Here is a 113,031-nt window from a genome sequence, read left to right as displayed (position 1 = left end):
GGGTGGTGCCTCGATGATGACCTCACATATCAGCCAGTACGGTGTGGCGGTTCGCACCTTCATCGGAAAAGGACAGTGCATCGCGCACCACCGCGGGCTAGCGCGCGGACATGACCTGGCAGCACCCATCCGAACGGACGTGCGATTTGCTTCGGCAGGGTGCACAGCTCGCACTCAACAGTCTGCAGGAGTGGCTCGACGAGATCGACGAGGCGACCTTGGCGGCGGTGACCATGCGAGCCATCGCGCAGGACCCCGCCCTGCGCGCCGCCACACGGCGGATCAACCACGCCCACCTGGCGTTCTGGGCGTCGGAGACCGTGCGCGACCCCGGCGCGCCCGTACGCCTCAGCTCTCGAAGCGGTATCCCATGCCCGGCTCGGTGATCAGATAGCGGGGGTGGGCGGGGTCCGCTTCCAGCTTGCGGCGGAGCTGGGCCATGTAGACCCGCAGGTAGTTGGTCTTGTTGCTCTGACTGACTCCCCACACCTCCGCCAGCAGGTGCTTCTGGGTGATGAGCCGGCCGGGGTTGGTGACCAGGATCTCCAGCAGATGCCACTCGGTCGGTGTGAGGCGTACGTCGTGTCCGGCGCGGGTGGCCTTCTTGGCGAGCAGGTCGATGGTGAAGCCGTCCGTCATGACGAGCGTCGTCTCGGGGGCCGGCGGAACGTCGTCCGTGCGGCGGACGGCGGCGCGCAGCCGGGCAAGGAGTTCGTCCATGCTGAACGGCTTGGTGATGTAGTCGTCGGCGCCCGCGTCCAGGGCCGCGACCTTCTCGTCGGAGGCCCGGCGGGCGGACAGTACGAGGATCGGTACGCGGGTCCAGCCCCGCAGGGCCTTGATGACGTCCGTGCCGTCCATGTCGGGCAGACCGAGGTCGAGCACGACCACGTCGGGCTGCCGGGCGGCGGCGATGCGCAGTGCGGTGGTGCCGTCGGGGGCCGGGTCCACTCCGTACTGCCGGGCCTGCAGGTTGATCACGAGGGCCCGGACGAGCTGAGGGTCGTCCTCCACCACCAGTACCCGGGTCATCAGTGTGCGCCCTTCCTGTTGTACGGCGGGCCGGAACCCGTGGAACCGGCTCCGAGAACACGGGAGTTGACGAACCGGGGTCCGTTCCCCCCGTCCGCCAACTCCCGCGCGGTGCGCCTAAGCCCATCAGCTCTTCGCCACGAGTCCCTTGAGCGCGATGTTGAGCTCCAGGACGTTGACGCGGGGCTCGCCCATGAAACCGAGGGTGCGGCCGTCGGTGTGCTCGTCGACCAGCTTCTGCACCTGGGCGACGGGCAGGTTGTTCTTCTCCGCGATCCGGTGCACCTGGATGTCGGCGTACTTCGGGGAGATGTCCGGGTCCAGGCCCGAGCCGGACGAGGTGACCGCGTCGGCGGGCACGTCGGAGGGCTTGACCGTGTAGCCGTTCACCGAGTTGTCCTTGATGACGGCGGCCTTGGCGTCCTTGACCCACTTGATCAGGTCGGCGTTGTCACCCGAACGGTTGGTGGCGCCCGACAGGATCAGCTTGTACTGCGTATTGACCGAGTTGACGCCCAGCCCGTTGGCGGGGCGGCCCTGGAACCACTTCAGGTCGGCGTCCGGGGTCTCCTGGCCCTTCTTCAGCGGCAGGTTGTAGGACTGGCCGATCAGCGAGGAGCCGACGACCTTGCCGTTCGCCTTGATCTCCGAGCCGTTCGCCTTGTCGGAGAACAGGCCCTGGGCGACCCCGGTGATGGCGAGCGGGTAGAGGACGCCCGTCACCACGGTGAGCACGAGGAGCGCACGCAGGCCCGCCCAGAGCAACCGGGCAGTGTTCGTAACCGAGTTGTTCATAGCCGATCAGCCGATTCCGGGGATGAGGGAGATGAGCAGGTCGATGATCTTGATGCCGATGAAGGGGGCGATCAGGCCGCCGATGCCGTAGATCCCGAGGTTGCGCCGCAGCATCTTGTCGGCGCTCACCGGCCGGTACTGCACACCCCGCAGGGCGAGCGGCACCAGCGCGATGATGATCAGCGCGTTGAAGATGACCGCCGACAGGATCGCCGAGTCGGGCGAGGACAGGTGCATGATGTTCAGCTTGTCCAGGCCCGGGTAGACCGCCGCGAACAGCGCCGGGATGATCGCGAAGTACTTCGCGACGTCGTTGGCGATGGAGAACGTCGTCAACGCGCCCCGGGTGATGAGGAGTTGCTTGCCGATCTCGACGATCTCGATGAGCTTGGTCGGGTTCGAGTCGAGGTCGACCATGTTGCCGGCCTCCTTGGCGGCCGACGTACCCGTGTTCATCGCCACGCCCACGTCCGCCTGCGCCAGCGCGGGGGCGTCGTTCGTGCCGTCACCGGTCATCGCGACGAGCTTGCCGCCCGCCTGCTCGCGCTTGATGAGCGCCATCTTGTCCTCGGGAGTCGCCTCCGCGAGGAAGTCGTCGACGCCGGCCTCGTCCGCGATCGCCTTGGCCGTCAGCGGGTTGTCACCCGTGATCATGATGGTCTTGATGCCCATCCGGCGCAGCTCGTCGAACCGCTCGCGCATGCCCTCCTTGACGACGTCCTTCAGGTGGATGACCCCGAGGATGCGCGCGCCGTCGGTGTCCTCGACGGCCACCAGCAGCGGCGTACCGCCCGCTTCGGAGATCCGGTTGGCGAGAGTGTCGGCGTCGGCGGACACCTCGCCGCCCCGCTCCTTGACCCAGGCGATGACCGAACCGGCCGCGCCCTTGCGGATCTTGCGTCCGTCGACGTCCACACCCGACATCCGGGTCTGGGCGGTGAAGGCGCTCCATTCGGCCCCGGACAACTCGCCCTGGTGCCGCTCGCGCAGCCCGTACTTCTCCTTCGCCAGTACGACGATGGAGCGGCCCTCGGGCGTCTCGTCGGCCAGCGACGACAGCTGGGCGGCGTCGGCCACCTCGGCATCGGTGGTGCCGGACACCGGCACGAACTCGGAGGCCTGACGGTTTCCGAGGGTGATGGTGCCGGTCTTGTCCAGCAGCAGCGTGGAGACGTCACCCGCGGCCTCAACTGCCCTTCCGGACATGGCCAGGACGTTCCTCTGCACCAGCCGGTCCATGCCCGCGATGCCGATCGCCGAGAGCAGCGCGCCGATCGTCGTCGGGATCAGGCAGACCAGAAGGGCCACCAGGACGACCATCGTGAGGTGCGTGCCCGCGTAGTCCGCGAACGGCGGCAGCGTGGCGCACGCGAGCAGGAAGACGATCGTGAGCGACGCGAGCAGGATGTTCAGCGCGATCTCGTTCGGCGTCTTCTGCCGGGCCGCGCCCTCGACCAGGGCGATCATCCGGTCGATGAAGGTCTCGCCGGGCTTCGTCGTGATCTTGATGACGATCCGGTCGGAGAGCACCTTCGTACCGCCGGTGACGGCGCTGCGGTCGCCGCCGGACTCGCGGATGACCGGGGCCGACTCACCGGTGATGGCCGACTCGTCGACGGAGGCCACACCCTCGACGACGTCACCGTCGCCGGGGATGATGTCGCCCGCCTCGCAGACGACCAGGTCGCCGACGCGCAGTTCGGTGCCGGGGACCTGTTCTTCGGTGGAGCCGGTCAGACGCCGGGCGATCGTGTCCGTCTTGGCCTTGCGCAGGGTGTCCGCCTGTGCCTTGCCGCGGCCCTCGGCCACCGCCTCCGCCAGGTTGGCGAAGATCACGGTCAGCCACAGCCAGGCGCTGATCGCCCAGCCGAACCAGTCACCCGGGTCCTTGAAGGAGAAGATCGTCGTCAGGACCGACCCGACCAGCACCACGAACATGACGGGCGACTTGATCATCACCCGCGGGTCGAGTTTGCGGAAGGCGTCCGGCAGTGACTTCAGCAGCTGCTTCGGGTCGAACAGACCCGCGCCGACACGGCTTTCGTCAGTCTTGTGGCCGGTCGGCACATCGCTGTGCGGCGCCCGGGTCGGAGTGGCTGTGGACATCGAGTCCTCTTCTGAAGGCGAATCTGTGCGAGTGGTCATGACGCCAACCCCTCGGCCAGCGGACCCAGCGCGAGCGCCGGGAAGTAGGTCAGACCGGTGATGATCAGGATGGCGCCCACCAACAGGCCGGTGAACAGCGGCTTTTCGGTGCGCAGGGTGCCCGCGGTGGCCGGGACCGGCTTCTGCTCGGCGAGCGAACCGGCCAGCGCCAGCACAAACACCATCGGCAGGAAGCGGCCGAGCAGCATCGCGATGCCGATCGTGCTGTTGAACCACTGCGTGTCGGCGTTCAGGCCCGCGAAGGCCGAGCCGTTGTTGTTGGCGCCGGAGGAGTAGGCGTACAGGATCTCGGAGAAGCCGTGCGCCCCGCTGTTGGTCATGGAGTGGCCCGGAGTCGGCAGGGCCATCGCCGCGGCGGTGAAGACGAGCACCAGCGCCGGGGTGATGAGGATGTAGCAGGCCGCGAACTTGATCTCGCGGGTGCCGATCTTCTTGCCCAGGTACTCGGGGGTGCGGCCGACCATCAGACCGGCGATGAACACCGCGATGATCGCCATGATCAGCATGCCGTAGAGACCGGAGCCGGTACCACCGGGTGCGATCTCACCCAGCTGCATGCCCAGGATGGTGATACCGCCGCCGAGGCCGGTGAACGAGGAGTGGAAGGAGTCCACCGCACCCGTCGAGGTCAGGGTGGTCGACACCGCGAAGATCGACGAGGCGCCGACACCGAAGCGGTTCTCCTTGCCTTCCATCGCGCCGCCCGCGATCTGGAACGCGGGACCGTGGTGGGCGAACTCGGTCCACATCATCAGGGCGATGAAGCCGAGCCAGATCGTGGCCATTGTGGCGAGGATCGCGTAGCCCTGCTTCAGGCTGCCGACCATGCGGCCGAAGGTGCGGGTCAGCGCGAACGGGATGACCAGCAGCAGGAAGATCTCGAAGAGGTTCGAGAACGGGGTGGGGTTCTCGAAGGGGTGGGCGGAATTGGCGTTGAAGTAACCGCCACCGTTGGTGCCGATCTCCTTGATGGCCTCCTGCGAGGCGACCGCACCGCCGTTCCACTGCTGCGAGCCGCCCATGAACTGGCCCACCGAGTGGATCCCGGAGAAGTTCTGGATCGCGCCGCAGGCGACCAGGATGATCGCGGCGACGACCGAGAGCGGCAGCAGGATGCGGATCGTGCCGCGCACCAGGTCGGCCCAGAAGTTGCCGAGCTCACCGGTGCGGGAGCGCGAGAAGCCGCGTACGAGCGCCACGGCGACGGCGATGCCGACCGCGGCCGAGACGAAGTTCTGCACCGCCAGGCCGCCGGTCTGCACGACGTGGCCCATGGACTGCTCGCCGTAGTACGACTGCCAGTTGGTGTTCGACACGAACGACGCGGCGGTGTTGAACGCCTGGTCCGGGTCGATCGCGGCAAAGCCGAGCGAGCCGGGCAGATGGCCCTGGAGGCGCTGCAGCAGGTAGAGGAAGAGGACGCCGACGGCGGAGAAGGCGAGAACGCCGCGCAGGTACGCGGGCCAGCGCATCTCCGTGTTCGGATTGGCGCCGATGCCCTTGTAGATCCACTTCTCCACACGCCAGTGCTTGTCGGAGGAGTAGACCTTGGCCATGTAGTCGCCAAGGGGGACGTAGGCGAGGGCCAGTGCCGCTATGAGCGCGAGCAGCTGGAGCACGCCGGCAAGAACGGGACTCATGGGTACCCTCAGAACCTCTCCGGGAAGATCAGGGCGAGGACGAGATAGCCCAGCAGGGCGACGGCCACGATCAGGCCGACAATGTTCTCGGCGGTCACAGCTTCGTCACCCCCTTGGCGACGAGGGCCACCAGCGCGAACACCGCGATCGTGGTGACGACGAAGGCCAGATCGGCCATCGCGAACTCCTAGATGAGGTTCAGAAATGAAGCGGACGGTTAGAGGTAACCGCCTCGATGGCCGGATCTGGCCGCCGTTGACACCTCCCATACGGCGGCCGGTCGGCCTTTGACGGAACCCTTACGGCCGACCGCTCCACGTGCGGCGACGGGTCCCGCCGCCGTCCGGCCGGGTACGCCAATGGCCCGCATCGGCGAGATGCGGGCCATCAGGGCGCGTACCCGGGGCAGGGCGTCGGAGCACGACGTCGCAGCAGGGCGTCAGAAGATGCGGAACCGCAGCCGGCAGATCACCGCGTCCGTGTCGCGGCGCACCGCGTGGGCGACGACCGCGCCCCGCTGGTTCTGGAGCAGCCGCTGCCACAGCCGGTCCGGCTCGACCTCGGGGATCAGCACGGTGACCCGGGTGCCGGGCTCCGCGGCGGCCGTCTCGCCCACGTACTCGGCGATCGGGCGCCCCAGGGTGCGGCGCTCGGAGGTGAGCTGGACGAGCGGTACTCCGGGGTCCCACTGTGCCCAGTCGCGGGCCAGCGCATGGGTGTGGGCGCGGTCCTCGGCGTCCGGGTGGCACACCGTGACGGCGCGTACCTCGTCGCCGAGGGAGGCGGCGGCGTTCAGCGCCTCCACGGTCAGTCGGGACAGGTTCGACACCGGAACGATCACCAGCGAACGGTCGCGGTGCGGCGGCTCGGGGATCCGCCCGAGGCCCAGCCGCTCACCGATCCGCGCGTACGCCCGGTGCACCGTCTCGAAGGCGGCCACCAGCAGCGGCACGGCGATCACTATCAGCCATGCGCCCTCCTCGAACTTGGTCGCCGTCACCACGACCGCCGAGACGCCGGTGAGCACGGCGCCGAAACCGTTCAGCCAGGCCTTGCCCCGCCACCCCCTCCCCCGCTCACCACGCCAGTGCCGGACCATTCCGACCTGCGCGATCGTGAAGCCGATGAAGACGCCGATGGCGAAGAGCGGCACCAGGGTGTTGGTGTCGCCGCCGGAGAAGACGAGCAGGGCCGCTGAGACCAGGGCCAGCGCGAGCACACCATGACGGTGCACCTGCCGGTCGGCCTTCAGGGCGAAGACGTGCGGGAGGTAGTTGTCACGGGCGAGCAGCTTCAGCAGCACGGGCAGGCCGCCGAAGGAGGTGTTCGCGGAGAGCGCCAGCAGGATCATCGTGGCGAACTGGATGACGAAGAAGGCCCAGTTGTGGCCGAGCGAGGCGTCGGCGAGCTGGGCGAGGACGGTGACGCCCGCCACCGGCTGGAGGTGGAAGCGCGAGATGAGGACCGACAGGCCGATCAGCATCACCCCGAGGACGGCCCCCAGGGCCACCTCCGCCCGCTGGGCCCGGCGCACGCGCGGGACGCGGAAGGACGGGACGGCGTTGGCCAGCGCCTCGACCCCGGTGAGCGCACTGCACCCCGAGGCAAAGGCCTTCAGCAGGAGCAGCGCGCCGACGGTGGTGGCGTTGTCGGCGAGGACGGAGGCGTGCCCGGCCGCGGCCGCGGTGCTGACGGGCGCGGACCGGAAGAGACCGACGGCGATCAACACCAGGATCGACACGACGAAGACCGCCGTCGGCACGATGAACGCGCGCGCCGACTCCACGATGCCGCGCAGATTCACGCCCGTGATCAGCACCAGCACGGCCAGACACAGCCACAGCCGGTCGGCGTACAGCTCAGGGAACGCCGAGGTCAGGGCGGCCACCCCGGCGGTGACGGCGACCGCCACATTGAGCACGTAGTCCAGGACGAGCGAGGCCGCCGCCACCAGGCTCGTACGGGCGCCCAGGTGGGTCCTGGCGACGGCGTACGACCCGCCGCCGTCCGGGAACGCGGCGATCACCTGCCGGTACGAGGCCACGAGCACCGCCAGCAGGCCCGCGATGGCCAGCGTCACCGGCAGTGTGAAGCCGAGGCCGTGCGCGCCCGCCGAGGCCAGCACCAGGACGATGGCCTCGGGCCCGTACGCCACCGAGGCCATCGCGTCGAGCGACAGGGCGGCCAGACCCGTGAGGGCGGTGAGGCGATGGCGCTCGCCGGTATCCGGCGGCTCCTCGTCGGCGGGGGTCGCCCCCGGCTCGATGGTCAGGACAGACATGGAATACGGGCTCCTTACGCGGTGGCCCGCGCACGCGGGGAGGCGATGCGCGGGTGCGCCCAGGTTCTGTCCGTCCCCGACTGCCTTCGACCCTTCCTTGCGCCTTCTTCGCGTCGAAGCACCGGACCTTGACGGGACCTTGACGGCCGTGCGCCCCGCACGGCTCCTGCCCCGCTGGGCACAGTGCCCCTGCGGGTACCTACCGCCCGGCCGTGTCGAGGGCCGCGCCCGTCTGGTCGGCGAGGGTGACCGCCACCAGCCGGGCCTGGAGCGGCGGTACGGGGCCCGGGCCGGGGGTGAGCATGAAGCGGCCCAGGTAGTGGCCGTTGCCGTAGGTGCGCAGTTCGATCTCGCCGCCCGGCCAGCCGCCGGCGTCGACGTCCCAGCGCCGGTGCCCGACCGTGACGTTTCCGTCCTGCTCGAGCCGGGGCGGCTGCCCCAGCAGGGTGCCGTACTCGTAGCGGCAGCCGCGCAGGCCGAGCAGCTCGGTGAGCTGGCCGCGGACGTGGTCGACCACGGTGTCGGAGGACTTGGCGGACTGGGCGAGCTCGGCGGTCTCGTGGATGCGGGCGAGATAGCCGGCGTCCGTGACCGTGATGACCTCCAGGCGGCGGGCCCGGGCCGCGAGCTGGGACACGATCACGCCGACGACGAGCAACAGCACCGCCGTCTCGATGTCGGCCGAGGCATGGATGTCGAACGTCTCGTACGGGCGGGTGAGGAAGAAGTCGAACCAGGCCGCCGCGGACAGCGCCGCGAGCGCGCCCGCCGTACGGCTGCCGAGGGCGGCGACCGCGACCACCACCACGACCAGGATCAGCGCCGCGTTCGTACGCGACAGATCCGTACGGAAGGGCACGAGGACGAGCGCCACCAGGAAGGGGCCCACCAGGCCCGCCACCAGGGCGAGCCGGTCCCGGAGCGAATAGCCGGTCATCACACCGTCACCTCCTGCGGTTGCCACGGCGCCCTCGGGCCCGAGCCCTCGTACGCCGCTTCCACGACTCATCGGTCCCCCTGCTCATGCGCCGCCTCCTACGCTCTGCGTATCACTGGGAAGATCCACCCGCTCGGCGAAGGGCAGCGACAGCACCATCGTCAGACCGCCGCCGGGAGTGTCCTCCGGGGTGAGGGTGCCGTCCATCGCCTCGGTCAGCCCCCGGGACAGGGCCAGGCCAAGGCCGAGGCCGGTGGTGTTGTCGGTGTCGCCCAGACGCTGGAAGGGCTCGAAGAGCCGGTCGCGGACGGGGGTACCGCCCTGCTCGAGCGGAGCCGAGACCTTGGGGGACCGCGGCAGGCCGGGGCCGCGGTCGACGACACGGACTTCGACGCGGCCCGCGTGCGTGCTCGCGGTCAGCAGCACCTTGCGGTCCGGCGGGCTGTGGCGGGCCGCGTTGCCGACGAGGTTGGCGATCACGCGTTCCAGGAGCGGCGGATCGGCCAGCACGGCCGGGATCTCCTCCAGGTCCCCGACCGCCACCTCGGGGGTGTCCGCGAGCGCCGCCGGAAGGACTTCCTCCAGTGTGGTGGCCCGCAGGTTCAGCGTGAGCACGCCCGCCTGGAGGCGGCTGAGGTCGAGGAGGTTCTCGACCAGGCGGTTGAGCTTGGCCATGGACTCGTCCGCGGTCGCGAGGAGTTCGTCCCGGTCCTCGTCGGAGAAGTCGACGTCCCGGCTGCGCAGCGAGGAGACCGCGGCCCAGCCCGCCGCGAGAGGCGTGCGCAGGTCGTGGCCGACCGCCCGCAGCAGCGCCGTACGCATCCGGTCGGCGGCCCTGACCGGTTCGACCTCGGCGGCGGCCTCAGCGAGCCTGGCCCGTTCGACGGCCGATCCCACATGGGCGGCGAAGGCGGCGAGCACGCGCCGCTCGGAGGAGGGCAGGGGGCGCCCGCGAAGGACGAGGAAGGCGCCGGGGCCCGCGGGCACGACCGTCGCGCCGTCGTCTCCGGGCGGCTCGTCGACCAGTTCCGCCGAGTCCATGCCGAAGGTCTCGCGCGTGCGTTCCACCAGCGCCGGGATCGTGGCGCCGCCCCGCACGATGCTGCCGGCGAGCGAGGACATGGTCTCGGCCTCGGCGGTGGCGCGGGCCGAGCGCCGCGACAGGCGCAGGGAGCGGTCGACGACGCCGGCGACCACGGCGGCGACCGCCGCGAACACCGCCAGGGCCAGCAGCGCGTTGGGATCGTCGAGCGTGAACTGCCCGACGGGCGGAATGAACCAGTAGTTGAGCAGCAGCGACGCCGTCACCGAGGCGATCACCGCCGAGACGACCCCGCCTATGCAGGCCACACCCACCACGGTGAGCAGGAACAGCAGTGCCTCACTGGTGAGGTTGAGCCGGTCCCGGGCCCAGTCGAGATCGAGCAGGAAGGTGAGCGCCACGGGCAGCAGCAGCCCGGCGACCGGGCCCGCGACCCGGCGCGCGGGCGACAGGGTGCGCCGCCGCGAGGGCAGCAGCGTGCCGCGTCCGGCGCGCTCGTGCGTGACGATGTGGACGTCGATGTCCGAGGAGAGTTCGACCACCGTGTCGCCCGTGCCGCGGCCGGTGACGAAGCGCTCGACGCGGCCCCGGCGGCTGGTGCCGAGGACGAGTTGGGTGGCGTTCTCGGCGCGGGCGAAGTCGACGAGGGCGGTCGGCACGTGGTCGCCGACGACCGAGTGGTAGCTTCCGCCCAGGTCCTCGACCAGCCGCCGCTGCCGGGCGAGTGAGGCGTGCGAGGCACCCGCGGCGAGACCGTCGCTGCGGGTCACATGCACGGCGAGCAGGTCACCGCCCGCCGACCGGTCGGCGATCCGGGCGGCCCGCCTGATGAGGGTGTCCCCCTCGGGCCCGCCGGTGAGGGCCACGACCACCCGCTCCCTCGTCTCCCACACCCCGCCGATACCGTGCTCAATGCGGTACGACTGGAGCGCCTCGTCCACCCGGTCGGCCACCCACAGCAGGGCCAGTTGGCGCAGCGCGGTCAGATTGCCGAGCCGGAAGTAGTCGGCCAGGGCCGCGTCGATCTTCTCGGGAGCGTAGATGTTGCCGTGCGCCATCCGGCGTCGCAGTCCTTCCTGCGGGATGTCGACGAACTCGATCTGCTGGGCTCGTCGTACCACCTCGTCGGGCACCGTCTCGCGCTGCGGCATCCGCGTGATCTTCTCGACGACGTCGCTGAGGGACTCCAGGTGCTGGATGTTCAGGGCCGTGATGACGTCGATCCCGGCGGCGAGCAGTTCCTCGATGTCCTGCCGGCGTTTGGCGTTGCGGCCGGCCCCGGGGACATTGGTGTGCGCGAACTCGTCGACGATCGCGACCTGCGGCCGGCGCTCGAGGACCGCGGCGAGGTCCATCTCCTCGAACGCCCCGCCGCGATGGGCGCAGAGGGCGCGCGGTACGACCTCCAGGCCGTCGAGCATCGCCTCCGTGCCCGGGCGCCCGTGGCACTCCACGAACGCCACCACCACGTCGGCGCCGCGGGCCGCCCGGCGGCGCGCCTCGTCGAGCATGCGGTAGGTCTTTCCGACTCCCGGGGCCGCCCCCAGGTAGACCTTCAGCCGACCGGGCCGTACGCCACCCGCGGCGGTCCGTGCCTCACCCCCGCCGGTCCGCACATCACTCATCTCGGTCGGTCCGTCATTCATCGCAGCCGACGCGCTCCGCTCTCTGAAGATCAACTCTCCGACGGGAAGGGGTACTTCCCCCCACCGAAGCCCTTCGGCGAGTCGTCCGGCACAGCCCTTGACGCATCCTTGGCGCCGGTCACGTGGACGTTGACACCGCCTTGACGTGCCCTGGCCCGGCAGAGTGAAGGACTGAGCTGTTCAGGAAGGGGACCGGAACCCGGCCCCCACGACGGCGCGGTTCGCCTCCCGTTCGCTACAGTCGGAGAGCCAGTCCGGAGCGATCACGAACGGAGACGGCCGGCGTGCACGTGAACCGATACGTACGAGCGGGAGGGGCCTACGGGCACCTGCTGCTCGTCGTCGTTCTCGCGCTCGGCGTGTTCGTCATGCACGCCGTGGGACACCCCGGCCAGTCGTCCGGCGACGGCATGAGCCCCGCGTCCCATGTCTCGGCGATGCCCACCGAGGCGGCCGCCCACGACCCCATGGGGGCTCCGGCGTCACCGGAGCGGGGCGGCGGCGCGCACTCCACGCACCCGGCGTCCAAGGACAAGCCGGCCATGGCGATGGACATGCTCTCGCTGTGCGTGGCGGTGATGTTCGGCGCGTGGGTGCTGACCGCGCTGCTGAGGACGGCCCTCGCCCGCCGTCCGGACTGGCTGGCGAAGCTCCTCGCCGAGGCGCCCGTCATGCTGCGGCCCAATCCTCCACCCCGCGGCCCTGATCTCATCCAGTTGTCGGTCCTGCGGCTGTAGGCCGAACCGCCCTCGCGGACGCGCACCACGCGCGCTCCCGCGACGACGCGTACGCCCACACAGCCAGAACCAACACACGAGGTGAGTTCACGATGACTGCCTTCACCCGCGCCTTCCGCGGCAAGCACCTCCACCGCAAGCCCGTCCGCCGTGTCGCGGCCGCCGGCGTCGTAGCCGCCGGGGCCCTGATGCTCTCCGCCTGCGGCGGCGACGGCGACGGCGCGAGCGGCATGAGCGGCATGGACCACGGCGGCAGCAAGAGCTCGGCGACCGCGACCGCGACGACGGCCGACCAGGCCGGTGACGTCGGCCAGGCGGACATCACGTTCGCGCAGATGATGATCCCCCACCACGAGCAGGCCGTGGAGATGGCCGAGCTGGTCGACGGCCGCGCTTCCGACGCGGAGATCAAGGACCTGGCCGCGAAGATCGAGAAGGCTCAGGGCCCCGAGATCAAGACCATGACGGGCTGGCTCAGGTCCTGGGGCAAGCCCACCGTGACGGGGGACATGCCCGGGATGGGCATGGGCGGCGACGGCATGATGTCCGACAAGGACATGAAGGAACTCAAGGCCATGCGGGGCAAGGAGTTCGACAAGATGTTCGCCCAGATGATGATCGACCACCACAACGGCGCGATCGCCATGGCGAAGACCGAGCAGAAGAGCGGCCGGAACGCCGACGCCAGGAAGATGGCCGACGCCATCGCCACGGGCCAGTCCGCCGAGGTCAAGCAACTCCGGAGCATGCTCGACCGGCTCTGATCCGCGGTACCCGTTGACCGTTCCGGGCTCCCTCGGCCGACGTGGGCGCCCGGGCGGTCACGCCCGGCCCAGGCGCTCACCGCCGTCGAGGCCGGGCACGTCCTGCTCCACCACGCCGTTGCTCCACCACACGGTTGCTCCACCACGCCGTGACCAGCGGCCGGATCATGTGGAGGCGATGCGGGTCCGGGCGGCGCCGTGCAAGTACTTTCCGGACGTCGAGACGGTCCTGCTCGCCCGGCACGCACGGCAGATCGGCGAACACCTCGACCAACTGGCCGAAGTCCGGGGCCAGGCCGACGAACCCGTCGGGCGTCCCGAGGCCGTACTGGAGGCGTTCGCCCCGGTCTCCCACGCCTCACGTGGGCACCGCGACACCGAAGTCGCGGCCTTCCTGCACAAAGACCGGCACGTCAGCGAGGCACGGCAACAACTCCACGGCATGATCAGGGACTTGGCGGCCGAAGGCGTACGCACGGGCGACCTCCGCAACGACATCGCCCCGGCGAGCTCGCGAGCCACCAGGCTGTGGGCGTGGACGTCGTGAGGGACGCGCTCTTCCCAGGCCCTGTCGGGCAGGCTCATCGCGTCCGGTGTCAGGCCGCCGCGGGCTGGGGCTCGACCGTGTCCCGCACGCGGCTCGGGGTCTCGCGGCGGAAGACGTCCTTGAGGTAGAGCACGGCGGCGGCACCCAGCACCCACAGCGGGAGGATCACCAGGGCGCGGGTCAGGCCGTCGTCCTGGAAGCGGGAGAGCCCCTGCATGGCGCGGACGCCGACCCCGACGGGCAGGATCCCGGACAGCGGGCGCAGCCATGCGGGGAGGTACGCGGCGGGCATGATGCCGCCGCTGCTGCTGTTGCCGAGGATCAGCAGGAGGATCGAGGCGAGACTGACGCCTGCGGAGCCGAACAGGCGCAGCAGCACCATGGTCGTGGCGCCGACCGCGGCGCCCATCAGCGCGACGACGAGGGCGAGGGGCAGGAAGGGGCCGGGCAGTGCGCCGAAGCCGGTGCCGCCGGCGATGACGGCGACCAGGACGCCGCCGGCCACGCCGAACAGGGCCAGGCTGGCCATCCGCCAGCGGTACTGGAGGCGGGGGGCGAGCTGGTAGGTCGTCATACCGAAGAGGTATCCGGCCAGTACCAGGCCGAAGGCCGCGTAGAAGACGGACAGCCCCCGGGTGTCCCCCGCTGACGCCGGGGCGACGTCCTCGACGGAGAGGCGGTGGTGTTCCGCGCGGGCCACGGAGCCGAACGCGGTGGTCACGGTGGCGGTGACGGCGGCTCCGTTGGCACTGCCGTACAGCAGATCCCCCTTGCCGAGGTAGGCCGCGTAGACGGACCGGTCCTGGACGGCGCGCCGGGCGGCGGATTCGTCGGGGTAGGTCTCCAGGGTGAAGCCGTCCGGGACGGCGCGTGCGAGGTCCTGGCGCAGTTGGGCCTGATGGGTGCCGATCTCCGTGGTGCCCACCCGCAGCTCATGGGGGCGGGGCGCGTGGAAGGCGGCGAGGTAGACGCTGACGAACACGGTGCCGATCAGCAGGACGACCGCCACGGGCACCAGGACGGCGCGCGGAGTCCCGGGGCGCGGCGGCGGATGGGCCACGTCCAGGGCGGGCTTGTGGTGCTGTCGGGTGGAGGCGTGCTGGGACATCGGAGGCAGGATCCTCGAAGATAGAAGCGAACTGATAACCTGTTGTACACCATAATCAGCTGCCTTACAAAAAGGGGTCCGCCACGTGAAACATCCCGACCGGCGTACCGGATACGTGGCCTGGCAGATCGGCCAGATCATGGCGACCCGGATCGAGCGCACCCTGCGCCCCTTCCACCTGACCCTCGCCCAGAACAGCGCCCTGACCCAGGCCGCCCTCGACCCGGGCGTCACCAGCGCCACCGCCGCACGCAGAGCGGCCATCACCCCCCAGTCCATGGGCACCGCGGTCAACGGGCTCGTCGCACGCGGGCTTCTGGAACGCCGCACCGCCCCCGGCGACAGACGCACCCACCGCCTGCACGCCACCGAGGCCGGCCTGCGGCTCGTGGCCGAGGCCGGCGCCGCCGTGGACGCCACCCACGCCGAAGCCCTGGAAGTACTCACGCCGACGGAGCAGGAACAGGCCCACTCACTGCTCCTGAAACTCCTGGCGTCACTGAATCCGGCGGCCATGGACGTCGACAGCGCGCCATGAGGAGCCGCCGGGCCGAGCAGGTCACGACAGAAGAGGGTCCCGAGACCGATCAGCCTCGGGCTCAGCCCGGTGAACGGGCCACCTCCATCGCACGGAAGAAGGGACCCGATGGCGCACGAGACGGTCACCGCCCCTGGGCTCTCGGACAGTGTGAGGGAGGCCCGCGCGGACGCTCGACTTCACATCGTCCCCTGCGCATCCACTGCTGACGGACAGTCATCACTCGGCGCCTGTTCGCCGAGAGCCGCGTCGCGGGACAAGTCCTGGTGACCAACCACCGGCGGGACCCGTACCGAACGTAGTGAATGAGGGTCACATGTGCTGCCCGTAGTACTTACCGAGCTGCTCGAGGTAGCGGGGGTCGTCCGTGTGCTTGCCCTTGTCGAACTCGGGTGCGTCCTTGATCTCGTCCTTGGTGCGGTCGACGTAGACCTTCTCCTCGGCAGTGTCGACGCGCGTGATGGTCCCGGCCGGGAGAAGTACGTGCTTGCCAAAGATCCAAACCCCGGTGTCGACGACGAGGTAGGCGGCACCGACGCCGTCGGAGTCCTCTTTTGCGCGACGCGAAGAGAGTTGTCACGACCGGGACGGAAGTGCGGGAGGTGCCGCCGTGACCCTGCTCCTTGCCGGTGCGACAGAAACCGGTCGCAGATGGCCTCCAGCCAGTCACGGACAGGCTGGAGGCCATCTGTCATCGAGTGGCCGTGCCGCACCAGGCGGCTACAGGTTCCGCCCGCCGCCAGTGCCCTTGGACCTGCTCTCACCAGGCTGGTCCTGCTGCTTGATCTGCTCCTGCAGACCCCGGGCCTGCTCCTGGAGCTTCTGGCGCTCCTGCGGGTCGGTCGCGCGCTCCGCGGCTTCGGTCAGCTTCTGGGCCTTCTCGCGCATCTGCTGTGCTCGATTGCCGGATTCGCCTGCGGCGCTCATAGTCACTCCTTGGACTGTCGGAAAGATCGGGCTCCATCAGCCAATCAGCACCTGATCACCCTCGCATCCCGAACCGTCACCGTGCGCTATCGCCGCAGGTCCGTCGCCCCTGGACACGGTCTTAGAGCGCGTAACGGGATCGTGCCGAGATGCCCTGGCCCGAGCGGTCGCCAGGGCCGAAACCGGTGCCTGACCGGCTGTGTCTGCCGGGCATCCTGTACGTCCTGCACCAGGACATGGTCTGGCAACTCCTGCCTCTGGAGCTGGAGTTCTCCGGGCAGACATGCGTCCTGGGTGATGAGGCGTACGACTCCCGGGCGGTGCGGCGTGAGCTGCGCCGCCGCCGGATCATGCCGGTGGTCTCCTGCAAGGGCGCCTCGAACATCAAGGGCCTGGGCAAGCTCCGCTATGTCGTCGAGCAGACCTTCGCCCTCCTTCACCGGTTCAAACGCCTCGCGGTGTGAGGGGAGCAACGCCTCGAACTCCACGACGTTTTCGTCTCGTTGGGCGGCAGTCTCAGCTGCTGGCGGCGCCTCAAGAACGCCGCATCATGATCGGGCTACGAACCCTGGGGGCGGGCCGCCCCGGTGTCTCCCGGCGGATCTCTCTGCCCTCGGCGAAGCAGGGACGTGCATGCTCATGGTCCGTGTTTGAGTGACCCGATGAAGATCTTGGTGCTGGGCGGAACGGCGTGGGTGGGCCGCGAGGTCTCGCGGCAGGCACTGGAACGTGGGCATCGGGTGACCTGCCTGGCCCGCGGGGAGAGCGGCGAGGTGGCCATGGGCAGAACGCCACCGCGCCGACATCACCGGCGCCCGCGCCACCTACGACGCCACCACCGCATCGGCTCCTGACGGCTACGAAGGACCCGGCAGGCGTTGAACGATCGCTGCTGTACGCGAGTTGGAGGAGCCCGAGGTGGAGGTCGGCACGTATCTCGTAGCGGATGCGGAGTCGTGTGAACTGGTGGAGCCAGGCGAAGGTGCGCTCGACAACCCACCGTGTCTTGCCGGCCATCGGGCGCAAGACCGCCACTCACGCCTGGAGGTCTTCGTTGACCTGCCGGACGGCTCTCGGTAGAGCGCGACCATCATCACTCTCGCCCAAGTCGAGCTTGTGATGAAGCGGTGGACTGCAACCGGGGAAGCCCTGGGAGCCGCCCGACCGAAGGATCCGTCCGCACCACAAACAGGGCCTGCTCGGGCAGGTCGAAGGCCGCACCACCCAGGCGGTCATCGACTGGCTGGCCGACCGCGACCAAGCCTGGCGCGACGCGGTCCAGTACGTCGCGATCGACATGTGCACGATCTTCAAGTCGGCGATCCGCCGGGTCCTGCCGCCGGCCACCCTGGTCGTGGACCACTTCCACCTGGTGCAGCTGGCGAACCAGGTACGCCGCCGGGTCACCGTGGCCCAGCGCGGCCGCAAGGGCAACCGCGAGTGGGAACTGCGCAACCGGCTCACCCGCTCCGCCGCCCCGATGCGCGGCGAGCACGTCGACGCTCTCCTCGACGAGCTGTCCAACCTGCCCAGGGTGATCGGCGCGCCGATCACCGTTGCGTGGAACGCCAAGGAACACCTCCTGGACCTGCCTGCCACCGCCCGGACCCGCCCAGACCGGGAACAGGCCCGCGATCTGCTGTACCGGTTCTACCGCCGATGCGCCGACGCCGACCTTCCCGAACTGCAGCGCCCAGCCACAACCGTCGAGACATGGTGGCCAGAGATCCTTGCGTTCCTGCACACTGGGATCATCAACGTCGGCTCCGAAGGCACCAACCGGGTCATCAAGACCATCGCCCGCGACGCCTACGGCTTCCGCAACCCCGGCAACCAGCGCTTACGCACCCGCCGCGCGACCACCCGTCGAGCCCGTGGACACCTCGATGCCCGCTAATTTCGTTGAGCCCGCACCCTGCAATCGTGTTGGCTAGCGGCACCGAACCGTCAGTACCGCAAGTGTTCGCTTGGCGGTAGCAGGGAGTTGAACGTGCAGGACATTGTTGTCGACCCCGTTGCCCACAATCGGGCAGCCTGGGACAAGTACGTCCAAGAGGGCAACGAGTGGTCGAGGCCGGTGAGTGCCGAGGAAGTCGAGCGCGCCCGGATGGGCGACTGGTCGATTGTTCTCATCGGGCGTGAGCCAGTCGACCGCTCCTGGCTGCCGACGGACCTGACCGGCAAGGACGTGTTGTGCCTGGCCTCCGGCGGTGGCCAGCAGGGTCCGATCCTCGCCGCCGCAGGGGCGCGGGTCACCGTCTTCGACAACTCACCCCGCCAGCTCGGCCAGGACCAGATGGTGGCGGCGCGCGACGGACTCGAACTGCGCACCGTCCTAGGCGACATGCGCGACCTCAGCGCCTTCGGCGACGCAACATTCGACGTCGTATTCCATCCGGTCTCCAACCCGTTCGTACCAGACTTGGCACCGGTGTGGCGTGAGTGCTTCCGCGTCCTGCGACCGGGCGGAACTCTGCTCGTGGGCTTCCTCAACCCCGATGCGTACTTGTTCGACCACGAGGCGCTCGACGAGCGCGGCGAGCTGATCGTCGTGCACAAGCTGCCCTACAGCGATGTCACGCAGTACTCCGCCGAGGAACGCGCCACGAAGTTCGGCGCGGATGCCGCTCTTGAATACAGCCACACCCTCACCGACCAGATCGGCGGGCAACTCGCCGCGGGGTTCGTCCTCACCGGCTTCGCGGAAGCGCCGCACCAATCCAACGCATCCGCTCAGTACATGTCGCACTATTTTGCGACGCTGGCGGTCAAGCCGGGCTGACCCAGCCGTGGGGCCGGCCCAGACGACCGTGTCTCCCAATGGCCAAGTGGAGCGCTGTGCCGGCCCGGCCCCCACTGACTTCGCTGAGCCGGCATCAAGAGGTCCAGACGCGCTTCGCGTAGTCCGCGAAGTTCTTGCCGAGGATCTTCTCGATGCGTTCCGAACGGTAGCCGCGCTGCTCCAGCAGCCGGATCAGCTCGTGGAACTGGTCGACACCACGCAGGTCGACGACGAACGGGTAGGCGTCGTCGCCCTCGCCCGTCGCGCTGACACCGGCCTCCCGGCGCCGGGCGACCTGCTCGGCGAGATGGTCCCGGTAGGCGCTCAGGTCGTCGACGGCGGTGACGGGACCGTCGGTGCCGATGCCGACGTGGTCCTCGCCGCAGACGTTGACGGCGTGGTCGATGTGCTCGACGACGTCGGCGGCGCGGGCATGGCCGCAGGAGTTGAGGAACGGCATGAAGTAGATGCCGACGAACCCTCCGCGTGAGGCGACCAGGCGCAGTTCCTCGTCCGTCTTGTTGCGCGGGAGGTCGGTGAGCGCACGGCAGCCGGTGTGATTGACGGACACCGGCTGCTGGGAGATCCGGGCTGCCTCGAGACAGGTCCGCTCCCCGCTGTGGGAGAGATCGACCATGAGGTGACGGTCGTTCAGGCGCTCGATCACCTCACGGCCGTAGGGGGTCAGGCCGCGGTTGCGCGGCTCCATCGAACCGTCGCCGAGTGCGTTCGCCTGGTTGTACGTGAGCTGGACGACGCGGACGCCGAGCCGGTGGAAACGGTCGACGCGACTGACGTCGTCGCCGAGCGCGACGGCGTTCTGGAAGCCGTAGATGACGCCGATCCGGCCGTCGCGCCGGGCCTGGTGGAGGTCGGCCGCCGTGTGCACCTTGACGAGGTCGGCCGCGTTGTCCCGCAGGATCGTGTCCCAGACCGCTATTTCGTGCAGCGTGTGCTCGTAGGGGTCCATGTCACCCATCACGTATCCGAGCGTGATGTTCACCGCGGTGAGCCCCGAGGCGTGGGCCTCGGCCAGCGTGCGCGCGTCGATGGTGATGTCTTCGCTGGTCTGGACGAGTTTGCCGGCGGTCGCCGACGAGCGGGGTGCGTTGGGGTTGTCCAGCACCCCCAGCGCGTTGATGATCATGTAGTCGCGTGTGAAGTGGTCGGCGTCTGCAAGGAGCTTGGTGGTCATCGGGCGTCGTGTCCCTTCGGGGGCTGCATGTCTCATGGCTGGGGTCCGATGACGGTCAGCGGCCGGGGTCGGCCGGCTGGTAGTCGCTGCGGTCGTAGCGGCAGCCGCGTTTGACGACGAACTCGATACTGGCGAGATGGGTCATGTCGTCCAGCGGATTTGCCGACAGGACGGCGAAGTTCGCGAGCTTGCCCTCCTCGACCGTGCCCATGAAGTCCTGCGCGCCCATGCTCATGGCGCCGACCAGGGTGGCCGAGCGAATAACCTGCACGGCGGGAATGCCGCAGTCCCGCGCCAGGAAGACCATCTCGTCGTGCAGTGCGGGGAAGGGGTGCTCCGGGGCGGTCTCGTAGTCGCTGCCCGCGGAGACGGGGACGCCGACGCGGAACGCGTGGGCGGTGATCCGGGCCGCCAGAAGCGAGTTGGCCCGAACACGCGCCAGTGACTCGGGATCCGTCGCCTCGGCGGCGAAGTAGTGCGCCCACATGCCGGCGGTCGCGTCAAGAATCGTGCCCTGTCCCAGCATTCGCTCGAACAGCGTCTGAAGGTGCGGGTCGTCGCCGTCCGCGAACCGGTCGTACTCGAAGGGCGGCTTGTCCTTGTACGTGGTCAAGGGCCGCTGCGCGCCCTCCTGCGCGAGCGCCGTGGCGTGCGAGACCGTGTCGACGCCGGCGTCGACGACCTCACCGGGGCTCGCGGGATAGACCGTGCCGTGCGCCCAGGCGGCGAGCCCCTGCCGGTGCGCCTCGGCCGTGAGCGCGGCGACCGTGTCCGCGGTCAGGTCGGCGTAGATCTTGACCGCCCGGGCACCGGTGCCCCGAGCCATCGCCACCGCCAGGGGCAGGTCGGTCTCGTCGGTGATCGCCTGCATCCACGGCACGGCGCCGGGCGTACCCCCCTGTGACACCTGCCGGGTGCGCGGGTCGTCGAAGAAGCTCGGCCCCGCCATGAGGGCGGCGTAGTGGATGTCAGGTCCGGGGATCTCGCCGACCAGCGCGGCACGGGCGAGTTCAGCCACCTGGCGGAGGTCGTCGGCCATGTCCCGGATCGCCGTGACACCGCCGTAGACCTGCCGGCGCAGCACGGCCTCGGCCGTGGGGCGATCGGGCGGCGTCGCGATGTGCTGGTGAGAGTCGATCAGACCGGGGACGACGAAGCGCCCCGTGAGGTCGACGACAGCCGCTGCGCTGTCAGCGATCTCAACGTCGGGGACGACCGCCCGGATGGTCGCGCCGTCGGTCACGATCGACGTCGACTTCCGCGCCGGGCCGCCCGTCCCGTCGATCACCGTCGCCCCCCGGTAGACCACCACCGTGCCCGTTGCGGGCGCGGCCCAGGGAGTCGGTGCACCGAGAACCTCGTGATCCATCGAACTGACCTCTCCGTGAATGGGGCGCAAGTAGTGTTGTTGCGCTGTACGTAACATGTGTATCGTCATGGGTAACATCGGGAATGTAGCACCGGAGTGCGACAAGGGGCGCCACGCATGCCGAAGCCATCCAGCTCCGCTGTCGACAAGGCACTGGACCTGATCGAGGCACTCGCCCGGTCCGACCGCCCGCTGCGACTCAGTGAGCTCGCGGGCGAGGTCGGTCTGCATCGCGCGACGGCCTACCGTGTCCTGATCGACCTGATCCGCCGAGGCTGGGTACTGCGTACCGACGACCACTACCTCCTCGGCGCGGCAGCGCTCCAGCTGTCGCACTCGGCCGCGCGCAACTCCCTTGTCGCGGTGGGCCGCCCGATGCTGGAGGCCCTCTCGGAGCGCACCGGCATGATGGTGAACCTTCAGGTACTGGAGGCCGACCGCTCGCGCGTGATCGACGTCGTACGACCGCTGCGGCTGGAGATGATCAATCACCTGCGGGACGAGATGCTCCCCGTCCACCGTTTCGCCGGTCCGGTGGCCCTGGTGGCACTGCTCGACAAGGACGCGCGGCGCCCCTATCTGCGCCTGGCGGAGGAGGCCGGTCATCCGCTCGCCGGCCCGGAAGGCCTGCTGACGGACATCGAGGAGGCCGAGCGCACCGGTTACGCCTTCGAGCGCGGTCGCGCCGAGCAACTCGTCGCGTCGGTGAGCCGGGCCGTGGTCTCCGCGAAGGGGCTGCCGCTCTGCGCGCTCACCCTGGTCGGGCTCGACGCCGAGTTCGACGAGCCGCACCTGTCCGAGCTGAAGCGACAACTCCGCGGCGCGACAGACGCACTGCAGGACGCGCTGACGGGCCTTTCCTCGTCGCCGCAGGCGGATCCCGCGTGAGCGGCGTACTGGTCCTCGACCGCTCGCAGACCCGGTCCTGCCTGGATCCGGCGCGGGTGCTGACAGCGGTCACTCAGGCGCTCGTTTCGATCAGCCGCGGCGAGGTCTCGGCCCCTGCCCGGATCGCCGCGCAAGCGCCCGCGGGACTCCTCGGCGCGATGCCGGGCTACGTTCCGGGCCTCGGGCTGGCCGCCAAGTTGGTGTCGGTGTTCGCCGTGCCCGGCCGGACAGGCGGCAGCGCGCACCGCGGCGTCGTAGCCCTGTTCGACGAACACGACGGCCGTCCGCTCGCGCTCATGGACGCCGAACCGGTCACCGCCGTGCGCACCGCCGCCGTCGCGACGATCGGCATGCGCGCGCTGGCTCGCCCCCGCCCGGACCGGATCGCCGTACTGGGCACGGGAGTTCAGGCCCGCGCCCAGGTCGAGCTACTCGCGACGATCGACGCCGACGCGCCTCTCGTCGTAGGCGGGAACGACCTTGAGCGCGCCCGGCGGCTCGCGGAACTGCACCCGAACGCCTCCGCGGGCTCCATCGAGGAGGCGGCCCGCGGGGCCGACGTCGTGTTCTGCTGCACCAGCGCCCGCGAACCCGTGCTCAACCCGTCATGGCCGGCCAAGGGCGCCCACATCAGCTCCGTCGGCGGTTCCCACGGCCCCGAACTCGCCCCCGACACCGTCCGCACCGGATCCCTCTTCGCCGAATGGCCGGGTGCCGCCGCCTCAGCTCCGCCGGCCGGGGCCCACGAACTGCAGGGCATCCCACCAGACCGGATCACCCTCCTCGGCTCGGTCCTCGACCGCCGCCATCCCGGCCGTCGAGGACCCACCGAGCTGACAGTCTTCAAGTCGACGGGCCACGCAGCGCTCGATGTCGCCGCGGCGGCGGTCGTCCACGACATCGCCCGCGCCCTCGGCAGGGGGACGACCCTGGAGATGTAGAGAGATCGTGAACGCGCCTCCGGTGACGCCGGTGGGGCGGGTGTGCCGCCGAAGGTGATGTGACGCTGGTGCGTAGGAGAACGCGGTCTCGGTGATTCCGCCGACGATTCCGCCCCTGGTCCGTACGGTGACCGCGACCGGGCCCGCGGGAACCCGTAACGCACGCCGGTCGCGTCCGAGCCAACCTTCCCGCCGACCACCCCAGCCGTGTCACGCGAAGGCTGTTCGTTTCGTGACGTAGCCCACCGGTGGGTGGCTGCGGAAATGGCCAGGGAGCTAATTCACCCGAAAGAGGAGGCCTGGCGGTCGGGGGATGAAAATGGTGATACACCCCCGAGCGGCAGCTCCGAAACAATCCACTGGATACGACATGGAGCAGGCCATTCAATTCCAGCTTCGCGGATAATACAAAAATACTAAAAGCTATTCACATATGCACCGTTGATGCGCCGCATTTCACCTCTGTGCGCTCATTCGAACGGCTTGCGTCCTGTCAAATGCCTTGCGCATAAGGCCACTCGAATGGGTTACTCGCCATGTTCGTTTCGACGGATGTGCGAACTATCGAATGGCGTGCGAGCGAATCGCTGATCCGGCGTCGGCCAACGCCGGACCAACGGTTCTCCTCAATGGCCCTGCGTATCAGGCAGGCGGCCGACACCGCCCAGCCCGAGCATCACAGCAGGGCCACCGAATTACCACTTGGCCAGTGGACACGAGAGCCGACTCGCAACCACTCGACACGTACGCGAATCCGAACGTCCGCATCACTACTCGCAATGTACCGCATTGCGGGCGAGGAGGAATCGCTCATGCCTATCAGCCCGAACCAAGGATCAAGTGGGGGCGGCACACTCGTCACCATCACCGGCACCGGCCTCAGCGGCACCACCGCGGTCCGCTTCGGCACCCGGTCCGCCACCGCCGTCACCAACGTCTCGCCCACCCAGGTCACCGCCGTCTCCCCCTCCGGCAACGGAGCGGTCGGCGTCACCGTGACCACTCCGGGAGGGACGAGCAACCCCATCCCCTTCTACTACGTCGGGGCGCCGTTCAAGCAGTCCCTCAGCCCGACCTCCGGGTCGACGGCGGGCGGCGGAACCGTCACCATCAACGGCACCGGCCTGTCCACCGCCACCAGCGTCGCCTTCGGCGCCAACTCCGCGGTCCCCACGGTCGTGTCCGACGGCCGGATCACGGTCGCCGCACCGGCCGGTGCCGCGGGCTCCGTGGGAGTCAGTGTCACCACGGCGGGCGGCACCAACAACGGGCTCTCGTACACCTACGTCGCCGCCCCGACGGTGACGACGGTGACCCCCGCGGAGGGGCCGACGACGGGCGGCACGACCGTGACCGTGGCCGGCACCGGCCTCACCAGCACCACCGCCGTCACCTTCGCCGGAGCCCCGGCGCCCTTCACCGTGATCTCCGACACCGCGGTGTCGGCCGTCACGCCTCCCGGGACGGCCGGTGCCGTCGACGTCGTCGTGACCAACGACGCGGGCAGCGCGACCGCCGTGGGCGCGTTCACCTACGTCGCCGGGCCCGGCATCTGACCCCCTCAAGGGTCCGGCCACTGCCGGCGACAGTCGTCCTGTCCGGAGCGGATGCGCCGACCCCACGGGGTGCCGTGTCCGTCTCCCAAGCCCCCGGCCCGGAAGTCATCCCGGGCCGGGGGCCCTACCCGTCCGACCAGCCGCCACGCCCCCACCCGACTGCGAGCGTTCTTCTCGGCCTGGCCGGAGCCCGCGTGACGGGTGGTGACGGGCGCATCCGATCAGAAATCTCCCGCCCTCCTCGGGGCGGAGCCAGACCATACGGAGACACCGTGGAAAACAGTGATCTCGCGGCGCAGGCCGTACGGCCAAGCGTCGCAGCCGCCGCACCCGTCCTCAGTTCGGTCGTCCCCAACACAGGGCCCTCGGCAGGCAGCAGCACGGTCACGTTGAACGGCAGCAGTTTCACGGGAGCGACTGCGGTCAACTTCGGCACCAACCTCGCCCTCAGCTACACGGTCGACACCGCGGCGAAGATCACCGCGGTGACACCGCCCGGCACCGGCGCCGTCCCGGTCACCGTGAGGTCTCCCGGCGGGACGAGCAACGCGGTCACCTACACCTACGCGGCCACCCCGACTCTCACCACCGTCTCTCCCAACCAGGGCGCGGCCTCGGGCGGCACCACCGTCACTCTCACGGGTACCGGCATGACCGGAGCCACCGCGGTCACCTTCGGCAGCAACGCCGCCACCACCTACACCGTCAACTCCGCCACACAGATCACCGCCGTCGCACCCGCCGGAACAGGAGCGGTACCCGTCACCGTCACCGCACCTGGCGGGACCAGCAACACCGTGATCTACACCTACGTGGCGGCACCGGTGCTCAGCGCCCTCTCCCCGGCCCAGGGGCCGACCGACGCAGGGGCCGGCATCACCCTCACCGGGAGCGCTCTGACCACGACAGGCACCGTCTCCTTCGGCGCCACACCCGCCGCCTTCACCGTGCTGTCCGACACCACCGTCGTCGCGCTCGCACCGGCGGGACCGGGCGGCCCCGTCTCCGTCAACGTCACCACGGCCGGCGGCATCAGCAACTCCCGCACGTACACGCGTGTATCACCTCCTGCGATCTAGACGTGCCGGCCCGGATCATGCTCAAGGGCGGGTCGGCCCGCTTGGGGCGACGCTGAAGGGCGGCCCCGCCCATCCGGGGGAACCTCCTTGACCACATCAACCGATCGCGACGCTTTGTCACATAATACGGAGATTTGCGCCTTACTGTGACACTCCCGAGCAGCGCGCAAGCCTCGGCCAGCGATCGATCAAGGAGTCGGAACAGTGACACGTTGCAAAGACCGGGCAGGCTGGAATCTGGCCACAGTCGCCGCCCTGACCGCGGTGGTGGCCTTGGCCTCACCGGCAGCAGCGGCAGCAGCGGCAGAGACGTCGACGACCACGGTCCAGGCGTCACCTTCGGCCGCGACAGTCGGACAACCGGTGAATCTGACCGCGACGGTGACCTGCGCCGTCGATCCGACCGGCGGACTCGGCGTGACGTTCTTCGACGGCGGAGACATTCTGGACACCGTGCACGTCACCGCCGGGACAGCCGCCTACACGGCCCATCTGTCCACCGTCGGCACACACACGATCACAGCCTCCTACAACGGCAACGACAACTGCGGCGCGTCACACGCCGAGACGACGGTAGTGGTGTCAGCGGCGCCGGTACCCACGCCTCCCAATGGGCTCTGTCTCCTCGCCTGCGGCGGCCTCATCAACTTCAACGTCGGCGACATCCACAACGAGATCAACATCCACCGCGGGATCTGAGGGTCCTCGGCGCACCACGCCCAGCTGAGCGTTTGGTCCGTTGGTTCGCGATTGGTCCCGAGGCAGGTCCCGCGCCAGGCCGCGTTCGATCGCCCACCGTCCCGGAATGATCGTGAACCCGCCTGATCCCGGCGGGCGTTGGACGGGCTGGACGTCGACGCCGAGGCGCGCGCCGTGGTTGATGGCTGTGGCGCGGCAGCCGGCGTCCACCCACGCCCTGCTCACGCGGGGGCGGGCGGCGGCCGTGGCGGGACAGCGGGTGGACGCCGGCCGCGGTTCGGACACGGGCGGTGGTCTCCACGACGGTCAGCAGCGGGCCGAGGGCCGAAACGGCAAGCCGTCCGCCGGTGTCCTGGACTCCCAGACCATCAAGACCTCCGCCAACGTGCATCCCTGAGGCCGACGACGCGGCTGTTACTGACTACTAGTCAGCGGAGTCGGCAACGGGCCGGCACGCTCCTCCCACCGGGTCACCCCTGCCCAGGGGGCCGGCCCCTCCCCCGAACGCGACCCCGTCAAGGCCGCGGCCGTCCCACCCTCCGACCCCCTTTACGACATCTGGCAGCCGACCGGAATTTCGGGGATGCTCGGTTCAGCGGGCCACAACAGACTTCTCCACCACCGGGCCTGCGTGGAATGGGGAACACGCCCGAGCCTGGGATAGAGACACGAAGTGCTTACTACACTCGCGCCGGAGTCCTCCGCGCCTGCGATGAACACTCCGTCGGACGGTGTCTCCACAGTCCGCCCCGAGGCCGGGCCTCGCCCCGCGGCGGGACCGCCACAGACGTCCCCGTTCGCACCCGTACGGATGATCACCGCATCCCCAGTGCCGGCACTTCCCGGAGCAGGCTTCTCGGGCCGATCCGCATGCATACCAGCCATATCTGACACCCTGTCACCGAGGTCGGCGACTGGTCCGCATCAGTACCGCCGGAACCCTTTTGCGACCGGCACGGACCGCCAAGATCTTTTACTGGCCCAACGTGATCTGACCTGCAAAAATAGAGGTCAGATGCTCACCTGCTAGTCCCCTCAGGAGGTATCCATGAAGATGCTCATCAACGTGGCGGAGACGGTGGTCGCGGACGCGCTGCGGGGTATGGCGGCCGCTCATCCCGAGCTGACGGTGGATGTGGACAACCGGGTGATCGTACGGCGGGACGCCCCGGTGGCCGGCAGGGTGGGAGTCGTCTCCGGCGGCGGGTCGGGGCACGAACCTCTGCACGGCGGTTTCGTGGGCCCCGGGATGCTGTCGGCGGCCTGTCCGGGCGAGGTGTTCACGTCACCGGTGCCTGACCAGATGCTGCGCGCGGCGGCGGCCGTGAACAGCGGCGCGGGCGTGCTGTTCATCGTGAAGAACTACACGGGGGACGTGCTCAACTTCGACATGGCGGCCGAGCTCGCCGAGGACGAGGGCATCCAGGTGGCGAAGGTCCTCGTCAACGACGATGTCGCCGTCACCGACAGTCTGTACACCGCCGGGCGGCGTGGCACCGGCGCGACCCTGTTCGTGGAGAAGATCGCGGGCGCGGCGGCCGAGGAGGGCGCACCGCTGGAGCGGGTGCAGGCGCTGGCCCGGCAGGTCAACGAGAACTCCCGCAGCTTCGGTGTCGCACTGAGCGCCTGCTCCACGCCGGCCAAGGGCAGCCCCACCTTCGACCTTCCGCCCGGGGAGCTGGAGCTCGGCGTCGGCATCCACGGCGAGCCGGGCCGGGAGCGGCGCGCGATGATGACCTCGCACGAGATCGCCGACTTCTCGGTGCACGCGATCCTGGAGGACCTGAACCCGCGCAGTCCCGTCCTGCTGCTGGTCAACGGCATGGGCGCGACGCCGCTTCTGGAGCTGTACGGGTTCCACGCGGAGGTGCACCGGGTGCTCACCGAGCGCGGGGTGCCCGTGGCACGCACGCTGGTCGGGAACTACGTCACGTCGCTGGACATGGCGGGCGCCTCGGTGACGCTGTGCCAGGTGGACGAGGAGCTGCTGAGGCTGTGGGACGCGCCGGTGAAGACGCCCGCGTTGCGCTGGGGCGTGTGAATCCCGGCGGCATCGGCGTGATGTCGCCGTCCCGCCCCGTCAACGTTCGTACCACGCAAGGAGATTCTGTGCTCGACGCCGAGTTCTTCCGCCGTTGGATGACGGCGACCGCCGCGTCCGTGGACCGCGAGGCGGAGCGGCTCACCGCTCTGGACTCGCCGATCGGCGACGCCGACCACGGCAGCAATCTGCAGCGCGGGTTCACCGCCGTGGCGGCCGCGCTGGAGAAGGAGGCGCCGGACACCCCCGGCGCCGTTCTCACCCTCGCCGGACGCCTGCTGATCTCCACGGTCGGTGGCGCGTCGGGACCGTTGTACGGCACCTTGCTCCGCCGTACGGGCAAGGCTCTCGGGGATGCCGCGGAGGTCACCGAGGAACAGTTCACGGACGCGTTGCGCGCGGGCGTGGACGCGGTGATGGCGCTGGGCGGAGCCGCGCCCGGCGACAAGACCATGATCGACGCGCTGGTGCCCGCGGTGGACGCGCTCGCCGAGTCCTTCGCCGCGGCGAGGACGGCCGCCGAGGAGGGCGCCGTCGCGACGACACCGCTCCAGGCCCGCAAGGGCCGGGCCAGCTATCTGGGCGAGCGCAGTATCGGGCACCAGGATCCGGGTGCCACGTCCTCGTCCCTTCTGATCGGCGCGCTCGTGGAGGCCTCCGATGAGTGAATCCCCTGGCAGCACCGACGAACTCGTCGGCATTGTGCTGGTCTCCCACAGCGCCGCCGTCGCAGCCTCGGTCGCCGAGCTGGCGACGGGACTCGCGGGCGGCGACACGACCGCTCCCGTCGCCGCGGCCGGCGGCACGGTGGACGGCGGCCTCGGCACCAGCGCCGAGCTGATCGCCGCGGCGGCCGCCTCGGTGGACCGCGGCGCCGGGGTCGCCGTGCTCACCGACCTGGGCAGCGCGGTCCTCACCGTGAAGGCCCTGCTGGCGGAGGGGGACGAGCTCCCCGACAACAGCCGCCTGGTGGACGCGCCCTTCGTCGAGGGCGCGGTGGCCGCGGTCGTCACGGCCTCGACGGGAGCCGACCTCGCGGCGGTCGAGGCGGCGGCCGCGGAGGCGTACTCCTACCGGAAGGCGTGAGAGCAGGGGCCAGAAGGTGTGAGGGCGGGGGCCGGAAGGCCTCAGTGCGGGAGCCGGAAGGCCTGAGTGCCAGGGCACGAAGGCCTCGTCGGCCGGGCGCCGACCGGCGCCCGGGCCAGCCCTCGTGCGAGTCCTTCCGCGACGACGGCGAGGTCCGAGCGAACGGTCGTGGCCACCCCTTGGGCGACGAGCAGTTCCACCGCGGCACGGGCAATGGGGGCACCGCGACCGCTCAGCCGCCGCGCACGAACTCCTGGGCCAGTCGCTCACCCTCCGTCACGGCTGCCGCGTGATCCTCGATGGGCGACACCCGGGAGTTCTTGAAGGCGATGTAGGTGACCCCGGAGCTCGTCCCGCCGCCGTGCGGGTCGGGGCGGATGCCGAGCGCCTTGGCGGTGGCGTACGAGGCCTCGCCGATGATCGTGTGCGGTCCGGTGTCGCCGACCACGGCGTACTGGATCCGGTCCTGGTAGATCACCGCGACCACCGAGCCGCCGCGGATGCCGTGGGCGCGGTGGTCCCAGATGCCACTGGGAGTGGGCACGACGACGTACGGGAGGGTCTCGGCGCTCAGGTACCGCCCGTCGGACTGCTGGTACGCGGTGGTCCCGGAGAAGAGCGGGTCCGTCCGTACGTTGCACAGGAGACCGGGGCGGCCGTCGCAGTCGATGTCCATGTCGGCCTTCCAGAACACCGCACCGCGTGTGCCGCAGACAGGAATCTCGGCGCGGCCGCCCTCGTCCGAGCGATAGCGCCCCTTCGAGACGGGCACACAGTCACGGACCTTGGCGAGCAGATCGGCGGCGCGCACGTTCCCCTCCCGCACCGCCACGGGCGGGCTCGGACGGACGGCGGGAAACGGGGCCGGAGCGAGCAGGGCCACACTGACCGCGGCCAGCGTCAGCGACTGAACACGCACGATAAGAGACCCTCTCCTGGGGGACATTGACGGTCATTTAGCAAAATTTGGCGTGTTTCGGACGGTGCGTCCACTGGGAAGGGGCCGGACGGCGCACTGCGGGCCCGACGAGGGGGCACGGTGGCTCGGCGGCCGCATCGCGGCCGAGGGCCCGAGCCGTGATCGACCCGGGCCTCTCGACCGCTCTCGCCGGCGCGGCATCAGCGACGACAGCGGTCCGCGCCGTGGGCACGAACTCCCCTGGCGAGAGGGTGAGTTCACACCGCGTCAGGCATCAGCATACGTAGCCCGAGGACGGTCCGCCGAACGGCACCGCCCCCTTGATGCGGCCGCGTCAACCGTGTCTTATAGGTACAGACCAATCCCGTCGAGGGAAGGCAGGCCCGTGCGACGCGTTTCCCTTGGGCTGATCTGCGGCTCGCTGCTCTTCCTCACCGCGTGCGGAGGAGGTGCGGGAGCCGACTCCGTGAGCGAACGGCTGCCCCCGGCCCCGATGGGGGTCACCGCGACGGCGGGCAGCGCGACCAGCGTGCATGTCATGTGGAACCGCGTCTCCGGGGACGTGAAGGTCACCGGTTACGAGGTGTACCGCGGCACCACACGGGTCGAACGGGTGCCCGGCGACGAACACATGGTGGACGTCACCAGACTGGCCCCGTCCACGAAGTACGTCTTCACGGTCCGGGCCCTGAACGCCGACGGGAACCCCGGACCGCCCAGTGAGCCGGTGCGCGCCACCACACCGGTCGCGGTCGCCGCCGACCGCACGCCCCCGACCCGCCCAGGACGCCCGCACGGCAAGGCGGTCGGGAGCCGGGCGGCCCAGCTGGAGTGGTCGGCGTCGACGGACGCCCGGGGCGTGGTCTCGTACGACGTCTACCAGGGCGGCTCGAAGATCCACAGCGTGGGCGGCGGACAGACGGCGACCGTCGTCACCGGGCTGAGACCCGGCACCGCGTACGCCTTCACCGTGCGAGCCCGCGACGCGGCGGACAACCTCTCCCCCGCGAGCGCCACCGTCCGGCTCACCACCGCGCCGGGCGCGGACGACGGCCGCGGCACCGCGCCGACCGGGTTCCGCGCGACCTCCCACCGCACGGACGGGGCGTACTACCTCGACCTGTCCTGGCTGCCGCCGCGGACGGACGGGGTGATCACGGAGTACCGGATCGACCTGGACGGTCGACAGGCGACCTCGCTCGTCTGGGGCGGCACACCGCCCAGCGGCAGGGCCACGTACAGCTTCTACGTGGGACGGGAGGCCGGGGTCGCGTACCGGGTGCGGATCAGGGCGAAGCTGCCGGACGGCACCTGGGGCGGGTTCTCGGCGGAGCGGACGGTGACGACGGGCTCCCCCACGGGTGGGAATGCGGGCACACCGAAATAGGCGAACCGTAGGCTCACCCCTGTGCCCCATAGCGAACCCGATACCTCTACGGCTCCCCTGGACATCTCCCTGCTGCGCACCTTCCTCGCCGTGCACCGCGCGGGGTCGTTCACGGCGGCCGCGCGGCTGCTCGGTCTGTCCCAGCCGACGGTGACGACGCAGATGCGGTCACTGGAGGAGCAACTGGGACGTGCGCTGTTCGAACGGCAACCACGGGGTGTGGTGCCCACGTCGGTGGCGGACGAACTCGCCGCGGAGGTCGCGGCGCCCCTGGACGCGCTCGTGGCGGTCGCGGACCGGCGCGGGGCCGGCGCCGAACAGCCACCGGATCCGGTGCACCTGGCGGGCCCGGCCGAGCTGCTGTGCACACGCGTCCTGCCCGCGCTGGCGCCGCTGACCGCACAGGGCGTACGTCTGCGCGTCACTCCCGGTCTCACCGACGAGCTGCTGGCCGGGCTGCGCGGCGGCCGCTTCGACCTGGTCATCGCCACGACCCGGCCGCGCGGCCGCACCCTGACCGCCGTGCCGCTGATGGACGAGGAGTTCGTGCTCGTCGCCGCCCCGTCGTGGGCCGAGCGCATCGACCCGGCCCGGGTGGCGGCGGAAGGGCCCGCCGCGCTGCACGGGGCGCCCCTGGTGACGTACGCCGAGGATCTGCCCATCGCCCGGCGCTACTGGCGGCACGTGTTCGGCGTACGGCTGACCGGCAAGGCGTCGATCACGGTGCCCGACCTGCGAGGCGTGCTGGCCGCGGTGGCCGCGGGCGCCGGGATCACCGTGCTCCCCCGCTATCTGTGCCTCGACGCACTGGCCTCCGGCGCCCTGGTGCCCCTGCTGTCCCCCGAGGAACCGCCCATCAACACCGGGTACCTCACCCAGCGGCCGGGCGCGTCGGACAACCCGCACGTGGCGGTCGTCCGGGAGCGGTTGCTGCAGGCGGGTCGCGCGTGGTGATGACGGACGACGGTTAGCAGTTATCAGACAACAGCTGACGGATAACAGCTGACAGATGCCGTCATCCGTCAGCTGTCATCCGTCAGCTCTCATCCGTCATCCGTTCAGCTGTCAGCTGTCAGCTGTCATCCGCACGGAGAGATTCACCGGCGGAACGCGGGAATCGTCCGCCGGACGAACGAATTCGTCACCTGCCCGGTCCCCGCCCGCGTGCGCCCCGACCCCAAGGCGCATTGGCTCTCCCTGAGGCAGCACGGGCCTTTCCAATCCTCGGCGGCGCATGGGATGTACCGCCAACCGTGCCGCTGGAGGGCAGTCCTATGCGTACTTCTCAGATATTTCTCCGCTCCGGCCTGACCGTGGCCGCCGTCGCTGCGCTTCCGCTCACCCTGACCGCTCCGTCGGCCGCCGCCTTCGGCTCGGGGATCTCGGTGAGCACCAGCGGGTCCAGCGTCTCGGTCACCACCAATTCCTGCCCGAGCAACGGCAGCAGCTTCGGTAACGCCTCGCTGCTCGCCAGTGGGCAGGTGAACTTCTCCCAAGGCCGCCAGATGCCGTTGTCCGGAACGAGCGCCACTCAGTCGGCGGTCTGGTCCAACGTCGGCGCCGGCACCTATACCGTCATCGTGGTCTGCCAGAACGGGACGACGGCCGGTACGCAGTCCATCATCGTCTCGCCCAGCGCGGTCCCCAGGACCTCCACGACCCCCAGGACCTCCTCGACCTCCTTGCCCGCCTCGCCGCCGCGCGGCGTGTTGGGCGGCCTCGGTGGCTCGACCAAGGACTACAGGACCGCCACGCTGGTGGGCGGCGGCGCGCTGGTGGCGTCCGGCGTCGTGGCGACGGCCTGGTTCCTGCGCCGCCGGGCCAAGCCCCACCGGCTCTGACCCGGGGTCCGTCACACCGACGGCCGTCCGTCCGACTCCGGTCCGTTGGACGGCCGACTCTGTCGAGAGGACGGCCTCTACTGCTCGTCGAGGTGCTCGAACTCGTCCAGCGCATGGGTCAGCCACTGGGTCCAGAAGGTCTCCAGGTCGATTCCGGCCCGCAGCACCAGATGCCGCAGCCGGTCCTGGGGAGCGTCCTTACTGGGCGGGAAGTCGCGCTTCTGGATCTGCTCGTACTCGGCCAACTGCCTTTGGTGCAGGTCGAGATGGCGGCGCAGGTCCGTCGCGATGCCCGCGGTGCCGACCACGGCCGAGGCGCGCAGCCGCAGCAGCATCGTGTCCCGCATGGGCTTGGGGTCCTGGGACGCGGAGGTCCAGCGGGCCAGTTCGTCGCGGCCCGCCGGCAGCACCTCGTAGCTCTTCTTCTGTCCCCGGGCCGGCTGTTCGGACGGCAGGGCGCGGATGTAGCCCTCGGACTCCAGTCTTCCCAGCTCGCGATAGATCTGCTGATGCGTCGCCGACCAGAAGTAGCCGATCGACTTGTCGAACCTCCGGGTCAGTTCGAGGCCCGACGACGGCTTCTCGAGCAGGGCCGTGAGGATCGCGTGCGGGAGTGACATGGGGTCATCCTAGGGACGCCGGACCGAGGCCCCGGGCACGACCGCTCCGGCGGGGGCTCCCCCGGTCACAGCGCCGCCGCCAGCTCCGTGCCTTGCTTGATGGCGCGCTTGGCGTCCAGCTCGGCGGCCACGTCGGCACCGCCGATGAGGTGCACGCTGCGCCCGGCCGCGGACAGTTCCTCGTACAGGTCGCGGCGCGGGTCCTGGCCGGTGCACAGCACGACGGTGTCGACCTCCAGGACCTGGCTGTGGCCCTCGACGGTGACGTGCAGTCCGGCGTCGTCGATCCGGTCGTACTGGACGCCCGGAACCATGGTGACGCCCCGGTGCTTGAGTTCGGTGCGGTGGATCCAGCCGGTGGTCTTGCCGAGTCCGGCGCCGACCTTGGAGGCCTTGCGCTGGAGGAGGTGGACCGTGCGCGGCGGGGCGGGGCGCTCGGGTGCGGCGAGGCCGCCGGGTGCCTGGTAGTCCATGTCGACGCCCCAGTGCCGGAAGTACGTCGCCGGGTCCTCGCTCGCCTTGTCGCCGCCGTCGGTCAGGTACTCGGCGACGTCGAAGCCGATGCCGCCGGCGCCGAGGATCGCGACCCGGTCACCGACGGGGGCGCCGTCGCGCAGGACGTCGAGGTAGCCGAGGACGCTGGGGTGGTCGACGCCGGGGATCTCGGGGGTGCGCGGGCTGACGCCGGTGGCGACCACGACCTCGTCGTAGGCGGCGACGTCCTCGGCGGCGACGCGGGTGTTCAACCGGACGTCCACGCCGTGCAGTTCGAGCTGGGTGCGGAAGTAGCGGATCGTCTCGTCGAACTCCTGCTTGCCGGGGACCTTGCGGGCCACGTTGAGCTGGCCGCCGATCTCGTTCGCGGCGTCGTAGAGGGTGACGTCGTGGCCGCGTTCGGCCGCGGAGACCGCGCAGGCCAGGCCGGCGGGCCCGGCGCCGACCACGGCGACGCGCTTGCGCAGCCGGGTCGGTGCGAGGACGAGCTCCGTCTCGTGGCAGGCGCGCGGATTGACCAGGCAGGAGGTGATCTTCCCGCTGAAGGTGTGGTCGAGGCAGGCCTGGTTGCAGCCGATGCAGGTGTTGATGGCCTCCGGCCGCCCGGCCGCCGCCTTGGCCACGAAGTCGGGGTCGGCGAGCATCGGTCGGGCCAGCGACACCATGTCCGCGTGGCCGTCGGCGAGCAACTGCTCGGCGAGTTCGGGGGTGTTGATGCGGTTGGTGGTCACCAGGGGGATGGAGACCGCACCCATGACCTTCTTGGTCACCCAGGTGTAGGCGCCGCGCGGCACGGAGGTCGCGATGGTGGGGATACGGGCCTCGTGCCAGCCGATGCCGGTGTTGATGATCGTCGCTCCGGCCGCCTCGACGGCCCGGGCGAGCGTGATCACCTCGTCCAGGGTGGAGCCGCCCGGTACCAGGTCCAGCATGGAGAGCCGGTAGATGATGATGAAGTTCTCGCCGACGGCCTCGCGCACGCGCCGCACGATCTCGACGGGGAAACGCATGCGGTTCTCGTACGAGCCGCCCCAGCGGTCCTCGCGCCTGTTGGTCTGGGCGGCGATGAACTCGTTGATCAGATAGCCCTCGGAGCCCATGATCTCGACGCCGTCGTAACCGGCCCGCTGTGCGAGCTCGGCGGCCCGGGCGTAGTCGTCGATGGTCCGCTCGACCTCGGCGTCGGTGAGCGCGTGCGGCGGGAAGGGGCTGATCGGGGCCTGCAGGGCGCTCGGGGCGACCAGGTCCTGGTGGTAGGCGTAGCGCCCGAAGTGCAGGATCTGCATCGCGATCTTCCCGCCCTCGCGGTGCACCGCGGCGGTGATCTCGGTGTGCTGCTCGGCCTCCGCCTCGGTGGTCAGCTTCGCGCCGCCCTCGTACGGCCGTCCCGCGTCGTTGGGCGCGATGCCGCCGGTGACGATGAGACCGACGCCGCCACGGGCCCGGGTCGCGTAGAACTCCGCCATGCGCTCGAAGCCGCGCTCGGCCTCCTCCAGGCCCACGTGCATGGAGCCCATGAGCACGCGGTTGGGCAGCGTGGTGAAGCCCAGGTCGAGCGGGTTCATCAGGTGCGGGTAACGGCTCATCGGGCCCTCCGTGCGCGGTGTCGTGTGTCTGTTGTAGACGACGGACAACGCCTTGTGCAACTAGTTGCACAATGACGGAGGTCACTCGTCGAGGGCGGGCCCCGCTCCATGACGAGGGTGGCCGCGGGCGGCCGGCTGCGTGGCGACGGGCGGCCCCGGCGCTCGCCGGGCCCGCCTCGTGGGTCAGGCCGCCCGGGGCCTGGTGCCGATCACCACGTTCGCGTACAGCTCGTCGGAGACGGCCAGCGTGGCGGTCAGACCGCCGCGGGCGAAGGCCTCGACGGCCGCGGGTGCCTGGTGCTCGCTGGTCTCGACCAGGAGGCAGCCGCCCGGGGCCAGCCAGTGGGGCGCCTCGGCGGTGACGCGGCGCAGGATGTCGAGGCCGTCCGCGCCGCCGTCGAGGGCGACGAGCGGTTCGTGGTCACGGGCTTCCGGCGGCAGCAGGCCGACCTCGTGCGTGGGAACGTACGGCACGTTGGCGGTGAGGACCTCCACGCGACCGCGCAGGGTGTCGGGCAGCGCCTCGAACAGGTCGCCCTGGTGGACGTGCCCGCCGAAGGGTGCGACGTTGCGGCGCGCGCAGCGCACGGCGGCCGGGTCGATGTCCGCGGCGTGCAGTTCGGGCCCGCCGAGGGCGGCGGCCAGTGCGGCGCCCACCGCGCCGGAGCCGCAGCACAGGTCCACGACGAGGGAGGCGCCGCGCGCGAGAGCCACGGCCTGGTCGACGAGGAACTCGGTGCGGCGGCGGGGTACGAAGACGCCCGGCTCGACGACGATGCGCAGGCCGTGGAACCCGGCCCAGCCGAGGACGTGTTCGAGGGGAAGTCCCGAGACGCGCCGGTCCACCATGGCGGTGACCTCGTCCGGGGTGCGGGCGGTGGAGAGGATCAACTCCGCCTCGTCCTCGGCGAAGACACAGCCCGCGGAGCGGAGCGCGGCGACAACGGAATCGGAAAGAGGGGGCATGAGAGCCGAGAAGCCTTTCGGTGAGCCGAAGGGCGCTCTCGCGGTCACCTACAGGCGGCGATCCGCAGGGTCCTGAGGTGAGAGCACCCGACCTGACACAGCGGTAATGGGTCTCACCTCCTCGGCAACTCCCGGGCTGGGGTGGTCCGCAGCCAGGACGGTCACCTTACAGGAAGGGCCGGACGGCGACGGAGGTCCACCCTCGCCCCCACCGGACACCGACCGCCAAGTTGTACTATGCAACTAGAGGTGGAAGGAGCTCCCGTGAATGCAGCCGACGCGTCGGTCGAGACCATCCAGCGCGAGATGACGGCCTTCGCCCGCCGTGCCCGGGCCTCGGCGGGGCGTATGCATCCGGAGCTGTCGCTGGTCTCGTACACCCTGCTGGGTCATCTGGAGGAGAGCGACGGCTGTCGTGCCACCGACCTCGCCACGCACTATGCCCTGGACAAGTCCACGGTGAGCCGGCAGGTGGCGGCGCTGGAGCGGGCCGGGCTCATCGAGCGCCGGGTCGACCCCGAGGACCACCGGGTGCAGGTGCTCCAGCTGACGGACGCGGGCACCCGCATCCTCGCCCAGGTCACCGAGAGCCGCCGGATCGCGTTCCGTGAGCGGCTCGCGGACTGGCCGGCGGCGGATCTGGAGCAGTTCGCCGCCTATCTGGTGCGGTACAACACGGCGGCGGCCGGGGCGCCGCCCGCCGCGAAGGCCTCCGGGAGCTGAGGCTTCACCCGGAGGCCTTCGGGAGCCGTCAACTGACCCCCACGGCCTGGTCGTCCGACAGGTGCTCCGGAACCCGTGCCGCCATGAACCGGGTGCTGCGGCGCAGTTTGAAGCCCAGGGCCTCGTAGAGCCGGATGGCGTTGGTGTTGCCCGCGGCGGTGTGCAGGAACGGGGTCTCGCCGCGTTCGCGGACGCCGTGCGCCACAGCCAGGATCAGGCGGGAGGCGAGCCCCTCGCCGCGGAAGTCCGGGTCGGTGCAGACCGCGCTGATCTCGGTCCAGCCCGGCGGGTGCAGCCGCTCCCCCGCCATGGCGATCAGCGCGCCCCCGCGCCGGATGCCGAGATAGGTGCCGAGCTCGATGGTGCGCGGCAGAAAGGGGCCGGGCCTGGTGCGCTCCACCAGGTCCAGCATCTCGGGTACGTCGGCGGGGCCGAGGCGCACCGCTTCGGCGTCCGGCGCCGCGGCGAGCCCGTCGTCGACGAGCTGGACGCCGTCCAGGTCGAAGGTCACCTCCCAGCCTTCCGGGGTCAGCCCGTTGAAGCCGGCCAGCGGGGCCTCGCCGCCGGGGCCGACGAGGGCGGCGAGGTCCGCCCAGTCGTCGTCGGTCGGGTCGTCGGGCAGGGCCAGCCACGGCGACACGTCGACGGGATAGCGCAGGACACGGCCGCGACGTTCGGCGAAGTGGGTGTGCGGGCCGGTCAGCGAGCCGAGGGCCGGGTTGTCCAGCGGGTGCGTGGCGTCGGCCGGTGGACGGGTACTCAGGGCGCGGCGGTCGCTCATCGGGCGACCTCGATCACGGTCTTGCCGCGGGCGTGACCGTCCTCGACCGTGCGCAGCGCCTCGGCGGCCCGGTCGAGGGGAAAGGTCCGCGTCACGAAGGGACTCAGCCGGCCGTCGACCACCAGGCGCGCCACCTCGTCGAGGACGGCGGCGGTGCGGGCGCGTTCGACGGGGCCTCCTCCGAGCCGGGCGGCCGTCTGGCGGTCGGCGCCGGTGATCAGCTTCGTACGGTCGTCCAGCAAGGTCGCCGCGGCTTCCAGGACCTCGCCCCCGACCAGGTCGAAGACGGCGTCCACGCCGTCCGGCGCGGCGGCCCGCACCCGCTCGGCCAGATCCGGCCCCGCCGGGACGTGCACGGCGCCGAGCTCCTCGACGAAGTCCTTCTTGCCCTCGCTCGCGACGCCGACCACGGTGAGCCCGAGGGCACGCGCGATCTGTGTGGCCGCGACGCCGACGCCACCGCCCGCACCGGTGATCAGCACGGTCGCGCCGGAGGACAGGCCGAGCTGGTGGATCCCGTCGTACGCGGTCGCCGCGGCGACGGGCAGGGCCGCCGCGTCCGTGAAGGAGAGGGCGGCGGGCTTGTGGGCGGCGGTCGCGGTCGGCAGCAGGGCGTACTCGGCGTATCCGCCGGACACCGGGTTGCCGAAGACCTCGTCCCCCACGGTGAAGCCGGTCACGTCGGGACCGAGCTCCTCGACGACGCCCGCGGCCTCGTTGCCGAGGACGGCGGGGAGCTCGCGTGCCCCGGCGCCGGGGCGGGCGTATCCGGTCCGCTGCTTCCAGTCGACGGGGTTCACGCCCGCCGCGCGGACCGCCACGAGTACCTGGCCGGGGCCCGGGCTCGGGCGGTCCTGCTCCACCAGGGCCTCGGTCTCCGGTCCGCCGTACCGGGTGAAGACGTACGCCTTGGGCATCTGCTCCCTCACTCTCCTCCGCCGCCACCGCCGTGGGCGGCACTATCGGCAAGGAAGATCACGGCACGGCTATTCCCGGGCCTCGGGAGAGTTCATACGGCCGCAATGATCGGGATCCCGCCCGGGCGCGGAGCACGCCCCGCGGCCACGTACGGTTGAATGCGTAAGCACCGATCACGCTCGACCGCGGGCCGCCGCACCCGACGGCCTGGAGGTACCGCCGCCATGAACGTCACCCGAGCCTTCACCGGGCGCCCCCGCGTCGACAACGCCGGACTGCCGCCCGGTCAGTACGACGCGGGCGACGACTGGCCCGTCCTGTCCGCCGAGGTCACCCCCGACCTGGGGCCCGCCGACTGGACCTTCCGGGTCGACGGACTGGTGGCCGAGCCGCGTACCTGGACCTGGGAGCAGGCGCACGCGCTGCCCGCCTCGGCGTACGAGGGCGACATCCACTGTGTGACGAGCTGGTCGAAGTTCGGGGTGCGCTTCGGGGGTGTGTCCCTGGACGCGTTTCTGGACACCGTGCGCCCGGACGCGTCCGCCACCCACGTGGTCGCCTACTCGCACACCGGGTACACCACGAACCTCCCGCTCGCCGACGTCGCCGGCGGTCGTGCCTGGATCGTCTGGGAGTACGAGGGGAAGCCGCTGCCCGCCGAACACGGCGGCCCGGCGCGGCTGATCGTGCCGCACCTGTACTTCTGGAAGAGCGCCAAGTGGATCGCCGGCCTCAGGCTCCTGGACCATGACGAGCCGGGCTTCTGGGAGCAGAACGGCTACCACGCACGCGGTAACCCCTGGGAAGAGCAGCGCTACTCCGGTGACTGAGACGATGACCGACACGTTCGTACCGCCCACCCGGTTCGCCGTGCCCGGCCGGATCGCGGTGAGCAACCGGGCCGCCGCGACCTGGCAGACCGCCACGCTCACCGAGATCCGCCGGGAGACGCCGGGCGCCGCCACGTTCCGGTTCGCGGTGCCGCAGTGGGCGGGGCATCTGCCCGGGCAGCACCTGATGCTGCGGCTGACCGCCGAGGACGGGTACGTGGCTCAGCGTCACTACTCCCTCGCGTCGCCGCCCGACGACACCGGGCACATCGAACTGACCCTCGACCACGTCGAGGGCGGCGAGGTCTCCGGCTGGTTCCACACGGTGGCGAAGCCCGGTGACTCGGTCGAGGTGCGGGGCCCGCTCAGCGGGTTCTTCGCCTGGCCCGGCGACCGGCCCGCGCTGCTCGTCGGCGCCGGCTCCGGTGTCGTACCGCTGATGTCGATGCTGCGCCACCACCGCGCCCGCGCTCTGGACGTGCCGCTGCGGCTGCTCGTCTCCGCGCGTGGCCCCGAAGAGCTCATCTACGCGCGGGAGTACGGCGCCGAGACCACGCCCGTCTTCACGCGCACCGCCCCGGAGGGGGTGGCCGTGGGACGGCTCTCGGCCGCGCATCTGGCGCCGCTCATGGCCGAGCGGCCGCCCGGTGGGTGGGAGGCCTATGTGTGCGGCTCCAACGGGTTCGCGGAGCACGCCTCGCGGCTGCTGGTGGAGGCCGGGCAGCCGGTGGACCGCATTCGTATCGAACGCTTCGGCTGAGACCTCCTGGTCCGTCGAACCCGGTCGGCTGAGGCCTCCTCGTCCGTCGAACCCGCTCGGCTGAGAGGTCCTCACCCGTCGAACCCGGTCAGTCGTGCGGTACGACCGCCACCGGGCAGCCGGCGTGCCGGATCAGCGAGTGCGCTGCGCGGCCGGGGCCCCGACCGGTCCGGCGCCCGAGGACCAGCAGTCCGGCCCGCGCGGACGCCTCCAGCAGACGGGGGCCGGGATCGCCGTCGACGCGGTGCTCGCGGACCGTGGTCGCGGGGAACCGATGGCGCCAGGGCCGCAGCGTGCTGGTGGGCACGGTCCACGGGTGCACCACGTGCAGCGGCGCCGAGCGGACGGCGGCCGTGTCGAAGGCGTAGCCGATCAGATCGTCGGCCGACGCGTCCGGATCGAGTCCGAGGACGACCGGCAGGTAGGGCGCCGTACTCGGCGGTGAGCCGTCGACGACGGGCATCCGTTCGTCCTCGGGGAGTTCGCCCGCGCGCACCAGCACGACCGGGCGGTCGGCGCGGGCCGCGACGCCGAGGGCGACCGAGCCGACCGGGAACCCCGCGCTCCCCGTACGGCCGCGTGAGCCGAGGACCAGCGTCTCCGCCTCGACGGCCGCGGCGAGCAGCGCCGGCACCGCCGGTGTCGCGGTGCGGCGGGCGATGATGTCCAAGGCCGGGTGGGCGTAGGAGAGTTCGATGGCGGCCCGGTCGAGTGCGGCGCGGGTGCGCCCTGCGGGACCGTCGACGTCGCGGACGCGGCCGGAAACGTCCGGTTCGGTCCCCGCGTGCAGCAGCCGCAGGGGGAGCCGGCGGCGCTGCGCCTCGCGGGCGGCCCAGTCGGCCGCGTCCAGGCTGGGCCGCGAGCCGTCGATGCCCACGGTGATCGTCCGGGTGCCGGTGTTCATGGGTCCTGCCTTCCTCGGGGGTGCGAGCGCGGGCAACTGCCCTTCGTGCGGGGGTCGGTTACGCGCCAGCGCGCGTCGAGTGCTGCTGGATGGGCACAGGTCATGGTGGCTCCTGTTCGCTGCGCGGAGTGGTTCGCGGGTTCCACAGGAGGCGCGGATCAGTCACGCCGGGTGAGCCGAATCGTCCCGGTACGGGGGTCCGTTCGACCCTCTACGGGCGGGACCGTGGAGGCGAGGAGGTGAAGATGCGTACCCGGGTACGCGGTTGGCGCTGGCGCCGCAATCCGCTGCGCCGCCGCTCGGACGTCGTCGAGGCGTGGACGGTACTGGCCGTCGCCGTGCTGTTGTTCGTCGGTGCGCCGCTGGCCGGAGCCGCTGTGGGGTGGTGGCGGTACGACAGCGCGCAGGCACGGGCGGCTGCACAGCGGGCCGAGCGGCACCGGGTGAGTGCCGTACTCGTCGAGACCGCGCCGGCTGCCGTGCCCTCGCCGCAGGGTGCCAGGCTGCCCACGTTCCGGGTGAAGGTGCGCTGGACCGAGCCGGGCAAGGGGCCGCGGACCGGTGAGGCCCTGGTCCCCGCGGGCGGGCAGCGCGGCGACCGCGTCGCCGTCTGGCTCGATGCGCGCGGCCGGAACGTCGGTCCGCCGGTGAGCGCCGGCGCGGTCTGGCAACACGCGCTGACGACGGGCGCGTCGACCGCCGCGGGGGTCGTGGCCGTCGTACTCGCCTGGCACTTCGCCGTAGGGCGGATCGCCGCGCGTCGCCGTCTGGCCGAGTGGGAGCGGGACTGGGCGTGTACGGGTCCCAAGTGGCGGCGGCACACGGCTTGATGGCGGGGGCCACCCATCTCGATGGGGGGTACCACCCGTCCTGCGTCTTTTTCGCGCACCCCGTACTGCGATCCGGCGGCGGACGCGCCTACGGTGTCGACAACGGCCGGTGCGCCATCGACACGGGAAGGACGCCATGCCCACGCTGATCAACCTGTGCGAGGAGCCCGACTTCTGTCTCCGGTTCGTCAACGGGGGTCCGATGGCCGACCGTGCGGTGGATTCCGTACGCGCCCTGTCCCTGGCCGCGACCGCGGGCGGCTCGCTGGGTGACGTGAGGGACGCGCTGGTGGTGATCGGTGACTTCTGGGTCTCCGGGCGGACGTCCGTGCACGAGGGGGTCGAGCCGTTGCTGCGTGAGCTGTCGCGGCAGCGGGCCGCCGGACTCGCCGTGGTGGTCGGGCAGCACGGCGCGCAGTCCGTTCCGGTGGTGATCCGCAGCTCGGCCGTCCGCCTCGGCGTACCGCTGCTGACCACGACGAAGGAGCTGCGCGACTGGCACGAACTGATCCCGCGGCTGCGCGAGTACCGCTACCGGCAGGCCGAATGGCACGCCGATCAGCTCACCGCGCTGCTGAACCGGCTTCCGGACCGGCTCGCCGACGCGAACACGGACACGGACGCGACGCAGCGGATCGCGGACTGGCTGGCGGCCGCCGTGGACGCCGATGTGGTGGTCAGCGATCCCCTGCGCGGTGTACTGGCCGCGGCGCCCGACGTCCTCACCCGGCGGCCCCCTCGCACCGCCTCCCCGCAGACGCAGACGCAGACGCTCCCCCTGGGCGCCGCCGGTCGCGGCGCGGTGCTGTCGGTGACCGCCCGCCGTCCGCTCGACGACGTGCGCACCGAGTTGCTGGGTCACGCGGCGAAGGCGCTGGGCCTCATCGACCGGACTCGGTTGCGGGACCAACTGGCGGAGACCCGGCGCGAGGTGCAGCTGAGCGTCCTGCAACTGCTGATGGTGGGTGAGGAGGTGGCGGCCCAGCGCGTGCTGGCCGGCCTCGCGCCGGGGCTGCTGGCGACCGAGTCGGTGCGTGTCCATGTGATCGACTGCGCGCGGGAGGACCGCGAGGTGGCGCTCCGACAGGCGGAGGACGCGCTCGCCGGACGCGCGCTGCTGGCGCGGTGCCCGGTGTTCAATCACCTGATCGTGGTCGATCCGCTCCAGACGGACGAGGACGCTCCGGGCGGTGTGTGGCACACACTGGAGGCGGTCGTCGCCGCACTGCCCGGGCACTGCATGGGCGGCAGCCGGGTGTACGCGCTGAGCAGTGTGGCGGACGCCTACACGCAGGCGGCCGGCACCCTCGTGACGGCGCGCCGGGTGCCCGGCCGGGTCGCGCTCGCCCAGCAGCGAGCCGACCTCATGGACGTCCTGCCGCCGGCCACGGCCCGACGGTGGGCGGGCACACTGCTGCGCCCGGTGCTCACCCTGCCGGCCGGGCAGCGCGAACAGCTCGTACGGACGCTGGAGTTGGGGCTCGAGTTCCCGCACACGGCCGTCGGCCGCCTGCTCGGCATCCACCGCAACACGGTGACGCACCGCATCAGCAAGGGCTTCGGGCTGCTCGGCCTCGACCGCGGCCAGGTCCTGAACCGGGTGGTGGTCTCGACGGCGCTCCAGGTCGTCGTGAAGTACGGTCATGACGCGCACTCGGCCGACCCGGCGGCCGACTTCACCGCGATGGTGTCCGCTCCGGAGGTCCGCGCCTGGGCCGACTCGTTCCTGGAGCCGCTGCGGGCCGACCGCCGCGATCTGCTGCGCACGCTCCGGGTCTGGCTGGAGAACGACACACACACCGGGCGGACGGCCGCCGCGCTGGACCTGGCGCCGGTGACGGTCCGCAGTCACCTGCGGGCCGCCGCACCGCTGATCCAGCGCGACCTGCCGGTGGGCCCGGACGAGACGGAGGCGCTCGACGGGAACGAGCACGAGCAGGCGCTCAGCGGCGTACGCCCATTGGCGTTCGCGCTGCACGCCGGCACCGGCCGCCCGTCCCTGCCGCCCGCCTGAGCCCGCCGTCACCGACGGCGGACTGTGCACCGGTGAGGGGGTGTGCCCGCCCTCTTGTGCACCGGAACGGCTCCCGGCCGCTCCGGCGGCGCGTCCGGCGGCCCGACTGTGCACGCGTGACGTGGCACGGCGGAACGGCGCTTCCTAACGTGGCGCTCGGCCGCCCGACGCCGCGTCGGGGCCGGCGCGAAGGAGGTCGTCGTGAACGCCAATCGCTGGTCGCGCAAGAGTGAGGACGACCGGGCCGGGCGCCGTGACTGCGGTTGGTCCGTGGCCCGGGTCCACGGCCCCGGTGACTGACCGGAGGGAGGTCTGGCGGCCCTCCGGCGTCACACGTACGGTGTGATCATCTGCACCCGTGACGTCAAAAGGTGGTCCTTCATGGCGCAGTTCGACCTCCCCCTCGACGAACTTCGCGCATACCGCAGCGCGTCCGCCGAGCCCGAGGACTTCGACACCTTCTGGGCCAAGACCCTCCAGGAGACGCGTGAGCACGACCTCGACGCCCGCTTCGAGCCCGTCGAGACGCCGCTCAAGACGGTCAGGGTGTACGACGTGACGTTCGCCGGGTTCGGCGGGCACCCGGTCAAGGGCTGGCTCACGCTGCCCGCCTGGGCGGACTCCCCCTTGCCCGCCGTCGTCGAGTTCGTCGGATACGGCGGCGGGCGCGGCCTCCCGCACACGCATCTGCTGTGGGCCTCGGCGGGCTTCGCGCACTTCGTGATGGACACCCGTGGCCAGGGCAGCGCCTGGGGCGGCGGCGAGACCCCGGACCCGGTGGGCAGTGGGCCCGCGTACCCCGGTTACATGACCCGTGGCATCGACGCCCCCGAGAACTACTACTACCGCCGGGTGTTCACCGACGGTGTGCGCGCGGTGGAGGCGGCCCGCTCGCATCCGCTGGTCGACGCGGAGCGCGTGGCGGCCGTCGGCGGCAGCCAGGGCGGCGGGATCACGATCGCGGTGGGCGGTCTGGTACCCGACCTGGCCGCGATCGCGCCCGACGTGCCGTTCCTGTGCGACTTCCCGCGCGCGACGACGCTGACGGACCGGCACCCGTACCGGGAGATCGGCAACTACCTCAAGACCCACCGCGGCCGCACCGAGGACGTCCTGCGCACGCTGTCCTACTTCGACGGGGTGCACTTCGCGGCGCGCGGGCGGGCGCCGGCCCTCTTCTCGGTCGCGTTGGAGGACGAGACCTGCCCGCCCTCCACGATCTTCGCGGCCTTCAACGTCTGGGACCACGAGGACAAGAGGATCGAGGTCTACGACTTCAACGACCACGAGGGCGGTGGCCCCTACCAGGAGGCGGTCAAGCTGGCCTGGCTGCCCGCGCACCTCTGACGCGTCCGTGGAGAGGTGACGGCGGGTGCTCAGCCCGCCGTTCCGCGTGGTACGACCGTCGACAGGACCGCGGGCAGGGGGTACCAGTCCGCCGAGACCACGCTGGCGTGCTGCAGGGCGAGGAGGGCGACGCGGTCCAGGGCCTGGGCCTGGGTGGGGTTGGTGGCGTCGATGGCCGGGGGCACGTTCTGGCCGTCGGTCATGACGACGAGGTAGTGGCGGTCGTCGTACCAGGCGGTGTCGATGGTGCCGTTCACGTAGGTGGCGGCGTCACCGTCGAAGATCACGAACCAGGGGCGGATGGTCGGGTCCGTGTAGCGGGTGCGCGGGTCGCCCGTGGCCGCGTTGTGCACGGCGGGGAAGGCCGACGCCTCGCGCAGGCGCCCGGCCGCGGCCAGGTCGCGGAGGTGGGTGGCGTACTCGCGGTCGGTCCAGAGCGAGTCGAGGGGGTTGCCCTCCTCGACGGTTCCGGGGATCAGCTCGACCATGAACTTGCCGGCGAGGGCCGAGCGGGCGGGCCAGCCGTCGGCGCGTACGGCGGAGTCGAGGTCGGCGTGGGAGCCGACGACGTCGGCGGGGCGCAGCAGGGCGTCGCCGAGCTTCGCGGTGAGCAGGGCGTCCAGCTGGGCGGGGCCGCGGCCGTTGTTGGCCTGGAAGCCGTCCTTCATCTCGATCTTCAGCTGGATCGGCCGGTGGCCCGGGTGCGCGTCGTGCCAGGCCTTGATGTCGGAGAGGCAGCCGGCGAGGTCACGGTTGCGGGACTTGGTGCGCAGTTCGGAGGCGTTCGCCGCGTTCTCGCAGTTGTTGTCGTTGCCGATCGGGTTGCTGTGCGAGACGCGCCAGGAGGCGCCGAACACATTGGTCCACACGTCGAGTTCGAGCATTCCGGCGCCGGAGTCCAGCGCGTCGGCGAAGTACGTGTACTTGGCCTTGTCGTAGGAGTTGTGGACCCCGACCGAGGTGCTGGCGGAGTACGAGAGGTCCGCGGCGGTGGCGCCGGGGGCCGTGGTCAGGGCGAGGGCTCCCGCCGTCGCCACCGCTGTCCCGGTACGCGTCAGCACCCTCACATGTCTGCGCATGTTCCCCCTGCCTCCTGTGTCTCGGTGGTCAACCGACGTGCAGCGTAGGGGTGTTGGGTGACATTCGGAAGATGCCGCGGTGAAGGGACGACGGGCGGCGCGACACGTGCGGAAGACGGATGCCGTCACACCGCTTCCCTCCAGTCCGACCAGTCGGTACGTTCGGGGCCGAGTCCCGATGGATGACGGAGGTCCCATGACCCGGCCCGCACCGCATGTTCACGGCCACTGCGACGCCCGCTTCGCGGCGGTGCGCACCGCGTTCGAGGAGAATTTCCACGGCCGCGACGAGCTCGGCGCGGCCGTGACCGTCACGCTCGACGGCGAGACGGTGGTCGACCTGTGGGGCGGTTGGGCCGACGCGGCGCGCACCCGGCCCTGGGAGCGCGAGACGCTGGTCAACGTCTGGTCGACGTCCAAGGGCCCGACCGCGCTGTGCGCGCACATCCTGGCCGATCGCGGGCTGCTCGACTTCGACGCCCCGGTGGCCGCGTACTGGCCGGAGTTCGCGGCGGCGGGCAAGGAGTCCGTGCTCGTACGGCATCTGCTGTCGCATCGCGCGGGGCTGGCCGGGCTGCGCGAGCCGCACGATCTGGCCCAGCTCTGCGACTGGGAGCTGACGGTCGAGCGACTGGCGGCGCAGGAGCCCTGGTGGGAGCCGGGGACCCGGTCCGGGTACCACGCGCTCACCTTCGGCCACCTGGTGGGAGAGGTGGTGCGGCGCGTCTGCGGGCTGCGGCCGGGCGCGTTCCTGGAGCGGGAGGTGACCGGGCCGCTCGGGATCGACTTCACCATCGGGCTGCCGGAGAAGGAGGCCGACCGGGCGGCCGAGCTGGTGCATCCGCGGGTCGCGTCGAGCAGTGAACAGGCGGCGATCTTCGCCCAGTTGGCGCCCGTGGCGGTGGCCGCCGTCGCCAATCCGCTGGTCGGCGCCGCCGAGGCCAACACGGCCGGGTGGCGGGCGGCCGAGATACCGGCGGCCAACGGCCACGGCACGGCCCGCGCGGTCGCGGCGCTGTACGGGATCTTCGCCGGGCGCGGGGCGTACGGCTCCCGGCAGGTGCTCTCCCCGGAGGCCGCGGAGCGGGTGCGCGAGGGGCAGGGCAGCTGCCGGGACCTGGTGCTCGGCGCCGGGTTCGAGCACGAGACGGAGGCCGGTCTCGGGCTGTGGCTGAGTGGACCCAATGGCTCGTACGGCCCCAACCCGAGGGCTTTCGGACACGACGGCTTCGGCGGCTCCTGCGGTCTCGCCGACCCGGAGTCGGGCCTCTCCCTGGGGTACGTCATGAACCGCATGGGCCCGCACATCGCCGACGACCCAAGGAAGATGGCGCTCGTGGACGCCCTGTACAGCGTGCTCTGAGCGCGCCCGCGACGCCCGGTGGGTGCGGGCTGAAACCGGCCGAACCGTCCGACCGCCCTTCCCTCGTGGTTTAGACCAATGCTAGATCTGGTGGCGCACAGAGCCCGCACGGCTACGTCTTGTCACCACGATCACCCGCTCACCACGGTCACCTCCCAGGAGGCGCGGACATGGCCCGCACCACCAGTCCATCCAGCACCCACCCGTCCGACCAGGAGCCCCGTTACGCGCGGATCGCCGCACAACTGCTCGGCGAACTGCGCGACGGGACGGTTCCGCCCGGTGAACGACTGCCGGGAGAAAGGGAGTTGGCCACGCGCTTCGGCGTCAGTCGCGAGACGGTACGGCAGGCGCTACAGCGGCTGCGGCGCGACGGCCTCGTCTCCACCGACCGGCGCGGCAGCCACGCCACCCTGCCCGGCACCACGGCCGAGCACATCCCCTCGCTCGACTTCCCCGTCGGCGCGCACACCGCCGAGCCGTGCGCCGTCCACCGCGCCAGCGTCACCTGGGAGGCTCCCCCGCCCGAGCACGCCGAGGCACTGGGGCTCGCGCCGGCCCGGCCGACCCTCGTCCATCGCTACGAGTCGGCCGCGGCGGACGGCAGCGGACTGCGTACGGCCTTCACCTCGTTCTCCGCCGTCGCCGTGACCGAGGTCGAGGAACTCGCCCGCTACCGCGACCGCGCGGACGGCTCCGCGTCGGCGCAGCTGCGGCGGGCGTACGACTGGATGCGCAAGGCCGGGCTGACCCTGCACCACCGGGACGCGATCACGCGGCTCCCACAGTCCGTGCGGGTCACCCGGCGGGTGCACGACCAGTACGACCGGCCCCTGGAGATCACCGAACTGGTGGTGGAGGCACAACAGGACGCCTTGGTCTACGAATTCACACTGCCGGCGGCGGGGTGACACCGATCCGGGGATGTGGTCTTCGTCCACGGCCGGTGGCTGCTGCCGAACAGCTGGGACCGGTGGGCCGCGCACTTCGAGCGGGCGGCCCACGCGCCGGTCTCCCTGTCCTGGCCCGACGACTCCGGCACGGTCGAGGAGGCCAACGCCCACCCGGAGGCCTCGCCGGCCGGGGCCGGTGCGCCGTCTCGGCGGCGATCGACCCGGCACCGTTCCGGGGTCGCCGCTTCGCCTGATCTTCCGGGACGGCGCGGGTCAGCCGGAACCGGAAGCGGCATCCGAAGCGGCAAAGGCGCCGCCGCTTCGGGTGGCCACGACCATCCGGCAGCGCGGGCTGCCGTCACGCCGCCACCCGAACTCGGGCAGCGCCAGGAGCTCCACCTCGAACCCCGCCCGCCTCAGCTCCCGCTGTACGTCGCCGAGCCGGAACGCCCGGTAGTACATGACGAACGGCGGCCGCCAGACGGCGTTGCGCACCCGCATCGCCGCGTCGAAGCCCGCCAGGGCCCAGTACCAGGGCGAACTCGGGCGCGGCGGGGCCGTGACGGGGAACGCGAAGCGCCCATCCGGTCGCAGTACGGAGTGGACCTGAGCGAACAGACCCGGCAGCTCGCGCGGCAGGAAGTGCCCGAACGCGCCGAAGCTGACGACGAGATCGAGACGGGGCCGAAGGGCAGGGCGCGCGCGTCACCCCGTACCCATGCGAGGCGCGGCCTCGTCCCCCGGTCCACGCCCTCGGACGATCCGGGGCGCGCGACCCCCGGCGCGTCCGCATCCGTACGCTTCAGTCCCCCCGCACCCGCCCGCTCCCGTCCCACGGCCAGCATCCCCGCGCTGATGTCGACCCCGGTGACCCGACTCCGGCACAGTCCGCTCAGCACCTCCATGCCCGCGCCCGTGCCGCAGCACAGGTCGAGTCCGTGGTCGAACGGGCCGATGGGGCCCAGTGCACGGGCCACGGCGTCGAGGATCGCGTCCGGAGTCCGGAACGGCGTGTGGTCGAACTTGGGCGCGAGCAGGTCATAGCCGTGCTCGACGGAGGACAGGGCCTGCGCGGCCAGTTCGCGGAGGGTGGGACCTTGCGGGGTGAACATCACCCTCAGCTTAGGGGCAGCGCGCGCCCCGGGCGCCGGTCTAGGGTCCCGTTCATGACTTCGTTCCGCCCCGCCCCCGCCTGGCTGGCCGACGCCGTCTTCTACCAGATCTATCCGCAGTCCTTCGCCGACTCCGACGGCGACGGCATCGGCGACTTCAACGGGATCGCCGAGCGCCTCGACCACCTCGCGTGGCTGGGCGTGAACACCGTGTGGCTGAACCCGTGCTTCGTCTCACCGTTCCGCGACGCCGGGTACGACATCTGCGACTACCTGGCCGTCGCACCCCGCTACGGCTCCCTCGACGACCTGGCCAAGCTGGTCGACGAGGCGGGCCGGCGTGGCATCCGGGTCCTGCTGGATCTCGTGGCCGGGCACACCTCCGACGAGCACCCGTGGTTCAAGGCCGCCGCGAACGATCCGGCCGACGACCGGTACATCTGGGCGGCCGAGGGCCGTCCCGACGGCTTCGTCCCCTCCCCCGGCAGCCGCCCGGGCGCGTATCTGCCGAACTTCTTCGCCTTCCAGCCCGCCCTCAACTTCGGCTACGCGCGGTCGGATCCGGCCGAGCCCTGGCGCCTGCCGGTCGACGCCGAGGGGCCGCGCGCCAACCGGGCGGCGCTGCGCACGATCATGGACCACTGGCTGGGACTCGGCCTGTCCGGCTTCCGTGTCGACATGGCCGCCTCGCTCGTCAAGGACGACCCCGGCAAGACGGAAACCGCCAAGGTCTGGGCCGAGTTGCGTCACTGGCTGGACGGCGCGCATCCGGACGCGGTGCTGCTCTCGGAGTGGGGCGAGCCGGAGGTGTCCGTCCCCGCGGGCTTCCACGCGGACTTCTTCCTCCAGTTCGGCGGCCCCACCGACGGCCTCGCCCTGCGCTCGCTGTGGAGCAACGGCGAGGGGACGGTCAACGAGAGCTGGGACCCGCTCGACTGCTTCTTCGACCGGAGCGGCCGGGGTTCGCCGCGCCCCTTCCTCGAAGCCTGGGAGAAGGCGTCCACCGCGCTCGGCGCGAGCGGTCTCATCTCCCTGCCCACCGCCAACCACGACTTCTCCCGCCTCAACTGCGGCCCGCGTACGCCCGAGCAACTGCCCGCCGCCTTCGCGTTCCAGCTCACCTGGCCGACGCTCCCGGCGATCTACTACGGCGACGAGATCGGCATGCGCTACCTTCCGGGCCTGCCCGACCAGGAGGGCAGCGTCCTCGGTCCCCGCTACAACCGCGCGGGATCGCGCACACCGATGCAGTGGGACCAGGGCCCGAACGCCGGTTTCTCCACCGCCGCGCCGGACCGCCTGTACCTCCCCGTCGACCCGTCGCCCACCCGTCCGACCGTCGCCGCCCAGCGCGCCGACGAGACCTCGCTCCTCCACCTCGTACGCCGCCTCATCACCCTGCGCACCCACACCCCGCAGCTCGGCTCCCGGGGCTCGGTGGAGGTGCTGCACGCCGGCCATCCGTTCGTGTACCTGCGCGGCGGAAGGTACCTCGTGGTCATCAACCCACAGGAGCAGATGGCGAGTTGTGCCTACGACGGTGCCCGCACGGGGGCGCCCCTGGAGGCCGAGGGAGTCACGGTGAGCGGCTCCACGATCACCGCCGAGGGTTTCGCGTACGGGATCCTCGACCTGGGACCCGACCGCTAGTTGCCGTCCCTGCCCTCGTCCAGGAACGCGCACGCCGCCTCCGCGAACGCTTGGGGCGCCGCGCTGTGGATGAGGTGTCCGACGGGGATCGTGACGACTCGCCCGCCGGGGACGCGGCGGGCGAGTTCGGCGATGCCGTCCTGGGGCACATGGCTGGCGGGTCCGCCGGCCAGCACCAGTGTGTCGGCGGTGATCCTGCTCAGTCCTTCGAGCCAGGCAGGGTCGGGCGTGTCGATCTGCCTTCTGATGGCCACCACCATGTCCCAGTCGAAGGTGAGCTCGCCGTCCGGCCTGGTCGGGGTGGTCTTCTCGCGGGGCCGCGGAACCGGTACGTCCTCCAGGACGAGCCGGCTCACCCGCTCGGGCCGCTCCTGCGCGAGCAGATAGGCCACGACCCCGCCCATGGAGTGTCCGATCAGGTCCACCGTGCCGAGTCCCAGCACGTCGAGGAAACGAAGTACATCGGCACGCATGAGTTCGAGCGAGTACTCCCCCGGCCAGTCGCTCCGCCCGTGGCCGCGCAGATCGAGGGCGTACACCCGTCGTCCGCGGACGAGGGCGGGCATCACCTCGGCCCAGTCGGTGCTGTCCTCGCCGAGCGCGTGCAACAGGACGAGCGGCGGAGCGGACTCCTGACCCCAGACCTGACAGACGAGCCGGACCCCTCCCACATCAACCGTACGGTGATCAACCATGCGGGAGAGGATATGCGTCGGTCATCGCCCGCCCGGCTTCGGCGTCGGCGCCCCCGGCGGCTCAGCCGACGGTGAGGACGATCGCGCCGGAGTAGGCGCCACCTGCCTCGACGGCCGTCTGTGTGCCGTCGACCGTCATGTGCCTCGATCCGTTGACCCTGCAACGACCCTCCGAGCAGGCTCGGAGCACCATCGGACCTGAGGAGCGAGTGTGATCGTCGAGCATGCCGAACTGACCGTGGAAGCCGGTCGTGAGCGGGATTTCGAGGCCGTCTTCGACAAGGCCCGCGAGGTGCTCGCCGAGGCCGACGGGTTCCGCTGGACGGAGCTGCGCTGCGAGGAGCGGCCGGAAGGCTATCTGTTGCTGGTCGGCTGGACGTCCGTACCGTCCAGGGGAACGCGCTCAAGGCGCTGCGCTCGGTGGGCGTGCTCGACCGGAGACCCCCCTGATGGCGACGGCCAACCCGGTCTTCACCCGGGCGCACCTCTCGATGACTCCGCGGGGCCGCCCGGGCAGTTGCGAGGAGGTCGCTCCGCTGGTCGTGTATCTGCTCTCCGACGAGTCGTCGTACGTGAACGGCGCCAAGATCACCGTGGACGGTGGCTACTCGGCGCACGGCGGCGTGAAGGCGATCACGAACGCGCTCGACTCGGTGTGACCGCCCGGTCCGGGGACGGTCGCCGGGACCCGCGCGGCAGGGTTGCCGCGCAGGCCAGCCCCACCGCCGCGAGCACGACGCACGCGGTGAACGCGGTCCGGTAGCCGGTGGTGAGCCCCGCGGGCCCCTGGCCGTCGGCGAAGGACAGGGCGACTGAGGAGACGACGGCGACTCCGAAGGCGCCCCCGATCTGGAACGCCGCGGTGTTGATGCCGGAGGCCACCCCGGACTCCCGCTCCCCCACGCCCGTCAGCGCGGCGATGGACCCCGCGACCGCGCAGGCGCCGAGCCCGGGTCCGAAGACCAGCAGCCCGGGGAACAGGTCACGGACGAACCCGCCGTCCACCGGCACCCGGGACAGGAGCAGACTGCCCGTGGCGACCAGCGCGAGGCCGCCGACCGCGACCGGGCGCGGGCCGACGCGGGTGACCAGGGCCTGGCCCGCGTACGAGCCGATGACGGCCGTCGCGGGCATCACGACGTTGCAGAGGCCGAAGCGCAGCGGGGAGTAGCCGAGCACGTCCTGTCCGTACTGGGAGAGCGTGTACGACATCCCGAAGGCGCAGCTGCCGAGCAGGAACACCACGAGGTTGCCGCCGCTCACCGAGCGCGAGCGCAGCAGCCGCAGCGGCACCAGTGGCCCCGTGGAGCGCGACTCGATCCGGACGAAGAGCAGGGCGAGGGCGACGGAGGCGGCCAGCAGTCCCGCCGTCTGCGCCGACAGCCAGCCGGCGCGGGGTGCCTCGACGACGGCGTACATCGAGGCGACGAGGGCGGCGGTGACGGTGAGTGCGCCGGCCGGGTCGTACGAGCGGGTGCGCGCCTCGGTGCGGCTCTCGCGCAGCAGCAGCGGGCCGAGAATGAGCAGGAGCAGGGCGACCGGCACGTTGAGGAAGAAGACCCACTGCCAGCCCAGCAGACCGGTGAGGGGGCCGCCGATCAGCAGCGCTGCGGTGGCGCCGAAGCCGCCGCTGCCCGACCAGATGGCGAGGGCCTTGTTGCGTTCGGGGCCCTCCTCGAAGGTGTTGAGGAGGAGGGAGAGCGCGGTCGGTGCCATGACGGCGGCCGACACGCCCTGCACGGCGCGCGCCGTGACCAGCACGCCCGCGCTCCAGGCGAATCCGCACAGCAGCGAGGAAAGCCCGAACAGCAGCGTGCCGGTCATGAACACACGTCGGCGGCCCAGCAGATCGGCGATCCTCCCGCCGAGCAGCAGCAGTCCGCCGAAGCCGAGCAGATAGGCGCTCATCACCCACTGCGCGCCGCCCGGGGAGAAGTCGAGCCCGTTCGCGATGGACGGCAGCGCGAGGACGACGATCTGCGAGTCCAGGATGACCATGAACCCAGCCAGGCAGAGCAGCGCGAGGGCGCGCCAGCGGCGGGGGTCGGGGGTGGTGGCGGTGCGCGGGGCGCAGTCGCTCGCGGTGGCGGTCATGGGAACTCCCGTGTCGTCGTCGGATGTCGGGGACATCGGGGTTGTCGGGGCACCGGGTGTCGGGTGCTTGTGCTTCCAGCCCACCGACGAACGGGTCCTACGCCGATCGACACTCCGCGAGCCGCTTCTCCAGGAAGCGCCGCTCGGCCGCGTTCTCCACGAGTTCCAGCGCCCGGTCGTACGCCTCGGCGGCCTCCGCCGGGCGTCCCATCCGTCGCAGCAGATCCGCGCGGGTGGCGGGCAGCAGGTGGTAGCCGTCCAGCTCGCCCTCCCGCTCCAGCTCCGCGACGAGCGCCAGCCCCGCCTCCGGGCCCTCGGACATGCCCACCGCCACCGCGCGGTTGAGCCGCACCACCGCGGAGGGCACGGAACGCGCCAGTTCCCCGTACAGCGCGGCGATGTCGGCCCAGTCCGTGTCCTCGGCCCTCGCGGCGGTGGTGTGGCAGGCGGCGATGGCGGCCTGGATCTGGTAGGGCCCCGGACGTCCGCGGCGCAGGGCGCTCTCCAGGAGGGCGGCGCCCTCGTCGACGGCGGCCTTGTCCCAGGCCGTACGGTCCTGGTCCTCCAGCGTCACCAGCTCGCCGGCCGTGTCCACCCGGGTGGCGCGCCGGGCGTCGTGCAGCAGCAGGAGGGCGAGCAGACCGTTGACCTCGGGTTCGTCGGGCATCAGGCGGGCCAGGACACGGGCGAGCCGGATGGCCTCCGCGCAGAGGTTCGTGCGCACCAGGTCGGCGCCGGACGTGGCGGCGTACCCCTCGTTGAAGAGCAGATAGACCACGCCGAGGACGCCGGTGGTGCGTTCGGGCAGCAGATGCGCGGGCGGTACGCGGTAGGGGATTCCGGCGTTGCGGATCTTCCGTTTGGCGCGCACCAGGCGCTGCGCCATGGTCGCCTCGGGTACGAGGAAGGCGCGGGCGATCTCGGGGGTGGTGAGCCCGGCGAGTGTGCGCAGGGTCAGTGCCACCCGGGCCTCGATGGGGAGCGCCGGGTGGCAGCAGGTGAAGATCAGCCGCAGCCGGTCGTCCTGGACGCCGCTGTCGGCGTCCTCGTTCTCGTACTCGGGGTCGTAGGGCCCCTCGTCCCGCGCCAGCACGGCCGCCTCCCGCAGTTTGCGAGCCCCCACCGCCTCGCGGCGCAGCACGTCCAGGGCCCGGTGGCGCGCGGTCGTGGTCAGCCAGGCACCGGGGCGGCGCGGCACTCCGTCGCGCCGCCACCGGTCCAGGGCCTGGGCGAAGGCGTCCTGCGCGCACTCCTCGGCGAGATCCCAGTCGCCGGTCACCCGGATCAGGGTGGCGACGACCTGGCCCCATTCCTCGCGGAAGGCGGCGGCGACCGCCGCCTGCGCGTCGCCGATGTCGTTCACTCCCAGACTGGCCGCACCTCGACCGAGCCGCCGCCCAGCGCCGCCGGATGCCGGGACGCGAGCGCGATGGCCTCGTCGAGGTCGGCGACCTCGATGAGGTCGAAGCCGGCCACGTACTCCTTGGACTCCACGAACGGCCCGTCGCTGAGCAGGACTTCGTCGCCCTGGACACGGACGGTGGTGGCGTCGGTGGACGGCCGCAGCCGTGCGCCGCCCCTGACGATGTCGCGGCTGCGGACCTCGTCGATGTACGAGGTGAAGCGGGGGTCGTCGGCGATCTGCGCGGGGCTCAGCTCCTCGCCGCCGACGGGGGTGCAGATGAACAGGACGTACTTCATGACCGGCCCTCCTCGAGGCCCGCGTCGAACGGGACCGACGCGTGCTCGTGGGCGATCAGCCAACGGTCTCCCACGGCACGGTAGCCGGTCGTCACGCGCAGGGTGCTGTCCAGCGGCTCGCCCGTGGTGAACGTGCCCCGGATCCGGACGAGCCCGTGGCTGAAGGCGACGCTCTCATCGACGCGGAGACGGAATGCGAGCACCTCGCGGCGCACGGGCCCGGTCACGGTGGAGAAGAACCACTCCTGGGCCTTGCGCAGGACGTCGGTTCCGCGTTCCTCCAGGCCGCTCATGGGGTGGAACACCTCCGTGTCCGGCGTGTAGCAGGCCAGCCAACGGTCGATGTCCCGCTCGTGGAAGGCCGCCGTCAGCTCGTCGTCGAGGCGGCGGATCTCCCCCTCGGCGTCCTCGTCCTCCCAGAACGCGCGCACCTCCATGGCCCCGATGGATGCCACGGGGTGCTTCGCGGCGGCCTCGATGGCCTCCTCCATGCTGTCGCACTCGAGGATGTCGTATCCGGCGACGTACTCCTTCGTCTCCGCGAACGGCCCGTCGGTGCGCAGCACCTCGCCGCCGCGCACCCGTACGGTGACCGCGTCGGCGGGATCGCTGAGGCGGTGGCCGTGCAGCCGCACGTCCCGTTCGGCGCCGAGCTCCTCGACCCAGGGTTCGACGGGCGCCATACCGGAGGCGTCGGCCGTGTCGTCGCCGCAGACGAGCAGCATGTACTTCATGGTTCCTCCCGGTGCTCATGAACCTTCCTACACCCCACCGACGAACGGCACCGCGCCGAATCGACACACCTCCGGTCGTTCTTCGTGTCCGAGGGTCCGGGCATGCGAAGGGGCCGGGGCTCGGGCCCCGGCCCCTAAGCAACGGGCCGCGCTACGCGGTCGCCGTCCGCACCGACGGCTCACCGGTGGCGCCGACCGCCGCTCGGGCGGTGTTCTTGCGCACCAGCAGCAGGGTGACCAGCGCGCCGAGCGAGGAGGCGCAGCCGCAGATCACCACGCCGTGGCCGAGCGCGGTCTGTGCGGCGGCCCTGGCGCTGTCGCTGCCCGCGTTGACGACGGCGAGCGGGCCCGCGGCGGCCTCCATGCCGGCGTCCGCGCCGTGGAGCTTGCCCACCAGGGCCGAAGACGCGGCGCTCATCGCGATGGTGCTGATGACGGCCGGGCCGAGGCCCTGGCCGAACTCGCGGACCAGGCTGGTTGCGCCGCTGGCCATGCCGGTCATGTGGATCGGTACGGCGTTCACGGCGGCCGAGGTCGGTGAGGACCGTTTTCTCCGGCCGGTCGACCCATGATTGCCATGTCCCTTGTCCAGTGCCGCCGGTGTGCGGTGCTGGAAGCGTAGGGACGGCCATCGCCCAGAACAAGAAAAGGGTCGGCGCAGGGGCATCGCGGTGTCGTACGGCTGGTATGCGGCGCGGTGTCGTACGGCGGTTTGCGCGCGGTCAGCCGTGGGAGGTGCCGAGCCGTACCGGAAGTGCCCGCACGCTGTTGCCGACGAAACTGGAGTGCCGGGAGAGTTCCGCCTCCGTCACGGCGAGGTCGAGGTCGGGGAAGCGGGTGAACAGCCGTTCCAGGGCGATGGTCGCCTCCATACGCGCCAGCGGGGCACCGAGGCAGTAGTGGGCGCCGTGCCCGAGGGAGAGGTGGCGGGCGGCGCCGGGCCTGCCGGGCCGGGTGACGTCGAAGCGGTCGGCGTCCGGGCCGTGCACGGCCGGGTCGCGCCCCGCTGCCGAGTAACCGGCCAGCACGGGCGTCCCCTTGGGGATCACCGTGCCGTCGACGGTCAGGTCACGCACCGGATAGCGGAAGGGGAAGTAGCTGACGGGCGCGTCCCAGCGCAGGGTCTCCTCGACCACGTCCGCCCAGCCCACCCCGTTCTCGCCCTTCATGACCAGCTCCAGCTGGTCCCGATGGCCACAGAGCGCGCGTACGGCGTTGGTGAGGAGGTTGAGCGTGGTCTCGTGCCCCGCGATGATCATCAGTACCAGGGTGCCGATGAGCTCCTCCTGGCTGAGCCGGTCGCCCTCCTCGTCCCGGGCGGCGATCAGCGCGCTGGTGAGGTCGTCGCCCGGCCGCTCACCCCGCGCGGCGGCCACGGCGGCGAGCACGGCGACGAGTTCACGGTTGGCCGCCAGGGCCTTCTCGGGGCCGATGTCGGTGGCGACCACCTGGTTCGACAGATGGTGCAGCCGGTCACGGTGCTCCGCGTCCACTCCGAGCAGTTCCCCGATGACCCCCATGGGCAGCGGCATCGCGAAGTGCCGGCGCAGATCGGCGACTCCGCCGTCCCGCTCGGCCGCGGCCCGGAGGTCGTCGAGCAGTCCCGCCGTCAACTCCTCGATCCGGGGCCGTAGTTCCTCGACCCGGCGCGCCGTGAACGCCTTGCTCACGAGTGACCGCAGCCGCCGGTGGTCCTCGCCGTCCGCGGTCGTCATCCCGCGTACGGTCGCGAAGGTCGTAAGCGGCCACCCCGGCGCTATCCGCCCCTCCCGCAGCTCGGTGAAGTGCTCGGCGCCCTTGGCGACTTCGGGATGCGCGAGGAACTCCTTCAACGCCTCGTGCCCGAGCACCGCCATCGCCTCCACCTCGCCGGGCAGCACCACCGCCGCGACGGCGCTCCGCTCGAGCAGCCGCGCGTTGTCGGCGTGCGGGCAGCCGCCGGCCGGGTCCATGCGGTGCGGCGTGACGGGAGAGGTGTCCACCGGAGGTCTCCTTGTGGGGGTGGGGAGTCGGGCGCAGGCGCTGCGAGCCGTTACGACGAAGGATTCTGCCCGCTCGACCGCGGTGACCGACAGAGAGGGCGTACGCGCCGATCCACGGTTCTTGCCCCAAATCCGCCTCCGTCCACGGTTGGATGGTTCCATGACCGACGAGCACGAGCGGATGATGCGGGCCAACCAGGCCAACTGGGACGCGCGGACCCCCGTCCATCTCGCCAGCCGGTTCTACGGGCTGGGCGAGAAGCTCGAACCGGCACGCTGGTTCGCCGCCTTCGAGTGGGAGGACCTCGGGGACCTGGCCGGCCTCGACGTGCTCCATCTCCAGTGCCACCTCGGCACCGAGACGATCGCCTTCGCCGAACGTGGCGCGCGGACCGTCGGCCTGGACATCTCCGAGGCGTCCGTGGCGGCCGCGGCCGACATCGCGGCACGGGCGGGCGCCGACGTGACGTACGTACGAGCCAATGTGTACGACGCCGTCGAAGCCCTGGACGGGCGGCGGTTCGACGTCGTCTACACGGGCAAGGGCGCCCTGTGCTATCTGCCCGACCTGGACCGCTGGGCCGCCGTCATCGCTCGACTGCTGCGCCCGGGAGGGCGGTTGTACATCGCCGAGTTCCATCCGCTGCTCAACGCGCTGGGCCCCAAGCCCGCCGAGGACGAGGGCACCGAACTGCTGCTGCGCCACGACTACCTGGGCGGCCGGGACGCCGTGCACCGGAACGCGACCTACACGTACACCGACGGACCGGCGGTCGAGGGCGCGACCGACAGTTACGAGTGGATGCACGGAATGGACGAGGTCGTCAACGCGTTGACGGAAGCGGGACTAGGTATCCGCCGGCTCAGGGAGAGCGACGAGCTCCCCTGGCCGCGCTGGCCGCAGATGGTCCGCACGCCGTCCGGCTGGTGGCGCCTGCCGGAGGACGAGCCGCGCATTCCGCTGCTGTACGGCCTCCTGGCAAGCCGCTGAGAGACGGGTCACAGCCGATTCACCCGAAGCCGTGATATTGTGCGGTGAGCACTTGTGTACGCCCCGTCTCGGGCGCCGGTGCCGAGTCTCCTTCTCCCGCTGACAGGCCCGTAGCTTTTCGGACCGGGCGACCAGCTTCTTCGCATCACCTTTCGAGCACGGTCAACCCGTAGCTCCTTCAGGTGATCTTCCCCGCCGCACGGAGGCGTGAGCACGCCGCCTCCCCCCGGCACACCCCTCCCTTCTTCATGACCTCATGAATCCGTCCTCGAAAGGACCCCCTCTCATGACCACCACACTCGAACACCCTCCCGTACAGAAGCAGCTCCCGGCCCGCGCCGCAGGTGTCCTCGACATCGCGCACAACGGGCAGGGGTACCTGCGCGCCGCCGAGAGCTGCCTGCCCACGCCGACCGACGTGCAGGTCTCCGCCGCGCTGATCCGCCGTCACGGCCTGCGCAAGGGCGACACCGTCGACGGCGTACGCGGCGGACCCCGCGCCCTCGCCGAGGTCGAGCGGATCAACGGCCGCACCCCCGAAGAGCTGCGCCGCCGCCCGCACTTCCGCGACCTCACCCCGCTGCACCCGCGCGACCGGCTCCGCCTGGAGCACCCGGCGAGCGGCATGGCCGGACGCGTCGTCGACCTGGTCTCCCCCGTCGGCAAGGGCCAGCGCGGCCTGATCGTCGCGCCGCCCAAGACCGGCAAGACGGTACTGCTCCAGCAGCTCGCCGCCGCCGTCGCGGGCAACCACCCCGAATGCCATCTGATCGTGCTGCTCCTAGACGAGCGGCCCGAAGAGGTCACCGACATGCGGCGCTCCGTCCGCGGCGAGGTCTACGCCTCGACCTTCGACAAGACGCCGAAGGAGCACATCGCCCTCGCCGAGCTCGTCGTCGAGCGCGCCAAGCGGCTCGTCGAACAGGGCGAGGACGTCGTCATCCTGATGGACTCGCTCACCCGGCTGTGCCGCGCGCACAACAACGCGGCGGCCTCCGGTGGCCGCACCCTCAGCGGCGGCGTCGACGCCGCCGCGGTGCACGGCCCCAAGCGGTTCTTCGGCGCCGCGCGCCTCGCCGAGGAGGGCGGCTCGCTCACCATCCTCGCCACCGCCCTGGTGGAGACCGGCTCCCGCGCCGACGACTACTTCTTCGAGGAGCTCAAGAGCACCGGCAACATGGAGCTCCGCCTCGACCGGACCCTCGCCTCACGGCGGGTGTTCCCGGCCGTGGACATCATCCCGTCCGGCACCCGCCGCGAGGAACTGCTCCTGCCCGGGGCCGAGTTGACGTCCGTACGCGGCCTGCGACGCGCCCTGCAGACCCGGGACGCCCAGGCCGCCCTGGAAACCCTCCTGGAGCGGCTGCGCGCCACCCCGGACAACGCGACCTTCCTGCGTCAAGTCCAGCCGACCCTGCCCGCCGCCTGACCTCCACCCCGAATCCACCGCCCGGGACCTCCCGGACCTCGCCCGCGTGCGGCATCCGGGTACTGCATCCCCTCGCTCGGGCCTGGCACCCCGGCACACGGCGACTCCGTTCCTACGTTTGCGGTATGACAATCGGATTCCCATCCCGGATGGTCGTCTCGTTGACCGCCTTCTCCTGCTCCGCCCTCTGTGTGGCCGGAGCACTGGCCCTCGCGCCGAGTCCGGCCCTCGCCCGCGCCCGCCTCGGTACCGGCCTGCCGAGACCCCTGGCCTCCCAGACGCCCTACCTCCAGCGGGCCGGGACGCAGGTACGCACACGGTCCGACGCCCCCGCGCTGCCGGACGTCTCGGCCCTGTCGTGGCTGGTGGCCGACTCAGGCACCGGCGAGGTGCTCGCCGCGCACGACGCGCACCTCAAGCTGCCGCCCGCCAGCACCCTCAAGACCCTCTTCGCGCTCACCGTGCTCCCGGCGCTGCCGGCCGGCATCCAGCACACCGTCAAGGAGGAGGAACTGGAGGGCATCGGTGACGGCAGCAGCCTGGTGGGCGTGGCCGCGGGGCACACCTACCGCGTGGCCGACCTGTGGCGCGGGGTCTTCCTCAACTCCGGCAACGACGCCGTGCACGTACTGGCCGCGATGAACGGCGGCTGGCACCGGACGGCGGCCCGGATGCAGGCCAAGGCCCGCTCGCTGGGAGCCCTCGACACCCATGTCGAGTCACCCGACGGCTACGACACCCCCGGCCAGGTCTCGTCGGCGTACGACCTCGCGGTCTTCGGGCGGGACGGCCTGCGCAACCCGGAGTTCGCGCGCTACTGCTCCACCGCCGAGGCCAGCTTCCCCGGCGACGGCTACCCGTACGAGATCCAGAACACCAACCGGCTGCTGACCGGCGCCGACGGGGTGGCGCCCTACCCGGGCCTGATCGGCGTCAAGAACGGCTACACCACCAACGCGGGCAACACACTCGTCGCCGCCGCGCACCGGGGCGGACGCACCCTCGTCGTCACGGTGATGAACCCTCAGGCGGGCGGCGGCACCACGGTGTACGAGGAGGCCCGCTCGCTGCTCGACTGGGGTTTCGCGGCCGCCGGGCACGTCAAACCCGTCGGGTCGCTCCCCGACACCCGGTCCGTCCCGGCGGCGGGCGCCTCGCCCGTACAGGCGAGGGCCGGGTCCGCGGACATCGACGACGGCGGCTGGCCGGAGACGGCCGGCATCCTGGGCGCCGCGGGTCTGGGCGCGGGCGGCGTGGCCCTCGCCCTGCGTCTCAAGGGCGTGCGGGCCACCCGCGACTGACCGGCCGGCAGCCACACCAGCAGCCCCAGCGTGATCCACGTGTACGTGTTGCTGCCGAGGAATCCGTCGAGGCCGGAGGAGTCGTCGAACCAGAGCCACACCACACTGCTGCACAGCACCGCGTACAGGGCCGCCGCGACCCGCGCACGGTGCCGGTGCAGCAGTACGGCGAAGGACGGCAGCAGCCAGACGAGGTGGTGCACCCAGGTGATCGGGCTGAGGAGGCAGGCGGCGAGACCGGTGAGGGCGAACGCGGCCGCCCAGTCCTCGTCGGCCAGCGCCCACGAGGTCCGCCACGCCCACACGCACAGGATCACCAGGGCGGCCGTCGCCCACACGGCCCGACTCGGTTCGCCCGGTGCCGCGAGCCGGGCCAGGACGCCCTGCAACGACTGGTTGGAGACATAGGCGAGACGTCCGATGCGGTTGGTGTCCCACAGTGCCTCGGACCAGTAGAAGCGCGAGGCGCCGGGCGCCACCCAGGCCGCAAGACCGGTGGCCGCCGCGGCGACGGCCGTCGCGACCCCTGCGGCGCGCCGGCGGCGGCCGAGCAGCAGCAGGCCGATGAAGAGCACGGGGGTGAGCTTGATCGCGGCGGCCAGCCCGATGCCGACGCCCGCCCGGCGTCCCCGGCCGGTGGACAGCAGCCGGGCGTCGCTCAGGACGAGGGCCAGCAGCAGCAGGTTGACCTGCCCGAAGCTGAAGGTGTCGCGGACCGGTTCGAGCAGGGCCAGCAGACAGGCCGCGAGGGCCCAGCCGTACCAGCCGTAGCGGCGCAGCGCGGGCCCGATCAGGATCCACACCACGACCGCCAGCGCCGCGAGGTTGAGCACCACGGAGACGGCGATCGCCGTGCGCAGCCCGATCAGCGCCATCGGCAGCATGGTCACGGCCGCGAACGGCGGATAGGTGAATCCGTACGTGGTTCCCGGCACCCAGTAGTCGTAGATCCGGCCGCCGTGATGGGCCCAGGCGTCGACGGTGCCGTAGTAGACGCGCAGATCGAACCAGTCGCGCAGCAGCGGCACGGTCGCGGTGAACACGCCCACCGCGACAACGAGTGAGAGCAGGCCGAGCAGCCGTCGGCCGTCGGTGGCCAGATGTCTCATGCCGTACGCCCCAGCACCGGCGGCTGAGCCGACTCCTCGGCCCGGGCGGCCTGACGGGCCTGCCAGAGCACCACGAGGGCGAGCGCGCCGCCGGAGACGGCCAGCACCACCTGATCGACGTCCGGCGGGCCGCCGCTCGGCAGTACGGCGAGCGCGAGTACCGCACTGGCCGCCGCGACCCGGTGGCGCACCGAGCCGTTGGGCGCCGCGGCGGCGATGAGGAACAGGCCCCACAGGGCGTACCAGGGCCGGATGGCGGGGCCGAACACGGCGACCGCGCCCAGGCTCAGGCCCAACGCGTAGATGGGGCCCGGCCGCAGGCGCAGCCATATGAACAGGACGACCAGGACGGTCACCACCAGCCCGGTCGCGTGCCAGACGGGCATCGCCAGCGGGGCGAGGCCGCTGCCGAGATCCTTCAGCAGGGCGCCGGTGGCGCCGCCGAGCAGGCTGGTGGGCGACCAGTTGTGCGGGGAGACGGGGGTCTTCAGGGCCGCTATCCAGCCGTACCCCGTGCCCGCCACGGCGGTCACCACGGCCGTGGTGGCGAGCGCGACCCCGGTCGTGGTCAAGGCCGTGCGCAGCGCTCCGCGACGCCCGCGCAGCGCCACCACCGCGAGCAGGCCGAGCACGGCCGGCGCCTTGACCAGGGCGGCGAGGGTGATGAGGACGACCCCCAGGAGGTGCCATCGGCCGCGCGCGGCGACCAGGCCGACGCCGAGCAGTCCCAGCATGATGGCGTCGTTGTGCGCACCGGCCACCAGGTGCAGCAGCACGAGCGGGTTGAGCGCGCCGAGCCACAGCGCGGCGGCCGGATCGGCACCGCTGTGCCGGGCGAGGCGGGGCAGCGCCGCCGCCATCAGGCCGACGCCGAGCAGCGCGACCAGGCGCATCCCGAGCAGCCCTGCCGGTATCTCCCCGCGGGTGAGGCCGGACAGCGCGGAGGCGACGGCGAGGAAGACCGGGCCGTACGGCGCCGTGGTCTGCTGCCACACCGGTGCCACCTCGTCGGCGAGCGGGCCGCCGAGCTGCGCGGGCCCGTGGGCGTACACGTCGATGTGCGCGTCGACCATGGCGCCCTGCGCGAGATAGCTGTAGACGTCCCTGCTGAACAGCGGCGGCGCGAGAAGCAGCGGCGCCGCCCACGCGGCGAGCACCAGCAGCAGTGCGCGCGGCGTCGGCGGCTGCGGACCGCGTACGACCTTGCCGAGCAGCACCCACGCGGCGATCAGCAGGACGACGCCGAAGTAGACCCCGACCACGCCGAGTACGGCACGCGCGGAGCCGGGGTCGAGGAAGTCCCGCGTGGGCAGGGCGCCGGCCGTCTCACCGCCGAGCGCGAGGAAGGCGGTACCGGTCAGGCCCAGGGCCTGACAGCGGTGGAGATCGAGGGGAGCCTTGGCCAACACTTGGCAAGCGTGTCAAGGGCGGGTGGCCGGAAAGCGACGGGGCGCCCTCCGGGCGGGGGATGTGGCGTTACCTCCGGGTGGTGGCTCAGAAGACCGACACGCCCGTCAGCGTCGTGAAGCGGTCCAGGGCCGCTACGCCCGCCACCGAGTTGCCCCGCTCGTCCAGACCTGGGCTCCAGACGCACAGGGTGCAGCGGCCGGGGACCACCGCGATGATTCCGCCGCCGACGCCGCTCTTGCCGGGGAGGCCGACGCGGTAGGCGAATTCGCCCGCCGCGTCGTACGTGCCGCAGGTCAGCATGACCGCGTTGACCTGCTTGGCCTGGCTCTGCGTGAACAGTCGGGAGCCGTCGGCGCGGATGCCGTGCCGGGCCAGGAAGCTCGTGGCGAGGGCGAGGTCGGCGCAGGACGCCTCGATCGAGCACTGGCGGAAGTACTGCTCGAGGAGCACCGGTACCGGGTTGTCGATGTTGCCGTACGAGGCCATGAAGTGGGCGAGGGCCGCGTTGCGATCGCCTCGGGTGGCCTCGGAGGCGGCCACCTCCTTGTCGAAGGTGAGGTCGGCGTTGCCGCTCTCCGCGCGCAGGAAGGCCAGCAGGGTGCCGGCCGCGTCGCCGGTACGGGTCTGGAGCCGGTCGGTGACGACCAGGGCGCCCGCGTTGATGAAGGGATTGCGCGGGATGCCGTTCTCGTACTCCAGCTGCACCAGCGAGTTGAAGGGGTTGCCGGAGGGCTCGCGGCCGACGTGTTCCCACAGTTCGTCGCCCTCACGGGCCAGGTCGAGGGCGAGCGTGAAGACCTTGGTGATGGACTGCGTGGAGAACGGCTGCCGCCAGTCCCCCACGCCGTACACCGTGCCGTCGATCTCGGCCACGGCCATGCCGAAGCGCCGGGGGTCGCAGGCGGCCAGCGCCGGGATGTAGTCGGCGGGCCGGCCGCGGCCGGGGGTCTGCCCGATCTCGGTGGCGATGCGCTCCAGGACCGGCTGGAAGGTCGGGGACGACGGATACGACGAAGACACAGCCATGATCACCATTGTGCCGCCGGGCCGGTCCGGGTGCGCATCGGGTCACACCGCCTGCGGGGTGCCGCTGCCCGCGATCACCTCGGGCCGCAGCAGCGCCGCCAGCCGCTCGGCGGGCAACAGGCCCTTCTCCAGGACGAGTTCGGCGACGCCGCGCCCGGTGGCGAGGGCCTCCTTGGCGATGTCGGTGGCGGCCATGTACCCGATGTGCGGGTTCAGGGCGGTCACCAGGCCGATGGAGTTCTCGACCGCGGCACGCAGCACCTCCCTGTTGGCGGTGATCCCGGCGACGCAGCGCTCGGCGAGGGTCAGGCAGGCGGAGCGCAGGTGGGTGATGCTCTCGGACAGGGAGTGCAGGATGATCGGCTCGAAGGCGTTGAGCTGGAGCTGCCCCGCCTCCGCGGCCATGGTGATGGTGACGTCGTTGCCGATCACCTCGAAGGCGACCTGGTTGACGACCTCGGGGATCACCGGGTTGACCTTGCCGGGCATGATGCTCGAACCGGCCTGCACCGGCGGCAGGTTGATCTCGCCCAGACCCGCGCGCGGCCCGGAGGACAGCAGCCGCAGGTCGTTGCAGCTCTTCGACAGCTTCACGGCGATCCGCTTGAGCACGCCGGACATCTGGACGAAGGCACCGCAGTCCTGGGTGGCCTCGACCAGGTTGGCGGCGGTGACCAGGGGCAGCCCGGTGATCGCGGAGAGGTGGTGGCGGGCGGATTCGGCGTATCCGGCGGGTGCGTTGAGGCCGGTGCCGATGGCCGTGGCGCCCAGGTTGATCTCGTGGATCAGCTCGACGGCCTCGGCGAGCCGGCTGCGGTCCTCGTCGAGCATCACCGCGTACGCCGAGAACTCCTGCCCGAGGGTCATCGGCACCGCGTCCTGGAGCTGGGTACGCCCCATCTTCAGTACGTCACGGAACTCGAAGGCCTTGGCGGCGAACGCGTCCTGGAGCACGGCCATCGCCTTGAGCAGCTCGCGCACCGCGAAGACGGTGGCGACCTTGACGGCGGTGGGGTAGACGTCGTTGGTCGACTGGCCGAGGTTGACGTCCTCGTTGGGGTGCAGGTACTGGTATTCGCCCTTGGCGCGGCCGAGGAGCTCCAACGCCCGGTTGGCGACGACCTCGTTGGCGTTCATGTTCGTCGAGGTGCCGGCGCCGCCCTGGATGACGTCGACCACGAACTGGTCGTGCAGCTTGCCGGCGCGGATCTCCCGGCAGGCCGCGACGATGGCCATGGCCTTCTCCGGTTCGAGCAGGCCGAGTTCCTCGTTGGCGCGGGCGGCGGCCTCCTTGACGGCGGCCAGGGCCTCGATCAGATGCGGATAGGCGGAGATCGACGTTCCCGTGATGGGGAAGTTCTCGGTGGCGCGCAGGGAGTGGATGCCCCAGTACGCCTCGGCCGGGACGTCACGGTCCCCGAGCAGATCGTGTTCACTGCGGTGCGCTACGGCGACGGTCATGACTGAGCGGTCCTCTTTCGGAGGGGTGAGGGTGGATGGGGTGAGGCGGTCAGGGGCGAGCCGCTAATCCGGACCTGAGGTGCACGGGCCCAAGGGGCGCGGGGAACTGCGCGACCGGCCACGACGAACCCGCACCCGGCGACGCGCCACCACGACCTGGTCGCACGCCGCTCAGGCCGAGAGCGGATCGAGCACCCGGGCCGGGCGAAGCCCGCCCACAACGGCACCGCCCCCGAGCAACGGCACGGAGGCGAACTCCGCGAGCACCGCCGGGGCGACCCCCGCGCGCGCGAGCGCCGCCACGGCCACCGGCCCGCGCGCCCGGTCCGCACCGTCGGCGATCTTCACGGCGACGGCCCGGCCGTCCGGCAGCGCGGCCACCTGGACGCCTTCGAAGCCGTCCTTCGTGAGCAGCCCCGGCACGGCCCGCATCAGCGCCGCGACATCGCGGCCGGAGCCGGACGCCATCTCGGCGTGCTCGCGCATCGCGTCGGCGACCCGCGCCTCGGGGGTGCCGGCCGGCGCGGTGGTGATCCGGGCGGCGGCGCGGGCGAGCCCGTGCAGCGAGACGGAGAAGAGGGGCGCGCCGCAACCGTCGACGGTGACCTGGGCGATCGCCTGCCCGGTGAGGTCCTCGACGATCTCCGCGATGGCCTGTTGGAGGGGGTGGCCCGGGTCGAGGTAGTCGTCGAGGGTCCAGCCGTTGAGCCGGGCGGTCATCAGCATGGCGGCGTGTTTGCCGGAGCAGTTCTGCGCGAGCCGGGACGGCAGCCGCCCCTGGCGGACCCAGGCGTCCCGCACGACCGGGTCGTACGGCAGGTCGGGCACGTTGCGCAGGTCGTCCTCGGTGGCGCCGGCCAGTTCCAGGATCCGCCGGGTCCCGGCGAGGTGCCGTTCCTCGCCGGAGTGACTGGCCGCGGCCAGCGAGAGCAGCTCGCCGTCCAACGGCAGACCCGCCCGCAGCATCGCCACCGCCTGGACGGGCTTGAGCGCCGAGCGAGGGTAGAACGCGGCCTCGATGTCCCCGATCTGGAGGTCGACGCCGCCATCGGCGGCCAGCACGACCACCGAGCCGTAGTGGATGCCTTCGACGACTCCGCCGCGGACGAGCTGGGCGACGGGGGCGTGCAGGGGTTCGCGGATCACCGGGGCGGCGGCGATCGAAGCGGCGTACGTCACGCTCGTGCTCACGCGTCCACTCCGTCACGGATGCCGGAGACCCGGCGGCGCACCCCGTACCACCCGGCGACGAGCGCCACGGCGATCAGCGGCAGACACAGCACGGTGGTGCGCCCCGCTCCCCCGTCGGCGTACATCAGGACGAGGACGGAGACGAGGAAGCCGATCGTCGCGATCTCGGTCCACGGCGAGCCGGGCAGACGGTAACTCGGCCTGGTCAGCTCACCACTCCGGGTCTTCCGCCAGAACAGCACATGACAGAGCATGATCATGCCCCAGGTGGCGAGGATGCCGATGGCGGCGAAGTTCAGGACGATCTCGAAGGCGTCGGCGGGGACCACGTAGTTGAGGCCGACACCGAGGACGCAGATCCCGCTGGTGAGCAGGATGCCGCCGTACGGGACCTGGCTGCGGCTCATCACGCCGGTGAACCTGGGCGCGGAGCCCGACATCGCCATGGAGCGCAGGATGCGGCCGGTGGAGTAGAGGCCGGAGTTGAGGGACGACATGGCCGCGGTGAGTACGACCAGGTTCATCACGCCGCCCGCCGCCGGGATGCCGATGTTCGACAGGACGGTCACGAAGGGGCTCTGGCCCGCGCTGTACTTGTTCCAGGGCAGCAGCATCGAGAGCAGGACGACCGAGCCGACGTAGAACAGGCCGACACGCCACATGATCGAGTTGATCGCCTTCGGCATGATCTTCTCGGGGTTCTCCGTCTCGCCCGCCGCGACACCGACCAGCTCGACGGAGGCGTAGGCGAAGACGACGCCCTGGATGATCAGCAGCATCGGCAGCAGGCCGTTGGGGAAGATTCCGCCGTTGTCCGTGATCAGGGACGGGCCGGGGGTGTTGCCGTCGACCGGGTGCTGGGTGACCAGCAGGAAGATGCCGATGAGCATGAAGACGACGAGCGCGCTCACCTTGATGATCGCGAACCAGAACTCCAGTTCGCCGAACATGCGTACGGATATCAGATTCACCGTGAGGACGACGGCGAGCGCGACGAGCGCGATCACCCACTGCGGGATGTCGGAGAACATGCCCCAGTAGTGGGTGTAGACGGCCACGGCGGTGATGTCGGCGATACCGGTGGTGGCCCAGTTCAGGAAGTACATCCAGCCGGCGACGTACGCGCCCTTCTCCCCCAGGAACTCCCGGGCGTACGACACGAAGGCGCCGGAGGACGGCCGGTACAGGACGAGTTCGCCGAGCGCGCGCACGACGAGGAAGGCGAAGACGCCGCACACCGCGTACGCCACGAAGAGGGAGGGGCCGGCGTCGGCGAGCCGGCCGCCCGCACCGAGGAAGAGGCCGGTGCCGATGGCACCGCCGATGGCGATCATGTTGACGTGCCGGGACTTCAGCGACTTGCTGTAACCCGCGTCTCCGGCATCGACGTGCGCGGCCGGTTTGCCTGCCGATGTGGCCTCGTCTTTGAGGGACTGCTCGCTCACGCCTCGGGTCCGCCTTCCGTGGGGATGTCCGTACGCGCGGGGCGCACGATGTCGGTGAGGGTGGTCTCCACGCGGTCGAGGTGATGGGACATCGCCTCCACCGCGTCGTGTTCACTGCCGTCGATCAGCGCTTCGACGATCGCCCGGTGCTCACGGTTGGACTGTTCGCGCCGCCCGCCGAGCTCGTTGAGGAAGGCGGACTGGCGGGCCAGCGCGTCCCGGATCTCTTCGATCACCCTGCGGAAGACCGGGTTCTGCGAGGCCTCGGCGACCGCGATGTGGAAGATCGTGTCCATGGCGACCCACGCCGTGGTGTCGGTCTCCCGCTCCATCCGGTCCAGCAGATGGTGCAGGTGGTCGAGGTTCTCCGGGGTGCGGCGCACCGCCGCGTAACCGGCGACCGGGATCTCGACGTGGCGGCGCACCTCGAGCAGGTCGCTCGCCGCGTAGTCGCCGAAGGTGGGGTCCTCGACCGTGTTGGCGACCACGAAGGTGCCCTTGCCCGTACGGGACACGGTCAGGCCCATCACCTGCAGGGCCCGCAGCGCCTCGCGGAGCACCGGCCGGCTGACCTCCAGGCGGCGGCACAGCTCGGCCTCGGAGGGGAGTTTGTCACCGATGGCGTATTCGCCGCGCTCGATGGCGCGGCGAAGGTGGGTGAGCACCGCTTCCATGGCGCTGACGCGCCGCGGTACCCATCCACCTGTCTGGCTGTCTGACAGGTTCACGGGGGTGATCCTGCGGGTGACAAGAGGGGGCTGTCAAGGGGAGTGAAAAGAAAAATTCAGGGGGTGCGAAGCCTGTAAACCGGCTTCGCACCCCCTGTGAGCTGCTGTTTCCGCGATCAGCCGGCGAGGGTCCCGCTCGCCAGCAGCCCGAACAGTGCCAGGCCGATCACGATGCGGTAGATCACGAAGGCGTTGAAGGAGTGCTTGGCGACGAACTTCAGCAGCCAGGCGATCGACCCGTAGGCGACGACGAAGGAGACGATCGTGCCGACCGCGAGCGGCGCGGCGCCCACCCCCGTGCCCAGGGCGTCCTTCAGCTCGTACAGACCGGCGCCGGTGAGGGCGGGGATACCGAGGAAGAAGGAGAGCCGGGTGGCGGCGACCCGGTCCAGGTCGAGGACGAGCGCGGTGGACATCGTGGCGCCGGAGCGCGAGAAGCCCGGGAAGAGCAGCGCGAGGATCTGCGAACAACCGACCAGCATCGCGTCCTTGAAGGACGTGTCGTCCTCACCGCGCTTGTGGCGCCCCATCTGGTCCGCCGCCCACATCGCGCCACTGCCGACGATCAGCGAACCCGCGACCACCCACAGGGAGGCGAGCGGTCCGTCGATGAGCGGCTTGGCGGCGAGGCCCACGATCACGATCGGGATGGTGGCGTAGATGACCCACCACGCGAACTTGTAGTCGTGGTGCTGCCGCTCCTCGCGATCGCGCAGCCCCCGGCCCCACGCCGAGACGATCCGCACGATGTCCTTGAAGAAGTACACCAGTACGGCGGCGATCGCGCCGACCTGGATGACCGCTGAGAACCCGACGACGGCCTTGTCGTCGACCGGAATGTTCATCAGCCCCTCGGTGATCTTGAGGTGGCCGGTGGAGGAGACGGGGAGGAACTCGGTCACTCCCTCGACGACTCCGAGGACGACGGCCTGACCGACGTTGATGACGCTCATGGGATCCAGTTCTAGGTCTGAGGGACTGATGGTGAGGAGGGTTGGTCGACAGTGCTGTAGACAGTCTTAACTATGTGCGAGTGGCGTCCGGCGTCTACGCCCACAACGCCTCGGCGAACGAGACACCCGCGAACGCCGCGCCGAGCCCGGCCGCCACGCTCACGAGCACGTTGGCCGCAGCGTAGAACCCCGCGCCGGTCTCGGTCAGCCGTAGTGTCTCGTACGAGAACGTCGAGTACGTGGTCAGTGCCCCGCACAGGCCGGTCCCGAGGAACAGCTGAAGGTGGGAACCCGCGGCCCCCGCGGCGACCGCGCCGGTCAGCAGGCCGAGGATCAGACAACCCACGACGTTGACCGCGAAGGTACCCCAGGGCAAGACGGTGTCGTGCCTGGTCCGCACCGCACGGTCGGTCAGATGGCGCAGAGGCGCGCCGACCATTCCACCGACGATCACCAGCAGCCAGTTCACAACTATCTCTTACCTTTCTTGCCCGTTTTGCCGGGTTCGGCCTCGGAGGCGCCGAAGCCCTCGATACCACGGAAGACGCTCGCGCCGGCCTGCCCCGCCGCGTGGGCACGGTGCACGATCTCCGAGTACAGCCGTGTCATCGCTGCCTCCGTACCAGGGCGCGGCGGGTCGCGGTCACCGCGAACCACACCGCGGTGAGCGCCGCGCACAGGGTCGCGACGAGATAGGCGAGGCCGGTTCCGGGGTGGCCCGAGCCGACCAGTTTCTGGATGTCCACGGCGTACGTCGAAAAGGTGGTGAACCCTCCCAGTACACCGGTGCCGAAGAAGGGCCGCACGAGTCGGTGGGCCGCCCACACGTCCGTGATGACGACCATGAACACGCCGATGACCGCGCAGCCGATGACGTTGACCCAGAACGTGGTCCAGGGGAAACCGCCCGTCTCCACGGGCCACAGCCGCGCGGCCCCGTACCGGGCGGTGGCGCCGATGGCTCCGCCGAGCGAGACCGTCGCCACGACCGGGGCCTGGCCGTGCCAGGGGGACGCGGGGCGCGGGGTCGGCCGTGTGGCGGCACCCGGCTCGTCGACGCGCTCGGGACGCGGGACTGTCATGACGTACTTCTCCTACTCGCCGGGCCCGGGCCCCCGGGCACACCTCATCGCAAGTAGGGACCGTTGGCGGCATCAGCGCCGCGGTTCGGGTACGGCGGGCCCCACCGCCGCGCCGCGACACATGATCGCGACCGCTGAACAGGGTAACGCCGACCCCACCGCCCTCGCACACTCGACCGGGGGGCGTGGCGTCCCGGCTGCCCCTCCCCTTCTCCCCTCCCCCGCTTCCCCCTGTCCTACCAGCCCTTCTCGAACAGGGAGCGGACCTCGGCGATGCGGTACTCGTCGCGGCGGTAGAGCGTGCGCCGCCCGATCCTTCTCGCGCGCAGCAGTCCGACCCCGACGAGGAGGTCGAGGTGGGTGCGGGCGACGGCGTGGCTCACGCCGAGCTTGGTGGCGAGGGCGGCCGCGTCGACGCCGTCGACGAGAGAGCCGTGGCGCTCGGGCGGGAAGTGCGCGGCGGGGTCCCGCAGCCACTCCAGGATGTCCAGGCGTCGCCCGCCGACGGGAACCCTCAGCATCTCGTCCCCCTGTCCTTCGTGATGGTGGCGCTGTGTGACCACTGTCCCGCAGCCCGGGGCGGCCGGCACGGGACTTGCGGGCCTTCGCGCGGCCCGGAAGTCCCTGGGACACCACAAGGGCCCGGCCGCCCCGGCAGCCGGACCCTCATGTCATCGACGGTGGCTGATCAGGTGACTGATCAGCGGTGGCCGAACTGCGACATGGCGGGCAGCGCCTTGTCGTCGAAGCCGAACAGCGCCTGGTTCTCCCAGCCGTTGCCGGACGTGGCGTCGGCCGGGTCCCAGCCGTTGCCCGTGACGGCGGTCCAGGTGGCCTCCCAGTAGAAGACACCGAGGCCGCGGCCGTTCGGGACGGCCTCCACGACGTTCATCACGTCCCGCAGCCACGCGGACTGTCCGGCGGTGGTGGCCGGGTAGCCGGAAACCAGCTCACCCGTCGTGTCGATCTGGTTGACGAGCGAGTCGTCGCTGTCGAGACGGAAGGGGTAGGCCGTCTCGGCCAGGAACACCGGCTTGCCGTAGCGCGCGGCCGCGTCGTCCAGGGTCGTCTGGAAGTCGGAGAGCGGGCCGTGCCAGTAGCCGTAGTAGGACAGGCCGATGGCGTCGAACTTCACGCCGCCCGAGACCGCGTTGTCGAACCACCAGCGGGTGCCGGACAGGTCGCCGCCCTTGGCGAGGTGCAGCGCGACGGTCGTCGACGAGCTGACGGCCTTGACGGCGTCGTAGCCGGAGTTGAGGAGCCCGGCGAGCTGCGACCAGTTGTCGGTGGAGCCCTCGGACCACAGCATGCCGCCGTTGATCTCGTTGCCGACCTGGACCATGTCGGCGGTGGTGCCCTGCGCCTTCAGCGCGTTGAGGACGTCGTACGTGTGGTTGTAGACGTCCGTCTTCAGCTGGCTGTAGGAGTGGCCCGCCCAGGCGGCCGGCTTGGTCTGGGCGCCGGGGTCGGCCCAGGTGTCCGAGTAGTGGAAGTCGACCAGGAGCTTCATGCCCTGCGCCTTGATGCGCTTGGCCATCGCCAGGACGCGCGTCTTGTTGTTGTAGCCGTCGGCGGGGTTCACCCAGACCTTCAGGCGCGCGTAGTTCATGCCGGAGGACTTGAGGATGGCGAGCGCGTCACCGGTGGTCCCGGAGGCGGTCTTGTAGACGCCTCCGAGGGCCTCGCTCTTGGCGAGTGAGGAGATGTCGGAGCCCTTGACGGACAGCCCGGTGGCGCTGCCGGAGGTGAACGTCAGGTCGTCGACATTGATCCAGTTGCCCGCGTTGGCATCGGAGTTGATGCTGATCGTGCACTGGTTGCCGGTCACCGCGACGGGAACGACGAGGTGTATCCATCCGCTGCTGGAGACCGGCAGGTCGGTGCGCTGCTCGGTGCCGCCGCAGTTCTTCAGCGCGAGGTAGGCGGAGTTCTGGCCGCCGCCCGAGCGCACCCAGGCGGTGAGCCGGTAGTTCCCGTTGGTCAGCCCGGAGAGGTACTGGTACGTCTCCACCTTGTAGGCGGCGGAGGAGTACTGCGTGAGGCGGTAACCACCGCTGTGGCCCCCGGCCTCCACGTAGGAGGCACCGGTGTCGCCGTACTCCGACCAGCCGCCGGGCGTGGCCGTGCCGGCGCCGTCGGCCTCGAATCCGGCGTTGGTGAGGGTGCTCGCCGCCTGTGCCGTCTGCGCGGGCACGGCGGTGAGGGCCAGCCCGGCCGCGAGCGGCAGCAGCAGGGCCCTGAGGGTGCGTCTGGGATGGAACATCTTCGTCCGTCGTCCCTTCGACGTGATGGGAATGGGGTGCCCCCGGAGTGGCTCTGGAGGGGGCGGCCCCTCCGCCCGCGGCTCTCGTGGCACGCACGGGCGGAGGGGAGTTCGGCTCGGCCGCCGGGTCCTGCGACCGGACGGCAGTCGGGTGAAGCATGGAGTCGTACGACCCGGACGGCATCGGCTCAGCCGTCAGGTCGTACGGCCCGGACCGCATCGGCTCAGCCGTCAGGTCGTACGGCCCGGACGGCATCGGCTCAGCCGTCAAGGCGTACGACCCGGACGGCGGCCGGCTCAGCCGTCGAGTCGTACGACCCGTACGGCCCCCGCGGGCAGCGCGAGGCGGCCCGCGGCGCGTTCGCCCGTCAGCAGCTCGGTGCCGGCCGCGTCCAGCGGCACCTTGGCGTCCGACGAGGTGTGGTTGATCGCGAACAGGAAGGTGCCCGACTCACCGCCGCGGCGCACCACTTCGACATCGCGGGGCAGGTCGGCGCGCGGCGCGATCCGCGCGTCGTCGGACGCCCAGCCGATGAGGGCGTCCAGGCCCTGCGCGCCGAGGCGGGTGGAGACGTACCAGGCGGAGCCCTCGCCGAGGCGGTGGCGGGTGACGGCCGGGTGGCCCGCGGTGAGTCCGTCGGCGTACGTCCACACCGTCTCGGCGCCGCGCGGCACCACGAACTCGGTCCAGACGTCGCCGGTGAGCTCGGAGCCGTCGGGGCCGGTGATCCGGACCCGGTCGTCCTTCAGGAGGGGTGAGAACTCCTCGACGGTCAGGCCGAGCACGTCCCGCAGCGCGCCGGGGTAGGCGCCCTCGTGCACGGCGTCGTGCTCGTCGACGATGCCGGAGAAGTACGAGACGACCAGGGTGCCGCCGTGTCCGACGTACTCCCTGAGGTTGTTCCCGGCGGCCTCGGTCATCAGGTAGAGGGCGGGGACGACGACAAGGGGATAGGCCGACAAGTCGGCTTCCGGGTGGGCGAAGTCGACCGTGAGGTGGCGGTCGTAGAGCGCCTCGTAGAACGCGTCGGCGCGCTCGCGCGGGTCGTGGTCCTCGCTGGGGCGCCAGTCGAGGGTCTGTGCCCACCAGGAGTGCCAGTCCCACAGCACGGCGGCGTCGGCGACGGCGCGGCTGCCCTTGACCGCGGTCAGCGAGTCGATGGAGGCGCCGAGTTCGACGACCTCGCGCCAGACCCGGGAGTCGGTGCCGGCGTGCGGCAGCATCGCCGAGTGGAACTTCTCGGCGCCGCGCCGGGACTGCCGCCACTGGAAGAACATGGCGCCCTCGGAGCCGCGCGCCACGTGCGCGAGGGAGTTGCGGGCCATCTGGCCCGGGGCCTTCGCGGGGTTGCGGGGCTGCCAGTTGACGCCGGACGTGGAGTGTTCGAGCAGCAGCCAGGGGGCGCCGCCCGCGACGGAGCGGGTGAGGTCGGCGGCCATCGCGAGGTTGACGTGGGTGCGGCGGCCGTCGGTGATCAGGTAGTGGTCGTTGGTGACGAGGTCGACCTCGCGGCCCCAGGCCCAGTAGTCGACGGAGTCGCACTGGCTGAGGGCGGCCATGAAGTTCGTGGTGACCGGGATGCCGGGGGCGAGGCGGTGCAGGATGTCCCGCTCGGCGACGAAGTTCTCGCGCATGGTCTCGTCGGCGAAGCGCTTGTAGTCGAGGGCCTGGGCCGGGTTGCCGACGGTGGGGGTCACACGCGGCGGGTTGATCTGCTCGAAGTCCGCGTAGCGCTGGCCCCAGAAGGCGGTGCCCCAGGCCTCGTTGACCGCCTCCACGGTTCCGTACGCGCGGGCCAGCCAGCGGCGGAAGTGGGCGGCGCAGGACGCGCAGTAGCAGGCCGAGACGGGGACGCCGTACTCGTTGTGGACGTGCCACAGGGCGAGCGCGGGGTGGTCGGCGTACCGGGTGGCGAGTTCGGTGGTGATGCTCGCCGCGGCGGCGCGGTAGTCGCTGTTGCTGTGGCAGATGGCGGCGCGCGAGCCGAACTCGTAGCGGGTGCCGTCGGCGGCCACCGGCAGCGCCTCGGGGTGCTCGCGGTAGAACCAGGCGGGCGGCGCGACGGTCGGGGTGCCGAGGTCGGCACGGATGCCGTTCTCGTGCAGCAGGTCGAGCAGTCGGTCCAGCCAGCCGAAGTCGTAAGTCCCCCGGGCGGGTTCGAGCAGCGCCCAGGAGAAGATCCCGACGCTCACCATCGTGACCCCCGCCTCGCGCATCAGCCGGACGTCCTCGTGCCAGACGCTTTCCGGCCACTGCTCGGGGTTGTAGTCCCCACCGAAGGCGAGCCCGGTGAGGCCCTTGGGTGTGGTCTCCGGCATGGATCTTCTCCCGTTTAATCGATCATTTGGGAACGTGCACACACTCGATCAGCGGCGCGATCCCAACATAACCGCACAGCAACAACCATTGACAAGTGTCCGGGATGTTTCTCTACTGTGAACGCTCACAGAAGCATGGCACGGTCGCCGCAGCAGGCGGGGACCCAGGTCAGGGGAGAAAGATCCATGCCAAACACGAAGCTGCGTCGCCTCGTGGCCACCTCCATCGCCGTCACGCTCTGCGGCACCGCACTCGCCGCCTGCGGCTCGTCGGACGACAAGAGCTCGTCCGAATCGGGTCCGGCGTCCCTGACGTACTGGTCCTGGACTCCGGGCATGGACAAGGTGGCCGACCTCTGGAACAAGGGGCCGGGCAAGCAGCAGAAGATCACGGTCACGGTGAAGAAGCAGGCCTCGGGCGACACGCTGGTCACCAAGATCCTCACCGCGCACAAGGCGAAGAAGGCCCCGGACCTGGTCCAGGCCGAGTACCAGGCGCTGCCGACGCTGGTCAGCAATGACGCGCTCGCCGACATAGCGGGCGAGTCGAAGGACGCGAAGAGCAAGTTCGCCGACGGTGTCTGGCAGCAGACGACCCTGGGTTCGGACGCCGTGTACGCGATCCCGCAGGACATCGGCCCGATGATGTTCTACTACCGCCAGGACCTCTTCAAGAAGTACGGCCTGACGGTTCCCACGACCTGGGAGCAGTTCGCCGAGACCGCCCGCGCGCTGAAGAAGAAGGCCCCGGACAAGGACCTGACCACCTTCTCCGCCAATGACTCCGGCCTCTTCGCCGGTCTCGCCCAGCAGGCGGGCGCCAAGTGGTGGACCGCCTCGGGCGACAAGTGGAAGGTCGGCATCGACGACGCGGCGACGGAGAAGGTCGCCGACTTCTGGGGCGGTCTCGTCAAGGAGGGCGCGATCGACAACCAGCCGATGTACACGCCGTCCTGGAACAAGGCGCTGAACACCGGCAAGCAGATCGCCTGGGTCAGCGCGGTCTGGGCGCCGGGCACCCTCACCACCGCGGCCCCCGACACCAAGGGCAAGTGGGCGATGGCCCCGCTGCCGCAGTGGGACGGCGGCACGGACGTCACCGGCAGCTGGGGCGGCTCCTCGACGGCCGTCACCACGGACTCGCAGCACAAGGTGGCCGCCGCGAAGTTCGCCACCTGGCTGAACACGGACCCGCAGGCGGTGGCCGCGCTGGCGAAGGAGGGTGGCATCTACCCGGCCGCCACCACCGCGCAGACCAGTGACGCCTTCTCCGAGCCGCCGGCGTTCTTCTCCAACCAGGCGGACTTCTACCCGAAGGCCGCGGAGATCGCCAAGACCACCGCGCCGTCCGCCTGGGGCCCGAACGTGAACGTCGCCTACACGACCTTCAAGGACGCCTTCGGCGCCGCCGCCAAGGACAAGTCGGACTTCACCGCCGCCCTGAAGAAGATGCAGGACGACACGGTGGCCGACCTCAAGAAGCAGGGCTTCGGGGTCGCTCAGTGACCACGGCACGTCGGAAGTCGTACGGGGTCAAGGGGGCCCCGTACGCTTTCCTCCTCCCCGCGACGATCCTCTTCGCCCTCTTCTTCGCGCTGCCCATCGGCTACGCGCTCTGGCTGAGCCTGCACAAGGTGCAGGTCAAGGGCCTGGGCCTCGGCTCGGGTGCGCGGAACGAAGTCTGGGCGGGGCTGGAGAACTACAAGGACGCCCTGTCCGACTCCGAGCTGCTGAGCGGCGCGGTGCGCGTGGTGGGCTACGGCGCCATCGTGATCCCGGTGATGCTGGGCCTCGCGCTGCTGTTCGCGCTGATGCTCGACACGGACAAGGTACGCCTGGCCCCCTTCACCCGGCTCGCGATCTTCCTGCCGTACGCCATTCCCGGCGTCGTCGCCGCTCTGCTGTGGGGCTTCCTGTACCTCCCCGACGTCAGCCCCTTCTACTTCGTGCTCGACAAGCTGGGGATGCCGCAGCCGAACCTGCTGGACGGCGGCCCGCTGTACCTCGCGCTGTCCAACATCGCGGTCTGGGGCGGCACCGGCTTCAACATGATCGTCATCTACACCTCGCTGCAGGCCATCCCGGCCGAGGTGTACGAGGCGGCGAAACTGGACGGCGCCACACCCCTGCAGACCGCGCTGAAGATCAAGATCCCGATGGTGGCGCCCTCGCTGGTACTCACCTTCTTCTTCTCGATCATCGCGACGCTCCAGGTGTTCAGCGAGCCGACCACCCTCAAACCCCTCACCAACTCCGTGTCCACGACCTGGAGTCCGCTGATGAAGGTGTACCAGGACGCCTTCGGCAAGGGCGACATCTACTCGGCCGCGGCGGAGGCGGCGATCATCGCCGTCGTCACCCTCGTCCTGTCCTTCGGCTTCCTGCGGGCCGCGAACTCCCGTAACAAGCAGGAGGAAGCACGATGAGTTCTCTTGCCGTGCGCAAGGCAGCACCGGCCGCGGGTACCACCCCCGGCACCGCCCAGGGGCCGCCGCTGCGCCGCCGTATCGCCTTCGTACCCACCCTGACGCTGCTGCTCGGCGCGCTCTACTGTCTGCTGCCCGTCGCGTGGGTGCTGATCGCGGCCACCAAGTCGGGCCGTGAGCTGTTCTCGACCTTCACGTTCCTGCCGGGCTCCGGCTTCACACAGAACGTCAAGGACCTCAACGCCTACCGCGACGGGATCTACTGGAAGTGGATGGGCAACTCCGCCCTCTACGCGGGCCTCGGCGCCCTCCTGTCGACGGCCGTCTCGGCGCTCAGCGGCTACGCCCTCGCGATCTACCGCTTCCGGGGCCGCGAGACCGTCTTCAGCGTCCTGATGGCGGGCGTGCTCATGCCGCCGGTGATCCTGGCGATCCCGCAGTACCTGCTGCTGGCGAAGGCGGACCTCACGGACTCGTACGCGTCCGTGCTCCTTCCCCTCGTCCTCTCCCCGTACGGCGTCTACCTCGCCCGGATCTACTCCTCCGCGGCCGTGCCCGGTGACGTGGTCGAGGCCGGGCGGATGGACGGGGCGAGCGAGTGGCGGATCTTCACCCGGATCGCACTGCCGATGATGGTGCCCGGACTGGTGACGGTGTTCCTGTTCCAGTTCGTCGCCGTGTGGAACAACTTCCTGCTGCCGTACATCATGCTCAGCGACGACGAGAAGTTCCCGATCACGCTGGGTCTGTTCACGCTGCTCGAACAGGGCTCCAACACCCCGGCGCTGTACACGCTGGTGATCACCGGCGCGCTGCTCGCGATCATTCCGCTCATCGCTCTCTTCCTGGTCATCCAGCGCTTCTGGAGCCTCGATCTGCTCTCGGGAGCCGTAAAGTCGTGACCATGACCAACGCGGGGGGCAGGCGCAGACCGCCGACGATCCATGACGTCGCGCGCGAGGCCGGCGTGTCCCGGGGCACGGTGTCGCGGGTGCTCAACGGCGGGCACTACGTGAGCCCGGCGGCACAGGAGGCGGTCAACGCCGCCATCCGCAGAACGGGCTACGTCGTGAACCGGCACGCCCGCTCGCTGATCACCGGCCGCTCCGACTCCATCGGCTTCCTGCTCACCGAACCGCAGGAGAGGTTCTTCGAGGACCCGAACTTCAACGTCCTGCTGCGTGGCTGCACCCAGGCGCTGGCCGGGCACGACATTCCCCTCCTGCTGATGCTCGCGGGCACCGAGGACGAACGGCGGCGCATTACGCGGTACATCACCGCGGGCCACGTCGACGGAGTGCTGCTGGTCTCCAGCCACTCGGGCGACCCGGTCGCCGAGCAACTGCGTGAGGCGGGCGTGCCACTGGTCGCCTGCGGCAAGCCCATCGGGCTCGGCTCCAAGGTGAGTTACGTCGCCGCGGACGACCGCGACGGCGCCCGGGACATGGTCAAGCACCTGGTCTCCCTGGGCCGTCGCCGCATCGGGATGGTCACAGGTCCGCTCGACACCCCGGGCGGTGTCGAGCGGCTCGCGGGCTACCGGGAGGTGCTCGCCGAGGCGGGCATCGAGGCCGACGACCGCCTCGTCGCCTCCGGGGACTACAGCCGGGCCAGCGGTGAGGCGGGCGCCGAGCGGCTCCTCGACCGCGCTCCGGACATGGACGCGGTGTTCGTCGCCTCCGACCTGATGGCCCAGGGCGTGCTGGCCGCGCTGCACAAGGCCGGCCGCCGGATCCCGGAGGACGTCGCTGTCGGCGGCTTCGACGACTCCCCCGCTGCCACCGCGGTCACCCCCGCCCTCACCACCATCCGCCAGCCCTGGGACCGCATCAGCAACGAGATGGTGCGGGTGCTGCTCGCACAGATAGGGGGCGACGACCCGGCGGCGGTGATCCTGCCGACGGAACTGGTGCGACGCGACTCGACCTGAGCCGCACCCAGGGGCTGGGACCGGTCAGGATTCGAGAAGCCTCCCGGCCCTCCCCCGCCCTACCGTGGAAGCACCGCAACACACCACGGAGGAGTCACCATGACCGCAGGGCTGAAGACCATCATCTACCCCGTCAAGGACCTCGCACGGGCGAAGGCCCTGTTCGGCGCCTTGCTCGGAACGGAGCCCTACGCGGACACCGCGTACTACGTCGGCTTCAAGGACTCCGGGCAGGACGTCGGCCTCGACCCCAACGGTCACGCCAAGGGGATGACCGGACCGGTCCCGTACTGGCACGTCGACGACATCCGGGCGACGCTCGCGGCCCTGCTGGAAGCCGGGGCCGAGACGCTCCAGGACGTCCAGGACGTGGGCGGCGGCAGGCTGATCGCCTCGGTCAAGGACACGGACGGGAACCTCGTCGGGCTCCTCCAGGACGGCCCCGGCGAGTAGCCCCGCCGGGTTGTCGCAACCACACTAGTTGCACACTCAACAAAACCCCGGGCCTCTGTTACCGTGCACATATGGCAGTGAACACGGCGAGCGAGGTCCGGCTCGAGGACCGGTGGCGGGACATCCTGTCGGTGCACGCGCGCACGATGTGCGAGATCGACCGCGCGCTGCACCCGCACGGTCTCGGCGCCAGCGACTTCGAGGTGCTGGACGTCCTCGTCTCGAGCGAGCTCGCGCACGACGGCGAGCACTGCCGAGTGCAGAACATCGCCGACCGTGTCCATCTGAGCCAGAGCGCCCTGTCCCGCCTGATCGGGCGGCTGGAGAAGGACGGCCTGGTGGAACGCACCGTCTGTCTGGAGGACCGGCGCGGCGTATGGGTCGCGCTCACCCGCAAGGGACGCGACCTGCACACCGAGGTACGCCCTCTGCAACGCGCCGTGCTGGCCCGCATGCTGAACGCCTAGGTCCGGCCTCCGCGGCGGTCAGGCGCACGCCCCGTACGGGTGTGACTCCTGGGTCCGCGCGGGCAGCTTTCCGTCGCGGGCGGCGGCACAGAGCGCGCACGCGCGGTTCCACTGGGGCAAGCCGCCACCGGCGGCCGTACCCAGCAGGACGACTTTCAAGGGCCCCCATCCCTCCGCATCGAACCGTAACCGGGGGATCTTCCCCACTCGGCGGCCAGAACTACGCGGCGGCCGGGGGCAGTCCGGGACGCTCTTCGCCGGGACGCCGGTCCGCGGGGCGCGCGGGCGGGATCGGTGTCGAGGGGAAGTCCCGCGGCCCGGTCCACAGCGCCGGGACCGCGTCGCCGCGGCGGCACAACTCGAAGGCGATCGTCTCGTAGTTGACCCGCCAGCCGCGAAAGTGCGGCCACGCCTGTTCGGCCGTCCGCTCGGCGGGGAAACCGGCCGCCTCCACCATCGCGACGGCCGCGTCGAACTCCAGGTAGGTGAGCTGGATCGGGGCGTCGGGCGCGGGGTCGGTGTCGTACGGGAAACGCAGGGAGCGGGCGATGTCACGCAGCGCGGTGAATCCCGCGCGCAGCATCAGCCGGGCCTCGGGCGGGGCGCTGCTCGGGGTGAGGGCGAGCTGCATGGCGGCCGCGTCCATGACGGCGACGAGGGCGACGATCCAGCTGCGGTAGGGCCGCGGTGAGCGGAACGCGAGCAGGACGGGGTACGTGGAGTGGCTCTCGCCGATGTCGGAGGCGAGCCGTTCCCAGGAGCGGTACAGCTCGGGCAGCGCGGTCTCGGTGTCGACCAGCCACTGGCGGGCGAGGATCTCCGGTCCCCAGGCGGGTTCGCCCGCGCGCGACTGGAGCAGGGTCACCTCCAGCTCGCGGCGGTTGTAGGCGGCGTACAGGGTGGGCAGGTAGGCGATCTGGAGGGCGATCACGACCGGTCCGGTGGCGGCCGCCATGAAGTCCACCACGGACAGGTGCAGTCGGTCGCCGCTGGCGAAGCCGAGCGTGAACAGGCTGGAACCCGCTTCCCGGACCGATTGGGTCCAGGTCAGCGAGGAGATGGCGTGCAGCAGTAGCCCGTAGCCGATCAGGGCGCCGCCGAGCCAGCTCACGAGCATGCCCATCAGCATGAGCGGCGCGAGCCAGGTCTCTGCCCGGTCGATGGCGCGGTAGCTGCCGCCGGGGGCGGCGAGGCGCAGCAGGAGGCGCAGGGAGCGCCACCAGCGGATCACCATCGAGGAGTACAGCCCGCGGGGCACGACGAGGGTGCGCAGGATGCTGGCGAACACCAGTACCAGGAGCAGGCTGCCGGCCACGCCCGAGATCCATTTCATGCGGTCATTCTCACGCCCGGCACGGACGTCTTCAGCGCAACAGATCCCGTACGGCGTCGAAGGCGGCGGTGACGGTCGCCGGGTCGGCGCCGGGGCGGGCCAGCGCGCTCATGGGGATGGGGGTGACCGGGGGCAGCCGGTCGTACCGGGCGAGCCCGTCAGGGCGGGTTCTACGGCGGCGAGCAGGGCCACGCCCTGGCCGGTGCGGGCGACGTCGAGGACGCCCTCCAGATAGCCGGCGTCGCCGACGACGGTGGCCGCGACGCCGTGCGCGGCGAGGGTGGCGATGGCCCGGCGGCGGATCGCGCACGGGTCCTCCGGGGCGACGGCGGGCGAGGGCGCCCTCGTCCTCGAACTCTCCCCGGACGACCAGCTCGCCGTCGTGGAACCCGGCGTGATCACCACCGAGCTGGACCGGGCCGCGGCCGGGCACGGGCTGCGCTACGCGCCCGATCCGGCCAGCGCGGCCCTGTCCACGATCGGCGGGAACATCGCGACCAACGCGGGCGGGCTGCGCTGCGCGAAGTACGGCGTGACCCGGGACAGCGTGCTGGGCCTGGAGGCGGTGCTCTCGGACGGCACCGTCGTGCGCACCGGCCGCCGTACCGTCAAAGGCGTCACCGGCTATGACCTCACGGCCCTGCTCACCGGCTCCGAGGGCACCTTGGCGGTGATCACGTCGGCGACGCTGCGGCTGCGGCCCGTGCCCGTGGCGACGGCCACCCTCGCCGCGTACTTCGCCTCCTTCGAGGCGGCCGCCGAAGCGTCGTACGCCCTCACCAGGGCCGGGGTCGAACCGGCGCTCGCGGAGCTGGTGGACGGGCCGGTGCTGGGTGCCGTCGACCCGGCACTGCGGGAGCGCGGCGCGGCCCTGCTGCTGGTGCAGTGCGACTCAGCGGGCGCGGCGATCGAGGCCGAGGCCGTCTCCCGGCTGCTCGCCCCGCTGGCCACGACGGTCGAGACGACGGCGGATCCGGTGGAGGCGGAAGCCCTGCTCGCCGCCCGCCGTCTCGCGCTGCCCGCGCTGGAGCGCCTCGGCCGTCCGCTGATCGAGGACATCGCGGTGCCCCGCTCCCGGCTGGCGGAGGCGGCGCGGGAGATCCGTGCCGTCTCCGCACGCCATGACGTGCCCGTCTTCACTTCACCCTCGCGCACGCGGCGGACGGGAACCTCCACCCGATCATCGTCGTGGACCCGTCGCTGCCCCGCCTCCCCGGCGCGGCCTGGGAGGCAGCGGGTGAGATCTTCGCGCTGGCCCTGCGGCTGGGCGGCACGCTGACCGGTGAGCACGGTGTGGGCGTACTCAAGCGGCAGTGGGTGGCGGACGAACTGGGGCCCGCGGCCCACACGTTGCAGCGCCGGCGCAAGGAGGCGTTCGACCCACGGGGCATCCTCGATCCGGGCAAATGCCTCTAAGGCCGGACGGCGGTCAGGGCCGCGGCCGGACCAACAGGGTGCGCACACCCTCCGAGGTGAGGGTCAGGCCGTTCGGCGAACTCGGGTCGATGGTGAGCGACAGATCACCGGTCGGCCATTGGGAGGCGAGCGCGCCCAGCGGAACCAGGCGGTAGCGGGAGACGGACGGCAGCAGTTCGGCCATCGCCGGCTCCGAGGTGAACACCGGCACCACCTGCTCCCCGCCCGGCTGCTCCAGCACGGGCAGCGCCACGGCGGCGGGGTCGCGCACGTCCTCCTCGCTCGCGTCGTCCGGCACGGGGACCAGCACCTCGCTGCCGGCCAGGGTGTCCAGCGCCAGCGGGTTCTCGGTGTTCTGCGCGAGTGCGTTCAGTGCCTCCTGGGCCGGTGTCGTGGCCGTCGGCAGGTAGGGGTGGTTGTTCGAGGGTGTGTCCATTGGCAGATCCCAGGTAGTGACGGACAGGGCGCCCGGGCGGGACTCGCCCCGGGCGCGGCTCCTGTCGCGCGTACCCACTCGCCACCGGGGCATTCCTCGCAGCCGCCCGCGGGCACCCAGGAGATCAAAAGATCAAGAGGTCAGGAGGTCAGGAGGTCAGGAGATCAGCGGGATGTCGTCCGACGGCAGGCCGAGGCGGTCCCGGCCGACGCGCCGGGCCAGCGGTTCGGCCATCGTGGGGCCGAGGTGCGACCAGATCGTGGCGGCGTCCCGAAAGTAGCGCTGCATCCGCGCGCCGTCGCGGGCGTGCCGGGAGCCCGCCGTGCGGAAGAGGATGCCCTGGAGCGCGTCCCAGGCCAGGCGCCCGGCGGTGACGAAGACGAGCGCGAGCCGGTTGTCGACGGCGGTGGTGAAGGGGGCCCGGCCCGACACGTTGTCGCAGCAGGCCTCCATCCAGTCGTCGGCGGTGGCCCGCAGCGCCGCGTCCGCCGTACGGATCGCGGCCAGCGCCTCTCCCAGATGGCGCTGGTAGTCGTGGAGGTCGGCGCGGGTGCGGCCGGGGTCGAGGACGAGCGGCCGTTCGGCGATGATCCGGGCGTACTCGTCGGCGGCCGCGTACGCGGTGCCGATCATGAGCGCGGCCAGCTCGCCGTGGAAGAAGCTCGCGGCGCGCCCCGCGTACATGGGATGGCCGTGCAGCTTCGAGCCGGGGGAGCCGCCCTCGACGGGCAGGTCGAGCAGGCTCGCCTCCCGGGTGAAGTGCACAGGGATGCGCGCCTCGTCGAAGCGGATGCTGTGGGAACCGCTGCCGCGCAGGCCGAGGACGCCCTGCCAGTCGTCGAGCAGGGTCCAGGCGGAGCGCGGCGCCACGAACAGCACGAGCGGCCCCGGCGGGTCGTCCGGCTTCTCGGGGGCGCGCAGGGTCTGACCGACGTAGTGGGTGGAGTACGGGGAGCCGGAGGAATAGGACCAGGTGCCGTCGAGGACCACGTGACCCTCGCCGTCGGGCCGCGCCACCCCGACGGGGGTCGCGGTGGAGGCGGCCCGGAAGTCGCCCTCGTCACCGAAGAGTTCGTCCTGTGTCCTCTCGTCGAAGACCGAGGCGACCTGGAGGACATGGGCGGCGGTGAGAGACAGGGCCCAGCCGGTGGAGGGGCAGCCGCGCGCGACCTCGGTCACGACGCGGTAGAAGGTCGGCAGCCCGAAGGCGTACCCGCCGTACCTGCGCGGCTGCAGCATCCGGTAGAAACCGGCGCGCAGGAAGTCCTCGTGGGTGTCCTTGGGGTAGATCGTCAGCCGCTCGGTCTCCGGCTGCCGTTCGAGCAGCGCGGGCCGCATCGCCACGGCTCGCTCGATCACTTCGCGTTCGGTGAGTTCCGGTTCGGGAACGGCGATCACGGGGCCTCCTGACGGGTGGGACTGTCCGTACGTGCGGCGATACCAGTGATTGAACACGCAGATCCGCCACGGTGTACCACCGGATAACGCCAAGTACGCGGATCCGTCCCCTGGTTGAAGCGTCGGGCCGCCCGTCCGGGGCGCGAAGGGAGCGCCTTTCCCACCCGTCGGCCAGTGCTTCGAGGCGATGGCCACGGTGAAAACGAACCAGTGGTGGCGACCACGCGCCCCGCGGGCCCCGCCTCCTACCGTGGGCGCATGCCGCTGCAACCCTGGTTTCCCGACGCCAAGGTGGGCGTCTTCATCCACTACGGTGTCTACGCCGTGGGCGGAGCGGCCGAGTCCTGGTCGTTCTACACGGGCGAGATGACCCACGAGCAGTACATGAAACAGCTCGAAGGCTTCGACGCACCCCGCGACAACGTCTCGCTGCGCGGCCGGCGCAACGAGGTCAAGCGCGTCACGGTCCTGTGCACCGGCACCGAACTGGGCCGCCACGTCACCGGCGGTCTCGACGCCGTCCCGGGCGTGATCTGGATCGACGCGCCCGCCGCGGCCGACCTCGGCGAGTACGCCACCGTCCTCGCCGTCGAGCTGGAGGGCGAGCTGGACCTCTACCGAGCCCGGCCGCGACTGAGCAGGGACCGCGTCAAGGGAGTACGGCGGCGGAACGGGGCGAGCACCGGTAGAGGCGTGACGTCGGGAACGGTACGCGCGCGCAATGGGCGCGCACCCATTCGGCGTTGGTCCGGCCCGGGGCGGTCACCACGCCGCCGAGGACGACGTAGCGCAACCGGCCGGTGGCGACGAGGTGACGGAACTGGGCGCCGGTGGGCGTGGGCGCGGCCCCGGTGAACCCGCCCATGGGAAGCACCTTGGCGCCCGCGTAGAGGATGTACGCGGCGGCGGACCGCCAACTGGTCGTCGCGAAGAGGTAGGTGGCTCCGTCCTGGTGGGCCCGGGTGTAGGCCAGGAGCCGCTGCTGGTCCTCGTCGAGTCCGTCGGTGGACCCGGGGGCGTGGCCACCCTCGTTCCGGGCGACGGGCGGTGCGGGGGAGGTCCGCTGCCGCACGTTGTGGTGGTGCCATGTGGACACCGGCCCGGCGGAGCCCATGCCGGAGTGTCCGTACGCGGGGTCCAGGACCGAGGCGGCCCAGGCCGCGGAGGGCCCCAGCATCGCCGCGACGGCCAGGCCGAGGCCCAGCACCGCGATGCGCCGTCGCGCCCCTTCGGCGCCGTCGCTACGGGACAGTGCCAGCAGCGCCAGCGCGCCCGCTCCGAGGATGATCGCGGCCGGGGCCAGCCACGGCAGGAACGTCGGGTACTGTCCCGCGACCACCGCCGACCAGGCCACCGTGGTCACCACGGCCACGGGCAGCGCCCATGTCCGTGCCCCGCTCCCCTTGCGCCAGGCACGCCAGAACTGCACCGTCCCGGCGCCGAAGAGCGCCGCCAGCGGTACGGCCACGACACCCATGTAGTACGTATGGCCGCCGACCGCTCCGGCGCTGAACACCAGGAAGTACGTGGCCAGCCAGACCGCCCAGAGCAGGAAGCCCGCCCGCAGCGGGTCCGTGCGCGGCCTGCCGCGCAGCCACACCAGACCGCACACCGCGGCGAGCGCGGCCGCCGGGTACAGCCAGCCGACCTGCGAGGCCAGCGACGGGCCGACCATCTTGGCCCACTGCGTGGCGGCGTGCCCGCGCCCGGGCTCCGCGGGGGCGGTGCCCGCCATGGTCTGCGCCGCCACGCTTCCGGTGTCCTTGGCGTCGATGCCGAGGCTGGAGAAACGGGTGAGGAAGTTGTACCCGACGACCTGGCTGATGGCCGAGTTGTTCGTCGTACCGTCCACGTACGGACGGTCCTTGGCCGGGGTCAGCGTCACCAGCAGCACCCACGAGGCCGAGACCGCCAGGCACACCGCGCCGGCGGCGGCCAGGTGGGCCAGGCGGCGGCGCGGCGCCGCCGGCGCCGAGACCACGTACAGCAGGCCGAGCGCCGGGAGTACCGCCCAGGCCTCCAGCATCTTGGCCTGGAAACCCAGGCCGACCCACATCCCGGCCGCGAGCAGCGGGCGCAGCCTGGCCTCGCGGGCCGCGCGCAGCGTGGCGTCGGCGGCCAGCAGGACGAGCAGGGTGAACGCGGGGTCCTCGGCCTGGGTGCGGAAGAGCCCCGCGACCGCCGGAGTGAGCGCGAACGCGCCCGCCGCGAGCAGGCCCGCGCTCTCCCCCGCCCAGCGGCGCACCGCGCGGTACAGGACGGCGACGCTGAGCACGCCCTCGATGACCTGGGGCAGGGTGAGCGCCCACGGATGGAATCCGAAGATCCGCGCGGACAGCGCCTGGGGCCACAGGAAGCCGGGCAGTTTGTCGATCGTGATCGAGTTGCCGGGGTCGAAGGAGCCGAACAGGAAGCCCTTCCAGCTCTCGGACATGCTGCGCGCGGTCTGCGCGTAGAACGCGTGGTAGCCGCTGTGCTGGATGTCCCAGGTGAACAGCAGGGCCGCCACCGCGAGGATCGCGAGCAGCGCGGGTCTGGCGTGGGCCGCTTTCCCCACCGGGCCGCGGCCGGACGCCCCGGGACGGGCGAGCAGCCGCCCGCCCGTGCGCTGGGCCGACGCGAGGATCGCTGCGGTGGTGCTGACCATGGACGTACCTTCCCGGTGGACTCGCCGTTCGCTCGGAAAGAGGGCGGAACGGCCCACCGGGATGCCTGGGGGCGGTGGCTGTTCAGGTGACGTTCAGATCGTGGGACGCACGCCGCGGCTCACACCATGGGTCGCGTCCGGTTCGCGGCCGGTGCGCTGCCGGACTCAGCTCGTCTCCGCCGCGCGGCAGGCTCCGCAGGTGATGTGGCGGGCCGGCTTCTCGTGGGTGGCCCGGCCGGTTCCGGTGATGTCCTGGGTCGGCGGGTGGCTTTCGTGCACATGCGTGCGACAGAGCGCCGCGCCGCAGCGGATGCATACGGCGACCGCGGGACCGGGGGTGCCGGGGCAGTCGTAACAGTTCATGTCCTCACCTCGTTCTTTGGTGAGCACGGCCCTGTTGGGGGCTGCGACCTTTCCTCCATCATCCTTCCGGACGTCGCAGTGTGCCAGAAGACCCGGCCACGAGCCGTGCGCTCGGGCGGGCGGGGAACGGTCACCGTGTCGCATCGGAGGAGGGGGCGGAGTAGACATGGGACATGGGTGACAGTGATGCGCCCGCCGAAAGACGCGGCAGGGGCATCGACATCGACTACGCGGAGGTCTTCCAGGCCCTGCCCAGTCCCGTGCTGCTGCTCACGCCCGACATGGTGGCGGTCGACGCCAATCGGGCCTACGCGAGGGTCTCCGGACGGAGCCTCGCGGAGCTGCTCGGCCGGTGCGTCTTCGACGTGTTCCCCGACAACCCCTCCGACCCCCGGGCCAGTGGCCCCCAGGCGGTGCGTGCCTCGCTGGAGCGGGTGCTGGCCACCGGCGGGCCGGACACCATGGCCCTGCAGAAGTACTCCGTGGAGGTACCCGACCGGCCCGGCGTGTTCGAGGAGCGTTACTGGAGCCCCGTCAACATCCCTCTCCTCAACACCGATGGCCGGGTGTCACTCATCGTCCACCGCGTCGAGGAGGTCACCGCGCTGATACACGCACGGCGGGCGCTCGGCGCCGCACCGGAACTGCCCCTCACCGCCGAGGACGCGATGACCGCAGATCTGCTGAACCGCTCCCTGGAACTGCAGGAACTCAACGAGGAGTTGCGCAAGGCCCACGCCCGCGCGCACGAGGTCGCCGTCACCCTCCAGCGCGCCATCTGCCGAGTACGGCGCTGCCGGACCGCCCCGGGGTGGCCGTGCGCTACCGGCCCGCGACCAGCTTCCTCAACGTGTGCGGCGACTGGTACGACCTGATCGACCTCGACGCGCGACGGCTGGCCGTGGCGGTCGGTGACGTGGTGGGGCACGGTCTGGAGGCGGCCGGGACCATGGGACAGTTGCGCAGCGCCCTGAGCGCGGCGATCCGCGCCACCGGGCGGCCCGCCACCGCCCTCACCACCCTCGCGGCGCACGCCCACACCGTCGACGGCGCGCTCGCGACAACCGCCGTCCAGGCCGTCATCGACCGCACCGCTCTCACCGTCACCTACAGTCGCGCCGGCCATCCGCCGCCTGTGCTGGCCCACGACGACGGCTCCGTCGAGGTGCTGGACTCGGCCGCCGACCCGCCCCTGGGAGCGGGCGACGACTTCCTTCCCCGCTGCGAGTCGACGGTGGGCTACGTTCCCGGCAGCACCCTCGTCCTCTATACCGACGGTCTGATCGAGCGCCGGGGCGAGGACATCTACGCCGGTCTGGATCGCCTCGCCCACAGCGTCGAACGCCATCACCTGCTCGGCCCCGAACTCCTCGCCGACGCCGTGCTCGCCGATCTCGTCCCCGCACCCCAGCGCGGCCCCGACGACGACACCGCGCTCGTCGTCATCCGGCTGTGAGCCGTCCGGTCCCCGGTGCGCCCGCGCTCAGGTCGTGGGGTCGAACCACGCGGGCGCGTCCGACAGGGCCTGCTTGATCCGGAACATCCCGAACTCGTTCAGCTCGGGCAGGGCGTCGACCGCGAACCAGCCCACGTCCAGCGACTCGTCGTCGTTGACCCTCGCCTCGCCGCCGACGGCCCGGCACCGGAACGTGGTGTCCATGTACTGGCAGGTGTCGCCGTTCTCGTAGGTGACCGGCTCCAGGGCCTGGACCAGCACCACGCGCTCGACGACGCAGCGCACGTTGGTCTCCTCGAAGACCTCCCGCACCGCGCAGGCCGCGGGCTGCTCGCCCGGGTCCGGAATGCCGCCGATGATCGACCACTTCCGGGTGTCGGTGCGCCGGCCCAGCAGCACTCTGCCCTCGTCGTCGAAGACGATGGCGGTGACTCCGGGCAGCCAGAGCAGCTGGTGGCCGGCCGAGGCCCGGATGGTGCGGATGAAGTCAGGGGTAGCCATGGACCGACCCTAACGGCCGGATTCCGTCACCCGGCCGAGGTCAGTCAAGATCACCCGGAACGGCGTCGGTCCGGCGCCCGCGGACCACCGTCGTACCCGCCCAGCCGAGACCGCCCACCGCGACCGCCACCAGCAGCATCTCCGGCAGGATGCCGAGCCGCGTGGCGGGGGTCTCGGAGGAACGCAGCGGCACCTTCTGGACCAGCGAGTCCGCCACGAACATCCCGGTCCGCTGGGTGATCCTCCCGTCCGGCATGATCACGGCACTGACGCCGCTGGTCACCGGCACCGTGACGGTACGGCTGTGCTCGACGGCGCGGACGCGGGACATGGCGAGCTGCTGGTAGGTCATCTCGCTGCGGTCGAAGGTCGCGTTGTTGCTCGGCACCGAGATCAGCTGCGCGCCGTCGGTGACGGTGCTGCGCACGGCCCAGTCGAAGGCCGCCTCGTAGCAGGTGACGAGTCCGACCCTGGAACCGTCCATGGTGAACACGCCCGGCTTGTGGCCCCGGCTGAAGTCCTGGCGGACCATCGAGGTCCAGTTCTTGTTGATCGCGCCGAGAAGTGAACGCAGTGGAAGGTACTCGCCGAAGGGCTGGACCTGTCGCTTGTCGTACGTGTCGAGGGGGCCCTTGACCGGGTCCCACAGGATCTGCTCGTTGTAGAGCTTGCCGTCGCGCTCGACGACGCCACCGACCGAGAGGGGCGCGCCGATGGCCTTGGCGGCGCTGTCGATCACGAGGCGGGCGTCGGCGTTGGTGAAGGGGTCGACGTCGGAGGAGTTCTCCGGCCACAGCACGAAGTCGGGCCGGGCGACCTTGCCCGCCTTGACCTCGGCGGCCAGCCGCTCGGTCTCCCGTGCGTGGTAGTCGAGCACGGCACGCCGCTGGGAGTTGAAGTCGAGCCCCGCACGCGGCACATTGCCCTGGATGACGGCGACGGTCGCCGTGCCGTTCTCGGCCTTGTCGCTCACCAGCGACCGCGCGGCGAGCGCCCCGACCACGGGGACGGCCACGCTGAGCAGCGCCGCCGCGGCGGCCCCCCGGCGTACGACACCGGTGCGCCGGCCCTCGAGGACCTGGCGTACGACCTCGTACAGCCCGAAGCCGCAGAGTACGACCGCGAAGCCGAGCACCGGAGTGCCGCCCACCGCGGCCAGCGGAAGGAAGATGCCGTCCGCCTGACCGAAGGCGATCTTGCCCCAGGGGAAGCCGCCGAACGGCGCACGCGCGCGTGCCGCCTCGCCCGCGATCCAGACCGCGGCCGCCCACAGCGGCCAGCCGGGCAGCCGGGAGACGAGGGTGATGCCCGCGCCGACGAGCGCCACGTACACCGCTTCCACGGCGACGAGTGCCAGCCACGGGCCGGGGCCGACCTCGACACCGGTCCACACGAGCAGCGGCAGCAGGAAGCCGAGGCCGAACAGATAGCCGAGCCCGAGGCCCGCCTTCCAGGAGCGACCGCGCAGCAGCCAGCCAAGGACCGCGAAGGCCGGCAGGGCCAGCCACGAGACGGTGCGCGGCGGGAAACTGACGTAGAGCAGCACTCCGGAGAGCGCCGCGGCGGCGGCCGGAGCGTATCGCCGAGCCAGTCTGGCCCCGCGCGATGCGGGCGCGGGCCGGGGTTCGAGCTGATCCGGCTCGTCTACGGAAGTTGCGGTGGCGGTCACTCGGGGAGTGTACGGCGCGTGACCTGGGCACCGACAGCACGGTCCGCACCATGAACCTCCCGGCGCCCGGGGGTGGTCCGTCCGCTCCGCAGACCGTCGCATGCCCACCTGATGCACCGTTCCTGCGCAACTCATCCACAAACCGGCGCATCAGCCGTTACGGTGTGCCCGAGCCTCTGACGTGCGGCCGGATGTGGCCGTGGCGGTCGGGGCCCGGCACAGGTCGGGGGGCGACGGGGTGGGGTCCACGGGGATGAGATCCGCGGCCGGTTCGGCGGCCGAAGGCGAGAGACGAAACGTTTCGGACGCCACGGGAGTGATCGTGCTCGGGGCCTGCGCGCTGTGGGCGCTGATCACGGCGACCGCGCACGACGGGCGGCCCGAGGGCGTGCTCCTGGCCGTGCTCGCCGTGGCCGCCGGGTACGCCTCGGGCCGGATCCTCGGCGCTCTCCTGCCGGTCGCGGCGCCATGTGCCGGGGCCCTCGCCGGACTGGGTCTCGCGCTCACCGCCGCCGACACCCCGGGCCCGCAGCTCACGGCGCCGCTCGGGCACGGCGGCGCCACGGCCGCGCTGCTCGCCCTGTCCACCGGTGCGGCGTGCTGCGCGGCCTGGGCGGCACGCAGGCCGGCGCAGCGGCTCGCGCTGCGTCTGCTCGCCGTGGGGATCGTGGTGAGCGCCGCGGTGCTCGGCTCGACCACGGGCTGCGCCGCAGGCGCCGGAGTGCTGCTGTGCTCGCTCGCCGCCGACCGCGTGCGCCGCCGCGCCCTCGGACTCGGGGCTCTCGCTCTCACCGCGGCGCTCGTGGCGGGGGCGACCTGGGCGATCGCGGGGAACGTGCTTCCGGACGGTCTCACCGGCTCCCTGGAGGGGCAGCTCACCGAGCACCGGGTCCTGCTCTGGCGCGACGCGCTCCAACTGGCCGGACACCATTCCGCCCTGGGCGTGGGGCCCGGGCGGTACGGGGAACTCAGCCCGACGGTCACGCAGTCGCTGCTGCCCGACGGCAAGCCCCACTCGGCACCGTGGCAGCAGGCGGCCGAGCAGGGTCTGGTCGGCGTCGCGCTGCTCGCCGCGGTCTTCTGCTGGGTCCTCTATTCACTGTGGCGTTCGCCGCAGTCCACGACGATCGCGCTGACGGCGGGCGCCGCCCTCACGACGCTGGCCGCGATCGCCTCGCTGGGCAACGCGCTGAGCTTCACCACGGTGACGGCGGGTGCGGGGCTGCTCGCGGGGCTCGCCACGGCACGGCCCCTGGTCGACGAGAACCTGGAGAGCGTCCTGAACGCGGGAGACCAACCCCTGAGGAACCGGCTCGAGCCGTGAACTCCGCGACGGTCAGATGACCGCGCCGGGCGTGGCCGGCCGCAGCCGGTCCCGGATGATCCGGACCATCGCCTCCGCGTTGTCCACCGTGATGGTGAACGTGTGTCCGTCGCCGAGCTGGAGCACCACGCCCTCGCCGCGCCGGACGATGACCGCGGTGCCCTTGTCGGGACGCCAGCGGTAGCCCCAGCCGCCCCACTGCCGCGGGGTGACCCGGGGTGCGAAGTCGGCGCCGACGACACTCGAGAGTGGAATACGCCGGCGGGGCAGACCGATGTGGCCGCAGCGCACTTCGAGGCAGTCCTTGTCGACCTTCACGGCGACGTGCACGAAGGCGAGCGTCCCGAACATGATGAGCAGTCCCGCGGCGATGCACCCGACGACGGACATGGCGAGCGCCGCCACACCCGACGTCCACGTCGAGTCGACGGCCAGTTCGACACCCAGCGCGATGCAGGCGGCCCCGCCTATGGCGGGCAGCCACTGGACGCGATTGGTCGCACTCCCGGTCCAGACATCAGGGTGCGAGAAGTTTTCGCGGCGGGGATGGTCCCTCATGTTTACGAGACTACTCAGGTTCCGCACCGCGGGCACCGGGTCGCGGAGGGTCACTGCTCCGGGTGGGCGCCAGGGCGGTGGCGGGAGGTGACGGACGATGACGGACGGTCGCCGTCCGTAGGCCTCCGAACGGTGACAGGGTCAGCGGGCGGGGCTGACCGCCTGAAGGAGACGGCCTTCCTCGTACGCCAGCGCGGTCGCCGACAGACCGCCCTCGCTGCCGCTGAGGAGCACGGTGAGGGAGCCCTCGGCGGGAGCTGCCGGGTCCGGGAGCTCGCCGATCCTGCGCAGTGCCTGCGCGGCGACCGCCCCGGCGGAGCCATGCAGCACGAGCGGTGGGAGGCCGGGCTGCTGCACGGCCGTACGGATGCGTTCGGCGACCAGCTCGTAATGGGTGCAGCCAAGGACTACGGCCCTTACATCGCCGGGGGTGCGCTCGGCCGCCGCGGCGATCGCGGCGTCGATGCCCTCCTGGTCACCGTGCTCCACGGCGTCGGCGAGCCCAGGGCAGGCCACTTCGGTCACGGACACCCCGTCGGCGAACTCGTCGATGAGGCCGCGCTGATAGGGGCTGCCGGTGGTGGCGGGCGTGGCCCAGATCGCGACGGGTCCCCCGCCGGCCGCGGCCGGCTTGATCGCCGGGACCGTGCCGATGACGGGCACCTCCGGCTCCAGACGCGCGCGCAGCGCCGGCAGGGCTCGTACGGAGGCGGTGTTGCAGGCGACGATCAGGGCGTCGGGACGGTACTGCGCGGCGGCCTCGGCGACGGCGAGGGCGCGGGCGGTCACGTCCTCGGGCGTACGCGGTCCCCAGGGCATGCTGCCGGGGTCCGAGGAGAGCACGAGATCGGCGTCGGGCCGCAGTCGACGCACCGCGGCGGCAGCAGCGAGCAGTCCGATTCCGGAGTCCATGAGCGCGATCTTCACCCGGTCACCATAGACGATCCGCCCCGGCGGACCCCCGGGGTGGGGCAGACTGCGGCGGGTGAGTGCCGTCGCGTGGACCGCCGTGGGATCACTGGCCGCCTGGCTGTGGCTGCTGCTCGGCCAGGGCTTCTTCTGGCGTACGGATCTGCGGCTGCCACCGCGTCGGGAACCGGACGACTGGCCGTCCGTCTGCGTCGTCGTACCGGCGCGCGACGAGGCCGCCGTACTGCCCGAGAGCCTGCCCTCGCTGCTCGCCCAGGACTATCCGGGGCGGGCCGAGGTCTTCCTTGTCGACGACGGCAGCTCGGACGGCACCGGGGAACTGGCCCGTGAGCTGGCCCGTACGCACGGCGGGCTGCCGCTCACCGTCGACTCGCCCGGGGAGCCGCCCGCGGGCTGGACCGGCAAGCTCTGGGCCGTGCGTCACGGCGTCGGACTGGCACGCGCGCGTGGCCCCGAATACCTGCTGCTGACGGACGCGGACATCGCGCACGCGCCGGACAGCCTGCGGACGCTGGTCGCCGCGGCGCGCACCGGCGGCTTCGACCTGGTCTCACAGATGGCCCGGCTGCGGGTGGAGAGCGTGTGGGAGCGGCTCGTCGTCCCCGCCTTCGTCTACTTCTTCGCACAGCTCTACCCCTTCCGGTGGATCGCGGTGAAGGGCTCGAGGACGGCGGCCGCGGCGGGCGGCTGCGTACTGCTGCGCGCGGACGCCGCCGAGCGGGCGCGGATTCCGGACGCCATCCGGCACGCCGTCATCGACGACGTGGCACTGGCGAGGGCGGTCAAGGGCAGTGGGGGCCACATCTGGCTGGGGCTGGCCGAGCGGGTCGACAGCGTGCGTCCCTATCCCCGGCTGCACGACCTGTGGCGCATGGTCTCGCGCAGCGCGTACGCCCAGCTGCGGCACAACCCGCTGCTGCTCCTCGGCACGGTCCTCGGCCTCACCGTGGTGTATCTGGTACCGCCGGTCGCCCTCTTCACGGGTCTCTTCTCCGGGCATACGGGGATCGCCGCGGCCGGAGGGCTCGCGTGGCTGGTGATGACGGCGACGTATCTGCCGATGCTGCGCTACTACCGGCAGACCGTGTGGCTCGCCGCGTCCTTGCCGGTGACCGCGTTCCTGTACCTCCTCATGACGGTCGATTCCGCGGTGCAGCACTACAGGGGGCGCGGCGCGGCCTGGAAGGGCCGCACCTACGCACGTCCGGACACCGCGCTCGACGAGCGCTGACCCTCACTTCCCGCGAGTCATTTCCTGTGGGTCACTTCCTGCCGGGGGTCCAGTTCATGCCCCACCCGTAGACGCGGTCCACCGTGCGCTGCGGGCTCACGCCGCGCTCGGGAACGAGGTAGCGCGCTTCACGCTGGACGATCAGGTCGCCGCCGTTGTTGGTGATGAGGGCGAGGGCGCAGACCGTCGAGGGCACCGTGCACTCGTCGAGCGAGAAGTCGACGGGGGCGCCGTTCAGCGGTTGCAGGGTGACCGTGGCGTGCAGGTCGGCGAACGAACGCGCCCCTTCGTAGATGGTGACGAAGATGAGGATCCGCCGGAAACTCTGCTTGTGGTCGAGGTTGACGGTGAGGTTCTCGCCGCTCTCCACGGCACCGGTGCGGTCGTCGCCGTCGAGGTGGATGTACGGCGGCTGGTGCAGCGCCCCGAAGGCGTTGCCGAGGGCCTGGACGACTCCCTTGCGGCCGTCGGACAGCTCGTACAGGGCGCAGAGGTCGAGGTCGAGGTCCCGGTGCGCCGCGACGGCACGGCCCCGCTTGCTGCCCCACCCCGAGAACTGCTTGCGCACCTGCCAGTTGAGGTTGACGCGCATGGCGCCGGACGTGCCGCCCTGCTTGGTCAGCGAGACCGAGGGCGCCTCCTTGGTGAGGGTGACCTTGGAGAGGCGGACCGGGACCCCGGGCCGGGCGGGCGGCGGAGGCGTGGTGGGGGGCGACACGGTGACGGGCGGGGCGGTGAAGGGCGGGGCGACCGGCGGGGGCATGTTCACCGGCGGACCGACCGGCGGTGGACCGGCCACACGGGTACCGGACGCGGGCGGTATGGCGGCGGGGGGTGTGGGGGCAGGTGGTACGGGGGCGATCGGCATCGAGGCCGTCGGCACGGCGGCGGTCGGCACGGGCGGGGGCGGTGCCGCGTGCTGGGGCTCGTCCACGGTGATTCCGTAGTCCTTCGCCAGCCCTTCCAGTCCGCTGCTGTAACCCTGTCCGACCGCGCGGAACTTCCAGGCACCCTGGCGCCGGTAGAACTCGCCGAGCACGAAGGCGGTCTCGACGGTCGCGTCCCTGCTGTCGAAGCGCGCGATCTCCGTGCCCAGCCCCGCGTCGAACACACGGATGTACAGACCGGGCACCTGTCCGAAGGTGCCGCCGTCCGCGGAGGCGGCCAGCACCACGGTCTCGATCGCGCCCTCCACGCGCGCGAGGTCGACGAACAGTGTGTCGGTCACCTGACCGCCGTCGCCCCGCTTGCCCTCGTGCCGCACGGCGCCGGAGGGGTGTGCCGGCTGGTTGTAGAACACGAAGTCGCCGTCGGAGCGGACTTTTCCGGAGACCAGCAACAGTGCGGAGGCATCCGCGTCGGGGACCCCGAGCCCCGAACGCCACCCCATTTCGACGCGCAACGCACGCGTCGGCACAGGAACATTCGAACCTTTAGACATTGTCATGTCCGCCCCCATCACGTGTCACCGCGCCAGGCCGCGCCTCGGGCCGTCCCTCGGGCCTTTTTCCCGACCAACCTATTCCCCCAAAGCAGCGAACTCCTGCGAGGTGCCCCGGAAGATCGCACGAGGGGCCTCGAAGACTGCCGGTCAACCACCGGTAACCCCCTCGGAACTCGGCCTTTACGCGATCTGAACCCGTCTTGACGCCCTTTTTTGCCGAGTTCGCTCGCATTGGGGATCCCGCGTCACTGCCGACACGGAAAACAACCCTCTTATCGGTCTCCCCAACCAGCACATCGTGGGCTTAACTTATGTGCCATGACCTCCCCCCGCTCCACCTATGGCGGCGGTTACTACTCCGCGCCGTCCTTCCCGGACACCCCGATCTACGACTCCCTGGTCGCCGAGCGGGGCACTCCCCAGATCGCCCCGATCAGGGTTCCCGCCGCCTACGACACGGGCAGCAGCTATCTTCCCGCGCTCCCCTCGGCACTTCCCGCCCTGCCCGCCGGACCTTCGCAGCAGGCCCCCATGTACGGCGGCTACCCGCAGGCCCAGCAGCCCGCACCGCTGCAGCAGGCCCCGGCGCCGTACATCCCGCAGCAGGCCGGCGCCCCGCGTGGCTACCCGGGACCCCAGCAGCAGCCGCAGCGCCCGATGGCGGCCGGCACCGGCTACGAGGCGATGCGCCCCGCGGCTCCCCGCCCCGCCCCCGCTCCGTACCAGGACCCGTACAACAACCAGCAGTACCGCGGTTACTGAGAGGCCGGGGTACGCGGGCACCATGGCATTCGGACCGGAATGTCGGTGCCCGCTGGCACGATGGGGTCATGGGGAATGCGGAGCTGCACTCGATCCATGTCCATCCGGTCAAGGCCTTCCGGGCTCTTTCGCCCCGGGAGGCCGTCGTGGAGCCCTGGGGGCTGGCCGGAGACCGACGCTGGGTACTGATCGACGACGGGGGAAAGGTCGTCACCCAGCGTCAGCAACCACGACTGGCACTGGCCGCCGCCGAGCTGCTGCCCGGCGGCGGCATACGGCTGTCCGCGCCCGGCCGTGAGCCGCTGACCGTCCTCGTGCCCCAGCCGGCCCGCACGACGCCGCTGGATCTCTTCGGCGACAAGGTGGAGGCGGTCCTCGCCGACGCGGGCGCGCACGCCTGGTGCAGTGACTATCTGGGCGCCGAGGTGCGTCTCCTCCACATGGACGATCCCGCCACGCGCAGGCCGGTGGACCCGGACTACGCACGTCCGGGGGAGACCGTCAGCTTCGCCGACGGCTATCCCCTGCTGGTCACCACCCTCGCCTCGCTGGACGCGCTCAACTCCTTGATCGCGCGGGGCGACCGCGCCGACGAGGGCCCCCTCCCGATGAACCGTTTCCGGCCGAACGTGGTGGTGGCGGGCACGACGGCATGGGCCGAGGACGACTGGCGGCGCATCGCCATCGGCGAGGTCAGCTTCCGGGTGCCCAAGATGTGCGGCCGCTGCGTCGTGACCACCACCGACCAGGACACCGCCCAGCGCGGCAAGGAGCCGCTGCGCACGCTCGGACGCCACCGTCGCTTCGGCTCCCAGCTCGTCTTCGGACAGAACCTGGTGCCGGAGTCGCCCGGCACGGTGCGGATCGGTGATCCGGTCACGGTGCTCGAATGAGCCGCCCGCGGGGAACCCGGGCCCCTGGCACGGTCGTTGAGACTGCGTGAGAAGTTCATGAAAGGCCCGTGGGAAGGGTGATTTCGCTCTCTCTTTCCCGGGGCTCGCATATGAACGGCTCCGCCGGGGGTTATCACGGAGGCGAAAGGGGGTGCGGGACGGTGCGAGCTATCGGCGGACTCTGGCGTTGGCGGCACAATCCGCTGCGCCGCACGACCGATCTGGTCGAGGCGTGGCTGGCCCTGCTGGCCGTCCTGCTGATCCTCACCCTCGCGCCCCTGCTCGGCGCCCTCACCGGAGCGTCGGCGCAGGACGCCCTCCAACAGGCCGTTCGGGACCAGCACCTGGCCCGCCACGTCGTGACGGCCACCGTGGTCGGCAAGGCGGCCCGGGCCCCGCTGGATCCCGATCCCGAGGCCTCGTCGGCGCAGGATCCGCACAGCCGTGTGCTCGCCGACTGGACCGCTCCGGACGGCACGGCGCATCACGGCAAGGTGATAGCCGCCCTCAAGTCACCGCACAAGGGCGACCACTTCACGCTCTGGACCGACGAGCACGGTGACATGGTCGCCCGCCCGCTGGATTCGGCCACCGCGACGACGCATGCCGTGCTGGCGGGCATCGGCGCGGCCCTGCTCACCGCCGGGCTCCTCGACAGCGGCAGACGCCTGATCGTGTGGCGCATGGTCCTTCGCCGGTACGCCCGTTGGGATCAGGCATGGGACAGGGCGGGTCCGGACTGGGGCAGGACGGGCACCGGCAGCTGACCGCCTTCCGGCTCCGGTCAACCCACCGTGCCCGCGCACGCTACGGTGGACCGACCGAATCGTTCGGCGCCGTCGTGAGAAGCTGTTCTTGATCGCGACGGGGTATCAGCACAGCCTCGCAGGACCCGCGTACGACGAGGTGGGGGCACAACAGCGCCATGGCACAGGGCACGGTCCAGGTGACGCACACCGGCACCTCGCGGTGGCGGCGCCGCACAGGAGAGTACGCATCGCTGGCCGCCGCTCTGGAGGCCGCGGCCGACGGGGACGTGCTCACCGTCGCACCCGGCACCTACCGGGAGAATCTCGTGGTCCAGCGCGCGGTGACGCTGCGCGGCCCGGAGGGCTCCCCCGGCTCCGTGCGCATCGCGCCCGTGGACGGCGTGCCGCTGACCGTGCGCGCCTCGGCCGTGGTTCAGGACCTGCACGTGGAGGGCCAGGACTCGGCGGCGCCCGCGCTGCTCGTCGAGGAGGGCACCCCGGAGCTCCTCGACGTGCGGATCGTCACGCGCTCCGCGGCCGGCATCGAGGTGCGCGGTGGCGCCCGCCCGACCGTGCGGCGCTGCACGGTCGACAATCCGGCCGGCATCGGCATCGCCGTGCTCGACGGCGGCGGTGGCGTGTTCGAGGAGTGCGAGGTCGTCGCGGCCGGACAGTCCGGCATCGCGGTCCGCGGCGGCGCGCATCCCCGCCTGGAGCGCTGCCGGGTGCACCACGCCTCCGGCGCGGGCCTGTCGGTGACCGGCGAGAACTCCTCGCTGGAGGCGGTCGGTTGCGAGGTGTACGAGGTCAAGGGATCCGGTGTGCAGATCACCGCGCGCGCCGCGGCCCACCTCACCGACTGCGATGTGCACCGCACGACGTCGGACGGCGTCACCCTGGACACGGACGCCGTGCTCACGCTCGCCGACTGCCGCATCCACGACATCCCGGAGAACGCGGTGGACCTGCGTTCCCGCTCGGTCCTCACCCTCACCCGCACCACCGTCCGGCAGTTCGGGCGCAACGGCCTGTCGGTCTGGGACCCGGGCACACGCGTGGACGCCAACCAGTGCGAGATCTTCGACAGCACGGGCGACTACCCCGCGGTGTGGGTCAGCGACGGCGCGACCGCGGTGCTCGAGTCCTGCCGGGTGCACGACGTGCCCGACGCCCTGTTCGTCCTCGACCGCGGTTCACGTGTGGACGTCGTCGACAGCGACCTCTCCCAAGTGCGCAACACCGCCGTCTCGGTGAGTGACGGCGCGACCGCGCAGCTCGACGACTGCCGTATCCGCGACGCGGCGACGGGCGCCTGGTTCCGTGACCACGGAAGCGGCGGCACCCTGTCCGGCTGCACCGTGGACGGCACGCAGACCGGCGTGATCGTCACCAAGGGCGCCGACCCCACCTTCGAGCGCTGCACGGTCGACTCCCCCGCGGAGGCCGGTTTCTACGTGTCGGCGGGTGGCCGCGGCAGCTTCCACAACTGCCGGGTGACGGGCAGCGGGGGCTACGGCTTCCATGTCATCGACGGCTGCCGGGCGACGCTGAGGAAGTGCCGTACGGAGCGCTGCGCACGCGGGGGTTACGAGTTCGCCGACGGCGGCAACACACCGGGCGGCGGCCCGGTCGTCGAGGACTGCACGAGCGACGAGAGCGCCGGAGTGCGCCCCCCGGCGCACGAGACGGCCGTACAGACGTCCAATTCGTCCACGGGCCTGCTCGGCGTGATCCCCGGCCAGCGCACCACCGAGCAGGAACCGCTCGTCACCGCCGCGGAGCCCGAGCCCGCGGAGCCGGCCCGTACTTCGAAGGTCGTCCTCGGTGAACTCGACGGGCTGGTGGGCCTGGACAGCGTCAAGCGCGAGGTGCGCGCTCTCACCGACATGATCGAGGTGGGCCGCCGCAGACAGCAGGCGGGCCTCAAGGCGGCCTCCGCCCGCCGCCACCTGGTCTTCACCGGCTCCCCCGGCACCGGCAAGACGACGGTCGCCCGGCTGTACGGCGAGATCCTGGCCTCGCTCGGTGTCCTGGAGAAGGGGCACCTGGTCGAGGTGTCCCGCGTCGATCTGGTGGGCGAGCACATCGGCTCCACGGCGATCCGCACCCAGGAGGCGTTCGACCGGGCGCGCGGCGGTGTCCTGTTCATCGACGAGGCGTACGCGCTCTCGCCGGAGGACTCGGGCCGCGACTTCGGCCGCGAGGCCATCGACACACTCGTGAAGCTGATGGAGGACCACCGGGACGCGGTCGTCGTGATCGTCGCGGGCTACACGGCCGAGATGGAGCGCTTTCTCACCGTCAACCCCGGTGTGGCGTCCCGCTTCTCACGGACCATCACCTTCAGCGACTACATCCCCGAGGAACTGCTGCGGATCGTGGAGCAGCAGGCCGAGGAGCACGAGTACAGCCTGGCGCCCGGCGCGCCCGAGGCACTCCTGAAGTACTTCACGGCCATCCCCAAGGGCCCGGCGTTCGGCAACGGCCGCACCGCGCGACAGACCTTCGAGGCGATGGTCGAGCGGCACGCGGGGCGGGTCGCCCAGCTCGAGGAGCCGAGCACGGACGACCTCACGCTGCTCTACCCGGAGGACCTGCCGGAGCTGCCCTGAGCCTCGCCCCGTGGACCGGTGGTCACTCTCAGGTAGTGGCGTCGCCGTCGGGGCGGGGGCCCGGTACCGCCTCCGGCCGCAGCCGCGCCAGCAGCCGTTCGCGTTCCTCGGCGAAGGCGGGGTCCGCCTGGTAGTCCCCGTGTCCGAGGATCGGCGCGGGCAGCGGATGCTCCTGGGTGCGTCCGTAGGCGAGCGGGTCCTTCAGGGGCGCGCGGTCGACCTGGGGGCCGCAGTCGCCGGGCAGCCGCACGGGGCCGCCGATGGGGTCGGTGAGGCGGTACAGGTTGCGCCAGCAGTCCACCTCCCGGTGCAGGGAGGTGAGGGCGGCCGGGCCGAAGTGGGCCGGGAACCAGCGCCCGTAGAGCCGTTCCAGGGGGGAGCCGTAGGTGAGCAGCGCCACCCGTCTACGTACGGAGGGTTTCAGCTGCCAGGCCGCGGCGGCGGCCAGCACACTGCCCTGGGAGTGCCCGGAGAGCACCAGGCGCCCGCCGGTGGCGCGGGTCCAGGTGACCATGCGCCACGTCAGGTCGGGCACGGCACGCTCGGCGTAGCAGGGCGGCGCGAAGGGGTGGGCGGCGCGCGGCCAGAAGGTGCCGACGTCCCAGAGGATGCCGATGGTGCGGCGGGCCGCCTGGTCCTTGTAGGCGCGCCGCCCCGAGGTGACGAGAAGTATGAAGCCGAGGCCGATCAGCCAGGACCCGAGCGCCTGCGCGGTTTCGGCGGCGCCACGGACGAAGGCGTACGACCCTCGCGCGGCCTGTGCCGGGGCGTCACCGGTGGTCAGGACGCCCACCAGGGCTCCGGCGCCGAGGAGCAGGGTCACGAACGAGATCACGCCGACCATGAGGGGCGCCCGGTCGGTGAGGGCAGCCATCGCGCGTGTGCTCGCGATACGGCCGGTGCGGGTGGTGTCCTTGGCCTCGCCCCGGTAGTCGAGTTCCACCTCGCGCATCTCGAGGCCGCGCAGCCGCCAGGTGCGCAGGGCCAGCCTGCCGCACAGGCCGAGGAGCACGAGCAGCGTCGGCGGGATCACGGACGCCTGCCAGGTCAGCAGGACGGGCGGGCCGGGCAGCGAGCCGCGGGTGCCGTCCAGCCAGTCGGCGACGCGCTGGGCGACTCCGCCGGACATCACGCCGCCCAGGGCGCAGGCCAGCATCGCGACGGCGGGTCCGGCCAGACCACGCAGGGCAGTGCGCGGATCGGGCCTGGTGCGGTACAGAACGCGGGCCACCACGCCGAGCGCGATGACGAGCACCCCCTGGGCGAGGGCGAGGCCTCCGAAGGTCGTGTCGCCCGGCAGCCGCCCCGTCGAGTGCCAGCCGGGCCGTGCCCATCCGGCGTACAGCAGGGTCACGGCGAACAGGGCGATCGAGCCCAGGGGCAGCCCGCGCACGAGCATGGTGTCCAGTTCCTGGTCCAGCCGGTGTTCGCTGCGTCCGCGTCGGCAGACCACCCACAGCACCACGACCGCGCCCACGACGAGCGACGCGTACAGCAGCAGGCCGAGGATTCCGAGCACGGCGGGTCCCCCGGTCTCCCGGTCGAAGCGGGCCGCGGGGCCGCCGACGGCGGCGGTGACGGTGAGGAGTCCCGCCGCGGTGTGCGCGGCGCGCAGCCGGGCCACCAGACGGCGCCCGTACCAGAAGCCGGGCCTGCCGAGTCCGGTGCGACCGGTCTCCTCGGCGGGCTCGGGCCTGCGTGACACGGGCTGCTGGGACTCGTACGCGCTCCAGGTGCGGTGCGAGAGGTACCAGAGCAGACAGGTGAGCCCCGCGGGCACCAGGCCCGCCAGGGCGAGGCGACGGCCGGGCCGGCTCCACCAGCCGTTGTCGGACAGAGACGGGGACAGGAAGCCCAGCCAGGAGTGCGCTTCGGCGCACGCGCGCGTGCCCGCGCACTGCCAGACGGTCAGGTCGAGGGCGACCTCGCAGGCCGCGGCGACCAGCAGCACGGTGAGGGTGAGCCCGGCCAGCCGGACGAGCAGGCCGTACAGGCGGACCGTCCGGGTGCGGCCGCGGGTGGCGGGACGCATCCAGTGGGCGAGGTTGACGACCATGAAGGGCAGCAGCAACAGCCACAGGGCCCGGGTTCCGTTGCCGGAGGTGAGGTTGCACCACACATAGGCCTCGGGGACCGGTTTGCCCCGGTAGTCGTCGGGGCGCAGCTCCGCGTCGGCGTCGTCGACGCGCCGGTACACGGCCGCGGTGTCGTCGCCGCTGATCCGGACCGTCCGCGGATCGCCCAGCATCTTCTCGGGTGTGGTGCCGCCGACTCCGTGGACGAGGAGTTCGAGGGCGGTATCGGCCGCTTCGGGCCGCTGTGCGGGGCCGCTGAGCTTTCCCGCCGAGGCGTGTTCCCGTGCACGTTCCACTTTTCTGCACTTCCCCCGTGCGCGCGTCTGGCATGTGTCATGTGCAGGCACAAGGATCTCCGCTCAGGGGTGCGCGCGCACCTGCGGTCACGGAATCTCCCCGATACGTGTGACAGTGACGCGACGGGCGGGACGCGGTGTCCTTGCGGGGAGTGGCGCACGCGTCGGTGGCCCGTGCGAGGATGGGTCGTCCTCCAGGCCTAGGACAAGGAGAATGTCCACGTGGGAGTGGGTTCGGACGGAGTGTCGGGCAGCTTGTGGCGCAAGGATCGGAGCGGACGTGACTGAGAATCAGAACCTTCTCGCGGAGCAGCGTCGCGCCCTGATTCTCGACGAGGTACGCCGCCGGGGCGGTGTCCGGGTGAACGAGCTGACCCGCAAGCTCGGCGTCTCCGACATGACGGTCCGTCGTGACCTCGACGCGCTCGCCCGCCAGGGCGTGGTGGAGAAGGTGCACGGCGGCGCGGTGCCGGTGGTCGAGGCGAGTACGCACGAGCCGGGTTTCGAGGCCAAGTCGGGTCTGGAGCTGACCGCCAAGGAGGACATCGCGCAGGCCGCCGCCGAGCTGGTCGCGCCGGGCACGGCGATCGCGCTCTCGGGCGGTACGACGACGTACGCGCTGGCCCAGCAGCTCCTTGACGTGCCGGACCTGACCGTGGTCACCAACTCGGTGCGGGTCGCCGATGTCTTCCACTCGGCGCAGCGCCTCTCCGGCCAGCGGCAGGGCGCGGCCACGGTCGTGCTGACGGGCGGGGTGCGCACCCCGTCCGACTCGCTGGTCGGCCCCGTGGCCGATCAGGCCATCGCCTCGCTCCACTTCGACGTGCTGTTCCTCGGAGTGCACGGGATATCGGTCGAGGCGGGCCTGTCGACGCCGAACCTGGCGGAGGCCGAGACCAACCGGCGGCTGGTGCAGTCCGCACGGCGGGTCGTCGTGGTCGCCGACCACACCAAGTGGGGCACGGTGGGTCTGAGTTCGTTCGCCGCGCTGGACCAGGTCGACACGCTGGTCACCGACGCCGGGCTGCCGGCCGAGGCGCGGGCGGAGGTCTCCGAGCACCTGCGGCGCCTGGTGGTGGCCGGAGAGCCCGAGGACGGTACAGACATCTGACGGTCCGCCAGCTATGGTGACGCTGCCCGCGGCTCTGTACGCGGGACCGGAGGCTCCGTACCCAGGTGGAGGTTTCGTCCATGGCACGCCGTCTTCACCCGGTGGGGCTCGACTTCGCCGACACCGCTCCTCTGCGTCTGGTGTTCGCCCGCGAGGTGGCGGCCCCTCCTGAGGTGGTCTTCCGCGCGCTGGCCGAGGACGTGCCCGGCTGGAGCGAGTGGTTCTCGGCGGTGACGCTCGCCCGGCCGACCGCGGACGGCGCCGGGCGGGAGATCCGGCTCCGGGGCGGTACGCGCTTCCAGGAGACGGTCCTCGTGGCCGAGGCCCCGGAGGTGTACGCGTACCGGGTGGACGTCTCGAACGCGCCCGGCCCCCGGGCCCTGGTCGAGGAGTGGCGGCTGGCTCCGGCCGGGAAGGGCACCCGGGTCCAGTGGACCTTCGCCGCCGACGGCGCGGCCCCGTTCCGGCTGGCCCTGAAGCTGGGCCGGGCGGGTCTTGGCCGCGCTTTCCGCCAGGCGGTGACGGCGCTCGACCGACGGCTGGCGACGACAGGCGCGTGACGGCGAGGGCCTGTCGTTCGAATCGGGTCGTTTCAGGCGACGGAGCTTGATCGGACCCCCGGCCCAGGCCTGATCCGAACGACAGGCCCCAGGTCCGCCCGTGGACGCGCCCTGTGAGCGGCGCCCCAACGGTCAGTCCGGCCAGACGCCTGTCTGGAGCAGGGCCGCGATCGCCGCGGTGTAGGGCGCGATGTCCAGCCCCTGTTCGGCCAGCCACGCGTCCGAGTAGTACTTGTCGAGATAGCGGTCCCCGGGGTCGCAGAGCAGCGTCACCACACTCCCCTTGCGCCCCTCGGTCACCATCTCGGCGACGATCTTCAGCGCGCTCCACAGCCCGGTGCCCGTCGAGCCGCCCGCCTTGCGGCCGATGGCCGCTTCCAGTGCCCGTACGGCCGCCACGCTCGCGGCGTCCGGCACCTTCATCATCCGGTCGATCGCGCCCGGCACGAAGCTCGGCTCCATACGGGGCCTGCCGATGCCCTCGATACGCGAGCCGCAGTCGCAGGTGACGTCCGGGTCGCCGGTGGTCCAGCCCTCGAAGAAACACGAGTTCTCCGGGTCGGCGACGCAGATGCGGGTGTCGGCCTGCATGTAGTGGACGTAGCGCGCGAGGGTCGCCGAGGTGCCGCCGGTGCCGGCCGTGGCGACGATCCACGCGGGCTCCGGGAAACGCTCCAACTCCAGCTGGCGGAAGATGGATTCGGCGATGTTGTTGTTGCCGCGCCAGTCCGTGGCCCGTTCCGCGTAGGTGAACTGGTCCATGTAGTGGCCGCCGGTCTCGACCGCGAGGGCGGCGGACTCCTCGTACATCCTGCGGGAGTCGTCCACGAAGTGGCACTGCCCGCCGTGGAACTCGATCAGACGGCACTTCTCGGCGCTCGTGGTGCGCGGCATGACCGCGATGAAGGGCACGCCGATCAGCTTCGCGAAGTACGCCTCGGAGACCGCGGTCGAGCCGCTGGACGCCTCGATCACCGGGCGGCCCGGCCGGATCCAGCCATTGCAGAGCCCGTACAGGAAGAGTGAGCGGGCGAGGCGGTGCTTGAGGCTGCCGGTGGGGTGGGTCGACTCGTCCTTCAGGTAGAGGTCGATACCCCACGCCTCGGGCAGCGGGAAGCGCAGCAGGTGGGTGTCCGCCGAGCGGTTCGCGTCCGCCTGGACTTTGCGGACGGCTTCTTTGAGCCAGGTCCGGTACCGCGCGTCGCTGTGGTCGACGTCGAGGGTTTCGCCGGTCCGGATCTGCTGAGGGGTGCTCACGGCGGGGCTCCTTACGCATCGCGCCGACGCCGGTTCAGATGGTCGGACGCCTCGATCATAAACACCTTGCGCACGCTTCTCACCTGCATAAACACTCCTTTGAGCACCTCAAAGGCACCCCTGGAGCAGGGGTGTCCGAAGCGACGGGGGCGCACCCGGGCGAGTGCTCCCGTCCCCGCCGTCACCTCGTCATGCGCACTGGTGCTCGCCGCTGCCTGCGGGCAGACTGCACCGCAGGGGACGCGGCCCGCGTCCGACCGCGCCGCGCGGGATGACACCCCGGAGCGGTCGCGCACACCGGAGCACGACCCGCGCGGGATCCGGGGCCTGCACGCGGGACAGAGCACAGCCGACGCGCACAAGGGGGCGGAGCATCATGGCGGAGCCGGAGTTCACGGCCACGGGCGTGCGGATCGGGAAGAGGCTGCGGTCGCTCACCCGGGCCGGACAGGTCCGGATCAGCGACGGCAGGCTGGAGTTGCTGACGAGTTACGGCAGCGAGATCGACAGTGCGCCGGTGCAGGCGGTGCGGGCGTCGAAACCGTGGTTCGCGCCCGAGGACCGGGCGTTGGCCGACGTCAACGGCACCCGCTATTCGCTGACGCTCGGCGAGCACGACCCCGCGCCGGGCAAGCCGGGGCCGCCCTCGGCGCGCCGGTTCATAGAGGCGGTTCGCAGGGCGGCGGGGCGCAACGGCTGAGTCGGCCGCGCGGCAACCGACACGGGAGCCTTCGGTTCGCCACCGGCAAGGGCCGACACAGGCACCCACGACTCGCGACCGGGGACGCCCTGCGCGCAGGCCTTCGGCCCCCGGCCAACGGCCGCCTGCCGGGCACCCCCGAGCGCGCGACCAGCGACGCTCGCGACCTGCGGCGGCCGGCACGCGGGACCCGGGCGCGCACCCCCCGGTCGCCTGCCCGCGCAGCCCCGGCCCGCAACCGGAGATGGCGGCCGGGCAGGTCTCGGACGTCCCACCGTCGACGTCCGGCACGTACGCCCTCACCACAGCCGGCCACAGCCGACCGGCAAGGCCCGGACTCGCAGCCGCCGATCCCCGGACCGGGAGCCTCACGCGCGCGACCGCCGAGTCCCGACGGCGGCCTCCTCGGTCGACGAGAGCCGAAGGCACACCGCGAACTCGCGTCCGGCGGAACGCGACGTGGGACCCAGCACGACAGCCGCCCACGCACAACCGCCGACGCCCCACGGGAAAGCCGTGGGCGCACATCCGGCGATGCCCAGCGCGAGAGCCCTGGGCCGACAACCGCCCAAGCCCGATCCAACAGCCTCCAGCCCACCCCCGCGGAAACCCGCTGCGGGAACGACCCGCTCTCGGCCGGCGACCGCCGACAGGACGGCCCCGGGCCGGGGGTCGGCGACGGTCGGACCGGAAGTCCCCGGCCCACGCCCGCCAAAGCCCGATGCCGGAACGACCCGCTCTCGGCCGGCGACCGCCGACAGGACGGCCCCGGGCCGGGGGTCGGCGACGGTCGGCCCGGAAGTCCCCGGCCCACGCCCGCCAAAGCCCGATGCCGGAACGACCCGCTCTCGGCCGGCGACGGTCAGTGGCCAAGCCCTGGCGGGCTTGTGGCCGGGCGTGGTCCGAAGAGGAGACTCCGGGGCGCGACCAGCGAGGGTCGGTGTCGGGGGCCTCGGTCGGCTACGGCCGAAGGGAATCCGATCCCGGACCGACGCCATCAGCCCGGCGGCCCCCGCTCGCAGCCGGTGACGGTCGGCGCATAAGCGACCCGCCCACAGCCCACAGCCGCTGCAGCCCACGAGAACCCGATCCCGGACCGACACCCTCGACGCAGCGACCCCCGCTCGCAGCCGACGACAGCCGACGCGTGAGCAATCCGCCCACAGCCCGCAACCGTTACAGCCCACAAGAACCCGATCCCGCACCGAAACCCTCGGCCCAGCGGCCCCCGCTCGCAGCCGACGACAGCCGACGCGTGAGTGATCCGACCGGAGCCCACGGCGGTGAACGATGAAACCCGGGCCGC

102 protein-coding genes and 10 pseudogenes are annotated in these 113,031 nt (G+C 71.4%); 55 read left to right on the top strand and 57 right to left on the bottom strand.

Annotation, left to right across the window (positions count from 1 at the left end; translation table 11 throughout):
• Window positions 1-146 precede the first annotated feature (146 nt).
• Window positions 147-386: a hypothetical protein gene (locus ACIQTP_RS17770; protein WP_403400814.1), complete on the top strand. Its 240-nt coding sequence runs from the start codon at window positions 147-149 to the stop codon at window positions 384-386.
• On the opposite strand, the gene ACIQTP_RS17765 is transcribed toward ACIQTP_RS17770, so the two are convergent.
• The 8 genes from ACIQTP_RS17765 to ACIQTP_RS17730 form a co-directional block, all read right to left on the bottom strand.
• Entirely contained in the window at window positions 349-1,032 is a 684-nt protein-coding gene (locus tag ACIQTP_RS17765) for a response regulator (protein ID WP_403400812.1), read from the bottom strand. The two genes, ACIQTP_RS17770 and ACIQTP_RS17765, sit on opposite strands and share 38 nt — an antisense overlap.
• Window positions 1,033-1,158: 126 nt before the next feature.
• Window positions 1,159-1,827 carry a potassium-transporting ATPase subunit C gene (locus tag ACIQTP_RS17760; RefSeq protein ID WP_403400810.1) on the bottom strand — a complete coding sequence of 223 codons (669 nt, stop codon included), beginning with the start codon at window positions 1,825-1,827 and terminating at the stop codon, window positions 1,159-1,161.
• Between the two features lie 6 nt (window positions 1,828-1,833).
• Window positions 1,834-3,933, bottom strand: coding sequence for a potassium-transporting ATPase subunit KdpB (gene kdpB / locus ACIQTP_RS17755; RefSeq protein WP_403400808.1), 2,100 nt, complete (start codon window positions 3,931-3,933; stop codon window positions 1,834-1,836).
• A gap of 35 nt (window positions 3,934-3,968) precedes the next feature.
• Complete coding sequence (gene kdpA / locus ACIQTP_RS17750; protein ID WP_403400806.1) at window positions 3,969-5,633, bottom strand: potassium-transporting ATPase subunit KdpA; 1,665 nt, start codon at window positions 5,631-5,633, stop codon at window positions 3,969-3,971.
• Between the two features lie 8 nt (window positions 5,634-5,641).
• Window positions 5,642-5,731 carry a K(+)-transporting ATPase subunit F gene (gene kdpF, locus ACIQTP_RS17745; protein ID WP_037659531.1) on the bottom strand — a complete coding sequence of 30 codons (90 nt, stop codon included), beginning with the start codon at window positions 5,729-5,731 and terminating at the stop codon, window positions 5,642-5,644.
• A 341-nt stretch (window positions 5,732-6,072) separates the two neighbouring features.
• Entirely contained in the window at window positions 6,073-7,914 is a 1,842-nt protein-coding gene (locus tag ACIQTP_RS17740; protein WP_403400804.1) for an APC family permease, read from the bottom strand.
• A gap of 199 nt (window positions 7,915-8,113) precedes the next feature.
• Entirely contained in the window at window positions 8,114-8,851 is a 738-nt protein-coding gene (locus ACIQTP_RS17735) for a DUF4118 domain-containing protein (RefSeq protein ID WP_402039988.1), read from the bottom strand.
• 84 nt (window positions 8,852-8,935) lie between these two features.
• Entirely contained in the window at window positions 8,936-11,518 is a 2,583-nt protein-coding gene (locus ACIQTP_RS17730) for an ATP-binding protein (RefSeq protein ID WP_403400801.1), read from the bottom strand.
• Between the two features lie 305 nt (window positions 11,519-11,823).
• Between ACIQTP_RS17730 and ACIQTP_RS17725 the strand changes: the two genes are divergently transcribed.
• The 3 genes from ACIQTP_RS17725 (at window position 11,824) to ACIQTP_RS17715 (ending at window position 13,587) form a co-directional block, all read left to right on the top strand.
• Complete coding sequence (locus tag ACIQTP_RS17725) at window positions 11,824-12,276, top strand: DUF6153 family protein (protein ID WP_403400799.1); 453 nt, start codon at window positions 11,824-11,826, stop codon at window positions 12,274-12,276.
• 92 nt (window positions 12,277-12,368) lie between these two features.
• The gene (locus ACIQTP_RS17720) at window positions 12,369-13,040 is read left to right on the top strand and encodes a DUF305 domain-containing protein (protein ID WP_403400797.1); all 672 of its coding nucleotides are present in this window, start codon (window positions 12,369-12,371) and stop codon (window positions 13,038-13,040) included.
• A gap of 178 nt (window positions 13,041-13,218) precedes the next feature.
• Window positions 13,219-13,587 carry a hypothetical protein gene (locus tag ACIQTP_RS17715; protein WP_403400795.1) on the top strand — a complete coding sequence of 123 codons (369 nt, stop codon included), beginning with the start codon at window positions 13,219-13,221 and terminating at the stop codon, window positions 13,585-13,587.
• A gap of 49 nt (window positions 13,588-13,636) precedes the next feature.
• On the opposite strand, the gene ACIQTP_RS17710 is transcribed toward ACIQTP_RS17715, so the two are convergent.
• Window positions 13,637-14,695: an ABC transporter permease gene (locus tag ACIQTP_RS17710; RefSeq protein ID WP_403400793.1), complete on the bottom strand. Its 1,059-nt coding sequence runs from the start codon at window positions 14,693-14,695 to the stop codon at window positions 13,637-13,639.
• An 85-nt stretch (window positions 14,696-14,780) separates the two neighbouring features.
• Here ACIQTP_RS17710 and ACIQTP_RS17705 point away from each other — a divergent pair, with 85 nt between their 5' ends.
• Window positions 14,781-15,233, top strand: a complete 453-nt coding sequence (locus tag ACIQTP_RS17705; RefSeq protein ID WP_402039976.1) for a MarR family winged helix-turn-helix transcriptional regulator — start codon at window positions 14,781-14,783, stop codon at window positions 15,231-15,233.
• 312 nt (window positions 15,234-15,545) lie between these two features.
• Here the strand turns inward: ACIQTP_RS17705 and ACIQTP_RS17700 are convergent.
• Together ACIQTP_RS17700 and ACIQTP_RS17695 are read right to left on the bottom strand one after the other, a co-directional pair.
• A pseudogene (locus ACIQTP_RS17700) lies at window positions 15,546-15,794 on the bottom strand (PRC-barrel domain containing protein); the annotation flags it as partial.
• A gap of 159 nt (window positions 15,795-15,953) precedes the next feature.
• Complete coding sequence (locus ACIQTP_RS17695; RefSeq protein WP_402039973.1) at window positions 15,954-16,160, bottom strand: DUF6381 family protein; 207 nt, start codon at window positions 16,158-16,160, stop codon at window positions 15,954-15,956.
• A gap of 185 nt (window positions 16,161-16,345) precedes the next feature.
• Here ACIQTP_RS17695 and ACIQTP_RS17690 point away from each other — a divergent pair, with 185 nt between their 5' ends.
• A complete protein-coding gene (locus ACIQTP_RS17690) occupies window positions 16,346-16,624 on the top strand; it encodes a hypothetical protein (RefSeq protein WP_403400790.1) in 279 nt (92 codons plus the stop codon).
• Between the two features lie 198 nt (window positions 16,625-16,822).
• A pseudogene (locus ACIQTP_RS17685) lies at window positions 16,823-16,945 on the top strand (NAD-dependent epimerase/dehydratase family protein); the annotation flags it as partial.
• Between the two features lie 112 nt (window positions 16,946-17,057).
• Here the strand turns inward: ACIQTP_RS17685 and ACIQTP_RS17680 are convergent.
• Window positions 17,058-17,171: pseudogene (locus ACIQTP_RS17680) on the bottom strand (transposase); the annotation flags it as partial.
• Window positions 17,172-17,292: 121 nt separating this feature from the next.
• On the opposite strand from ACIQTP_RS17680, the gene ACIQTP_RS17675 reads away from it, so the two are divergent.
• Window positions 17,293-18,057, top strand: a complete 765-nt coding sequence (locus tag ACIQTP_RS17675; protein WP_403401045.1) for a transposase — start codon at window positions 17,293-17,295, stop codon at window positions 18,055-18,057.
• A 93-nt stretch (window positions 18,058-18,150) separates the two neighbouring features.
• On the top strand, window positions 18,151-18,942 hold the full coding sequence (locus ACIQTP_RS17670; protein WP_403401043.1) for a class I SAM-dependent methyltransferase: 792 nt from the start codon (window positions 18,151-18,153) through the stop codon (window positions 18,940-18,942).
• 94 nt (window positions 18,943-19,036) lie between these two features.
• Here the strand turns inward: ACIQTP_RS17670 and ACIQTP_RS17665 are convergent, their stop codons facing one another.
• On the bottom strand, window positions 19,037-20,137 hold the full coding sequence (locus tag ACIQTP_RS17665; RefSeq protein ID WP_403400788.1) for a dipeptidase: 1,101 nt from the start codon (window positions 20,135-20,137) through the stop codon (window positions 19,037-19,039).
• 55 nt (window positions 20,138-20,192) lie between these two features.
• On the bottom strand, window positions 20,193-21,506 hold the full coding sequence (locus tag ACIQTP_RS17660; RefSeq protein WP_403400786.1) for an amidohydrolase family protein: 1,314 nt from the start codon (window positions 21,504-21,506) through the stop codon (window positions 20,193-20,195).
• A gap of 117 nt (window positions 21,507-21,623) precedes the next feature.
• Here ACIQTP_RS17660 and ACIQTP_RS17655 point away from each other — a divergent pair, with 117 nt between their 5' ends.
• The 9 genes from ACIQTP_RS17655 to ACIQTP_RS17615 all read left to right on the top strand — a co-directional run bounded on the left by ACIQTP_RS17655 (window position 21,624) and on the right by ACIQTP_RS17615 (window position 29,796).
• Entirely contained in the window at window positions 21,624-22,394 is a 771-nt protein-coding gene (locus ACIQTP_RS17655; protein WP_403400784.1) for an IclR family transcriptional regulator, read from the top strand.
• Window positions 22,391-23,335 (top strand): ornithine cyclodeaminase family protein, encoded by a 945-nt coding sequence (locus ACIQTP_RS17650; RefSeq protein ID WP_403400782.1) that lies wholly within the window; start codon window positions 22,391-22,393, stop codon window positions 23,333-23,335. The genes ACIQTP_RS17655 and ACIQTP_RS17650 overlap by 4 nt, the downstream gene beginning before the upstream one ends.
• Before the next feature lie 812 nt (window positions 23,336-24,147).
• Entirely contained in the window at window positions 24,148-24,891 is a 744-nt protein-coding gene (locus ACIQTP_RS17645) for an IPT/TIG domain-containing protein (protein WP_403400780.1), read from the top strand.
• Between the two features lie 272 nt (window positions 24,892-25,163).
• Complete coding sequence (locus tag ACIQTP_RS17640) at window positions 25,164-25,970, top strand: IPT/TIG domain-containing protein (protein ID WP_403400778.1); 807 nt, start codon at window positions 25,164-25,166, stop codon at window positions 25,968-25,970.
• Window positions 25,971-26,174: 204 nt separating this feature from the next.
• Window positions 26,175-26,669 carry an Ig-like domain-containing protein gene (locus ACIQTP_RS17635; protein ID WP_403400776.1) on the top strand — a complete coding sequence of 165 codons (495 nt, stop codon included), beginning with the start codon at window positions 26,175-26,177 and terminating at the stop codon, window positions 26,667-26,669.
• A 187-nt stretch (window positions 26,670-26,856) separates the two neighbouring features.
• Window positions 26,857-27,066: a hypothetical protein gene (locus tag ACIQTP_RS17630; RefSeq protein ID WP_403400774.1), complete on the top strand. Its 210-nt coding sequence runs from the start codon at window positions 26,857-26,859 to the stop codon at window positions 27,064-27,066.
• Between the two features lie 651 nt (window positions 27,067-27,717).
• A complete protein-coding gene (gene dhaK / locus ACIQTP_RS17625; RefSeq protein WP_403400772.1) occupies window positions 27,718-28,710 on the top strand; it encodes a dihydroxyacetone kinase subunit DhaK in 993 nt (330 codons plus the stop codon).
• Between the two features lie 68 nt (window positions 28,711-28,778).
• On the top strand, window positions 28,779-29,378 hold the full coding sequence (gene dhaL, locus ACIQTP_RS17620; protein WP_403400770.1) for a dihydroxyacetone kinase subunit DhaL: 600 nt from the start codon (window positions 28,779-28,781) through the stop codon (window positions 29,376-29,378).
• The gene (locus tag ACIQTP_RS17615) at window positions 29,371-29,796 is read left to right on the top strand and encodes a PTS-dependent dihydroxyacetone kinase phosphotransferase subunit DhaM (RefSeq protein ID WP_402039937.1); all 426 of its coding nucleotides are present in this window, start codon (window positions 29,371-29,373) and stop codon (window positions 29,794-29,796) included. The genes dhaL and ACIQTP_RS17615 overlap by 8 nt, the downstream gene beginning before the upstream one ends.
• A gap of 232 nt (window positions 29,797-30,028) precedes the next feature.
• On the opposite strand, the gene ACIQTP_RS17610 is transcribed toward ACIQTP_RS17615, so the two are convergent.
• Complete coding sequence (locus ACIQTP_RS17610) at window positions 30,029-30,715, bottom strand: glycoside hydrolase family 75 protein (RefSeq protein WP_403400768.1); 687 nt, start codon at window positions 30,713-30,715, stop codon at window positions 30,029-30,031.
• 385 nt (window positions 30,716-31,100) lie between these two features.
• Here ACIQTP_RS17610 and ACIQTP_RS17605 point away from each other — a divergent pair, with 385 nt between their 5' ends.
• The 3 genes from ACIQTP_RS17605 to ACIQTP_RS17595 all read left to right on the top strand — a co-directional run bounded on the left by ACIQTP_RS17605 (window position 31,101) and on the right by ACIQTP_RS17595 (window position 33,943).
• A complete protein-coding gene (locus ACIQTP_RS17605) occupies window positions 31,101-32,102 on the top strand; it encodes a fibronectin type III domain-containing protein (protein WP_403400766.1) in 1,002 nt (333 codons plus the stop codon).
• A gap of 21 nt (window positions 32,103-32,123) precedes the next feature.
• A complete protein-coding gene (locus tag ACIQTP_RS17600) occupies window positions 32,124-33,056 on the top strand; it encodes a LysR family transcriptional regulator (RefSeq protein WP_403400764.1) in 933 nt (310 codons plus the stop codon).
• Between the two features lie 320 nt (window positions 33,057-33,376).
• Window positions 33,377-33,943, top strand: a complete 567-nt coding sequence (locus tag ACIQTP_RS17595) for a hypothetical protein (RefSeq protein ID WP_403400762.1) — start codon at window positions 33,377-33,379, stop codon at window positions 33,941-33,943.
• Between the two features lie 77 nt (window positions 33,944-34,020).
• Here the strand turns inward: ACIQTP_RS17595 and ACIQTP_RS17590 are convergent, their stop codons facing one another.
• The 3 genes from ACIQTP_RS17590 to ACIQTP_RS17580 form a co-directional block, all read right to left on the bottom strand.
• Window positions 34,021-34,563: a PadR family transcriptional regulator gene (locus ACIQTP_RS17590; RefSeq protein ID WP_403400760.1), complete on the bottom strand. Its 543-nt coding sequence runs from the start codon at window positions 34,561-34,563 to the stop codon at window positions 34,021-34,023.
• Between the two features lie 65 nt (window positions 34,564-34,628).
• Window positions 34,629-36,644, bottom strand: coding sequence for an FAD-dependent oxidoreductase (locus tag ACIQTP_RS17585; protein ID WP_403400758.1), 2,016 nt, complete (start codon window positions 36,642-36,644; stop codon window positions 34,629-34,631).
• Between the two features lie 183 nt (window positions 36,645-36,827).
• Window positions 36,828-37,610 carry a putative protein N(5)-glutamine methyltransferase gene (locus tag ACIQTP_RS17580; protein WP_403400756.1) on the bottom strand — a complete coding sequence of 261 codons (783 nt, stop codon included), beginning with the start codon at window positions 37,608-37,610 and terminating at the stop codon, window positions 36,828-36,830.
• A 237-nt stretch (window positions 37,611-37,847) separates the two neighbouring features.
• Here ACIQTP_RS17580 and ACIQTP_RS17575 point away from each other — a divergent pair, with 237 nt between their 5' ends.
• The gene (locus tag ACIQTP_RS17575; protein ID WP_403400754.1) at window positions 37,848-38,333 is read left to right on the top strand and encodes a MarR family winged helix-turn-helix transcriptional regulator; all 486 of its coding nucleotides are present in this window, start codon (window positions 37,848-37,850) and stop codon (window positions 38,331-38,333) included.
• Between the two features lie 28 nt (window positions 38,334-38,361).
• Here the strand turns inward: ACIQTP_RS17575 and ACIQTP_RS17570 are convergent, their stop codons facing one another.
• The gene (locus tag ACIQTP_RS17570) at window positions 38,362-39,114 is read right to left on the bottom strand and encodes a GNAT family N-acetyltransferase (protein WP_403400752.1); all 753 of its coding nucleotides are present in this window, start codon (window positions 39,112-39,114) and stop codon (window positions 38,362-38,364) included.
• Window positions 39,111-40,031 carry an NADP-dependent oxidoreductase gene (locus tag ACIQTP_RS17565; protein WP_403400751.1) on the bottom strand — a complete coding sequence of 307 codons (921 nt, stop codon included), beginning with the start codon at window positions 40,029-40,031 and terminating at the stop codon, window positions 39,111-39,113. Before ACIQTP_RS17565 ends, ACIQTP_RS17570 begins: the two co-directional genes overlap by 4 nt.
• A gap of 225 nt (window positions 40,032-40,256) precedes the next feature.
• Between ACIQTP_RS17565 and ACIQTP_RS17560 the strand changes: the two genes are divergently transcribed.
• Window positions 40,257-40,862: a sulfite oxidase-like oxidoreductase gene (locus ACIQTP_RS17560; protein WP_403400749.1), complete on the top strand. Its 606-nt coding sequence runs from the start codon at window positions 40,257-40,259 to the stop codon at window positions 40,860-40,862.
• Between the two features lie 4 nt (window positions 40,863-40,866).
• Window positions 40,867-41,622: a ferredoxin reductase gene (locus ACIQTP_RS17555; RefSeq protein ID WP_403400747.1), complete on the top strand. Its 756-nt coding sequence runs from the start codon at window positions 40,867-40,869 to the stop codon at window positions 41,620-41,622.
• Window positions 41,623-41,710: 88 nt separating this feature from the next.
• On the opposite strand, the gene ACIQTP_RS17550 is transcribed toward ACIQTP_RS17555, so the two are convergent.
• On the bottom strand, window positions 41,711-42,526 hold the full coding sequence (locus ACIQTP_RS17550) for a universal stress protein (protein WP_403400746.1): 816 nt from the start codon (window positions 42,524-42,526) through the stop codon (window positions 41,711-41,713).
• A 245-nt stretch (window positions 42,527-42,771) separates the two neighbouring features.
• Here ACIQTP_RS17550 and ACIQTP_RS17545 point away from each other — a divergent pair, with 245 nt between their 5' ends.
• From ACIQTP_RS17545 to ACIQTP_RS17535, 3 genes are all read left to right on the top strand, one after another.
• The gene (locus tag ACIQTP_RS17545) at window positions 42,772-43,356 is read left to right on the top strand and encodes a hypothetical protein (protein WP_402039913.1); all 585 of its coding nucleotides are present in this window, start codon (window positions 42,772-42,774) and stop codon (window positions 43,354-43,356) included.
• Between the two features lie 136 nt (window positions 43,357-43,492).
• The gene (locus ACIQTP_RS17540) at window positions 43,493-45,370 is read left to right on the top strand and encodes a helix-turn-helix domain-containing protein (RefSeq protein ID WP_403400744.1); all 1,878 of its coding nucleotides are present in this window, start codon (window positions 43,493-43,495) and stop codon (window positions 45,368-45,370) included.
• 381 nt (window positions 45,371-45,751) lie between these two features.
• On the top strand, window positions 45,752-46,717 hold the full coding sequence (locus tag ACIQTP_RS17535; RefSeq protein ID WP_403400742.1) for an acetylxylan esterase: 966 nt from the start codon (window positions 45,752-45,754) through the stop codon (window positions 46,715-46,717).
• A 29-nt stretch (window positions 46,718-46,746) separates the two neighbouring features.
• Here the strand turns inward: ACIQTP_RS17535 and ACIQTP_RS17530 are convergent, their stop codons facing one another.
• Window positions 46,747-47,796, bottom strand: coding sequence for a phosphatidylinositol-specific phospholipase C domain-containing protein (locus ACIQTP_RS17530; protein WP_403400740.1), 1,050 nt, complete (start codon window positions 47,794-47,796; stop codon window positions 46,747-46,749).
• Window positions 47,797-47,992: 196 nt separating this feature from the next.
• On the opposite strand from ACIQTP_RS17530, the gene ACIQTP_RS17525 reads away from it, so the two are divergent.
• Together ACIQTP_RS17525 and ACIQTP_RS17520 are read left to right on the top strand one after the other, a co-directional pair.
• Window positions 47,993-49,159 (top strand): serine hydrolase domain-containing protein, encoded by a 1,167-nt coding sequence (locus ACIQTP_RS17525; RefSeq protein WP_403400738.1) that lies wholly within the window; start codon window positions 47,993-47,995, stop codon window positions 49,157-49,159.
• A 170-nt stretch (window positions 49,160-49,329) separates the two neighbouring features.
• Complete coding sequence (locus ACIQTP_RS17520; RefSeq protein WP_402039903.1) at window positions 49,330-50,070, top strand: GntR family transcriptional regulator; 741 nt, start codon at window positions 49,330-49,332, stop codon at window positions 50,068-50,070.
• Window positions 50,071-50,325: 255 nt separating this feature from the next.
• On the opposite strand, the pseudogene ACIQTP_RS17515 reads toward ACIQTP_RS17520, so the two are convergent.
• Window positions 50,326-51,164 (bottom strand): annotated as a pseudogene (locus ACIQTP_RS17515) (class I SAM-dependent methyltransferase).
• 54 nt (window positions 51,165-51,218) lie between these two features.
• Between ACIQTP_RS17515 and ACIQTP_RS17510 the strand changes: the two are divergent.
• Window positions 51,219-52,814: an alpha-amylase family glycosyl hydrolase gene (locus tag ACIQTP_RS17510; protein WP_403400736.1), complete on the top strand. Its 1,596-nt coding sequence runs from the start codon at window positions 51,219-51,221 to the stop codon at window positions 52,812-52,814.
• On the opposite strand, the gene ACIQTP_RS17505 is transcribed toward ACIQTP_RS17510, so the two are convergent.
• The gene (locus ACIQTP_RS17505; RefSeq protein WP_403400734.1) at window positions 52,811-53,509 is read right to left on the bottom strand and encodes an alpha/beta fold hydrolase; all 699 of its coding nucleotides are present in this window, start codon (window positions 53,507-53,509) and stop codon (window positions 52,811-52,813) included. The genes ACIQTP_RS17510 and ACIQTP_RS17505 overlap by 4 nt on opposite strands.
• A gap of 211 nt (window positions 53,510-53,720) precedes the next feature.
• Between ACIQTP_RS17505 and ACIQTP_RS17500 the strand changes: the two are divergent.
• Window positions 53,721-53,831: pseudogene (locus tag ACIQTP_RS17500) on the top strand (antibiotic biosynthesis monooxygenase); the annotation flags it as partial.
• A gap of 127 nt (window positions 53,832-53,958) precedes the next feature.
• Entirely contained in the window at window positions 53,959-54,168 is a 210-nt protein-coding gene (locus ACIQTP_RS17495; RefSeq protein WP_403400732.1) for an SDR family oxidoreductase, read from the top strand.
• On the opposite strand, the gene ACIQTP_RS17490 is transcribed toward ACIQTP_RS17495, so the two are convergent.
• The 6 genes from ACIQTP_RS17490 to ACIQTP_RS17465 form a co-directional block, all read right to left on the bottom strand.
• A complete protein-coding gene (locus tag ACIQTP_RS17490) occupies window positions 54,143-55,603 on the bottom strand; it encodes an MFS transporter (RefSeq protein ID WP_403400730.1) in 1,461 nt (486 codons plus the stop codon). The two genes, ACIQTP_RS17495 and ACIQTP_RS17490, sit on opposite strands and share 26 nt — an antisense overlap.
• A gap of 97 nt (window positions 55,604-55,700) precedes the next feature.
• Complete coding sequence (locus tag ACIQTP_RS17485) at window positions 55,701-56,957, bottom strand: RNA polymerase sigma factor (RefSeq protein WP_403401041.1); 1,257 nt, start codon at window positions 56,955-56,957, stop codon at window positions 55,701-55,703.
• A 5-nt stretch (window positions 56,958-56,962) separates the two neighbouring features.
• Window positions 56,963-57,304, bottom strand: a complete 342-nt coding sequence (locus ACIQTP_RS17480) for a YciI family protein (RefSeq protein WP_067373284.1) — start codon at window positions 57,302-57,304, stop codon at window positions 56,963-56,965.
• A complete protein-coding gene (locus ACIQTP_RS17475; protein ID WP_403400728.1) occupies window positions 57,301-58,038 on the bottom strand; it encodes a nuclear transport factor 2 family protein in 738 nt (245 codons plus the stop codon). The genes ACIQTP_RS17480 and ACIQTP_RS17475 overlap by 4 nt, the downstream gene beginning before the upstream one ends.
• Before the next feature lie 151 nt (window positions 58,039-58,189).
• Complete coding sequence (locus ACIQTP_RS17470) at window positions 58,190-58,561, bottom strand: hypothetical protein (protein WP_403400726.1); 372 nt, start codon at window positions 58,559-58,561, stop codon at window positions 58,190-58,192.
• Between the two features lie 199 nt (window positions 58,562-58,760).
• A complete protein-coding gene (locus tag ACIQTP_RS17465; protein ID WP_403400724.1) occupies window positions 58,761-60,020 on the bottom strand; it encodes a cytochrome P450 in 1,260 nt (419 codons plus the stop codon).
• Between the two features lie 160 nt (window positions 60,021-60,180).
• On the opposite strand from ACIQTP_RS17465, the gene ACIQTP_RS17460 reads away from it, so the two are divergent.
• The 3 genes and pseudogenes from ACIQTP_RS17460 to ACIQTP_RS17450 form a co-directional block, all read left to right on the top strand.
• Window positions 60,181-61,011: a class I SAM-dependent methyltransferase gene (locus tag ACIQTP_RS17460; protein WP_403400722.1), complete on the top strand. Its 831-nt coding sequence runs from the start codon at window positions 60,181-60,183 to the stop codon at window positions 61,009-61,011.
• Between the two features lie 286 nt (window positions 61,012-61,297).
• A complete protein-coding gene (gene rho / locus ACIQTP_RS17455; protein ID WP_403400720.1) occupies window positions 61,298-62,440 on the top strand; it encodes a transcription termination factor Rho in 1,143 nt (380 codons plus the stop codon).
• Between the two features lie 125 nt (window positions 62,441-62,565).
• Window positions 62,566-63,405 (top strand): annotated as a pseudogene (locus tag ACIQTP_RS17450) (D-alanyl-D-alanine carboxypeptidase family protein); the annotation flags it as partial.
• A 59-nt stretch (window positions 63,406-63,464) separates the two neighbouring features.
• Here ACIQTP_RS17450 and ACIQTP_RS17445 read toward each other — a convergent pair.
• The 14 genes and pseudogenes from ACIQTP_RS17445 to ACIQTP_RS17380 all read right to left on the bottom strand — a co-directional run bounded on the left by ACIQTP_RS17445 (window position 63,465) and on the right by ACIQTP_RS17380 (window position 78,728).
• Window positions 63,465-64,850: a glycosyltransferase 87 family protein gene (locus tag ACIQTP_RS17445; RefSeq protein ID WP_403400718.1), complete on the bottom strand. Its 1,386-nt coding sequence runs from the start codon at window positions 64,848-64,850 to the stop codon at window positions 63,465-63,467.
• Complete coding sequence (gene mptB / locus ACIQTP_RS17440; protein ID WP_403400716.1) at window positions 64,847-66,259, bottom strand: polyprenol phosphomannose-dependent alpha 1,6 mannosyltransferase MptB; 1,413 nt, start codon at window positions 66,257-66,259, stop codon at window positions 64,847-64,849. Before mptB ends, ACIQTP_RS17445 begins: the two co-directional genes overlap by 4 nt.
• Before the next feature lie 85 nt (window positions 66,260-66,344).
• On the bottom strand, window positions 66,345-67,295 hold the full coding sequence (locus tag ACIQTP_RS17435) for a glutaminase (RefSeq protein WP_403400714.1): 951 nt from the start codon (window positions 67,293-67,295) through the stop codon (window positions 66,345-66,347).
• A gap of 33 nt (window positions 67,296-67,328) precedes the next feature.
• On the bottom strand, window positions 67,329-68,747 hold the full coding sequence (gene aspA / locus ACIQTP_RS17430) for an aspartate ammonia-lyase (protein ID WP_403400712.1): 1,419 nt from the start codon (window positions 68,745-68,747) through the stop codon (window positions 67,329-67,331).
• 171 nt (window positions 68,748-68,918) lie between these two features.
• On the bottom strand, window positions 68,919-69,938 hold the full coding sequence (locus tag ACIQTP_RS17425) for an asparaginase (RefSeq protein ID WP_403400710.1): 1,020 nt from the start codon (window positions 69,936-69,938) through the stop codon (window positions 68,919-68,921).
• Window positions 69,935-71,383: an amino acid permease gene (locus ACIQTP_RS17420; protein ID WP_403400708.1), complete on the bottom strand. Its 1,449-nt coding sequence runs from the start codon at window positions 71,381-71,383 to the stop codon at window positions 69,935-69,937. Before ACIQTP_RS17420 ends, ACIQTP_RS17425 begins: the two co-directional genes overlap by 4 nt.
• On the bottom strand, window positions 71,380-72,111 hold the full coding sequence (locus ACIQTP_RS17415) for a FadR/GntR family transcriptional regulator (protein WP_403400706.1): 732 nt from the start codon (window positions 72,109-72,111) through the stop codon (window positions 71,380-71,382). The genes ACIQTP_RS17420 and ACIQTP_RS17415 overlap by 4 nt, the downstream gene beginning before the upstream one ends.
• 116 nt (window positions 72,112-72,227) lie before the next feature.
• Entirely contained in the window at window positions 72,228-73,064 is an 837-nt protein-coding gene (locus ACIQTP_RS17410) for an undecaprenyl-diphosphate phosphatase (protein ID WP_403400704.1), read from the bottom strand.
• Between the two features lie 94 nt (window positions 73,065-73,158).
• Window positions 73,159-73,533 (bottom strand): fluoride efflux transporter CrcB, encoded by a 375-nt coding sequence (gene crcB, locus ACIQTP_RS17405; RefSeq protein ID WP_403400702.1) that lies wholly within the window; start codon window positions 73,531-73,533, stop codon window positions 73,159-73,161.
• Window positions 73,534-73,577: 44 nt separating this feature from the next.
• Window positions 73,578-73,721 (bottom strand): annotated as a pseudogene (locus tag ACIQTP_RS17400) (DUF190 domain-containing protein); the annotation flags it as partial.
• The gene (crcB, locus tag ACIQTP_RS17395) at window positions 73,670-74,146 is read right to left on the bottom strand and encodes a fluoride efflux transporter CrcB (RefSeq protein WP_403400700.1); all 477 of its coding nucleotides are present in this window, start codon (window positions 74,144-74,146) and stop codon (window positions 73,670-73,672) included. The gene crcB (ACIQTP_RS17395) and the pseudogene ACIQTP_RS17400, both read right to left, overlap by 52 nt.
• Window positions 74,147-74,382: 236 nt before the next feature.
• Window positions 74,383-74,667 (bottom strand): ArsR family transcriptional regulator, encoded by a 285-nt coding sequence (locus ACIQTP_RS17390; protein ID WP_402039838.1) that lies wholly within the window; start codon window positions 74,665-74,667, stop codon window positions 74,383-74,385.
• A 179-nt stretch (window positions 74,668-74,846) separates the two neighbouring features.
• Window positions 74,847-76,409 carry a glycosyl hydrolase 53 family protein gene (locus tag ACIQTP_RS17385; protein ID WP_403400698.1) on the bottom strand — a complete coding sequence of 521 codons (1,563 nt, stop codon included), beginning with the start codon at window positions 76,407-76,409 and terminating at the stop codon, window positions 74,847-74,849.
• A gap of 297 nt (window positions 76,410-76,706) precedes the next feature.
• Window positions 76,707-78,728 (bottom strand): beta-galactosidase, encoded by a 2,022-nt coding sequence (locus ACIQTP_RS17380; RefSeq protein ID WP_403400696.1) that lies wholly within the window; start codon window positions 78,726-78,728, stop codon window positions 76,707-76,709.
• Window positions 78,729-78,914: 186 nt separating this feature from the next.
• Between ACIQTP_RS17380 and ACIQTP_RS17375 the strand changes: the two genes are divergently transcribed.
• The 6 genes from ACIQTP_RS17375 (at window position 78,915) to ACIQTP_RS17350 (ending at window position 84,004) form a co-directional block, all read left to right on the top strand.
• A complete protein-coding gene (locus ACIQTP_RS17375) occupies window positions 78,915-80,234 on the top strand; it encodes an ABC transporter substrate-binding protein (RefSeq protein WP_403400694.1) in 1,320 nt (439 codons plus the stop codon).
• Window positions 80,231-81,154 carry a carbohydrate ABC transporter permease gene (locus ACIQTP_RS17370; protein ID WP_403400692.1) on the top strand — a complete coding sequence of 308 codons (924 nt, stop codon included), beginning with the start codon at window positions 80,231-80,233 and terminating at the stop codon, window positions 81,152-81,154. The genes ACIQTP_RS17375 and ACIQTP_RS17370 overlap by 4 nt, the downstream gene beginning before the upstream one ends.
• Window positions 81,151-82,056 carry a carbohydrate ABC transporter permease gene (locus ACIQTP_RS17365; protein WP_168489562.1) on the top strand — a complete coding sequence of 302 codons (906 nt, stop codon included), beginning with the start codon at window positions 81,151-81,153 and terminating at the stop codon, window positions 82,054-82,056. Before ACIQTP_RS17370 ends, ACIQTP_RS17365 begins: the two co-directional genes overlap by 4 nt.
• Window positions 82,053-83,084, top strand: coding sequence for a LacI family DNA-binding transcriptional regulator (locus ACIQTP_RS17360; protein ID WP_403400690.1), 1,032 nt, complete (start codon window positions 82,053-82,055; stop codon window positions 83,082-83,084). Before ACIQTP_RS17365 ends, ACIQTP_RS17360 begins: the two co-directional genes overlap by 4 nt.
• Window positions 83,085-83,183: 99 nt before the next feature.
• Window positions 83,184-83,537: a VOC family protein gene (locus tag ACIQTP_RS17355; RefSeq protein WP_403400688.1), complete on the top strand. Its 354-nt coding sequence runs from the start codon at window positions 83,184-83,186 to the stop codon at window positions 83,535-83,537.
• A 71-nt stretch (window positions 83,538-83,608) separates the two neighbouring features.
• A complete protein-coding gene (locus ACIQTP_RS17350) occupies window positions 83,609-84,004 on the top strand; it encodes a MarR family winged helix-turn-helix transcriptional regulator (protein WP_402039823.1) in 396 nt (131 codons plus the stop codon).
• Between the two features lie 220 nt (window positions 84,005-84,224).
• Here ACIQTP_RS17350 and ACIQTP_RS17345 read toward each other — a convergent pair whose 3' ends face one another.
• Together ACIQTP_RS17345 and ACIQTP_RS17340 are read right to left on the bottom strand one after the other, a co-directional pair.
• Window positions 84,225-85,337, bottom strand: a complete 1,113-nt coding sequence (locus tag ACIQTP_RS17345) for a hypothetical protein (RefSeq protein WP_403400687.1) — start codon at window positions 85,335-85,337, stop codon at window positions 84,225-84,227.
• Window positions 85,338-85,445: 108 nt separating this feature from the next.
• Complete coding sequence (locus tag ACIQTP_RS17340) at window positions 85,446-85,742, bottom strand: hypothetical protein (RefSeq protein ID WP_403400685.1); 297 nt, start codon at window positions 85,740-85,742, stop codon at window positions 85,446-85,448.
• Here ACIQTP_RS17340 and ACIQTP_RS17335 point away from each other — a divergent pair.
• Together ACIQTP_RS17335 and ACIQTP_RS17330 are read left to right on the top strand one after the other, a co-directional pair.
• Entirely contained in the window at window positions 85,732-86,616 is an 885-nt protein-coding gene (locus tag ACIQTP_RS17335; protein WP_403400684.1) for an FAD-binding oxidoreductase, read from the top strand. The two genes, ACIQTP_RS17340 and ACIQTP_RS17335, sit on opposite strands and share 11 nt — an antisense overlap.
• Window positions 86,526-86,753: an FAD-linked oxidase C-terminal domain-containing protein gene (locus tag ACIQTP_RS17330; RefSeq protein ID WP_403400682.1), complete on the top strand. Its 228-nt coding sequence runs from the start codon at window positions 86,526-86,528 to the stop codon at window positions 86,751-86,753. Before ACIQTP_RS17335 ends, ACIQTP_RS17330 begins: the two co-directional genes overlap by 91 nt.
• Before the next feature lie 13 nt (window positions 86,754-86,766).
• Here ACIQTP_RS17330 and ACIQTP_RS17325 read toward each other — a convergent pair whose 3' ends face one another.
• Window positions 86,767-87,189 (bottom strand): SseB family protein, encoded by a 423-nt coding sequence (locus ACIQTP_RS17325; protein ID WP_403400680.1) that lies wholly within the window; start codon window positions 87,187-87,189, stop codon window positions 86,767-86,769.
• 156 nt (window positions 87,190-87,345) lie between these two features.
• Window positions 87,346-88,587 carry an acyl-CoA dehydrogenase family protein gene (locus tag ACIQTP_RS17320; RefSeq protein WP_403400679.1) on the bottom strand — a complete coding sequence of 414 codons (1,242 nt, stop codon included), beginning with the start codon at window positions 88,585-88,587 and terminating at the stop codon, window positions 87,346-87,348.
• Window positions 88,588-88,845: 258 nt separating this feature from the next.
• Here ACIQTP_RS17320 and ACIQTP_RS17315 point away from each other — a divergent pair.
• Together ACIQTP_RS17315 and ACIQTP_RS17310 are read left to right on the top strand one after the other, a co-directional pair.
• Window positions 88,846-88,956 (top strand): annotated as a pseudogene (locus ACIQTP_RS17315) (alpha-L-fucosidase); the annotation flags it as partial.
• Between the two features lie 33 nt (window positions 88,957-88,989).
• Window positions 88,990-89,220, top strand: a pseudogene (locus ACIQTP_RS17310) (alpha-L-fucosidase); the annotation flags it as partial.
• 16 nt (window positions 89,221-89,236) lie between these two features.
• On the opposite strand, the gene ACIQTP_RS17305 reads toward ACIQTP_RS17310, so the two are convergent.
• Both ACIQTP_RS17305 and ACIQTP_RS17300 read right to left on the bottom strand, forming a co-directional pair.
• Window positions 89,237-91,234 (bottom strand): ArnT family glycosyltransferase, encoded by a 1,998-nt coding sequence (locus tag ACIQTP_RS17305; protein WP_403400677.1) that lies wholly within the window; start codon window positions 91,232-91,234, stop codon window positions 89,237-89,239.
• 165 nt (window positions 91,235-91,399) lie between these two features.
• Window positions 91,400-91,597 carry a DUF2180 family protein gene (locus ACIQTP_RS17300; protein WP_306454789.1) on the bottom strand — a complete coding sequence of 66 codons (198 nt, stop codon included), beginning with the start codon at window positions 91,595-91,597 and terminating at the stop codon, window positions 91,400-91,402.
• Window positions 91,598-91,770: 173 nt separating this feature from the next.
• Here ACIQTP_RS17300 and ACIQTP_RS17295 point away from each other — a divergent pair.
• Window positions 91,771-93,053: pseudogene (locus ACIQTP_RS17295) on the top strand (PP2C family protein-serine/threonine phosphatase).
• A gap of 27 nt (window positions 93,054-93,080) precedes the next feature.
• Here ACIQTP_RS17295 and ACIQTP_RS17290 read toward each other — a convergent pair.
• Both ACIQTP_RS17290 and lnt read right to left on the bottom strand, forming a co-directional pair.
• Complete coding sequence (locus tag ACIQTP_RS17290) at window positions 93,081-93,554, bottom strand: NUDIX hydrolase (protein WP_403400675.1); 474 nt, start codon at window positions 93,552-93,554, stop codon at window positions 93,081-93,083.
• Between the two features lie 40 nt (window positions 93,555-93,594).
• A complete protein-coding gene (lnt, locus tag ACIQTP_RS17285) occupies window positions 93,595-95,223 on the bottom strand; it encodes an apolipoprotein N-acyltransferase (RefSeq protein WP_403400673.1) in 1,629 nt (542 codons plus the stop codon).
• A gap of 253 nt (window positions 95,224-95,476) precedes the next feature.
• Between lnt and ACIQTP_RS17280 the strand changes: the two genes are divergently transcribed.
• Entirely contained in the window at window positions 95,477-96,547 is a 1,071-nt protein-coding gene (locus ACIQTP_RS17280) for an O-antigen ligase family protein (protein ID WP_403400671.1), read from the top strand.
• A 12-nt stretch (window positions 96,548-96,559) separates the two neighbouring features.
• On the opposite strand, the gene ACIQTP_RS17275 is transcribed toward ACIQTP_RS17280, so the two are convergent.
• Together ACIQTP_RS17275 and ACIQTP_RS17270 are read right to left on the bottom strand one after the other, a co-directional pair.
• Window positions 96,560-97,105 carry a hypothetical protein gene (locus tag ACIQTP_RS17275; RefSeq protein ID WP_402039785.1) on the bottom strand — a complete coding sequence of 182 codons (546 nt, stop codon included), beginning with the start codon at window positions 97,103-97,105 and terminating at the stop codon, window positions 96,560-96,562.
• A gap of 141 nt (window positions 97,106-97,246) precedes the next feature.
• On the bottom strand, window positions 97,247-98,032 hold the full coding sequence (locus ACIQTP_RS17270) for a glutamate racemase (RefSeq protein WP_403400669.1): 786 nt from the start codon (window positions 98,030-98,032) through the stop codon (window positions 97,247-97,249).
• A 58-nt stretch (window positions 98,033-98,090) separates the two neighbouring features.
• Here ACIQTP_RS17270 and ACIQTP_RS17265 point away from each other — a divergent pair, with 58 nt between their 5' ends.
• Window positions 98,091-99,266, top strand: coding sequence for a glycosyltransferase (locus tag ACIQTP_RS17265; protein WP_403400667.1), 1,176 nt, complete (start codon window positions 98,091-98,093; stop codon window positions 99,264-99,266).
• A gap of 31 nt (window positions 99,267-99,297) precedes the next feature.
• Here ACIQTP_RS17265 and ACIQTP_RS17260 read toward each other — a convergent pair whose 3' ends face one another.
• Window positions 99,298-100,725, bottom strand: coding sequence for a TerD family protein (locus ACIQTP_RS17260; protein ID WP_403400665.1), 1,428 nt, complete (start codon window positions 100,723-100,725; stop codon window positions 99,298-99,300).
• Window positions 100,726-101,028: 303 nt separating this feature from the next.
• On the opposite strand from ACIQTP_RS17260, the gene ACIQTP_RS17255 reads away from it, so the two are divergent.
• The 4 genes from ACIQTP_RS17255 to ACIQTP_RS17240 all read left to right on the top strand — a co-directional run bounded on the left by ACIQTP_RS17255 (window position 101,029) and on the right by ACIQTP_RS17240 (window position 105,726).
• The gene (locus ACIQTP_RS17255) at window positions 101,029-101,472 is read left to right on the top strand and encodes a DUF6643 family protein (RefSeq protein ID WP_075025618.1); all 444 of its coding nucleotides are present in this window, start codon (window positions 101,029-101,031) and stop codon (window positions 101,470-101,472) included.
• A gap of 68 nt (window positions 101,473-101,540) precedes the next feature.
• Window positions 101,541-102,365 (top strand): MOSC domain-containing protein, encoded by an 825-nt coding sequence (locus ACIQTP_RS17250; protein WP_402039777.1) that lies wholly within the window; start codon window positions 101,541-101,543, stop codon window positions 102,363-102,365.
• Window positions 102,366-102,526: 161 nt separating this feature from the next.
• Entirely contained in the window at window positions 102,527-103,132 is a 606-nt protein-coding gene (locus ACIQTP_RS17245) for a hypothetical protein (protein ID WP_403400662.1), read from the top strand.
• A gap of 158 nt (window positions 103,133-103,290) precedes the next feature.
• A complete protein-coding gene (locus tag ACIQTP_RS17240; protein WP_403400660.1) occupies window positions 103,291-105,726 on the top strand; it encodes a right-handed parallel beta-helix repeat-containing protein in 2,436 nt (811 codons plus the stop codon).
• 28 nt (window positions 105,727-105,754) lie between these two features.
• Here the strand turns inward: ACIQTP_RS17240 and ACIQTP_RS17235 are convergent, their stop codons facing one another.
• Window positions 105,755-108,097 carry a hypothetical protein gene (locus tag ACIQTP_RS17235; RefSeq protein ID WP_403400659.1) on the bottom strand — a complete coding sequence of 781 codons (2,343 nt, stop codon included), beginning with the start codon at window positions 108,095-108,097 and terminating at the stop codon, window positions 105,755-105,757.
• A 280-nt stretch (window positions 108,098-108,377) separates the two neighbouring features.
• On the opposite strand from ACIQTP_RS17235, the gene ACIQTP_RS17230 reads away from it, so the two are divergent.
• Together ACIQTP_RS17230 and ACIQTP_RS17225 are read left to right on the top strand one after the other, a co-directional pair.
• Window positions 108,378-109,208, top strand: coding sequence for a DeoR/GlpR family DNA-binding transcription regulator (locus tag ACIQTP_RS17230; protein ID WP_403400657.1), 831 nt, complete (start codon window positions 108,378-108,380; stop codon window positions 109,206-109,208).
• 80 nt (window positions 109,209-109,288) lie between these two features.
• Complete coding sequence (locus ACIQTP_RS17225) at window positions 109,289-109,768, top strand: SRPBCC family protein (RefSeq protein ID WP_403400655.1); 480 nt, start codon at window positions 109,289-109,291, stop codon at window positions 109,766-109,768.
• 132 nt (window positions 109,769-109,900) lie between these two features.
• Here ACIQTP_RS17225 and ACIQTP_RS17220 read toward each other — a convergent pair whose 3' ends face one another.
• The gene (locus ACIQTP_RS17220; protein WP_403400653.1) at window positions 109,901-111,025 is read right to left on the bottom strand and encodes a PLP-dependent cysteine synthase family protein; all 1,125 of its coding nucleotides are present in this window, start codon (window positions 111,023-111,025) and stop codon (window positions 109,901-109,903) included.
• A gap of 376 nt (window positions 111,026-111,401) precedes the next feature.
• Here ACIQTP_RS17220 and ACIQTP_RS17215 point away from each other — a divergent pair, with 376 nt between their 5' ends.
• Window positions 111,402-111,725, top strand: a complete 324-nt coding sequence (locus ACIQTP_RS17215; protein ID WP_054228734.1) for a hypothetical protein — start codon at window positions 111,402-111,404, stop codon at window positions 111,723-111,725.
• Window positions 111,726-113,031 lie beyond the last annotated feature (1,306 nt).

This window comes from Streptomyces sp. NPDC090798 (assembly GCF_044768965.1).
Lineage (GTDB): Bacteria > Actinomycetota > Actinomycetes > Streptomycetales > Streptomycetaceae > Streptomyces.
Note: the sequence above shows the minus strand (reverse complement) of the source record. Positions and strands in the feature narration are given on the sequence as shown.

Bases quoted from the DNA above. Each gene is read 5' to 3' on its own strand.
- ACIQTP_RS17475 (WP_403400728.1), bottom strand. From the start codon at position 58,038: ATGAAGTACATGCTGCTCGTCTGCGGCGACGACACGGCCGACGCCTCC.
- ACIQTP_RS17325 (WP_403400680.1), bottom strand. From the start codon at position 87,189: ATGGACACACCCTCGAACAACCACCCCTACCTGCCGACGGCCACGACA.
- ACIQTP_RS17555 (WP_403400747.1), top strand. From the start codon at position 40,867: ATGACCGACACGTTCGTACCGCCCACCCGGTTCGCCGTGCCCGGCCGG.
- ACIQTP_RS17695 (WP_402039973.1), bottom strand. From the start codon at position 16,160: ATGAGCGCCGCAGGCGAATCCGGCAATCGAGCACAGCAGATGCGCGAG.
- ACIQTP_RS17410 (WP_403400704.1), bottom strand. From the start codon at position 73,064: ATGAGCGTCATCAACGTCGGTCAGGCCGTCGTCCTCGGAGTCGTCGAG.
- ACIQTP_RS17565 (WP_403400751.1), bottom strand. From the start codon at position 40,031: ATGCCCAAGGCGTACGTCTTCACCCGGTACGGCGGACCGGAGACCGAG.
- kdpB (WP_403400808.1), bottom strand. From the start codon at position 3,933: ATGTCCACAGCCACTCCGACCCGGGCGCCGCACAGCGATGTGCCGACC.
- ACIQTP_RS17645 (WP_403400780.1), top strand. From the start codon at position 24,148: ATGCCTATCAGCCCGAACCAAGGATCAAGTGGGGGCGGCACACTCGTC.
- ACIQTP_RS17615 (WP_402039937.1), top strand. From the start codon at position 29,371: ATGAGTGAATCCCCTGGCAGCACCGACGAACTCGTCGGCATTGTGCTG.
- ACIQTP_RS17375 (WP_403400694.1), top strand. From the start codon at position 78,915: ATGCCAAACACGAAGCTGCGTCGCCTCGTGGCCACCTCCATCGCCGTC.
- ACIQTP_RS17530 (WP_403400740.1), bottom strand. From the start codon at position 47,796: ATGCGCAGACATGTGAGGGTGCTGACGCGTACCGGGACAGCGGTGGCG.
- ACIQTP_RS17740 (WP_403400804.1), bottom strand. From the start codon at position 7,914: ATGTCTGTCCTGACCATCGAGCCGGGGGCGACCCCCGCCGACGAGGAG.
- ACIQTP_RS17580 (WP_403400756.1), bottom strand. From the start codon at position 37,610: ATGCCCCCTCTTTCCGATTCCGTTGTCGCCGCGCTCCGCTCCGCGGGC.
- ACIQTP_RS17735 (WP_402039988.1), bottom strand. From the start codon at position 8,851: ATGACCGGCTATTCGCTCCGGGACCGGCTCGCCCTGGTGGCGGGCCTG.
- ACIQTP_RS17460 (WP_403400722.1), top strand. From the start codon at position 60,181: ATGACCGACGAGCACGAGCGGATGATGCGGGCCAACCAGGCCAACTGG.
- ACIQTP_RS17240 (WP_403400660.1), top strand. From the start codon at position 103,291: ATGGCACAGGGCACGGTCCAGGTGACGCACACCGGCACCTCGCGGTGG.
- ACIQTP_RS17540 (WP_403400744.1), top strand. From the start codon at position 43,493: ATGCCCACGCTGATCAACCTGTGCGAGGAGCCCGACTTCTGTCTCCGG.
- ACIQTP_RS17495 (WP_403400732.1), top strand. From the start codon at position 53,959: ATGGCGACGGCCAACCCGGTCTTCACCCGGGCGCACCTCTCGATGACT.
- ACIQTP_RS17290 (WP_403400675.1), bottom strand. From the start codon at position 93,554: ATGGCTACCCCTGACTTCATCCGCACCATCCGGGCCTCGGCCGGCCAC.
- ACIQTP_RS17380 (WP_403400696.1), bottom strand. From the start codon at position 78,728: ATGCCGGAGACCACACCCAAGGGCCTCACCGGGCTCGCCTTCGGTGGG.
- ACIQTP_RS17345 (WP_403400687.1), bottom strand. From the start codon at position 85,337: ATGAAATGGATCTCGGGCGTGGCCGGCAGCCTGCTCCTGGTACTGGTG.
- ACIQTP_RS17525 (WP_403400738.1), top strand. From the start codon at position 47,993: ATGACCCGGCCCGCACCGCATGTTCACGGCCACTGCGACGCCCGCTTC.
- ACIQTP_RS17355 (WP_403400688.1), top strand. From the start codon at position 83,184: ATGACCGCAGGGCTGAAGACCATCATCTACCCCGTCAAGGACCTCGCA.
- ACIQTP_RS17560 (WP_403400749.1), top strand. From the start codon at position 40,257: ATGAACGTCACCCGAGCCTTCACCGGGCGCCCCCGCGTCGACAACGCC.
- ACIQTP_RS17710 (WP_403400793.1), bottom strand. From the start codon at position 14,695: ATGTCCCAGCACGCCTCCACCCGACAGCACCACAAGCCCGCCCTGGAC.
- ACIQTP_RS17535 (WP_403400742.1), top strand. From the start codon at position 45,752: ATGGCGCAGTTCGACCTCCCCCTCGACGAACTTCGCGCATACCGCAGC.
- ACIQTP_RS17520 (WP_402039903.1), top strand. From the start codon at position 49,330: ATGGCCCGCACCACCAGTCCATCCAGCACCCACCCGTCCGACCAGGAG.
- crcB (WP_403400700.1), bottom strand. From the start codon at position 74,146: ATGACAGTCCCGCGTCCCGAGCGCGTCGACGAGCCGGGTGCCGCCACA.
- ACIQTP_RS17720 (WP_403400797.1), top strand. From the start codon at position 12,369: ATGACTGCCTTCACCCGCGCCTTCCGCGGCAAGCACCTCCACCGCAAG.
- ACIQTP_RS17350 (WP_402039823.1), top strand. From the start codon at position 83,609: ATGGCAGTGAACACGGCGAGCGAGGTCCGGCTCGAGGACCGGTGGCGG.
- ACIQTP_RS17715 (WP_403400795.1), top strand. From the start codon at position 13,219: ATGCGGGTCCGGGCGGCGCCGTGCAAGTACTTTCCGGACGTCGAGACG.
- ACIQTP_RS17435 (WP_403400714.1), bottom strand. From the start codon at position 67,295: ATGGTGATCATGGCTGTGTCTTCGTCGTATCCGTCGTCCCCGACCTTC.
- ACIQTP_RS17505 (WP_403400734.1), bottom strand. From the start codon at position 53,509: ATGGTTGATCACCGTACGGTTGATGTGGGAGGGGTCCGGCTCGTCTGT.
- ACIQTP_RS17590 (WP_403400760.1), bottom strand. From the start codon at position 34,563: ATGTCACTCCCGCACGCGATCCTCACGGCCCTGCTCGAGAAGCCGTCG.
- ACIQTP_RS17275 (WP_402039785.1), bottom strand. From the start codon at position 97,105: ATGAGGGACCATCCCCGCCGCGAAAACTTCTCGCACCCTGATGTCTGG.
- aspA (WP_403400712.1), bottom strand. From the start codon at position 68,747: ATGACCGTCGCCGTAGCGCACCGCAGTGAACACGATCTGCTCGGGGAC.
- ACIQTP_RS17575 (WP_403400754.1), top strand. From the start codon at position 37,848: ATGCAACTAGAGGTGGAAGGAGCTCCCGTGAATGCAGCCGACGCGTCG.
- ACIQTP_RS17365 (WP_168489562.1), top strand. From the start codon at position 81,151: ATGAGTTCTCTTGCCGTGCGCAAGGCAGCACCGGCCGCGGGTACCACC.
- ACIQTP_RS17445 (WP_403400718.1), bottom strand. From the start codon at position 64,850: ATGAGACATCTGGCCACCGACGGCCGACGGCTGCTCGGCCTGCTCTCA.
- ACIQTP_RS17260 (WP_403400665.1), bottom strand. From the start codon at position 100,725: ATGGGGGCGGACATGACAATGTCTAAAGGTTCGAATGTTCCTGTGCCG.
- ACIQTP_RS17510 (WP_403400736.1), top strand. From the start codon at position 51,219: ATGACTTCGTTCCGCCCCGCCCCCGCCTGGCTGGCCGACGCCGTCTTC.
- ACIQTP_RS17545 (WP_402039913.1), top strand. From the start codon at position 42,772: ATGCGTACCCGGGTACGCGGTTGGCGCTGGCGCCGCAATCCGCTGCGC.
- ACIQTP_RS17760 (WP_403400810.1), bottom strand. From the start codon at position 1,827: ATGAACAACTCGGTTACGAACACTGCCCGGTTGCTCTGGGCGGGCCTG.
- ACIQTP_RS17305 (WP_403400677.1), bottom strand. From the start codon at position 91,234: ATGGTCAGCACCACCGCAGCGATCCTCGCGTCGGCCCAGCGCACGGGC.
- ACIQTP_RS17550 (WP_403400746.1), bottom strand. From the start codon at position 42,526: ATGAACACCGGCACCCGGACGATCACCGTGGGCATCGACGGCTCGCGG.
- ACIQTP_RS17255 (WP_075025618.1), top strand. From the start codon at position 101,029: ATGACCTCCCCCCGCTCCACCTATGGCGGCGGTTACTACTCCGCGCCG.
- ACIQTP_RS17215 (WP_054228734.1), top strand. From the start codon at position 111,402: ATGGCGGAGCCGGAGTTCACGGCCACGGGCGTGCGGATCGGGAAGAGG.
- ACIQTP_RS17480 (WP_067373284.1), bottom strand. From the start codon at position 57,304: ATGAAGTACGTCCTGTTCATCTGCACCCCCGTCGGCGGCGAGGAGCTG.
- ACIQTP_RS17665 (WP_403400788.1), bottom strand. From the start codon at position 20,137: ATGACCACCAAGCTCCTTGCAGACGCCGACCACTTCACACGCGACTAC.
- ACIQTP_RS17280 (WP_403400671.1), top strand. From the start codon at position 95,477: ATGAGATCCGCGGCCGGTTCGGCGGCCGAAGGCGAGAGACGAAACGTT.
- ACIQTP_RS17385 (WP_403400698.1), bottom strand. From the start codon at position 76,409: ATGTTCCATCCCAGACGCACCCTCAGGGCCCTGCTGCTGCCGCTCGCG.
- ACIQTP_RS17300 (WP_306454789.1), bottom strand. From the start codon at position 91,597: ATGAACTGTTACGACTGCCCCGGCACCCCCGGTCCCGCGGTCGCCGTA.
- ACIQTP_RS17655 (WP_403400784.1), top strand. From the start codon at position 21,624: ATGCCGAAGCCATCCAGCTCCGCTGTCGACAAGGCACTGGACCTGATC.
- ACIQTP_RS17585 (WP_403400758.1), bottom strand. From the start codon at position 36,644: ATGAGCCGTTACCCGCACCTGATGAACCCGCTCGACCTGGGCTTCACC.
- ACIQTP_RS17390 (WP_402039838.1), bottom strand. From the start codon at position 74,667: ATGCTGAGGGTTCCCGTCGGCGGGCGACGCCTGGACATCCTGGAGTGG.
- ACIQTP_RS17660 (WP_403400786.1), bottom strand. From the start codon at position 21,506: ATGGATCACGAGGTTCTCGGTGCACCGACTCCCTGGGCCGCGCCCGCA.
- rho (WP_403400720.1), top strand. From the start codon at position 61,298: ATGACCACCACACTCGAACACCCTCCCGTACAGAAGCAGCTCCCGGCC.
- dhaK (WP_403400772.1), top strand. From the start codon at position 27,718: ATGAAGATGCTCATCAACGTGGCGGAGACGGTGGTCGCGGACGCGCTG.
- kdpA (WP_403400806.1), bottom strand. From the start codon at position 5,633: ATGAGTCCCGTTCTTGCCGGCGTGCTCCAGCTGCTCGCGCTCATAGCG.
- ACIQTP_RS17595 (WP_403400762.1), top strand. From the start codon at position 33,377: ATGCGTACTTCTCAGATATTTCTCCGCTCCGGCCTGACCGTGGCCGCC.
- ACIQTP_RS17250 (WP_402039777.1), top strand. From the start codon at position 101,541: ATGGGGAATGCGGAGCTGCACTCGATCCATGTCCATCCGGTCAAGGCC.
- ACIQTP_RS17730 (WP_403400801.1), bottom strand. From the start codon at position 11,518: ATGAGTGATGTGCGGACCGGCGGGGGTGAGGCACGGACCGCCGCGGGT.
- ACIQTP_RS17570 (WP_403400752.1), bottom strand. From the start codon at position 39,114: ATGAGCGACCGCCGCGCCCTGAGTACCCGTCCACCGGCCGACGCCACG.
- ACIQTP_RS17225 (WP_403400655.1), top strand. From the start codon at position 109,289: ATGGCACGCCGTCTTCACCCGGTGGGGCTCGACTTCGCCGACACCGCT.
- ACIQTP_RS17490 (WP_403400730.1), bottom strand. From the start codon at position 55,603: ATGACCGCCACCGCGAGCGACTGCGCCCCGCGCACCGCCACCACCCCC.
- ACIQTP_RS17765 (WP_403400812.1), bottom strand. From the start codon at position 1,032: ATGACCCGGGTACTGGTGGTGGAGGACGACCCTCAGCTCGTCCGGGCC.